General features: G+C 54.0%; 102 protein-coding genes and 1 tRNA gene (2 of these 103 only partly in view). 67 read left to right on the forward strand and 36 right to left on the reverse strand.

All coding sequences use genetic code 11. The annotated features are described in order from the left end of the window. From Q3O59_RS09380 to phoR, 8 genes are all read left to right on the forward strand, one after another. Nucleotides 1-1,017, forward strand: the 3' portion of a protein-coding gene (locus Q3O59_RS09380) for a methyl-accepting chemotaxis protein (RefSeq protein WP_305945335.1). The gene continues 612 nt to the left of window position 1, outside the view; the window shows 1,017 of its 1,629 coding nt (coding positions 613-1,629); the start codon falls outside the window, past its left edge; it ends in the stop codon at nt 1,015-1,017. Nucleotides 1,018-1,102: 85 nt separating this feature from the next. After that, a complete protein-coding gene (locus Q3O59_RS09385) occupies nt 1,103-2,137 on the forward strand; it encodes a substrate-binding domain-containing protein (protein ID WP_305945336.1) in 1,035 nt (344 codons plus the stop codon). Between the two features lie 120 nt (nt 2,138-2,257). Then, nucleotides 2,258-3,652: a phosphate ABC transporter permease subunit PstC gene (pstC, locus tag Q3O59_RS09390; RefSeq protein WP_305945337.1), complete on the forward strand. Its 1,395-nt coding sequence runs from the start codon at nt 2,258-2,260 to the stop codon at nt 3,650-3,652. 3 nt (nt 3,653-3,655) lie between these two features. After that, on the forward strand, nt 3,656-5,023 hold the full coding sequence (gene pstA, locus Q3O59_RS09395; RefSeq protein WP_305945338.1) for a phosphate ABC transporter permease PstA: 1,368 nt from the start codon (nt 3,656-3,658) through the stop codon (nt 5,021-5,023). 77 nt (nt 5,024-5,100) lie between these two features. Then, nucleotides 5,101-5,871: a phosphate ABC transporter ATP-binding protein PstB gene (gene pstB, locus Q3O59_RS09400; protein ID WP_305945339.1), complete on the forward strand. Its 771-nt coding sequence runs from the start codon at nt 5,101-5,103 to the stop codon at nt 5,869-5,871. Nucleotides 5,872-5,894: 23 nt separating this feature from the next. Then, nucleotides 5,895-6,614 (forward strand): phosphate signaling complex protein PhoU, encoded by a 720-nt coding sequence (gene phoU / locus Q3O59_RS09405; protein ID WP_305945340.1) that lies wholly within the window; start codon nt 5,895-5,897, stop codon nt 6,612-6,614. 302 nt (nt 6,615-6,916) lie between these two features. Continuing rightward, complete coding sequence (phoB, locus tag Q3O59_RS09410) at nt 6,917-7,603, forward strand: phosphate regulon transcriptional regulator PhoB (RefSeq protein WP_305945341.1); 687 nt, start codon at nt 6,917-6,919, stop codon at nt 7,601-7,603. Nucleotides 7,604-7,621: 18 nt separating this feature from the next. Further along, entirely contained in the window at nt 7,622-8,911 is a 1,290-nt protein-coding gene (gene phoR, locus Q3O59_RS09415; RefSeq protein WP_305945342.1) for a phosphate regulon sensor histidine kinase PhoR, read from the forward strand. Nucleotides 8,912-8,920: 9 nt separating this feature from the next. Here the strand turns inward: phoR and Q3O59_RS09420 are convergent, their stop codons facing one another. The 4 genes from Q3O59_RS09420 to Q3O59_RS09435 all read right to left on the reverse strand — a co-directional run bounded on the left by Q3O59_RS09420 (nt 8,921) and on the right by Q3O59_RS09435 (nt 13,762). Beyond that, complete coding sequence (locus Q3O59_RS09420; protein WP_305945343.1) at nt 8,921-9,523, reverse strand: DNA-3-methyladenine glycosylase I; 603 nt, start codon at nt 9,521-9,523, stop codon at nt 8,921-8,923. Beyond that, the gene (locus Q3O59_RS09425; protein WP_305945344.1) at nt 9,516-11,048 is read right to left on the reverse strand and encodes a Ppx/GppA phosphatase family protein; all 1,533 of its coding nucleotides are present in this window, start codon (nt 11,046-11,048) and stop codon (nt 9,516-9,518) included. Before Q3O59_RS09425 ends, Q3O59_RS09420 begins: the two co-directional genes overlap by 8 nt. Continuing rightward, entirely contained in the window at nt 11,045-13,171 is a 2,127-nt protein-coding gene (gene ppk1, locus Q3O59_RS09430) for a polyphosphate kinase 1 (RefSeq protein WP_305945345.1), read from the reverse strand. The genes Q3O59_RS09425 and ppk1 overlap by 4 nt, the downstream gene beginning before the upstream one ends. A gap of 84 nt (nt 13,172-13,255) precedes the next feature. Continuing rightward, nucleotides 13,256-13,762: a glycine cleavage system transcriptional repressor gene (locus tag Q3O59_RS09435; protein WP_305945346.1), complete on the reverse strand. Its 507-nt coding sequence runs from the start codon at nt 13,760-13,762 to the stop codon at nt 13,256-13,258. Between the two features lie 298 nt (nt 13,763-14,060). Here Q3O59_RS09435 and Q3O59_RS09440 point away from each other — a divergent pair, with 298 nt between their 5' ends. The 6 genes from Q3O59_RS09440 (at nt 14,061) to Q3O59_RS09465 (ending at nt 21,495) form a co-directional block, all read left to right on the forward strand. Next, a complete protein-coding gene (locus tag Q3O59_RS09440; protein WP_305945347.1) occupies nt 14,061-15,002 on the forward strand; it encodes a substrate-binding domain-containing protein in 942 nt (313 codons plus the stop codon). Next, nucleotides 14,992-16,710 (forward strand): ABC transporter permease subunit, encoded by a 1,719-nt coding sequence (locus Q3O59_RS09445; protein ID WP_305945348.1) that lies wholly within the window; start codon nt 14,992-14,994, stop codon nt 16,708-16,710. The genes Q3O59_RS09440 and Q3O59_RS09445 overlap by 11 nt, the downstream gene beginning before the upstream one ends. A gap of 8 nt (nt 16,711-16,718) precedes the next feature. After that, nucleotides 16,719-18,086, forward strand: coding sequence for a phosphate ABC transporter permease PstA (gene pstA, locus Q3O59_RS09450; protein WP_305945349.1), 1,368 nt, complete (start codon nt 16,719-16,721; stop codon nt 18,084-18,086). A gap of 7 nt (nt 18,087-18,093) precedes the next feature. Beyond that, a complete protein-coding gene (gene pstB / locus Q3O59_RS09455) occupies nt 18,094-18,885 on the forward strand; it encodes a phosphate ABC transporter ATP-binding protein PstB (protein WP_369812376.1) in 792 nt (263 codons plus the stop codon). Between the two features lie 9 nt (nt 18,886-18,894). Then, nucleotides 18,895-19,605 (forward strand): phosphate signaling complex protein PhoU, encoded by a 711-nt coding sequence (gene phoU / locus Q3O59_RS09460; protein ID WP_228589566.1) that lies wholly within the window; start codon nt 18,895-18,897, stop codon nt 19,603-19,605. Nucleotides 19,606-19,743: 138 nt separating this feature from the next. Then, nucleotides 19,744-21,495: a Na/Pi cotransporter family protein gene (locus tag Q3O59_RS09465; RefSeq protein ID WP_305945351.1), complete on the forward strand. Its 1,752-nt coding sequence runs from the start codon at nt 19,744-19,746 to the stop codon at nt 21,493-21,495. A 72-nt stretch (nt 21,496-21,567) separates the two neighbouring features. On the opposite strand, the gene Q3O59_RS09470 is transcribed toward Q3O59_RS09465, so the two are convergent. Further along, on the reverse strand, nt 21,568-23,853 hold the full coding sequence (locus Q3O59_RS09470; protein WP_305945352.1) for a S8 family serine peptidase: 2,286 nt from the start codon (nt 23,851-23,853) through the stop codon (nt 21,568-21,570). Between the two features lie 366 nt (nt 23,854-24,219). Here Q3O59_RS09470 and Q3O59_RS09475 point away from each other — a divergent pair, with 366 nt between their 5' ends. Next, complete coding sequence (locus Q3O59_RS09475) at nt 24,220-25,131, forward strand: hydrogen peroxide-inducible genes activator (RefSeq protein ID WP_305945353.1); 912 nt, start codon at nt 24,220-24,222, stop codon at nt 25,129-25,131. A 22-nt stretch (nt 25,132-25,153) separates the two neighbouring features. Here the strand turns inward: Q3O59_RS09475 and Q3O59_RS09480 are convergent, their stop codons facing one another. Further along, the gene (locus tag Q3O59_RS09480; protein WP_305945354.1) at nt 25,154-25,927 is read right to left on the reverse strand and encodes a substrate-binding periplasmic protein; all 774 of its coding nucleotides are present in this window, start codon (nt 25,925-25,927) and stop codon (nt 25,154-25,156) included. A gap of 131 nt (nt 25,928-26,058) precedes the next feature. Here Q3O59_RS09480 and queA point away from each other — a divergent pair, with 131 nt between their 5' ends. The 6 genes from queA to Q3O59_RS09510 all read left to right on the forward strand — a co-directional run bounded on the left by queA (nt 26,059) and on the right by Q3O59_RS09510 (nt 31,923). Beyond that, a complete protein-coding gene (gene queA, locus Q3O59_RS09485; RefSeq protein WP_305945355.1) occupies nt 26,059-27,114 on the forward strand; it encodes a tRNA preQ1(34) S-adenosylmethionine ribosyltransferase-isomerase QueA in 1,056 nt (351 codons plus the stop codon). Between the two features lie 86 nt (nt 27,115-27,200). Beyond that, nucleotides 27,201-28,316, forward strand: a complete 1,116-nt coding sequence (tgt, locus tag Q3O59_RS09490; protein WP_228589572.1) for a tRNA guanosine(34) transglycosylase Tgt — start codon at nt 27,201-27,203, stop codon at nt 28,314-28,316. Nucleotides 28,317-28,335: 19 nt separating this feature from the next. After that, nucleotides 28,336-28,668 carry a preprotein translocase subunit YajC gene (gene yajC / locus Q3O59_RS09495; protein WP_228589573.1) on the forward strand — a complete coding sequence of 111 codons (333 nt, stop codon included), beginning with the start codon at nt 28,336-28,338 and terminating at the stop codon, nt 28,666-28,668. A 32-nt stretch (nt 28,669-28,700) separates the two neighbouring features. Next, a complete protein-coding gene (secD, locus tag Q3O59_RS09500) occupies nt 28,701-30,548 on the forward strand; it encodes a protein translocase subunit SecD (RefSeq protein ID WP_305945356.1) in 1,848 nt (615 codons plus the stop codon). Between the two features lie 10 nt (nt 30,549-30,558). Continuing rightward, complete coding sequence (secF, locus tag Q3O59_RS09505; RefSeq protein WP_305945357.1) at nt 30,559-31,503, forward strand: protein translocase subunit SecF; 945 nt, start codon at nt 30,559-30,561, stop codon at nt 31,501-31,503. Between the two features lie 57 nt (nt 31,504-31,560). Next, nucleotides 31,561-31,923 (forward strand): rhodanese-like domain-containing protein, encoded by a 363-nt coding sequence (locus tag Q3O59_RS09510; protein ID WP_305945358.1) that lies wholly within the window; start codon nt 31,561-31,563, stop codon nt 31,921-31,923. A gap of 63 nt (nt 31,924-31,986) precedes the next feature. Here Q3O59_RS09510 and suhB read toward each other — a convergent pair whose 3' ends face one another. The 3 genes from suhB to Q3O59_RS09525 form a co-directional block, all read right to left on the reverse strand. Continuing rightward, nucleotides 31,987-32,790 carry an inositol-1-monophosphatase gene (gene suhB / locus Q3O59_RS09515; RefSeq protein WP_305945359.1) on the reverse strand — a complete coding sequence of 268 codons (804 nt, stop codon included), beginning with the start codon at nt 32,788-32,790 and terminating at the stop codon, nt 31,987-31,989. 54 nt (nt 32,791-32,844) lie between these two features. Continuing rightward, a complete protein-coding gene (gene dusC / locus Q3O59_RS09520) occupies nt 32,845-33,810 on the reverse strand; it encodes a tRNA dihydrouridine(16) synthase DusC (protein WP_305945360.1) in 966 nt (321 codons plus the stop codon). Between the two features lie 96 nt (nt 33,811-33,906). Beyond that, complete coding sequence (locus Q3O59_RS09525; RefSeq protein WP_305945361.1) at nt 33,907-36,366, reverse strand: hypothetical protein; 2,460 nt, start codon at nt 36,364-36,366, stop codon at nt 33,907-33,909. Nucleotides 36,367-37,022: 656 nt separating this feature from the next. Between Q3O59_RS09525 and Q3O59_RS09530 the strand changes: the two genes are divergently transcribed. The 9 genes from Q3O59_RS09530 to Q3O59_RS09570 all read left to right on the forward strand — a co-directional run bounded on the left by Q3O59_RS09530 (nt 37,023) and on the right by Q3O59_RS09570 (nt 44,760). Then, the gene (locus Q3O59_RS09530) at nt 37,023-37,814 is read left to right on the forward strand and encodes an ankyrin repeat domain-containing protein (protein ID WP_305945362.1); all 792 of its coding nucleotides are present in this window, start codon (nt 37,023-37,025) and stop codon (nt 37,812-37,814) included. A gap of 167 nt (nt 37,815-37,981) precedes the next feature. Further along, nucleotides 37,982-39,256, forward strand: a complete 1,275-nt coding sequence (locus Q3O59_RS09535) for an RHS repeat domain-containing protein (protein ID WP_501986009.1) — start codon at nt 37,982-37,984, stop codon at nt 39,254-39,256. Next, entirely contained in the window at nt 39,257-39,820 is a 564-nt protein-coding gene (locus tag Q3O59_RS09540; RefSeq protein ID WP_305945364.1) for a hypothetical protein, read from the forward strand. A 257-nt stretch (nt 39,821-40,077) separates the two neighbouring features. Beyond that, nucleotides 40,078-40,770, forward strand: a complete 693-nt coding sequence (locus Q3O59_RS09545) for a transposase (protein WP_305945365.1) — start codon at nt 40,078-40,080, stop codon at nt 40,768-40,770. A gap of 66 nt (nt 40,771-40,836) precedes the next feature. Further along, nucleotides 40,837-41,313, forward strand: coding sequence for a hypothetical protein (locus Q3O59_RS09550; RefSeq protein ID WP_305945366.1), 477 nt, complete (start codon nt 40,837-40,839; stop codon nt 41,311-41,313). Further along, the gene (locus tag Q3O59_RS09555) at nt 41,304-41,729 is read left to right on the forward strand and encodes a hypothetical protein (RefSeq protein WP_305945367.1); all 426 of its coding nucleotides are present in this window, start codon (nt 41,304-41,306) and stop codon (nt 41,727-41,729) included. Before Q3O59_RS09550 ends, Q3O59_RS09555 begins: the two co-directional genes overlap by 10 nt. Before the next feature lie 239 nt (nt 41,730-41,968). Further along, the gene (locus tag Q3O59_RS09560; RefSeq protein ID WP_305945368.1) at nt 41,969-43,873 is read left to right on the forward strand and encodes an RHS repeat domain-containing protein; all 1,905 of its coding nucleotides are present in this window, start codon (nt 41,969-41,971) and stop codon (nt 43,871-43,873) included. Then, nucleotides 43,851-44,297, forward strand: coding sequence for a hypothetical protein (locus Q3O59_RS09565; protein WP_305945369.1), 447 nt, complete (start codon nt 43,851-43,853; stop codon nt 44,295-44,297). Before Q3O59_RS09560 ends, Q3O59_RS09565 begins: the two co-directional genes overlap by 23 nt. A gap of 166 nt (nt 44,298-44,463) precedes the next feature. After that, on the forward strand, nt 44,464-44,760 hold the full coding sequence (locus Q3O59_RS09570; protein ID WP_369812377.1) for a transposase: 297 nt from the start codon (nt 44,464-44,466) through the stop codon (nt 44,758-44,760). 55 nt (nt 44,761-44,815) lie between these two features. Here the strand turns inward: Q3O59_RS09570 and Q3O59_RS09575 are convergent, their stop codons facing one another. Beyond that, nucleotides 44,816-45,622, reverse strand: coding sequence for a hypothetical protein (locus Q3O59_RS09575; protein WP_305945370.1), 807 nt, complete (start codon nt 45,620-45,622; stop codon nt 44,816-44,818). 470 nt (nt 45,623-46,092) lie between these two features. Here Q3O59_RS09575 and Q3O59_RS09580 point away from each other — a divergent pair, with 470 nt between their 5' ends. Together Q3O59_RS09580 and Q3O59_RS09585 are read left to right on the forward strand one after the other, a co-directional pair. After that, nucleotides 46,093-46,815, forward strand: coding sequence for a DUF4386 domain-containing protein (locus Q3O59_RS09580; protein WP_305945371.1), 723 nt, complete (start codon nt 46,093-46,095; stop codon nt 46,813-46,815). 25 nt (nt 46,816-46,840) lie between these two features. Further along, on the forward strand, nt 46,841-47,176 hold the full coding sequence (locus Q3O59_RS09585) for a hypothetical protein (protein WP_305945372.1): 336 nt from the start codon (nt 46,841-46,843) through the stop codon (nt 47,174-47,176). 24 nt (nt 47,177-47,200) lie between these two features. Here the strand turns inward: Q3O59_RS09585 and Q3O59_RS09590 are convergent, their stop codons facing one another. Beyond that, nucleotides 47,201-48,223: a GlxA family transcriptional regulator gene (locus tag Q3O59_RS09590; RefSeq protein WP_305945373.1), complete on the reverse strand. Its 1,023-nt coding sequence runs from the start codon at nt 48,221-48,223 to the stop codon at nt 47,201-47,203. Nucleotides 48,224-48,325: 102 nt separating this feature from the next. Between Q3O59_RS09590 and Q3O59_RS09595 the strand changes: the two genes are divergently transcribed. The 3 genes from Q3O59_RS09595 to Q3O59_RS09605 all read left to right on the forward strand — a co-directional run bounded on the left by Q3O59_RS09595 (nt 48,326) and on the right by Q3O59_RS09605 (nt 49,171). Further along, a complete protein-coding gene (locus tag Q3O59_RS09595; RefSeq protein WP_305945374.1) occupies nt 48,326-48,499 on the forward strand; it encodes a hypothetical protein in 174 nt (57 codons plus the stop codon). Nucleotides 48,500-48,636: 137 nt separating this feature from the next. Next, the gene (locus Q3O59_RS09600) at nt 48,637-48,906 is read left to right on the forward strand and encodes a BrnT family toxin (protein WP_091338357.1); all 270 of its coding nucleotides are present in this window, start codon (nt 48,637-48,639) and stop codon (nt 48,904-48,906) included. Next, complete coding sequence (locus Q3O59_RS09605; RefSeq protein ID WP_305945375.1) at nt 48,890-49,171, forward strand: BrnA antitoxin family protein; 282 nt, start codon at nt 48,890-48,892, stop codon at nt 49,169-49,171. The genes Q3O59_RS09600 and Q3O59_RS09605 overlap by 17 nt, the downstream gene beginning before the upstream one ends. A 93-nt stretch (nt 49,172-49,264) precedes the next feature. Here Q3O59_RS09605 and Q3O59_RS09610 read toward each other — a convergent pair whose 3' ends face one another. The 10 genes from Q3O59_RS09610 to pepA form a co-directional block, all read right to left on the reverse strand. Beyond that, a complete protein-coding gene (locus Q3O59_RS09610) occupies nt 49,265-50,995 on the reverse strand; it encodes a TIGR03545 family protein (RefSeq protein ID WP_305945376.1) in 1,731 nt (576 codons plus the stop codon). A 12-nt stretch (nt 50,996-51,007) separates the two neighbouring features. Further along, the gene (locus tag Q3O59_RS09615) at nt 51,008-51,499 is read right to left on the reverse strand and encodes a TIGR03546 family protein (protein WP_305945377.1); all 492 of its coding nucleotides are present in this window, start codon (nt 51,497-51,499) and stop codon (nt 51,008-51,010) included. 96 nt (nt 51,500-51,595) lie between these two features. Continuing rightward, complete coding sequence (locus Q3O59_RS09620) at nt 51,596-53,887, reverse strand: carbohydrate binding family 9 domain-containing protein (RefSeq protein ID WP_305945378.1); 2,292 nt, start codon at nt 53,885-53,887, stop codon at nt 51,596-51,598. Between the two features lie 176 nt (nt 53,888-54,063). Continuing rightward, nucleotides 54,064-55,530, reverse strand: coding sequence for a Na+/H+ antiporter NhaC family protein (locus Q3O59_RS09625; RefSeq protein ID WP_305945379.1), 1,467 nt, complete (start codon nt 55,528-55,530; stop codon nt 54,064-54,066). A 332-nt stretch (nt 55,531-55,862) separates the two neighbouring features. Next, entirely contained in the window at nt 55,863-57,845 is a 1,983-nt protein-coding gene (locus Q3O59_RS09630; protein WP_305945380.1) for a PhoX family protein, read from the reverse strand. A gap of 141 nt (nt 57,846-57,986) precedes the next feature. Further along, nucleotides 57,987-59,012 (reverse strand): hypothetical protein, encoded by a 1,026-nt coding sequence (locus tag Q3O59_RS09635; RefSeq protein WP_305945381.1) that lies wholly within the window; start codon nt 59,010-59,012, stop codon nt 57,987-57,989. A gap of 14 nt (nt 59,013-59,026) precedes the next feature. Beyond that, a complete protein-coding gene (locus Q3O59_RS09640; RefSeq protein ID WP_305945382.1) occupies nt 59,027-60,082 on the reverse strand; it encodes a hypothetical protein in 1,056 nt (351 codons plus the stop codon). Between the two features lie 307 nt (nt 60,083-60,389). Continuing rightward, on the reverse strand, nt 60,390-63,245 hold the full coding sequence (locus tag Q3O59_RS09645; RefSeq protein ID WP_305945383.1) for a valine--tRNA ligase: 2,856 nt from the start codon (nt 63,243-63,245) through the stop codon (nt 60,390-60,392). Nucleotides 63,246-63,260: 15 nt separating this feature from the next. Further along, nucleotides 63,261-63,701, reverse strand: a complete 441-nt coding sequence (locus tag Q3O59_RS09650; RefSeq protein ID WP_305945384.1) for a DNA polymerase III subunit chi — start codon at nt 63,699-63,701, stop codon at nt 63,261-63,263. Continuing rightward, nucleotides 63,702-65,207: a leucyl aminopeptidase gene (pepA, locus tag Q3O59_RS09655; RefSeq protein WP_305945385.1), complete on the reverse strand. Its 1,506-nt coding sequence runs from the start codon at nt 65,205-65,207 to the stop codon at nt 63,702-63,704. A gap of 180 nt (nt 65,208-65,387) precedes the next feature. Between pepA and lptF the strand changes: the two genes are divergently transcribed. Together lptF and lptG are read left to right on the forward strand one after the other, a co-directional pair. Then, nucleotides 65,388-66,497, forward strand: coding sequence for an LPS export ABC transporter permease LptF (gene lptF / locus Q3O59_RS09660; RefSeq protein ID WP_305945386.1), 1,110 nt, complete (start codon nt 65,388-65,390; stop codon nt 66,495-66,497). Next, nucleotides 66,494-67,561, forward strand: a complete 1,068-nt coding sequence (gene lptG / locus Q3O59_RS09665; protein ID WP_305945387.1) for an LPS export ABC transporter permease LptG — start codon at nt 66,494-66,496, stop codon at nt 67,559-67,561. The genes lptF and lptG overlap by 4 nt, the downstream gene beginning before the upstream one ends. Before the next feature lie 2 nt (nt 67,562-67,563). Here the strand turns inward: lptG and Q3O59_RS09670 are convergent, their stop codons facing one another. The 3 genes from Q3O59_RS09670 to Q3O59_RS09680 form a co-directional block, all read right to left on the reverse strand. Beyond that, nucleotides 67,564-68,067 (reverse strand): RDD family protein, encoded by a 504-nt coding sequence (locus tag Q3O59_RS09670; RefSeq protein ID WP_305945388.1) that lies wholly within the window; start codon nt 68,065-68,067, stop codon nt 67,564-67,566. A 64-nt stretch (nt 68,068-68,131) separates the two neighbouring features. Next, nucleotides 68,132-69,424 (reverse strand): DUF3422 family protein, encoded by a 1,293-nt coding sequence (locus tag Q3O59_RS09675; protein WP_305945389.1) that lies wholly within the window; start codon nt 69,422-69,424, stop codon nt 68,132-68,134. A gap of 219 nt (nt 69,425-69,643) precedes the next feature. Next, nucleotides 69,644-70,315: a response regulator transcription factor gene (locus Q3O59_RS09680; RefSeq protein WP_305945390.1), complete on the reverse strand. Its 672-nt coding sequence runs from the start codon at nt 70,313-70,315 to the stop codon at nt 69,644-69,646. Here Q3O59_RS09680 and Q3O59_RS09685 point away from each other — a divergent pair. The 4 genes from Q3O59_RS09685 to Q3O59_RS09700 all read left to right on the forward strand — a co-directional run bounded on the left by Q3O59_RS09685 (nt 70,299) and on the right by Q3O59_RS09700 (nt 80,869). Beyond that, on the forward strand, nt 70,299-72,200 hold the full coding sequence (locus tag Q3O59_RS09685; protein WP_305945391.1) for a sensor histidine kinase: 1,902 nt from the start codon (nt 70,299-70,301) through the stop codon (nt 72,198-72,200). The genes Q3O59_RS09680 and Q3O59_RS09685 overlap by 17 nt on opposite strands. Nucleotides 72,201-72,305: 105 nt before the next feature. Further along, on the forward strand, nt 72,306-79,583 hold the full coding sequence (locus Q3O59_RS09690; RefSeq protein ID WP_305945392.1) for an InlB B-repeat-containing protein: 7,278 nt from the start codon (nt 72,306-72,308) through the stop codon (nt 79,581-79,583). A gap of 252 nt (nt 79,584-79,835) precedes the next feature. Then, nucleotides 79,836-80,696, forward strand: coding sequence for a transporter substrate-binding domain-containing protein (locus Q3O59_RS09695; RefSeq protein WP_305945393.1), 861 nt, complete (start codon nt 79,836-79,838; stop codon nt 80,694-80,696). An 86-nt stretch (nt 80,697-80,782) separates the two neighbouring features. Then, a tRNA-Leu gene (locus Q3O59_RS09700) sits at nt 80,783-80,869 on the forward strand. Here Q3O59_RS09700 and Q3O59_RS09705 read toward each other — a convergent pair. Beyond that, nucleotides 80,870-81,733 (reverse strand): sugar phosphate isomerase/epimerase family protein, encoded by an 864-nt coding sequence (locus Q3O59_RS09705; protein ID WP_305945394.1) that lies wholly within the window; start codon nt 81,731-81,733, stop codon nt 80,870-80,872. Nucleotides 81,734-81,956: 223 nt separating this feature from the next. Here Q3O59_RS09705 and Q3O59_RS09710 point away from each other — a divergent pair, with 223 nt between their 5' ends. After that, the gene (locus Q3O59_RS09710) at nt 81,957-82,445 is read left to right on the forward strand and encodes a GNAT family N-acetyltransferase (RefSeq protein ID WP_305945395.1); all 489 of its coding nucleotides are present in this window, start codon (nt 81,957-81,959) and stop codon (nt 82,443-82,445) included. On the opposite strand, the gene Q3O59_RS09715 is transcribed toward Q3O59_RS09710, so the two are convergent. The 6 genes from Q3O59_RS09715 to Q3O59_RS09740 form a co-directional block, all read right to left on the reverse strand. Continuing rightward, nucleotides 82,442-83,596: a GGDEF domain-containing protein gene (locus Q3O59_RS09715; protein WP_305945396.1), complete on the reverse strand. Its 1,155-nt coding sequence runs from the start codon at nt 83,594-83,596 to the stop codon at nt 82,442-82,444. The genes Q3O59_RS09710 and Q3O59_RS09715 overlap by 4 nt on opposite strands. 175 nt (nt 83,597-83,771) lie before the next feature. Then, complete coding sequence (locus Q3O59_RS09720) at nt 83,772-85,361, reverse strand: FG-GAP repeat domain-containing protein (RefSeq protein ID WP_305945397.1); 1,590 nt, start codon at nt 85,359-85,361, stop codon at nt 83,772-83,774. 89 nt (nt 85,362-85,450) lie between these two features. Next, nucleotides 85,451-85,771, reverse strand: coding sequence for an Mpo1-like protein (locus Q3O59_RS09725; RefSeq protein ID WP_305945398.1), 321 nt, complete (start codon nt 85,769-85,771; stop codon nt 85,451-85,453). An 11-nt stretch (nt 85,772-85,782) separates the two neighbouring features. Beyond that, nucleotides 85,783-86,037, reverse strand: coding sequence for a hypothetical protein (locus Q3O59_RS09730; protein WP_305945399.1), 255 nt, complete (start codon nt 86,035-86,037; stop codon nt 85,783-85,785). Further along, complete coding sequence (locus Q3O59_RS09735; RefSeq protein ID WP_305945400.1) at nt 86,037-86,336, reverse strand: YciI-like protein; 300 nt, start codon at nt 86,334-86,336, stop codon at nt 86,037-86,039. Before Q3O59_RS09735 ends, Q3O59_RS09730 begins: the two co-directional genes overlap by 1 nt. 63 nt (nt 86,337-86,399) lie before the next feature. Further along, entirely contained in the window at nt 86,400-87,476 is a 1,077-nt protein-coding gene (locus Q3O59_RS09740) for a glycerol-3-phosphate dehydrogenase/oxidase (protein WP_305945401.1), read from the reverse strand. Between the two features lie 185 nt (nt 87,477-87,661). On the opposite strand from Q3O59_RS09740, the gene Q3O59_RS09745 reads away from it, so the two are divergent. From Q3O59_RS09745 to Q3O59_RS09755, 3 genes are read left to right on the forward strand one after another with little or no spacing between them, the layout of a single operon-like run. Continuing rightward, the gene (locus Q3O59_RS09745) at nt 87,662-89,152 is read left to right on the forward strand and encodes a PAS domain S-box protein (protein ID WP_305945402.1); all 1,491 of its coding nucleotides are present in this window, start codon (nt 87,662-87,664) and stop codon (nt 89,150-89,152) included. Then, the gene (locus Q3O59_RS09750; RefSeq protein WP_305945403.1) at nt 89,149-89,559 is read left to right on the forward strand and encodes a response regulator; all 411 of its coding nucleotides are present in this window, start codon (nt 89,149-89,151) and stop codon (nt 89,557-89,559) included. The genes Q3O59_RS09745 and Q3O59_RS09750 overlap by 4 nt, the downstream gene beginning before the upstream one ends. Then, nucleotides 89,534-92,707, forward strand: coding sequence for an EAL domain-containing protein (locus tag Q3O59_RS09755; protein ID WP_305945404.1), 3,174 nt, complete (start codon nt 89,534-89,536; stop codon nt 92,705-92,707). Before Q3O59_RS09750 ends, Q3O59_RS09755 begins: the two co-directional genes overlap by 26 nt. A 20-nt stretch (nt 92,708-92,727) precedes the next feature. On the opposite strand, the gene Q3O59_RS09760 is transcribed toward Q3O59_RS09755, so the two are convergent. The 4 genes from Q3O59_RS09760 to ycaC form a co-directional block, all read right to left on the reverse strand. Beyond that, nucleotides 92,728-93,639 (reverse strand): pirin family protein, encoded by a 912-nt coding sequence (locus Q3O59_RS09760; RefSeq protein ID WP_305945405.1) that lies wholly within the window; start codon nt 93,637-93,639, stop codon nt 92,728-92,730. A 47-nt stretch (nt 93,640-93,686) separates the two neighbouring features. Further along, nucleotides 93,687-94,391, reverse strand: a complete 705-nt coding sequence (locus Q3O59_RS09765; RefSeq protein WP_305945406.1) for a pirin family protein — start codon at nt 94,389-94,391, stop codon at nt 93,687-93,689. A gap of 124 nt (nt 94,392-94,515) precedes the next feature. Then, nucleotides 94,516-95,082: an antibiotic biosynthesis monooxygenase gene (locus Q3O59_RS09770; RefSeq protein WP_305945407.1), complete on the reverse strand. Its 567-nt coding sequence runs from the start codon at nt 95,080-95,082 to the stop codon at nt 94,516-94,518. 52 nt (nt 95,083-95,134) lie between these two features. Beyond that, on the reverse strand, nt 95,135-95,761 hold the full coding sequence (gene ycaC, locus Q3O59_RS09775; protein WP_228589450.1) for an isochorismate family cysteine hydrolase YcaC: 627 nt from the start codon (nt 95,759-95,761) through the stop codon (nt 95,135-95,137). A gap of 141 nt (nt 95,762-95,902) precedes the next feature. Here ycaC and Q3O59_RS09780 point away from each other — a divergent pair, with 141 nt between their 5' ends. The 22 genes from Q3O59_RS09780 (at nt 95,903) to rpoS (ending at nt 113,948) form a co-directional block, all read left to right on the forward strand. Further along, a complete protein-coding gene (locus Q3O59_RS09780) occupies nt 95,903-96,811 on the forward strand; it encodes a LysR family transcriptional regulator (protein WP_305945408.1) in 909 nt (302 codons plus the stop codon). Nucleotides 96,812-96,958: 147 nt separating this feature from the next. Continuing rightward, entirely contained in the window at nt 96,959-97,408 is a 450-nt protein-coding gene (locus tag Q3O59_RS09785; RefSeq protein WP_305945478.1) for a DoxX family protein, read from the forward strand. 84 nt (nt 97,409-97,492) lie between these two features. After that, nucleotides 97,493-98,404, forward strand: a complete 912-nt coding sequence (locus Q3O59_RS09790; protein WP_305945409.1) for a LysR family transcriptional regulator — start codon at nt 97,493-97,495, stop codon at nt 98,402-98,404. A 45-nt stretch (nt 98,405-98,449) separates the two neighbouring features. Continuing rightward, the gene (locus tag Q3O59_RS09795; protein ID WP_305945479.1) at nt 98,450-98,986 is read left to right on the forward strand and encodes a DUF924 family protein; all 537 of its coding nucleotides are present in this window, start codon (nt 98,450-98,452) and stop codon (nt 98,984-98,986) included. 181 nt (nt 98,987-99,167) lie between these two features. Further along, entirely contained in the window at nt 99,168-99,725 is a 558-nt protein-coding gene (locus Q3O59_RS09800; protein ID WP_305945480.1) for an NAD/FAD-utilizing enzyme, read from the forward strand. Nucleotides 99,726-99,972: 247 nt separating this feature from the next. Next, nucleotides 99,973-101,349 (forward strand): cytochrome c oxidase subunit II, encoded by a 1,377-nt coding sequence (gene coxB / locus Q3O59_RS09805; RefSeq protein ID WP_305945410.1) that lies wholly within the window; start codon nt 99,973-99,975, stop codon nt 101,347-101,349. Continuing rightward, entirely contained in the window at nt 101,349-103,112 is a 1,764-nt protein-coding gene (locus Q3O59_RS09810; RefSeq protein ID WP_305945411.1) for a cytochrome c oxidase subunit I, read from the forward strand. Before coxB ends, Q3O59_RS09810 begins: the two co-directional genes overlap by 1 nt. After that, nucleotides 103,109-103,789, forward strand: a complete 681-nt coding sequence (locus tag Q3O59_RS09815) for a cytochrome c oxidase subunit 3 (RefSeq protein ID WP_305945412.1) — start codon at nt 103,109-103,111, stop codon at nt 103,787-103,789. The genes Q3O59_RS09810 and Q3O59_RS09815 overlap by 4 nt, the downstream gene beginning before the upstream one ends. Nucleotides 103,790-103,799: 10 nt before the next feature. Further along, a complete protein-coding gene (locus Q3O59_RS09820) occupies nt 103,800-104,483 on the forward strand; it encodes a heme-copper oxidase subunit III family protein (protein WP_305945413.1) in 684 nt (227 codons plus the stop codon). Nucleotides 104,484-104,491: 8 nt separating this feature from the next. Next, a complete protein-coding gene (locus tag Q3O59_RS09825) occupies nt 104,492-104,815 on the forward strand; it encodes a cytochrome C oxidase subunit IV family protein (protein WP_228589457.1) in 324 nt (107 codons plus the stop codon). 6 nt (nt 104,816-104,821) lie between these two features. Beyond that, nucleotides 104,822-105,490, forward strand: coding sequence for an SCO family protein (locus Q3O59_RS09830; protein WP_305945414.1), 669 nt, complete (start codon nt 104,822-104,824; stop codon nt 105,488-105,490). A gap of 14 nt (nt 105,491-105,504) precedes the next feature. Then, nucleotides 105,505-106,245 carry a substrate-binding periplasmic protein gene (locus Q3O59_RS09835; RefSeq protein ID WP_305945415.1) on the forward strand — a complete coding sequence of 247 codons (741 nt, stop codon included), beginning with the start codon at nt 105,505-105,507 and terminating at the stop codon, nt 106,243-106,245. 32 nt (nt 106,246-106,277) lie between these two features. Then, nucleotides 106,278-106,973 (forward strand): hypothetical protein, encoded by a 696-nt coding sequence (locus tag Q3O59_RS09840; RefSeq protein ID WP_369812378.1) that lies wholly within the window; start codon nt 106,278-106,280, stop codon nt 106,971-106,973. A 61-nt stretch (nt 106,974-107,034) separates the two neighbouring features. After that, the gene (ftsB, locus tag Q3O59_RS09845; protein WP_305945416.1) at nt 107,035-107,367 is read left to right on the forward strand and encodes a cell division protein FtsB; all 333 of its coding nucleotides are present in this window, start codon (nt 107,035-107,037) and stop codon (nt 107,365-107,367) included. Continuing rightward, entirely contained in the window at nt 107,364-108,059 is a 696-nt protein-coding gene (gene ispD / locus Q3O59_RS09850; RefSeq protein ID WP_305945417.1) for a 2-C-methyl-D-erythritol 4-phosphate cytidylyltransferase, read from the forward strand. The genes ftsB and ispD overlap by 4 nt, the downstream gene beginning before the upstream one ends. After that, on the forward strand, nt 108,056-108,538 hold the full coding sequence (gene ispF / locus Q3O59_RS09855) for a 2-C-methyl-D-erythritol 2,4-cyclodiphosphate synthase (RefSeq protein ID WP_305945418.1): 483 nt from the start codon (nt 108,056-108,058) through the stop codon (nt 108,536-108,538). The genes ispD and ispF overlap by 4 nt, the downstream gene beginning before the upstream one ends. Next, nucleotides 108,535-109,599 carry a tRNA pseudouridine(13) synthase TruD gene (truD, locus tag Q3O59_RS09860; RefSeq protein WP_305945419.1) on the forward strand — a complete coding sequence of 355 codons (1,065 nt, stop codon included), beginning with the start codon at nt 108,535-108,537 and terminating at the stop codon, nt 109,597-109,599. The genes ispF and truD overlap by 4 nt, the downstream gene beginning before the upstream one ends. Nucleotides 109,600-109,601: 2 nt before the next feature. Then, nucleotides 109,602-110,354 carry a 5'/3'-nucleotidase SurE gene (gene surE, locus Q3O59_RS09865; RefSeq protein ID WP_305945420.1) on the forward strand — a complete coding sequence of 251 codons (753 nt, stop codon included), beginning with the start codon at nt 109,602-109,604 and terminating at the stop codon, nt 110,352-110,354. Then, on the forward strand, nt 110,355-110,993 hold the full coding sequence (locus Q3O59_RS09870; RefSeq protein ID WP_305945421.1) for a protein-L-isoaspartate(D-aspartate) O-methyltransferase: 639 nt from the start codon (nt 110,355-110,357) through the stop codon (nt 110,991-110,993). Then, nucleotides 110,993-111,907: a DUF368 domain-containing protein gene (locus Q3O59_RS09875; protein ID WP_305945422.1), complete on the forward strand. Its 915-nt coding sequence runs from the start codon at nt 110,993-110,995 to the stop codon at nt 111,905-111,907. Before Q3O59_RS09870 ends, Q3O59_RS09875 begins: the two co-directional genes overlap by 1 nt. A gap of 10 nt (nt 111,908-111,917) precedes the next feature. Continuing rightward, nucleotides 111,918-112,841: a peptidoglycan DD-metalloendopeptidase family protein gene (locus Q3O59_RS09880; protein ID WP_305945423.1), complete on the forward strand. Its 924-nt coding sequence runs from the start codon at nt 111,918-111,920 to the stop codon at nt 112,839-112,841. Between the two features lie 102 nt (nt 112,842-112,943). Further along, on the forward strand, nt 112,944-113,948 hold the full coding sequence (gene rpoS / locus Q3O59_RS09885; protein WP_228589468.1) for an RNA polymerase sigma factor RpoS: 1,005 nt from the start codon (nt 112,944-112,946) through the stop codon (nt 113,946-113,948). 58 nt (nt 113,949-114,006) lie between these two features. On the opposite strand, the gene mutS is transcribed toward rpoS, so the two are convergent. Continuing rightward, on the reverse strand, nt 114,007-115,343 hold the 3' portion of the coding sequence (gene mutS, locus Q3O59_RS09890; protein ID WP_305945424.1) for a DNA mismatch repair protein MutS. Its footprint extends 1,240 nt past the window's final position; 1,337 of the gene's 2,577 nt are visible here — the last part of the coding sequence; the start codon falls outside the window, past its right edge; its stop codon occupies nt 114,007-114,009.

Raw genomic sequence — 115,343 nt, forward strand, 5'->3', positions numbered from 1 at the left:
CTCTTTATCTGGGCCATCCAAAGATCCATCCGCAAGCCGCTGGATGGCTTGAGTCAGTTGCTTAGGCAAATTGCCGCCAGCTCGGATTTACGGCTGCGGGCCCCTGAGCAGGGGCAGGATGAAATCAGTGCGGCGGCCAAAGCGCTCAACACCATGCTCAGTCATATGCAGCAGCTGATCCAGGGGTTATCGCAGGGCTCTGAGCAGCTCAATGCTCAGGCGCTTCAGGTGCAGCGCAGCAGCAGCGATATTCGCAGCGGCACTCAAACCCAGGCCTCTCAGGCCGATTTGCTGGCCACCGCGGTGGAACAAATGAGCATGGCGGTTCGCCAGGTGGCGGAGCTGGCGCGAAGTGGCGCCGATAAAGCCAGTGAAGCAGGCACCCTGAGCGATACCGGCCAGCAGGTGGTGCAGCACAGCATGCAAACCATTCAGCAGCTGGCCAGTCAGGTCACTCAAGGATCGGAGGTGGTGCTGAAACTGCAGCAAGACTCCAACGAAATTTCCAAAGTGCTGGATGTGATCCGCAAGATCTCGGAGCAAACCAACCTGTTGGCACTGAATGCCGCCATCGAGGCGGCCAGAGCCGGTGAAGCCGGTCGGGGCTTCTCGGTGGTCGCCGATGAAGTACGCATGCTTTCCGCCAATACCCATCAGGCCACCGAATCGATTCGCAGCATGATCGAGCAGTTGCAGCAGCAAGCCAGCTCTGCAGCTGAGGCGATGGCGACGGCTCGCCAGCAAACGGAGCAGAGTGTCAGCCTGGCGGAGCGCAGTGAGCAGCATTTTGCCGACATCCGTCAGGCCATCGCTGGCATGGCAGAGGTCACTCAGCAGATTTTTGCCGCCACCGATGAGCAGCAACAAGTGGCTGGCAGTACGGCCGAAAATATTCACCAGCTCAACCATGAAATCACCCAGTTGTCAGCCGCGGCCAGCGATGCTGCATCGGCCAGCACCGAGCTGAACCAGCAGGCGGAGCAGTTGGCATTGGGTTGGCAGCAATTTAAAGCGTAAAAATTTATTTTGTCATATTCCTGACATATAAGCGCTGCAGACTAAGCGCGTTGACAACAACTTAAGCCCGACTAAGGACTCTATTATGAAACTGAACCAACTGACCAAGGTAGCTCTGACTGCTGCTGCTCTGACTTTAGCTTTCAACGTGCAGGCTGCACGTGACACCATTCAGGTGGCAGGCTCATCCACCGTATTGCCATTCTCTTCCATTGCTGCAGAAGAGTTCGGTAACAACTTCGCCCAGTTCCGTACCCCTGTGGTTGGTTCAGGCGGCTCAGGCGGTGGTCTGCGTCAGTTCTGTCAGGGTGTAGGCGCCAACACCATCGACGTGGCAAACTCGTCACGCGCCATTCGTCCAAACGAGCTGGCCAACTGCCATCAGAACGGCGTCAATCAGGTGATTGAAGTGCAAATCGGTTACGACGGCATTGTGTTTGCCTCACGCATTGATGCCGGTGACTTTCACTTGGAGCCTAAACATGTATTTTTAGCCCAAGCGGCGCAAGTGCCACAAAACGGCCGCATGGTTGCCAACCCATACACCCGCTGGAATCAGATTGACAGCTCACTGCCAAACCAGGAAATCATTCTGGCCATCCCTGGCTCCAACCACGGTACCCGTGAAGTGTACGAAGAGAACGTGATTCTGGACGGCTGCAACACCTTCTCTGAAGTGCAAGCGATGGACCGTTCTGAGCGCAACAACTTCTGTCTGGCGATGCGTACCGATGGTCGTATCATCGAAATCGCTGGTGACTACACCGAAACTCTGGCCCGTTTGCAAGCGCAGCGTGATGCCATTGGTGTTTTTGGTCTGAGCTTCTACGAGTCGAACCGTGACCGTATCAAGGTAGCGACCGTATCTGGCGTAGTACCCACCATCGACAACATCATTGCTGGTACTTACCCGGTATCGCGTCCACTGTTCTTCTACGTCAAAGGCGAGCACATCGGCGTGATCCCAGGCCTGCAAGAGTTTGCTGAGTTCTTCGTATCTGAAGGCAACGCCGGTTTTGGCAGCCCGCTGGAAGAAGCTGGCCTGATCCCATTGTCTGACAGCGAGCGCGCTCAGGTACTGCAAACCATCCGCAGCCGTACTGCTGTAAAAGCTCAATAAGAGCATTTACCTTTAGCAAGTCACAAAGCCACCTCTTGCAGGTGGCTTTGTCATATTTCTGTCATCTTCATCTTTTACACTGGCCGCAGCTGAAATTTGTCGCTGTAACATGGAGCTCGCATGAGTAATCTCACCCTGATGATGGCGCTGTTGGCCTTGATGGCCATCGCCTATCAGCTAGGTCTGGTACGAACCCGACAGGTTGCCGGACAACACCCTACCCAGAGAATGCATTCCAGGCCGCACCATTACGGCATGATGGTGGGGCTTTGGGCCGTTTTACCGGCCTTTTTCGTCTTTTTGCTGTGGAGCTGGGGCTCGCCCTGGGCCATTCAGCAATTGCTGACGGCGCAATTACCAGACGCTATCGCGCAGGATCCGCAAGAGCTACGGGTAGCACTGCGCCGTATCGGTAATCTGGCGGCTAACTTTGGCGTGGTCAGTGAAGCGGCCGACTGGGAATTGCAGGCGGCAGCCTTTTTGCGCGATACCCGCCAGCTCAGCAATGGCCTGATGCTGGCGCTGATGGCCGCTGTGGCTGCCGCCGGTATGCTGTACAGCTATCGCAACATTAGCCCTTTGCACAGGGCGCGCAACCAGATTGAGAAAGTGGTGAAAACGGCTTTGGTGCTGTGCTCGACCGTGGCCATTCTAACCACCATCGGCATTGTGTTGTCGATGGTTGGTGAGTCGTTGCGCTTCTTCTCTTTTGTCAGCCCGATGGACTTTTTCTTTGGCACCACCTGGAATCCTCGTTTTTCTACCTCTGGGGTCGGTGAAGGTTCCTTAACCGGCGATCAGGGCAGCTTTGGTATGCTGCCGCTGTTGGCCGGTACCTTTATGATTGCCTGCATCGCCATGCTGGTGGCTATTCCGCTCGGGCTGTTGGCGGCGATTTACCTGGCGGAGTATGCATCACCCAAGCTGCGCGCTACCGCCAAGCCGATTATCGAGGTGCTGGCTGGTATTCCGACCATTGTGTATGGCTTCTTTGCACTGGTCACCGTCGGGCCTTTTTTATCCGACATGGGTGAAGCCATTGGGTTGGATATCCGCGCGACTTCGGCCTTAACGGCCGGAGTGGTGATGGGCATTATGATTATCCCTTTTATCTCGTCGTTGTCGGACGACATCATCACTCAGGTACCAAAGTCCTTGCGCGATGGCTCGCTGGGACTTGGCGCCACCAAATCGGAAACCATTCGCAAAGTGGTACTGCCTGCGGCCTTACCGGGCATCGTCGGTGCGATTTTGTTGGCAGCCAGTCGGGCCATTGGCGAGACCATGATCGTGGTGCTGGCGGCGGGCAACAGTCCCTCATTAACCGCCAACCCATTCGAAGCCGTCTCCACCATGACGGTGACCATCGTCAACCAGTTAACCGGCGACAACGATTTCTCCAGTCCACAATCGTTGGTGGCTTTTGCGCTGGGTTTAACTTTGTTCGTGATCACTTTGCTGCTGAATGTGGTAGCTCTGGTGATTGTCCGTAAATACCGTGAACAGTACGAGTAAGCCATGACGACTTTGACTGAAAAGGCTCCGGCACAGCCAGCGAAAAGTGCTGTGCAGCAAAAAGTAGCGGCTTCGTTGGCGCGCCGGCACCGGCAGGAAACCCTGTTCCGCTTTACCGGTTTAACGGCTGTGATGATCAGCCTGGCATTGGTAGCGCTACTTTTTATCAATATTTTTTCCAAAGGCTTACCGGCATTTTGGCAGGCCAGCATCACACTGGACATTCACTTTGATCCGGCCATTATCCAGATTAGCGAGAAGCCGGTGCAGCAGCGTGGCGAAAGCGACAATGCTTTTCGTGAGCGCGATCTGGCCTGGCGCAGTGAAGTGGGCATGATCAACTTCAACCGCATTATTTCCGATGCCCTGATGCAGGTACTGCCCGATGCCGACCAGCACCGCCGCCAGGTGCTGCGGATGGTGACCTCCGGCGAACGTTTTGCGCTGCGCGATATGGTGATTGACGACCCGTCCATCATTGGCCAGACCAAGCGGCTGAACCTGCTGACCGATGCCAACGTCGATGTCTGGCTGAAAGGCAATATTGATCGTAGCCTGCCGGATCATCAGCAGCAGCTGGCTCCGATAGTGCGGCAATGGGCCGATGAGCTCTATGCTTCCGGCGTGATTCAAAACCGCTTTAGCTTCGCCCTTTTTATGAATCCGGATTCACGCAGTTCACTGGCCTCGGCCGGTTTGGCCGGCGCCTTTATGGGCTCACTCTTTATGATGCTGATTGTCATGCTGTTGGCTGTGCCGATGGGCGTAGCAGCAGCCATCTACCTGGAGGAGTTTGCCCCGCGAAACAAGATCACCGATCTGGTGGAAGTCAACATCAACAATCTGGCAGCGGTGCCTTCCATCGTCTTTGGTTTGTTGGGGGCTGCGGTCTTTATCGGCTGGTTTAATTTGCCGATGTCGGCACCTGTGGTGGGTGGTCTGGTGCTGTCCTTGATGACACTGCCGACGGTGATTATTGCCACCCGCTCAACGCTGAAGGCCATTCCGCCGTCCATTCGTCAAGCAGCGCTGGGTCTCGGCGCCTCCAAGACACAGACCATTTTCCACCATGTGTTGCCGCTGGCGCTGCCGGGTATTTTGACCGCCTCGATTCTTGGGGTTGCCCAGGCGCTTGGCGAGGCGGCACCGCTGCTGCTGATTGGCATGAAATCTTTCGTTGCCAGCGTACCGGCCACCCCTTTTGAGCAATCGACCGCTTTACCAGTGCAGATTTTCCTCTGGCAGGGCAATGAACTGCGTAACTTCTTTGAAGCCAGAACCTCAGCCGCCATTATCGTGCTGCTGACCATGATGATCAGTCTGAATGGCCTGGCCATATGGCTGCGTAAGAAATTTGAACGGCGGTGGTAACCATGACACGCGATATTCAAGATCAACGCAATGCAAGTGTACTTACAGAACAACCGAATTTAACAGCAGGTCCGGCAATGAATGCACAAACCGAATTGAAGATGAAAGCCCGCGATGTCAAAGTCTTTTATGGCGCGAGCGAGGCCATCAAAGGCATCGACATGGATGTGGCGAAAAACGAAGTCCTGGCCTTTATCGGCCCATCCGGCTGCGGCAAGTCGACCTTTTTGCGCTGCCTGAACCGGATGAACGACACCATCGACAGCTGCCGGGTCACCGGCCTGATTGAACTGGATGGTCAGAACATGTATGACCCACGGCTCGATGTGGTGCAGTTGCGTGCTCAGGTTGGCATGGTGTTTCAAAAGCCCAACCCTTTCCCGAAATCCATCTACGACAACATTGCTTATGGCCCGAAATTGCATGGCCTGGCCAGCAAAAAGTCGGACTTGGATGAGATTGTTGAATCCAGCTTGCGTAAAGCCGGCCTGTGGAATGAAGTAAAAGATCGGTTAGCCCAGCCGGGTACCGGTTTGTCCGGTGGTCAGCAACAGCGGCTGTGCATTGCCCGGACCATCGCGGTCAGCCCTGAAGTGATTCTGATGGATGAGCCTTGTTCAGCATTGGACCCCATCGCCACTTCCATTATTGAAGAGCTGATCGATGAGCTGAAAACCAACTTCACCATCGTCATGGTGACGCACAACATGCAGCAGGCGGCCCGGGTGTCGGATCGCACTGCCTTTTTCCACCTGGGAGAGCTGGTGGAAGTGGGGCCGACCAACGAACTCTTTACCAACCCGCAAAACAAGCGGACCGAAGATTACATCACCGGCCGTTACGGCTAAGCAGTCGGGATCAGAGGACATTGATGATGAATAAAATTACCGGACATTACTCTCAGTCGTACGACGATGAATTGAACGAAGCGGTCGACCGCCTGCTGACCATGGGTGCCCTGGTGGAGCAGCAGCTGCGCGACGCGATCAAAGCCTTTATCAAAGGCGATCGTGATTTAGCCTTGGAGGTTATTCAGACCGATCGTACCGTCAACACCCAGGAAATTGGCATTGAAGAGCATTGCCTGGAAATCATAGCCCGCCGTCAGCCGGCGGCCCGCGATCTGCGTTTAATTGTCGGGGTGCTGAAAAGCATCAACGACGTTGAGCGCATTGGGGATCAGGCCGAGCACATTGCTAAACAGCTACTGGATGAAGACTGCCAGCGCCCAACCGAAGCGCAGTTGGAAGACATTGAAATGATGGGCGATAAAGTGCTGCAGATGTTGCAGCAATCGCTATCAGCATTTAAAGAAATGGATGCCGCACTCGCTCTGGCGGTACTGAAACAAGATAAGCTGGTTGATCATGACTACGGTCGTATTTTGCGCCACAATCTCACCTACATGCTGGAAGATACCCGCCAGATCACCCGCGGCTTGCACTTGATTTGGGTTGCCCGGGCGCTGGAGCGGATCGGCGATCACGCGCAGAATATTTGTGAGTTCAGCATCTTTATTGCCAAAGGCCAGAACGTCAGTCACTTGTCGGAAGAAGAAGTGGAAGCGGTGGTCGATAAAGGCCGCAAGTAGGGCTGTACTTTGCTGCATACCACTGGGGCCTCTGGCCCCATTTTTCATAAAAGTGTCGCCAAACTGCCATGAAATGATCATCTGCTATCGGCATACTGTGATTCGATGGTGTTGTTCCTGCACTGTTGCTAACCCTGTTACCCTGGATTCGCCCTCCTGTCTGGAGGGCTTTTTTTTGATTTTAGTGTTAATATGGTGGGTTTTTATTGTCACTTTCTTAACTTGTTCGGGTTTTTTCATAAATCTGTCATAATAGCAGGCGATACTAAGCGCACTTAGAGAGTTAGCAGATAGGAAACGCTATGTCGCGACGTGTACTGGTGGTGGAAGATGAAGCACCAATCCGAGATATGCTGTGTTTTGTACTGGAGCAAAATGGCTATCAGGCAGCTACGGCAGAAGATGTCGATCAGGCGATGGACTCTTTAATTGAGCCCTATCCTGATTTGGTGTTGCTGGACTGGATGTTGCCTGGCGGCAGTGGCATTCAAATTGCCAAAAAAATGAAACAGCACGAACTGACGCGGCAAATTCCTATCATCATGATCACCGCCCGTGGTGAGGAAGAAGACAAGGTCAAAGGGTTGGAAGTCGGCGCCGATGATTACGTCACCAAGCCGTTTTCACCGAAAGAGCTGATGGCACGCATCAAAGCGGTGATCCGTCGTGTTTCACCGACCAGTCTGGATGATGTGATTGAAGTCCAGGGACTGCGGCTGGACCCGGTCGCGCACCGTGTCAGTGCTAATGATGAAGCGCTGGATATGGGGCCCACGGAGTTTCGTCTGCTGCACTTTTTTATGACGCACCCGGAGCGGGTCTACAGTCGTGAGCAGTTGCTGGACCATGTCTGGGGCACCAATGTTTATGTGGAAGACAGAACCGTGGATGTGCATATTCGCCGGCTGCGCAAAGCCATTTCACCGGCCGGTCATGATCGCTTAATTCAGACGGTACGCGGCTCCGGCTATCGGTTTTCTTTAAAATAAGGCAGGTAAGCAACACGCATGCGCCTTCTATTGTCCAAACGAGCGATCCTGTTCCGGGTCGCTTGCTTATTTCTGGTCGCTGCTTTGATTGGCAGCATCTGGAGTCTTGCTACTGAAGCCATGCTGCTGGCGGCCTTTGGGCTCTTGAGTTGGCACTACCTGCACCTGTTTAAAGTGGATCGCTGGCTGTGGCGCGACCGCAAGCTGACCCCGCCAGAAGGGCGCTGGAGCTGGCAGCAGATCTTCGATGGTATTTATTACCAGCAGCGCAAAGCCCGGCAAAAACAAAAGCAAATGCGTGCCGTTGTGCGGCAGTTTCGCGATGGTGCCGAAGCCTTGCCTGAGGCCATCGTATTGCTCTCGGATGAATGGACCATTTTGTGGTGCAACCGGTTGGCCCAGTTGTTGATTGGCCTGCGCTGGCCGCAAGACGAAGGTCAGCGTATCGACAACTTGGTGCGCCACCCAGAGTTTCAAAACTACCTGCATCGCCAGCAGTTTAAAGAAGCGTTAATTTTAACGGCGCACCATGCCCAGGAGCTGGTGCTGGAGTTCCGTTTTGTGCCTTATGGCGACCAGCAGTACTTGCTGATTGTGCGCGACATCACTCAGCTGAAACAGCTGGAGCAAATTCGCAAAGACTTTGTCGCCAACGTGTCGCATGAGTTGCGAACTCCACTCACGGTGGTGCAGGGCTATCTGGAAATGCTGGAGCCCGGCCAATTGCCGGATGAAGCCATGTGGCAGAAAGTGCACCCGGTGATGCTGGACCAAACGCTGCGAATGCAGGCCCTGGTGCAGCAGTTGTTGGCTTTATCGCGGATAGAGGCCTCTGGCCCGGTACAACACGAGCACATTGTGAAGGTACCGGAGCTGCTGCACTACCTGGAGCAAGAAGCCCAGTCGCTCAACCGGGAAAAGCAGCATCAGATAGAATTTCACATTGACGAGCAGTTGGTAGTGAAAGGCAGCGCCGATGAGCTGCGCTCTGCCTTTTCCAATCTTATCACCAATGCCATCAAGTACACCCCGCCCGGTGGAAAGATCAAAGTCAGCTGGCAGCGGCAGCACACCAAGGCGGTGTTCTCGGTCAATGACAACGGCGAAGGCATAGCGCCCAAGCATGTCAAGCGTTTAACCGAGCGCTTTTACCGGGTGGATCAGGCCAGAAGCCGTGCTACCGGCGGCAGTGGCCTGGGGCTGGCCATTGTGAAACACGTGCTATCGCGTCACAACAGCCGTTTGCTGATTTTCAGTGAGCCCGGTGCCGGTAGTAGTTTTTCTTTTAGCCTGGCGGCGGAAGACTAAAGCTCAGTATCAGCCTAGCCCAAGCACCGGATAGCTGTCGATAATCTGCTGGCGGCGAAAGCAGTTCAGGCTATGATCATTCACCATGCCACAGGCCTGCATATGGGCGTAGATGATGGTGGAGCCGACAAATTTAAAACCGCGCTGTTTTAAATCCTTGCTCATCGCATCGGATTCTTTGCTGGTGGCGCGGTAATCTCCCGGGCCACGGATGCAATTGACCAGCGGTCTGCCATCGACGAAGCGCCACTGGTAATCGGCAAAGCTGCCAAAGGCTTCCTGAATGGCCAAAAAGCAGCGGGCATTGTTGACCGCCGCTTCCACTTTTAACCGATTTCGGATAATGCCCGGGTCTTGTAGCAGCTGCTCAATCCGCGCGCTGTCGAAACGGGCCACTTGCCCGGCATCAAAGCCCGCAAAGACCTGGCGGTAATGCGGCCGTTTTTTTAGTACCGTGTACCAGCTCAGACCGGCCTGAGCCGCTTCCAGGGTAATAAATTCAAACAACTTTTGATCATCAAACAGCGGCACGCCCCATTCCTGATCATGATACGCCAGATAGTCCGGTTTGCCGGCATCCAGCCAGGGGCAGCGCTGCTGGCTGTCAGACATCGGTTGTATCCTCCATCAGCTCCGGCAGCTGCAACAGCACGCCAAGTTTACGCAGCCAACTGGCCTCTTGCTGCAAGTCAGCCAACAGCAGTGGCTGCTGCTGCAGCCAATCATGGGGCAGGTTCAAAACGATGCTGTGGCTGTCGGTCATCAGGCTGAATTCTGGCAGCCAGTCATCCCGCCGCTTTTGATTGAGCAACACCGTCAGGCGCAGCAAGACCAGCAAAGGCATTAACTGCTCTGGTGGATACAGGTACAAGGCTGGCAAACTAAAGCCTTTCAGTTTACTGCGATGGTAACGGACCAACCAGGCCAATACCTGCTGCTGCTCCTGGTTGAAGCCCGGCAGGTTGGCGTGCTGCAGGATATAAGCTGAGTGTTTTTGAATACCGGAGGAGTTGATCTGCAAGCCGATTTCCACTACCTGGCAGGCCCAGAGCACCAGCTGCTGTGCTTCGCTTGGTAGGGAAGCACCTGTACTAGCCTGGCGAAGCAACTGTCGTGCCGTGTGTTGCAAACGTTGGCTGTGAGCTTGATCAACCTGATAACGCTGCTGCAGGCTGTCGATGGTGCTTTGGCGGATATCTTGTTGATAGCGACGTTGGCGCATTTCATTCAGCACCCCTTCGCGCAGGGCTGCTTCGCAGTACTGCATGGCGGCAATATCCAGCATCTGAAAGGCGGCAATGGCAATGCACAGAGCGGGTGCCACCAGCGCTTTGCGATCCTCGCTCAGACCCGCCAGTTGCAGTTGTTGGGTATGACCGGCGGCCAGCAACAAGGCTTTTAAAGCCTGTAGGTCGGCCAATCGCAGTACACCATCGGTATGGAGCTGCTGCTGCAGGATATCGCGCAGCACTTTCACCGAACCTGAGGTGCCAAGCGCTTGTTGCCAGCCGGTTTTTTTAAAGCCATCGGCAATGGACTCCAGTTCCTGCTCGGCTTGCAGGATGGCGCGGGCAAAGCGTTTGGCGCTTAGCTTGCCACCGGGAAAAAACGTTTGGCCGTAACTGACGCAGCCCATGTTGCGGCTGCTTAGACGCAGTACTTCAAAGCCCTGACCCAGGGCAAACTCGGTGCTGCCGCCACCGATGTCCATCACCAGCCGGTGCTCGGCGGCATGCTCAAAGTGGGCAACCCCCTGATAGATGTAGCGGGCCTCTTCCTGGCCAGAGATAATTTCTATCGGATAAGGAAAGCAGCTGCGGGCACGGCGTAAAAAAGTCTGGCTGTTGCTGGCCCGGCGCAGCGTATAGGTGGCAATGACCCGCACCGCATCGGCCGGGATGCCGGACAAGGTCTCGGCAAACTGACGCAACACAGCGAGGCCGCGTTCGATGGCGGCTTCGCTTAACACCAGATCTTCGTTCAGGCCTTCGGCCAGCTGCACTTTCTGTTTTTCCCGGTGCAGCAACTGCAAATCGCCCGCCAGATCGCGGGCGATCACCAGGTGAAAGCTGTTGGAGCCTAAATCCACTGCCGCCATCAGGCTGGGTTGGGGCGTGGTTGTCGCAGTTTGATTCAATCGGTTGTCCTTGCTGGCTCGTCCGGCTGCAACGCAGCCAGATAATCGTAGGTGGCCTGTTGCGAGCGGATATTGCGTTTGTTGCCACGCTTCACATAGCTGTTGCTCTGATTGGCATCGAGCAGCCGCCCTTTGACGTTATCTTTCAGCTGGATGTGCAGGATGTCAAGAATTTGCTGCTTCAAACGCAAATCGTAGATAGGAACTCCAACTTCGACCCGGTGATCGATGTTGCGGGTCATCCAGTCGGCGGAGGAAATATACACCTCGGTTTCACCGCCATTGTGAAAGACATAGACCCGGCTGTGTTCAAGGAAACGATCCAGCACACTGACCACTTTGATGTGTTGACTGAGACCAGGTACGCCAGGGATCAGCGAGCACATACCGCGGATGATCATGCGAATTTTCACGCCGGCCTGACTGGCCTGATACAGCAGCGCGATGATTTCTTTATCCACCAGATTGTTCACTTTTAAAATAATTTCGGCTTTGCGCCCGCTGGTGGCAAAGGCGATTTCCCGCTGAATTAGCGCCATTAGCCGGGGTCGGCTCCAGGTGGGGGAGACAATCAGGTGCTGAAACTGATAGGGGCGGTAACTGTATTCAATAAACTCAAACACTTGGTCCACTTCAGCAGTGAGCTCTGGATGGCAGCTAAAGAGACTCATATCGGTGTAAATACGGGCGGTTTTTTCATTGAAATTGCCGGTGCCAATATGGGCATAGCGCATTGCTTTACCACGTTCCAATCGGGTAATTAAACAGAGCTTGGAGTGGATTTTCAGTGTGGTCAGGCCAAAGACCACATGAATGCCCGCCTCGGTCATGCGGCGTGACCAGTTGATGTTGTTTTCTTCATCGAAACGGGCTTTTAGCTCCACCACCACCACCACTTTTTTGCCGTTGCGCACCGCATCGACCAGGGAGCTGATCACCCGGGAGTTTTTGGCTACCCGGTACATGGTCAACTTAATGCTGCTGACTTTGGGATCAAAGGAGGCTTGACGGATCCACTCGGTAAAATAGCCAAAATCCTGATAGGGGTAATGCAGCAGGATATCGCTGGCGCGAATGGCATCGAAGCTGGTGGCATGCTGCTCAAACTCAGGGCTTGGCAGCGGCGGTAAGGGGGCAAACTCCAGGCTGTGGTGGCCCATGTTGGGGAAGCCGATGAAGTCTTTAAAGTTGCGGTAGCGTCCACCAGGGATCAACGAGTCGCCGGAGCTGGTGCCCAGCTGTTTGCGCAACACTTTCAACATGGCCTCTGGCATCTCTTTGTCGTACACCAGCCGTACCGGTTCGGATTTTAACCGTTGGCGGATCCCTTTTGACATTTTATCCAACAGGCTTTGATCCAGGGTGTCGCTGATGTTGTACTCGGCATCCCGGGTCATTTTCAGCGAGTAGCCTTGGATCTGTTCAAACTCAAAAAAGCCACTGAATAAGTCGGCCAGACAGAGTAGCAGGATGTCATCGAGCAGCAGCAATTGACGGCGGTAATGGCCGTTTTTCTTGCGGGTGTTCAATTCCAGTGGCAACTCAACAAAGCGAGACAGCTCCTGAGTGGGTACTTCGACAATGGCGTATTCGGGTTTGCCCTGACCGCTCATTTCGACGAATAAGTAGGTGGTATTGTCTTCCAGCGAGCGAGCCAGCCGCTGCTCTTCGTTGCTAAGAATAATCGGTGAGATGTGCTTTTTGACTTCACTGCGAAAGTAACTTCGGATCCACTCCAGTTGCTGTTCGGTCAGCCGGCTGTTGTCAATCAGCTCAATGCTGTGCTTGCGCAGCTCCAACTGGATATCTTTGTAGATTTGGTTGAACTGCTCGCCCTGTTCAATCACTTTTTGCTGAATGTCCTGCAGCAATTGCTCGGCATCTTCGTCCGGGCTGGCCTGGTACTTTTTCAATAAGATCCGGCGTTTCACATCGGCCACCCGTACTCGAAAGAACTCATCCATGTTGTTGGAGTAAATGCCGAGAAAGCGCAAGCGCTCTATCGCTGGATTGCGGGTATCGGCCGCCTCTTGCAGCACCCGGCCGTTGAAGGACAGCCAGCTTAGTTCGCGGGGGATCATCGGGACATGAGTGTGTTCTGAGTCAAAGGGGTTGGTATCCATAGCACGGCTCCTGATAGCTATGGTTGTACTCTATGGCATTTTTGTGACAGTTGGATGAAGCGGCCGAAGCCGCTGCAGAAAAGTTTAATTGGCGGTCTCAACATCCACCACCACATCGGTGGCAATGGCTTCCAGCGCGGCTATCACCTCATCACGGCTTAAACCGGGGGCCAGTTCAACGGTGGCGATGGCATTGAACAGGGGAGAGCCCCAGTTGGGGGCACTTTGCTTGGAGCTTTCAAAGTGGATGATGTTGGTGCCCTTGTGTTTAATCACCGAGGACAGCTCCCGCACGATGCCGGGGCGATCATTGCCGGTGATGACAAATTTTAGCAATTGCTGATTTTGTCCATCGCTGTCAATGCCATGATGAATGTGGATATCCAGATCGGCAATGGCTTGCAAGGCCTCAGTTAACTCGGCTAAGTCGGTGTCTGCAACTTCGAGTTGGACAATGCCGGCAAAATAACCAGCCAGATGACTCAGGTTACTGGCCATCCAGTTGCCATGGTGTTGATTGACCACAGTAGCCAATTGCTCTACCAGGCCTGATTTATCGCGTCCTATGACGGTCAGGACCAACTGCTTCATAGCGATTCCTTTTAATTCACATCGGTTGTCGTGGTTGTTTTTTAATTTTTTTAGGAACAGGGGGCTCCTTGCCCCTAAGTGTAGACCTGTGACGAAAATATTAAAGGCGCCTCCCAGATTTTTTTGTTCTAGGCTAGATGTTTTGTAAGTAAGCTGGCGTCAGTACAGACAAAAACAGCTCCGTAGAGGTCAACAAGCTCTGGCATCGGTGCTACTATAGCAGCATGTTCCCAACCAAGCCGCAGTGCTCGCGCTTGGATTGCCTCACAACCAGATTCAATCCAGGAGAAAATGGCATTTGAACCAGCGTATTGGCAGCATGCTGCTTGCCTTTTGTTTAGGCATTATGCTTTGCTGTGGCACTTTCCGGGCGCTGAGTGATGACCTGGCCAGGGTGTCACCGGGCCAACTTGCCGGCAATCTGACGTCCACGGGCTCGGATAGTTTGAACAGTCTGATGCAAGCTTGGTCGTTGCACTTTATGCAGCAACATCCTGGGCTCAATGTGCAAATTCAAGCCAGTGGTTCAGCAACGGCGGCGGTAGCCTTAACGGAGTCGACCGCCAACCTTGGGCCAATGAGCCGGCCCATGACGCAGACCGAGCGCCAGCATTTTGAGCGGGTGCATGGGTATCCGCCATTGGAAATACCGGTCGCACTGGAAAGTCTGGCGGTCTATGTCCATCGCAGCAATCCGTTGCAATCGATAGAACTTGCTGAGTTGGAGTCGTTGTTTTCAGTCGAGCCGCAGTGTCAGCCAGGGCGGTCTATCCGCCGTTGGTCTGAACTGGGGATAGCCTCGCCACTGGGACCTCGCAGTATCAGTCTGTTTGGCCGCAACTCGGCATCCGGTACTTATGGCTTTTTAAAGCAGCAACTGCTGTGCCATGGCGATTTTAAGCCAGAAGTGCATGAGTTGCCCGGTGCCGCAGCCGTAATTCAGGCGGTGGCTCTGGCAGAGAATGGCATTGGTATTGCCGGGACCCGGCACCAAAGCGCTGCTGTTAAAACCGTGCCGCTGATGCAGGATAAGCAGCCGATCGCTTTGCAGCGCACCTTGTACATTTATTTGAATGCGCATCCGGTGTTGGGGCCGGGGGCTGCGGAACTGGCTTTTATGCAGCTGGTGCTATCTGAAGCCGGGCAACAGCTGGCGGTGCAGCATGGATTTGAAGCCATGCCTTTGGAGACTCGAGTCGACTTATGGCAGCGATTAACGGAGGCGCTGCATGTGGACTAGACAAAGTCGGGACTGCTTCAGCCGATGGTTGGTGACTCTGGTTGGTTACAGCGTGCTTCTGGCGTTTGCCATCATCTTCGTTTTTTTAGTCTGGCAGGTATGGCCCTTGTTTCAGCCCGCCAGCATCAGTGCGCAGTCTTCAGCAGCAGAGCCATCCTTGCCCGACCGCTATCTGGTCGAAGCAAAAAAACACCCGTCTGACAGCGGCCCGCTTTGGCTGGACAATGGCCTGGATGAGCGGGTGCAGTTGCATGCCGATGGCCGTTTTCGCTGGTACCAGCGACTGAATGAGGATTGGCAACTCAGTTTGCAGGGCCAGCTGGCGCTTAGCAACTGGCAAGCAGCGACTTTACTTCCGGGCAGTAGAACCTTGTTGGTGGCGGATCAGCAGGCTCAGCTGCACTCCTGGTTTCGGCTGCATCAGCAGCTGATCGCGCGGCCGGGCATCGCCTTGCACCAGAGCGAGGTGCTGGCGCTGATCCCGTTGTCGGCCGATACCTTTTTCAGCCTGCACCCAGAGGTGTTGCACTGGTACCATGCAACCACCGGCAAGCGCCTGACTGAGCTGCGACTGCCGGATCAGCCGTTGCAACAGCTTCAGCTCAGTGCCGATCGTCAGCAGTTGCGACTGGACTGGGGTGCTGGACAGAGCAAGGACTACCAACTGCATTGGCAGCATCCTGCGGTGGCCGGCGGCCAGTTGTGGTCGAAGGTGCATTACGAAGGCCGGCGCGAGGCTGCTTATGTCTGGCAAACGGCGGCAGCAGCCGATGATAGCAGCCCACGTTTATCCTTGGTACCTCTGACCTCAGGTACCTTAAAAGCGGCGGCCTATGCCATGCTGTTTGCGACGCCTTTGGCGATTTTGGCTGCGGTCTTTACTGCGTTTTACCTGCCGGAGCGCTGGCGTCACCGGACGCGGGCCACCATGGAAATGCTGGAATCGATGCCAACGGTGATCCTGGGCTTTATTGCCGCCTTTTTACTGGCGCCCTGGTTGGAGAAGCAGTTGATGCTGTTTTTTGTGCTGCTGGTGTTGGTGCCGGCCGTCTTGCTAGTGTGCAGTGGACTCTGGTTTCACTGGCGCCAACGGCAACAAAAGCAAGCCGAGCAGCCGGGCGCTCTGCTGCTGCTGTCGCTGGTCGCAGGCGTTGTGTTGGCGCTGATGCTGGCGCCCGTGCTGGAGCATGCCTGGTTCGATGGCAGCTTGCAGCTCTGGCTGGCCGGGCAGGGTATTGACTATCAGCAGCGCAATGCGTTGATTATTGGCATGGCGATGGGGCTGGCGGTGATCCCCTGCATCTTCAGCCTGACCGAAGAGGTGGTTTCCCAGGTACCAGCCTCGCTCACGCAAGGGGTGCTGGCGCTGGGAGCCAGTCGCTGGCAAACGTTAAGCAGCATGGTGTTGCCAGTGGCCGCACCAGGGATCCTGGCGGCGATACTGCTTGGGCTTGGACGGGCGCTTGGCGAAACCATGATTTTAATCATGGCAACCGGCAATACCCCGCTGCTTGGTTTTGACCCTTTTGAAGGCATGCGTACTCTGACCGCCAGTCTGGCATTGGAAATGCCGGAGGCGGCGGTCGGCTCCAGTCATTTTAAAGTTCTGTTGCTGGCAGCCTTGTTGCTGCTGGTGTTAACCTTCTTGATCAATACGCTGGTGTCCTTGCTCAGACAACGGATCCGTCAGCGCTATCAGCAGCTTTAGGAGCTACAATGCGGCAATGGTGGCAACAAGGCAGTCCCTGGGTATGGCTTAGCGCTTCTGCCTTGCTGTTGTGCCTTGGCCTGTTTATGGCGTTGTTGGGACTGATTGCGGTGAAAGGCATGCAGCACTTTTGGCCTGCGCCCTTGGTGCAATTCCAGCTTAGCGAGCAGGACACACCCCAGCTGGGCCGATTGGTTCGCCAGGTATCGGACCGTTCCGAGGCGGCGACAAACGGGCTCTGGCTGCTGGACCGTGGTGATGGGCTGAGCAAGGAGAATGCGGAGAATACGGCTTCGTCGGGGCGTTATCTGCTGCTCGAAGCGCAGCAGCTTTTGCCTGAGCGACCATCGAATGCAGTGCTGGTGCAGCTGCATGATGGCCGCACCCTTTATGGCACCATGCTTGACGCTGCCGAGGTTTGGCAAAGCCAGGAGCAGGCAGAAACCGGGCTTTGGCTGGAACTGGCTTCACAACGGCCGGTACTGCTTCCGGCAGAGGATATCCGTGCCTACTGGTTGCCCAATCAGTTAAGCTTGTGGCAGCGAGGGGCGGTTTTCTGGCAGGAGTGGCGTCACTTTTTGACAGCAGCACCCAGTCAAAATCAAAGTGCCGGTGGCATTTTCCCGGCCATCTTTGGGACTTTGGTGATGGTGCTGTTGATGGCGGTGCTGGTGACGCCTTTTGGCATTTTGGCGGCGATTTACTTGCACGAGTATGCGCCGAAAAACTGGCTGACTCAGCTAATTCGCACCAGTGTTTACAACCTGGCCGGCATTCCATCGGTGGTCATGGGGGTCTTTGGGCTGGCCTTTTTTGTCTATGTGCTGGGTGGTAGTCTTGATCGTCTGTTCTACGCGGATCAGCTGCCAGCTCCCACTTTTGGCACGCCCGGCCTGTTTTGGGCGGCCTTGACCCTGGCGCTCTTGACGCTACCAGTGGTGATCGTGGCTACCGAAGAAGGACTGAGCCGTTTGCCGCAGGCTCAGCGGCTGGGCAGCTTTGCGCTGGGCGCGACTCAGGCTGAAACCATCTGGAAAGTAGTGGTGCCTCAGGCGGCTCCGGCCATGTTGACCGGTCTTATCCTTGCCATTGCTCGTGCCGCCGGTGAGGTAGCGCCGCTAATGCTGGTGGGGGTGGTGAAGTCTGCACCGCAGTTGCCGGTCGATATGCAGTTTCCGTTTATTCATCTGGAGCGAAAGTTCATGCACCTGGGCTATCATTTGTACGATGTTGGTTTTCAAAGCCCGGATGCCGAGGTCGCCATGTCGCTGGTGTATGCCATCGGCCTGGTGTTGTTGACACTGATTTTGCTGCTGAACCTGAGTGCCTTTTTGTTGCGCCAGCGCTTACGCCGTAAGTACCGGTTAATTGATTAGAGTGACTATGCCAACAGCTATGCAAACCACTATGCCAACTACCATGCAAACCAAAGTAGCCATTCGTGATTTCTCGTTGTGGTTCCAGCATCAGCTGGTGCTGGACTCCATTGAGTTGACCATCCCGCCCAATCAGGTGACTGCCTTGATTGGTCCGTCCGGTTGTGGCAAATCCAGCTTGTTACGGGCGATGAACCGGATGAATGAGCTGATGATTGATTGTCGCAACCAAGGGCAGGTTCTGCTGGATGGTCAGAACATTTACCAGCCAGAGACCGATGTCGCGCGATTGCGCTGCCGGGTTGGCATGGTGTTTCAAAAGCCCAACCCTTTTCCCAAGTCGGTCTACGACAATGTTGCCTTTGGCTTGCGCCTGCAGGGCGAGCGCAGCCGGCGGCATCTGGATGAGCAGGTTGAGTCGGCTTTAAAGCAGGTTGGGCTATGGAGTGAAGTGAAAAGTCGCTTGCATCAAAATGCGTTGACCCTATCGACCGGCCAGCAGCAGCGGCTGGTGATCGCCAGAGCCATTGCACTGCAACCCGAGGTGCTGCTGCTGGATGAGCCGGCTTCGGCACTGGATCCGATTTCTACCCTGAAGGTGGAGGAGCTGATCTACGAGCTAAAAGCCGCCTATACTGTGGTGATTGTGACCCACAATATGCAGCAGGCAGCGCGGGTGTCGGATTACACCGCTTTTTTGAATCAGGGACGGCTGGTGGAGTGGGCCGCCACCCATACCATTTTTACGCAGCCTGCCTCGCAGCAAACCGAAGATTACATTACCGGCCGTTTTGGCTAAGGACACCCGATGGATACTTTGCACTTATCCCGCCATATCTCCAGTCAGTTCAATGAAGAAATTGAGCAAATTCGCAATCATGTGATGGCGATGGGCGGTCTGGTGGAGCAGCAGCTGCACCATGCCTTGCAGGCCATTGCCAATGGCGATACCGACAAAGCACAGCAGGTAATCGACAACGATCGCAAAGTCAACGACTGGGAGCTCACCATCGACAACGAGTGCACCCGTATCATTGCCAGGCGTCAGCCGGCAGCCAGTGATTTGCGGCTGGTGATGACGATTTTAAAAACCATAGCCGATTTGGAACGCATTGGCGATGAAACCCGCCGCATTGCCATGGTGGCGCTTGAGTCCTTCAACAACGAACAGCAAGACTTGCTGGTGAATTTAGACAACCTCGGGCGTCATGTCTGGCAGATGCTGCACGATGTGCTGGATGCTTATGCCCGGATGGATGTCGAAGCGGCCTTGAGTGTCTACAAAGAAGACAAGCGGGTGGACAGGGAGTACGAGGCCATTACCCGCCAGTTGATGACCTACATGATTGAAGATCCACGCTCCATTCCCAAAGTGATGAATGTGCTCTGGTCGGCCCGTTCTTTAGAGCGCATTGGCGATCGCTGCAAAAATCTGTCGGAGTACATTATTTATCTGGTGAAGGGCAAAGTGGTGCGGCACAGCGATGAGTCTGAGCTGGAGCGCAATGCCCGCAGCTGATGGTCATAAAATCGAAATATTTCATTTTTATTGCGTTAGTTCGCAGCTATAATGCCGACTGAATTGCACCAATGCATAAAATATGACCGCTTTTGAAGGCGAAAAGCCTTTAAGACGGCCTATTCAGGGCAAAAACGCATGAGCTATACATTGTTTGATTTTCTCCAGTTGATTGGTTCGCTGGGGATTTTTATTTTTGGTATGAAGATTTTCAGCGAAGGCCTGCAAAAAATAGCTGGCCACCGACTGAAAAGTATCTTGGGCGGCATGACCCGCAATCGCTTGACCGGCGTTTTGACCGGTTTTGGCACCACTGCCATAACTCAATCCTCCACTACCACCACGGTGATGGCTGTCAGCTTTGTCAACGCTGGCCTGCTGACCTTTGTCCAATCGACCGGCGTCATTATGGGGGCCAATATCGGCACCACCATTACCGCCTGGATGGTGGCATTGTTCGGCTTTAAATTTCAGATCACCCCGATCGCGGTTGCCGTCATCGGGGTCTTTTTTGCCTTTTTGTTTTCCAGTAACAGCCGACTGCGCAACATTGCTGAGGCCATGGTGGGCTTTGGTATCCTCTTCATCGGTCTGAACTTTATCAAAGACGCGGTGCCGGATATCAACAACAATCCGGCGATGTTTGCGTTTTTGGATGCTTTTACCGACTACGGCTACTTGTCTTTATTGCTGTTTGTGGTGGTCGGCGCCATCCTGACGCTGCTAACGCAATCTTCCTCGGCGGCAACGGCCATCACCCTGGTGATGCTGTTTGAAGGCTGGATATCCTTCCCGATTGCCGCGGCGATGATTTTGGGTGAGAACATTGGGACCACCGTGACCGCCAATATTGCGGCTTTGGTGGGCAATGTCCATGCCAAGCGGGCGGCGCGTTTCCATTTCTTCTTTAATATCGTCGGTGTGCTTTGGATGATGGCGATCATCTTCCCGATGCTGAGTTTGATGGACACGGCGGTGCAATACTTTACCGGCAACCCGGTATCGGTGATGGACAGCACTCAGGAAGCCCGTGCCAATGCCACGCTGGCACTGTCCTTGTTCCACACCACCTTTAATGTGCTCAATGTAGTGCTACTGTTTGCCTTTGTGCCTTACCTCATCCGCTTCGTTGAGTACATTCAGCCGGATCGTGGCGGTGAAGACGAGGAATTCCATCTGCGTTACATCAGTGCCGGTGTGATGACCTCGCCCGGTTTGTCGGTGGCTCAGGCGCAGAAAGAAATTCAACAATTTGCCGGTGTGATTGAGAAAATGCATGAGTCGGTCAATGAACTGCTGTTTGACCCGGACAGCAACCGCGAAAAGCTGATGGAAAAAATCCAAAAATACGAGGATGCGACCGATCAGCTGGAAGTGGAAATATCCGATTATCTGGTGCGGGTCAGCGAGCACACCAACCTGGAGCACTGGATGACCGAGCGCATTCGCTTTATGCAAACCATGATCAACGACATGGAGCGGATTGCCGACATTTATTACCAGGTCTCCAAGTTGTCGGAGCGGATGGTCGAAACCAAATCCAGCTGGCCAGAAGATGCCAGCAAGGAAATGGCAGTGATGATGACGGCCTTGCAGCATTCGATTGTGGCGATGAAAAACAATGTGGCGAAAGAGCCCTCCGCTGTTAGCCTGAAAGATGCCATTGTGCTGGAAGATAAAATCGACAAGCTGCGTGATGAGTACCGCAACAATCACTACGGCCGGTTGGAAGCCGGTGATTACGCGCCTCGTGCCGGTGTTATTTTCATCGACATGCTGAACCGTCTGGAGCGGATTGGCGATCACGTGCTGAATGTCAATGAGTCGGCATCAGGCCGTCGTTTGAAGGCGATGCGGATTGATGGGTTGGCCCAGGCCAGAAAAAGCTAAACAGCTGATACCGCAATAAAAAAGCGCCGCTCAAAGAGCGGCGCTTTTGTTTGGCAGGGAGAAGTTGCCGTATTACTCGTAACGAACTTCCAGTTTCATACCGCTAACGGCGCGGAATGCATGCAAGCCAATGTGCCAGGTGCCTTCAGCCGGGTTGGTGAAGGTACAGGTCTCATTGTTGCCATTTTGGTTAGGTTTGCAGTCGAACTGAGTGGCTGTAGGTACAGCACCATGACGGACGTGCAAGTCAGCATCGCCACGGCCACCGGAGATTTCAACCACCAGGCTGGTAGCACCGGCTGGTACGTCCACACTGTAGTAATCCCAAGTCCGGCGGGCAATGCTGATGTCGTTCACCACATAGCCACCTGCATCCGGTACATCCGGCTCGTCCGGCTCTTCCGGTGCTGTGAAGCTACCGACCAGGCTGACGCCGCTAAAGGCGGTGTAGCCATTGATCATCACGTGCCAGGTGCCTTCTTGCGGCGTGGCAAAATCGCAACGCTCTTCATTGCCAAAGCGGAACGGACGGCAATCCCAGTCGCCTAAGGTTGGCTCAGAGCCAAACTTGACGTACAAGTCGGCATCACCGGTACCACCTGACATGACAAAGGCTAAATCGCTGGCATCGGCTGGCAGTTCCATGGTGAAGAACAGTTGCTCACCAGTGCCTCCGGCAAGACCGGTTACCGGTACACCATTTTCCAGCTCGTTTCCTGGTTCTGGCTCTGGATCCGGATCCACCGGGTCATCTGGTTCATCGGAACCTTCACAACCATGTACCGCTAAGTAATCCACAGCGTCTTTTGCCTGAACCAGGCCCCAGCCATAAGAGGTGTCACGGCCAGGCGCACCCAGATCTTCAGCCGATGCGGCCAGAGCTGCACGAATTTCTGCATTGCTACACTGCGGGAAGTGACTCCAAACCAGCGCCGCGACGCCAGCAACATGTGGCGAAGCCATGGAGGTGCCGCTCATCAGGCCATAGTTGCTGGCACCTGAGGTAAAGTTGGCGACATCACCCAGTTGGCCCATCAGCACAGTACCTTCCTCTTGCGATAAACTGACCGCTGGAATGGTGGTGGTCGGGTTATCACCGACAGTTCCGCTGAAGTTGCCTGGCTCGTTGTTGTAGATGATGGCTGCAACACCACCGCCATCCTGGCAAGACTCCACTTTCTGAGCGAAAGAGACTTCACCCCGTTGCATCAGACAGATTTTGCCAACCATATCGTCGCAGGTGGTCAGACCCAGGCCACAGCTGGCGATTTCGGCACTCATGCTGCCTGAACCAGCACCTGAAATGGGGTTCGGGCTAAACGCAACGCCATTGACCGACAAAATGGATTCTACACCGGTGCCTTCCGGGTAGGTAGAGCGCACATCAACACCAGGCGCTGCCAGTTCAACCTGAGCGTTACGCTGCGAGAAGCTGGCCAGCGTTTTGGTGTGATCCACCGCGGCGACAGAAATTACCGAGTCGTAGGAGGCAGGGTAAGACAATGAGGTGTTGCCAGCATTACCGGCTGCGGCGACCAACAACACACCTGAGTCGTAAATGCTTTGCAGGGCATTGCGCTCGGCGACACTGGAGCCAGCACCACCCAAGCTCATATTGACAACGGTCGAGCCATTTTGCGCACAGACGTTGATGGCGTTCACCAGCGAGGATGAATAGCCCCAACCGCTGGCATTAAAAACTTTGACAATATGCAGCTTCACTTCGCCATTGGGCAGCACACCCACAATGCCAACATCGTTATTCAGAGCGGCAATGGTACCTGCTACGTGGGTGCCGTGTGGGCCACCGGCTTCAAACCAGTTGCCGGTACCCGGATCATTGGTACCGGTGATGTTGCTGCTTAAGAAATCTTCGTGCGGTAAGTCCAGACCTGAGTCAATGACACAAACCGTTTGGTTGCTGGCAAACTGGTCCGAGACTTGATCGGCCTGAACCATGGTAAAGCCATAAGGGACTTCCTGCGCCATCGGGTAGCGAACTAAATCCGGTTCAATCAGCTCGATGCTTGGATCGGCTTGCAAACGCTTCAGTGCTGCTTCTGGTAATTCAGCCGCAATAGCGCGCTGGGGTCCTAAAATGAGCTTGGTTTTTGCACCCATGCGCTCCAGAGCGCGGGCAGATACCTGCAAAGCAGCTTGCTCGTGGCTTTGGCCAGGGCGCAGCGAGATGCTTTGCTCAGCCAGATGATCCGCCTTGTAGTGAATGATAAAACGATTGGAGCTTGGCTCGGCTTGATCTGCAGCATGAAGCGCCATTGGCGCCGCTAATGCCGCAGAAACTGCCATGGCCAACAAACTACCTCTGGCATTAGCCAGAGTTTTTGAGGACTTCGACATGAGTTCACCCTCCCAAGGTGATTATTATGATTATGGTTGTAGCGCACTTGCTAAAGAAACAGACGACAAAACAGCTCCTGACAAGGTGGCAACCTGAGTCAATGTAGACCTGGCTTTTGCAAATTAACCTGGAACATTGTTGCATGTTTAACCTATAACAATTGAATGATGCATTCAATAAGTAATTCACAGTTTTCGCATCTTTAACGCTAACTTATTGTTGTTTTGATGGATAAAAATTTTTATTCGGTGATTTGGCTTTGATTGATTACCTGAAATAGGTAAAGATGTTAATGTTGGCTGTGAGGGACGTCGTGCAATCGGTGCAGAGCCTGATATAATCAGGCAGAACTCAGAGGGAGCGATATGAAGCGTTTACCCAGCATTAAGCAAATGCAGTACCTGTTAGCCCTGCATGAACATCAGCATTTTGGCCGGGCGGCAGAAGCCTGCTTTATTGGTCAATCGACGTTAAGTGCTGCCATTGCTAACTTAGAAGAAACTCTGGATGCTCAGTTGCTTGAGCGCGACCACAAGACCTTTATTTTCACCTCCCTGGGTGAGGATATTGTGCGCCAGGCGCGTGGTATTATTGAACAGTGTGAAGAGCTCAGTCAGTTTGCCCAATGTCAGGGCAAGCCGATGTCCGGGCCTTTTCGCCTTGGTTGCATTCCCACCATAGCGCCCTTTGTCCTGAGTGACATTATGGCGCAGTGTCGCCAGCAGTTTCCTGAATTGCAGCTGCTGCTGCGGGAAGATACCAGTGATAACTCTTTGCATGCCTTAGCTGAAGGCCGGCTCGATATGGTGTTGTTGGCGCTGCCTTATGAAACCGGTGCTTTTCACACTGAAGTGCTGGCACAAGATCCGTTTCAATTGGTGATGCACCGCGATTGGCAGGGGGCTGGTTTCGAGCAAGATATCAGCCACTGGCCGGATGAAAGTATTTTTTTGCTGGAGCGTGAGCACTGCTTAACAGGGCATGCCGTCAAAGCCTGTGAGCTGGAAGACAACCGCAAGGTTAATCCATTTTTTGCTACCAGCCTGCACACCCTGACGCAGATGGTTAATAATAAGCTGGGAGTGACCTTTATGCCGCAATTGGCCATCAATGCCGGCTTGTTGCAGGGCACGGATTTGATTTGTCAGGCACCGGCAACCGGGCCGGCCAGCCGGGATATTGGTGTGGCCTGGCGGCCAACCTCCAGCAAATTGCACAGCTATCGGGTGTTGGCGGAGTTGATTCGGCTGGTACTGCAGGTAAAGTGTCAGCTTTAAGCTATCTCGACTTTTTCCAGCATTACTCTGGGTAGGGTTCGATTGGCTCGGGTAAGTGAAAGTTGGGGTATTGCTGGTACAAGGGAAGCAATAGTCCCTCACGGTAAAAGTATTGGTAGTGTTGATCCCACCAGGCCTTTAGTTGCCGGCCTGCTTCATTGTCGGCAAACCCCATGTAAATAGGCTCTCCCTTTAAAAATACCAGTTGCAACCCGGATAGCTCCTGCTCCTGCAGTTGATGGCGCAGCTCGGCTTTCTCGACCAAAAAAGCATCGACCCGATTGTTTTTCACCAGACTGACTCCGGTTTGGATGCTGTCCACCTCGTAGCTCTCAGTGGTGATATTCAGCAGCTGATCGTAGTTGTAGCCACGCTGGGTGGCCAGTCGGAGCTTTGCCAGATCGGCTTTGTCGCTGAGATGAAGTTGGCCTGCGAGATGCAAGAGAGCAATTTTATCGATGTCAAAAGGCCATTCCGATAGCAGCAAGCTGTTGCTGTCTTTTGCGCCTATGCCGATAACCATATGCACCTGTTGTTGCTCGGTCATTAAAATGGAACGAATAAAGCTGGTGAAATAGACTTGAACCTCCGTCTCAGCCGGAAAAATAAGCTGCATCAAATGCAGGTAAGCGCCTTGCTGACTGGGCTCGGTAAAACCCGGCCAGAGATCGGTGGCCACCCAAATCGGATTGATGCTCAGCTCGGTGGAGACGGGCTTGGCAGCAGGCATCGCCAAACTCCAGCTGCTTAGCAGCCAGGTTAAGGCAATGCACGGGATTAAACAGGGAAATCGCATCGGACCCTCCTGTTTAAAGTGTAGTCGTTTTTCAGCGGTTGCGAGGCAGATTTTTCTTGTTCTGATGGCGGGCACTCTTTAGACTAGCGGCCCGTTAACCTGCCGATAGGTTTGTACCGGAGTGGTGTTGTATGCAGCTTTCAGACTTTCACTTTGAACTCCCCGAGGAGCTCATTGCCCGTTATCCACAGCCAGAGCGTTCGGCCAGCCGCTTGCTTTGCATGGACCGGCAGACTGGTGCTTTGCAGCATCAGGTGTTTCGCGATCTGTTGGTGGAGCTGAACCCTGGTGATCTGCTGGTGTTTAACAACACCAAGGTGATTCCGGCCCGTTTGTTTGGTCAGAAAGAGTCGGGTGGCAAAGTGGAAGTCCTGGTTGAGCGTATCCTGGATGAGCGGCGCTTTTTGGCGCATGTACGGGCCAGTAAATCACCCAAAGCCGGCACTGAGCTGCTGCTGGAGCAAGAAGCCAGAGTTCAGATGCTGGGACGTCAGGGCGAGTTGTTTGAACTGGCTCTGCTAAGCGATGAAGCGGCAGCGGGCACCGAAACGGTGCTCAGCATGTTGGAGCGGCTGGGTCATATGCCATTGCCGCCTTACATTGACCGGCCGGACAACGATGAAGACAAGGCGCGCTACCAGACGGTCTATCACCAAAAGCCGGGTGCCGTAGCAGCGCCGACGGCCGGGCTGCATTTTGACCAGCCGCTGTTGGATGCCTTAGCGGCCAAAGGGGTCGAGTTCGCCTTTATCACCCTGCATGTCGGGGCCGGAACCTTTCAGCCGGTGCGGGTGCAGGATGTGAAGACACACCAAATGCATGCCGAATACATCGAGGTGGAACAAGGGGTGGTGGATGCGGTAAACGCATGCAAAGCCCGGGGCAATCGGGTGGTGGCGGTGGGCACTACTTCGGTACGAGCGCTGGAAAGTGCAGCGCAACAAGAAGATGGACTGCAGCCCTTTCAGGGCGATACCCAGATTTTCATCTACCCGGGCTATCAGTTCCGGGTGGTGGATGCATTGATTACCAACTTCCACTTGCCAGAATCAACGCTGATTATGCTGGTATCGGCCTTCAGCTCACGTGATCATGTGCTGCAGGCGTATCAGACCGCAGTGGCACAGCGCTACCGGTTTTATTCCTATGGCGATGCCATGTTTATCCGGTCGCTGCCTGCTGGATAGATGTGGCCAACGTCGCAATTTTCCACCAGACAGGGTAAGATAGCGGCCGTTAAGCCGGACTGTTTCTCCGGCGTATGAGGTTCGATGTGAAATTTGAAGTAGTTGCGACCGATGGCAAAGCACGCCGTGGTCAAATGGTTTTCGAGCGCGGCGTGGTCGATACACCTGCTTTTATGCCGGTGGGTACTTACGGCACCGTTAAAGGCATGACGCCAGAAGAGCTGGAAGCCACCGGAGCTCAGATCTGTCTGGGCAATACCTTCCATTTAATGCTGCGTCCTGGCACCGATATTATCAAGCTGCATGGCGACTTGCATGATTTTATGCATTGGCACAAGCCTATCCTGACCGACTCTGGTGGCTTTCAGGTGTTTAGCCTTGGCGAGCTGCGTAAAATCACCGAAGAAGGCGTGCTGTTTCGCTCGCCGCTCAATGGTGAAAAAATCATGCTGACCCCGGAGCGCTCGATGGAAGTGCAACAAGCGCTGGGCTCCGATATCGTGATGATCTTTGACGAGTGCACGCCTTATCCGGCCACCGAACAGCAAGCGAAAAAGTCGATGGAGCTGTCACTACGCTGGGCGGCCCGCAGCAAAGCGGCCCATGGCGACAACCCATCTGCTTTATTCGGCATTATTCAAGGCGGCATGTACCCTGGGCTGCGCGATGTCTCCTTGCAAGGGCTGGAAGACATTGGCTTCGATGGCTATGCCATCGGCGGTTTGTCGGTAGGCGAGCCAAAAGAAGACATGATCAACATTTTAAACCACACCACCGACAAGATGCCGGCCGGAAAACCCCGCTACCTGATGGGCGTGGGCAAGCCGGAGGACATTGTCGAGGCGGTGCGCCGGGGCATCGACATGTTCGATTGCGTGATGCCGACCCGCAATGCCCGCAATGGTCACTTGTTTGTCAGTGATGGGGTGGTCAAAATTCGCAATGCCAAACACAAGGCGGATCCATCGCCGTTGGATAAAAATTGCGATTGCTACACTTGTAAAAATTATTCCAGAGCCTATCTACATCATCTGGACCGCTGCAATGAAATCCAGGGTGCACGCCTGAACACCATCCATAATCTGCATTTTTATCAGAAACTGATGCAGGGATTGCGTGAAGCCATCGCCGCTGGTAATTTGGACCAATTTGTTGCCGACTTCTATGCCGCTCGTGGTATGGATGTGCCAGCACTTAATTAATGATTATAAGGGGAATACGATGAGTCTGTTTATTGCAAATGCGCACGCGACAACCGGTGGCCAGTCTGGCGGTGGTTGGGATCTGATGATCATGCTGCTGGCCTTTGGTTTGATTTTTTACTTTTTGATCTACCGGCCACAAGCCAAGCGGGTCAAAGAGCATAAAAACCTGATGGGCGCGCTGGGCAAAGGCGATGAAGTTCTCACTCAGGGTGGTTTGGTTGGCCGCATCAGCAAGATTTCTGATGAAAAAGACTTTATCGTGCTGGCGCTGAACGACAGCACCGAAGTGACTGTGCAAAAGGCGTCTGTGTCTGCGGTCTTGCCAAAGGGCACCCTGAAGTCGCTGTAATTCAACAGCTTTTGATGCAAAAGGATCCTTGAGTGTTAAATCATAACCCCGCATGGCGGTACTTCCTGGTTATCCTGGTGTTGCTGGTCGGCACCTTGTATGCCTTGCCCAACCTGTATCCGGAAGATCCCGCCATTCAAGTCAGTGCCACCCGAGGTGGCGAAGTTGGTCAGGACAGCCTGGCGTTGCTTGAGCGGCGTTTTAGCGAGGAAAACATTTCGCTAAAAGGCATCGAGCTGCAGGATGGTCAGTTGCTGGCTCGTTTCTTTAATACCGAAGACCAGCTCCGGGCCCGGAGTGTGGTCGATCAGGCCCTGGGCAATACCTACGTTTCCGCCTTGAATATGGCTCCAACCACACCCGGCTGGCTTTCTGCCATCGGTGCCAGCCCGATGAATCTCGGTTTGGACTTGCGTGGTGGCGTGCACTTCCTGATGGCCATCGATATGCAGGCCGCTATCGATAAGCAAGTCGAGGACATGGCGCAAATTTTTCGCACCGACTTGCGTGAAGCCCGTATCCGCTTTAGCAACATTCAACCGGATGTTGGTAATGGTAACGTGCTGGTGCAGCTGCGCAATGCCGAGGATTTGACGGCGGCTCGCCGATTGATCAGTCAGGACCGCGATCTGGATGTCAGCAGTGGTCCGGTGGAGTTCAGCCTGGAAGTTCGGATGTCGGATGCCAAAATTGCTGAAATCCGTGACTATGCATTGCAGCAAAACATCACCATTATCCGCAACCGGGTCAATGAAATTGGCGTGGCAGAGCCTGTGGTGCAGCGCCAGGGGGAGCGCATCATTGTCCAGTTGCCAGGGGTGCAAGACACTGCCCGGGCAAAAGAGATTCTGGGGGCGACCGCTACGCTGGAGTTTCGTTTGGTCGATGACAGTGTTGACTTGAACGATGCACTGGCGGGGCGGGTGCCACCCAATGCGCAGCTGTACTACGATCGCGACGGGCGCCCGGTGGTGTTGCAGCGTCGTATTATGCTCACCGGTGATCGCATTACCGGTGCCAGCTCCAGCTTTGATGAGTATGGCCGGCCACAGGTGAATATCTCGCTGGACGCGCAGGGGGGCAATATGTTCTCCCAGGCCACCCGTGATGCCATTGGCCGTGGAATGGCGACTGTCTTTATCGAATACAAACCAACCGATGTGATTGGCCCGGATGGCGATCCGGTGTTGGAAAAAATCGAGGAAGTCATTAACGTAGCCACCATTCAGGCCCGGCTTGGTCGCAGTTTCCGGATTACCGGCATTAATAATCCTGGTGAAGCGCATAATTTGGCACTGCAATTGCGGGCGGGTGCTTTGTTGGCGCCTATTCAAATCATTGAAGAGCGGACCATAGGCCCAAGCCTGGGTCAGGAAAACATCGAGTTGGGTCAAACCGCCATTATGCTCGGTCTGGCTACTGTACTGGTGTTTATGGTGCTTTACTACAAGGCCTTTGGTCTGGTCGCCAATGCCGCTTTGGTTGCCAACCTGGTCTTAATTGTTGGCATCATGTCGATGATCCCGGGCGCGACCCTGACGCTGCCGGGCATGGCGGGTATTGTGCTGACGGTTGGTATGGCGGTGGATGCCAATGTACTTATTTTTGAGCGTATTCGTGAGGAGCTTCGCGATGGGCGCAGTGTGCAGCAAGCCATTCATCATGGTTACGACCGAGCGTTGTCGACCATTGCCGATGCCAATGTGACCACCTTAATCGCAGCGCTGATCCTGTTTGGCGTTGGGACCGGGCCGATTAAAGGCTTTGCGGTCACCTTAATGATCGGCATCATCACCTCGATGTTTACCGCCATTGTGGGTACCCGTGTGCTGGTCAACATGATCTGGGGCGGTCGCCGCCTGCAGAAACTGCCAATTTAAGGAGGCCGGCATGATTGCGATTACTTTTACCAAAACCATCCAATTTATGCGCTTTAAAATACCGGCGCTGGTGTTGTCCGGTATTTTGATTGCCGCCTCAATCGGTTTGATGGCCACCAAAGGCCTGAACTGGGGCCTGGATTTTACCGGCGGCACCGTGATTGAAGTGGGTTACGAGCGCGATGCCGATTTGACAGCGGTGCGTGCTGTGCTGGCAGAAGCAGGCTTTCCGGATGCGGTGGTGCAGTACTTCGGTACCAGCCGCGAGGTGCTGATCCGCATTGGCCCCAGGGACGACATCGAGCAGGTGACCCTGGGTGAGCAGATCCTGCGGCTGCTGGACCAGGCCGATGCCGACAGGGTCGATATGCGCCGGATTGAGTACGTTGGGCCCAGCGTTGGCGCGGAATTAAAAGAGCAGGGCGGTTTGGCCACCCTGGCTGCGCTGATCTGCATTTTGATCTACGTTGCCTTTCGCTTTGAATGGCGTTTTGCACTGGGGGCGGTCACGGCTTTGGCGCACGATGTGATCCTGACCTTAGGGCTCTTCTCCTTGCTGCAACTGGAGTTTGACCTGACGGTGCTGGCCGCAGTGCTGGCGGTGATCGGTTACTCACTGAACGACACCATCGTGGTGTGCGACAGGATCCGTGAAGGCTTCCGCCGTATCCGCGAAAGTGAGCCGATTGAGGTGGTGAACGAGTCCCTGACCGGCACCATGAGCCGGACCATCATTACCTCGGTGACCACCATTTTGGTGCTCTTGGTGCTGTTTTTCAAAGGCGGTGAGTTGATCCATGGTTTTGCCACTGCGCTGTTGTTTGGTGTGGTGATTGGGACCTACTCCTCGGTCTACATTGCCAGCTCGATGTCCTTGTTGCTGGGCATCAGCCGCGAAGATCTGATGCCACCGCCGGTGGAAAAAGAAGGCGAGAATACCGAACCCTTGCTATAAGTTGGTATAACCGACAAAATGCCAGTCCATCGACTGGCATTTTTTATGGAGCTTAGCATGCAGCACTCGCCGGCTTTTTTGGCTTTGGTGAACGCCGCCAAAGCCGTCATCCATGAGATGACGATTTCCGATCTGCAGCAGCAAGGGACGCCCTATGTGTTGCTTGACACCCGCGAAGATCACGAATGGCAACAGGGCCATCTGCCTGGCGCCATGCATCTGGGCAAAGGCATTATCGAGCGGGACATCGAACAGACGGTGCAGGATAAACAGCAGCGGATTATTTTGTACTGCGGCGGTGGCTATCGCTCGGCTTTGGCCGCGCAGACCTTGCAGCAGATGGGGTACCAACAGGTGTTCAGTCTGGCTGGCGGCTACCGCGCCTGGCAGGAGCAGGGGTTGCCGATTGAGCTTCCATAGTACCACATGCCCTTGACCCAATAAAAAACCCGGCTCAGGCCGGGTTTAATAACGGCGCCATCTTTAGCGCATCAGTTCTTCGGTCAGGTGCGGCCGCATGGTTTTGAGCATGGCCTGCAACACTTTCGGGCTGGCCGCGACCACATTGCCACTTTTCAGCTGGTTGTTGCCCCCGGCAAAGTCGGTCACCAAACCACCTGCTTCCCGCACAATCAGTTCACCGGCTGCGATGTCCCATGGCTTTAAGCCGATTTCCCAAAAGCCATCCAAACGCCCGGCAGCGACATAGGCCAAATCCAGTGCAGCAGAGCCGGCACGACGCATATCCGCCACCAATGGGAACAGGCTATTGAACAGACTGCTGTACACCGGCAGCAATTGCTTTTGTTTGAACGGGAAACCGGTCGCCAGCAAGGCACCGGTCAATTCCGGCCGGTTGCCCACCCGAATACGACGGCCATTGAGCTGAGCGCCGCGGCCACGAGAAGCTGTAAAGAGTTCATCGCGCAGTGGGTCGTAAATCACGGCTTGTTCCAGCTTGCCCTGAACTTTCAGCGCAATGGAAATCGACACATGAGGAATGCCACGGATAAAATTGGAGGTGCCATCGAGCGGGTCGATGATCCATTGGTGATCGCTGTCTGCTGGTCCTTGCTGGCCAAGTTCTTCACCCACCACAGCATGACCAGGGAAGGATTTACGCAATGTTTGCGCTATCAGCTGCTCGGCTTCACGGTCGATGTTGGTGACAAAGTCGTTGCTGGATTTTTCAGTGGATTTGACAATATCCAGCTGCTCGCAAGAGCGGGCAATAAGTGTTCCTGCGCTGCGGGCAGCACGGATGGCGATGTTCAACATCGGATGCATAGCGATTACCTTATTGGAAAAAGAGCGGTTAAAACTTACACAAAAGTGCGGCGGCTATTGTAGCGACTTAGCCGATAAAGTAAAGGTCTTTTCCGCATGTTGCAGCAACGCCAGGATCTCGTCGTTGCGTTTTAGCACCCGCAATTGACGAAACAAAGCCTCTGCCTCAGGGTATTGCAGCTTCAGGTAGCTGAACCACTGTTTAATGCGGTTGCTGTAGTACTTGCCTTTGTCACCCGCCACTTCGTACTGGGAATACCGCATCAGTAACTGCAATACCTCGGGCCACGACATGGCCTGCTGGCCGCTGCGAATGCATTTTGCCAGATTGGGCAGCGCCAAAGCGCCTCGTCCCAGCATAATGTCCTGGGTGTTGGCTTCGTGCTGGCATTGCGCGGCCTGAGCCGGTGTCCAGATTTCACCATTGGCAATCACCGGTATGGCGATCCGTTGGCGAATACGGCCGATCCAGGGCCAATAGGCCGGAGGCTTGTAACCATCGGTTTTGGTGCGGGCATGCACCGTCAGTACAGTGGCACCGGCGGCTTCAATGGCGCTGGCATTGTCCAGTGTCAGAGCCGTATCGTCGTAACCCAGCCGGATTTTGGCGCTGACAGGGTGCTCCGAGGGAACAGCTTGGCGAACGGCTTTGACGATCTGATACAGCTGCTCGGTTTCTTTTAGCAGCACCGCGCCACCACGGCTTTTATTGACTGTTTTTGCCGGACAGCCAAAGTTGAGATCAATACCGGGTGAACCCAACTGCACCGCCTTGGCGGCATTTTCCGCCAGCCAATGCGGCTCTTGCCCAAGCAATTGCACCCGTACCGGTACCCCGGCAGGTGTTTTACCGCCGTGCTCCAGCTCCGGGCACAGTCGCCGAAATACCCGGGCCGGCAACCGCTGATCCACCACCCGGACAAATTCAGTGATGCACAGATCAAAGCCGCCAATGCGGGTCAGCATATCGCGCATTAAGTGATCAACCACGCCTTCCATCGGCGCGAGAACAATTTGCATGGCAAACTCAGCTGCAATAAAGGGGCGGGAATTATAGAGAAAGGACGATGAAGAAACCAGCAAAAAGGCTGGCTAAAAGCCAGCCTTCTGGTACCGTTACTTCGACAGGATGACCTGCTTTTGGCTGACAGGATCCAGTTGTTTCAGGGCAGCCTGGCCCGTGGTGAGCATGGTGCCATTGTCCAACGGTAGTACGTTGTAATACCCGTGGCTTTCGCCAACAATCTGGCATTGGCTTGTGGCCAGATCGTAACTGGCGATTTGGCTTGTCACAATCAACAGGCGATTGTCCGCAGCATCGAAATTGAGCTTTTGAATACCGGACACATCGATATCCAATACATTCTGTCCGATGTTATTGGTGCAGCTATCCAGCAGCAACTCTGTTTCCAGCGTCTCCAAATCCAGCCGGTAGATGCTGCTTTGGCTTTGACTGGCAAGGAATAACTGGTTGCCAGTAGCATCCAGGGCAGCAGCATTCAGGCCGGTAATGACCCCAGCCGGCCCCGCGCTGCCATCGAACTCCAGCAAAGTACGAGCACCATTGGTTGCATTAATTTGCAGGATGGCATTTTCCAGTTGAAATTGTGTCATGTACAGTCTTTGCGTTTCTGTATCAAAGTCCCCGCCACTGAGCGTATCGATTTCGATACCGCTTTCGGTTTCAGCATCGCTAACCACAGTTTTGCTGTTATCCGTCAGTGAAACAGACCATATGGCATCACTTAAGCCAACCAGCAGTGCATCGGTGGCAGCGTTATAGAAGAGCCCGCTGGGGTAGGTATTAAACTCGCGAACAATTTCAATAAGCTGGGTTCTGTTGCCAGTCTGCAGATCAATGGCAAACAAGGACTCTGCCGCATTTTGACCGTCATCCAGCACGTAGAGAATATCGGCGCTGCTGCCAAAGGTCAGGTACTGTGGTGACAACAAACCACGGCCAGAGCCAATGCCAGAGCTTAGCAGAGCCGAGCGCTCGCCACTGGTGGTATCTATCTGCAGAACCACTTCAAAGCTGGAATCTGTAATTAGCAAGGTTTCGTTATTTAACAGCATCGCGTCTTGAATTTGTGCGGTCGGGAACTCAAGCACAGCTGTCTCTGCTGACAGCATCTGTGCTTCGAGTAGGGTTAAATCAACAGATACGATACCGGAAAAGCCGGCGATAAAAAGCTGTTCAGGCGTTGTTCCTACGCTTAACACCCTGGGGCTGTTATCCAGGTACATCAGCTGAGTGCGCTCACCTGTGATGGTGTCAACTTCGATCAGTTGACCATTTTGTGACAGTGCAAACAGACGGTTATCATGCAGTACCATATCGAAAATGGGTAAAAAGGGAGTGTCGTCTTCTGTGCTTGCTGATAGCAGGGTCATGCTCTCCTCAAGCAAATCCACCAGATACAATTGGTCTATAGCATAAGTTGCATCTTGCTCTACCAGGCCCAGTACAACGAATAGCTGTTGGTTGACTGCATCAAAACGGGTGCGCGCCTGACGAACATGTGTCTCTTCTGCTAGCTCTGGCTGAACACTGGCAACGGTGCTGATTTCTCCTGAAGTTAAATCCAGTACAAAGGAATACAAGGTCGTATTGACATAACGACTGTAGAACAAGCGGTTTCCCTCAGCATCCAAACTGAACTGAGAGGCTTCACCGACAGCCGCTATCACATCAACACTGAGGTCGGTTAGATCCATTGAAACCACATCGCGGTTGTCCATCATACCAATTAAGCGCTCATTGACGGCATCGTATGCAATAAAAAGGGGCGCTTGTTGGGTATTGGTGCGGACTTTGGCTGCTTCATCGTCCTGATTGCCATCGGCATCGCTGACAGTGACTACCAGCTCGATATCGCTGTAGGCATCCAACTCAACATCAGCCGTCCATTCGTACTCATCTGCATCGCTCTCTTCGTCACTTTGTGCACTGACACTTTGTGCACTGACACGATCCGCAGACGCAGAGCTACTCTGAATTGTGGCGGCAACACCATTTACCGACAAAGCACTGATACCATTTCGGCTGCTGGCTGTTCCCCGGATCCGCAGTGTGCCGGTACTCGCTTTGGATTGACTCCAGGGAAAAATCACTGAGGCTTGTGGTGGTGTGCCATCGCCTACTGGTGGTGTGCCATCGCCTACTGGTGGTGGTTCATCGCGTGTGGTGCTAACGAAGTCAGCGCTAACACCACCAATGGTTAGGGTGCTGGTTATGCTGGTCGAATACTGCGCAGCCGTTTGATGACGAACACGGATTTGTGCACCGTTGTTGACTGTGGCAGTCCCGCTGGTGAAATCACCATTGTTGACGGAGTACTCACCGTTTTGAATGGCGATGCTGGCAGCTGCATTGATGCCTGTTACGCTGATGCTTTCCGAGGTCACGGTGGTGGATGGTTCTGCATCACTGACACTGGCAAAGCTAAAAGGGTTGGGTTGAGTATTCACCACCGGAGGAGGAGTTGTGTCAGAGTCTGAGCTACCGCCACAAGCGGTTAGCCACAATGACAGCAGCAACAAGCAAAGTCTGCTGGCCAATACGGATGCATTCATACAATTCCCTGTTCATTATTAGGATATAAAAACAGCTGCTAATCTATGCGATTTATGCACAGAAAATCAACGCATTTTTACTATTGGTAGCTAAATATTTGCCATCGTAAGTGTTAATGTTTAACTTAAGTTTCTTTTAGCATGCGGCAGGTTCAGTAGTGACCATGCTTCTGGTGCTCAAATAGGTCTGAAAAAAAAGAATTAACAATGGTTCGAGCGCAGAAGCAACAAGTACTTCGGTATGTTCAGTGAGGAATGGCTGTGGCTGATACAAATAAGTCTTTTATGAGTGCTTTTATCCAATGGGAAATTGCTGTAGCAAAATTTTCGGTTGTAATCGGTAGGATTTTGGAGATTCGGGAGTAGGCGAGGGTTTTGACTTGAAAACTTTTGATTTTTACCTGTTATTTAAACATCTCGTTGTAGCATGCTGTAACGCCAACTACAACCCCGGGTCAAAAAGTCTCATTAGGCCCTGCTGGTCGGCACACCATGCGGCATGCCTGTCGACGCGCAACCAATGCCTGTTAATGGAGAGTACTAAGCAGCGTAGAATGATGCTATGTGTTTATATAAGTGTTGCGTTTCTGCTTAGCTGCGCGAATACCATACCTTCGCAACCTGCACCACCTGAATTGAGTGAGGCGATAAAACGAATGGATTCTAAGCAAAGAGCGATGCATGCTAGTTCGCGCTATGAGTTTGTTAGTCGGATCCCATTAAGGCATATGTTTCCAGATGAGCTAAGCCGTGCATTGGCTGATGCTGCTGGGCGTGGTCGAATCGCGCAAATAGATCAGAAAGTGGCGCAAGGGGCGGATGTGAATGCTCGGGGGGAGCTTGGTGTAACGCCTTTATATTGGCCCATCAAGCAAAATAACATTCATGGATTTAGGCGTTTATTAGAGCTGGGGGCAGATCCAAACGCTATTTTTTATGATGGTATGTCAGTGATGTTTTTTGCTGCGCAAAATGAAAATCTCGAGTTTTTGAGGCTTGCTTTAGAGCATGGTGCTGATCCAAACCTAGTGTCGGGTGCGCGAAGCACAGCTCTGGAAAGTCAGGGGAATGAGCATGGTTTTAAAGGGGAAACGCCACTGGCGCATGTAATAATTTACAATCCGAATGCCATAGCTGGTATAGATATGTTATTGGCGCATGGTGCTGATATTAGTGCTCGTACAATTCCGACACCTTTAGGTAATTCATTATGCCTACTAATGTCTGCGACCGTAGGGCCTAAATATGATGTTGCTCTGCATTTGTTAGAGCGTGGCGCTGATTATAATTTCGCGAATGAAAATGGTTACGGATTTTTAGCGATACTTACCAGGCACTGGACCGGCTATCCAGCAGATACACCAGAGCGTAGAAAGGTCATCGCGGACATGCAAAAAGTGGTGGATTGGCTCACTGAGCGGGGTGTTGAAATTCCCGAACGCAACTAAGCTTTGTTCACCACGGCAGTCGCAACCAGGTACGGCGTCACAGCACCGAGCAGGGCAAAACCAGTACCATTATTCAGCAAGGTGGTACCGAGCTGATAATTGAAGGCAGTGAACGGCGCTTCCGCAGAAACTTAGGCAATGCCATTGTTGAGCGCAGTGGTGACAGCATCACCACCCGCTACGTCTACACCGACCATTTGGGCAGTGTCGATGTCATCACCAATGCCGCTGGTGTGCTTTTGGAAAAGCTGAGCTTTGATGCATTCGGGAAACGCAGGGCGGTGTTTAACCAAAGCGGCCAAAGCATCGCGCTAAACCTGACCACGCTACTGGCAATAACCCATCAGGGCTTTACCGGCCACCAGCAAGTCGACCATGCCGGTATAGTGCAGATGGGCGGGCGGATATACGATGCGCATATAGGCCGCTTCCTGCAAACCGACCCGTTCGTGCAAAGCCCGTCCAACAGCCAGAACTTTAACCGCTACAGTTATGTGCTGAATAATCCGCTGAGTTATACCGATCCTAGTGGGTATTTGTTTAAGTCGATTAAGAAGCATTGGCGGACGATAGCGGCTATCGCCATAGCGGTTTATATGCCCCACTTGGCGATAATGGAGGGATTAAAAGCTGCGACAGTCGGCGCTATTACAGGCTTTGTAGCCGGAGCTGTATCCACCGGAACATTAAAAGGTGCTTTGGTAGGCGCTTTTACCGGAGGGATGTTTGGTCATTTACACAGTATGAATGCTGACTTCGGTAAAGTGATGGCTCATGGTGCTGTTGGTGGTATGGGCAGCGTGCTGCAAGGTGGCAAATTTGGCCATGGCTTTGCAGCCGCAGGCTTTACCCAGGCTGCCAGTTGGGCCGGTGGTGATAACTTGTTTGTTGAGGGCGCCTCTACAATTGGCGACCGAACGCACAATGCAGTTGTAGCAGCGATGATAGGTGGCACTGCATCCAGCATGGCCGGTGGTAAGTTTGCTAATGGTGCTGTGACAGGAGCATTTTCTAGGTTGTTGAATGATGATGCCACAACCAGGCGTTTGGATCGTGCAGCTAAGCAGATTGCTGAAGATGCAAATTCAAGGAGGGCTGAGCTTAACAAGTGGAGGAGAGATCAGAATTGGGATGCAATCCGGGAGAGGTATCCAGAGTTGGCTGGCATTCAAAATGCGGATATGACAACAATCACACATCAGATGGCAGATGATTTAAGAAGCATCCATGTACGTTATATGAATGGTCAAATAAGTGGGGTATTTGTTGAGGCAGCTGAGAACGGTTGGGAGCTAGGTTCCAGTGCTGTCACTGGCCCGAGAGGTTGGCGTAGGATTTCTGCTCGGTTGGTTAGCCCTCCTCCTATACCAAAACCAAATTATGAATTTGTGGTAAATCCAAGAAATGGTTATACCAATGTTGTTCCATTGATGGGGGATTAAATGCGTCATTCAATGCTGATTATACTCATCGCTCTTCAGGGATGCAGTCAAAAGTACTGTGAGCAGCTAGATTTATCAAAGTTTGCAGCGCAAGACACAGCTCTTTACTGTGATCAAAGATTGCTTTCTGATAATGAAATGAAAGAGTGTGTTGAACGAAGGGATGAGTACCCGAGGAGCTTCCATCAATACTATGGGCTTGATGGTCCGTTGTTTATCTACGAGTACCCATCAAATAAACATTTAATTGATGAGCAGCTATTGACTGAGTTTGGGACCTATTTACTTGCTGTTGCATTTGATGTGTCAGCTGTTGAAGATGCTACGTTATTAGCGAAATCTGAAGCTATTGCAAACTATTTATTGGCAAGCGGCGTTGATCCATTTAGCCCTTATAAAACGGAAATGGCACCAGTCGCTTGGTTAATCCCTAATGCATTGATATTAAGAAGTGTTCCCGCAACTGAGAAGATGTGGACAATTGTCAAAAGATACTATCCACCCGCAGAGCATGAGCTTTCACAGCAGGTGGATTTGTATCTTCGGTACTGCAAACAAAAGTAGCGGGAGTATGCACAGTACTTGCTTATGGGCTGATGGGTAAAAAACACCCTGCTGTCATGTTCATACCGTTCGCATACGGATGACCGGTTTAGGCAGCCAGAAAATTCGGGGTCAGATCAGAAAATTCGGGGTGAAAATTCGGGGTCAGATCAAAATAAAATAGACTAAGCTTAAATCTGTTTAAAATTCGGGGTCAGATCAAAATAAAATAGACTAAGCTTAAATCTGTTTAATCCACAGAGCCCAGAGGTTTAGTGATGGCACGACTTCCCCGAGTGCATCTGGCCGGTTGCCCCGAGCATATTATCCAGCGCGGTAACAACCGGCAGGTGTGTTTTGCCAGCGAAGAAGACTTTGCTGCTTATGCTCACTGGTTAAAAGAGTATTCAGACGCCTTTGGTGTGCACGTGCATGCCTGGGTGTTTATGACCAACCATGTGCATTTGCTGTGCACTGCCAGTGATGCGCGAGGCATTAGCCTGATGATGCAAAGTTTGGGGCGGCAATACGTGCGGTATTTTAACCGGCAATACCGCCGTAGCGGCACGCTCTGGGAAGGACGCTTTAAGTCGTGCCTGGTGCAGGAAGAGCATTACATACTGGCGGTATACCGTTACATCGAGATGAACCCGGTACGTGCAGGGATGGTTGCAAGCCCGGCAGATTATCACTGGTCGAGTTATGCCAGCAATGCGCTGGGCAAGGCCACCGCCCTGTGCCAGCCCCACCCGAGTTATCTGGCCTTAGCAGCGAGTGATACAGAGCGGCAACAAGCGTACCGCGACTTGTTTCGAAGCGAGCTGAGCGAAGCAATGCTGGCGGATATTCGCAGCACTATCAAGAGTGGGATGGCACTTGGAAATGAGCGCTTTAAACAAGAAGTGGAAGCATTAACCGGGCGGCGGCAGCACAAAGGCAAAGCAGGGCGACCGAGGAAAGATAGAATTTAATTTTTATCTGACCCCGATTTTAATAAGTTCGCCAATGGCGCTTTTACTGCTGCGTTGCAGTATATTGTGAATGAGGCGACTTCACATCAATCACAGAAAGCTCAATTTAATAAAATTCAGTCAGCAATTGATAGCAGTGACTACGAAAAAGCCATTCAGCTCACTATTGAGTACTACGGTATTGATATGACTGATAAAGGTGAAACATTTAAGGTTTCCTTTGATGGTTCATACGAAGGTGGTGGCTATATAGGTGGTGGGCAGATTTTTCTAGGAAGAGAGGCTTTTAGCCGTGGTGTAGGTTTTCTGGGATCAACAATTGATCATGAAATGGTGCATATACGTCAAGGTTGGCGAAATAAAGGAGATTTTGGACCTTTGCAGACAAGGATTTTTGAAGTTCGTGCATACAGGCATCAAATAGAAAATTCAGCTCGCTTTGGTCTAAGTGGTTCAGATGTTGGGATGTTTAGAAGTAGAAAACTAGGTTATTGCAATCGGATATCATCTGCAGTGAAGCAGGAGATGGGGTTATGTCAATGAAAAGTATATTACTGATGCTGGCGTATTTATCGTTTTCAGCTGTAGCTATCGAGTTTAAGGTTTTTCATGAGGGTGATCGTTTTTATGTTCAGCTTATCAACATGACGAATGAGCCTATTGATATTGCGCGGGATTTTATTTTTGATGATTGTGCAAACAGAGCCAATATTTGCGTGGAAGTGTATGAAGTGGATGGGCTCGGCTTGCATATTCTTTCGATGCCGATGTCCTATGATCATGAATTTTCCCAGCGTTATGAGTTATGGCCAAGAAGGTCTTATGGCCGTGTTTTTCTCTATAACGATATTAAGAAACGGTTTGCTATTGAGCCAGGAGATTACATCGTCATTTTTAAATATAGAGATTGGAAACGAGAAAAGTTTTATCAATCTGATCCGATCCATGTGGCCTTTTAAGGTGTTGTCCCGTTCGCAGTGTTCACACACCGAGGGAAGGTAAAAACAACCAGGTTTTGCTTGATATTTAACCAACCTCTGGTTGTTAGCGGTAACTAATTTGGAAGTTTAGCCAGATTGGTTACTGCTTTTGCTCTTTTAAAAATCTCATTTTCTGTTGTTCAGGCAATGGCCGCACCCACTGGCGCAGCCACGATGCCAAGACCGGCTTAATTCAAACCATTACCACCCAGGGTCAGTTGCAGCAATGGAGTTACACCTTCGATGGGCTGGGCAACTTGCGCAATCGCAAAGACGAGCTGCACCGGCTGCGGGCCATCAGCGGCAGTGGCAGCCAGGCCTTTGACGAGCATTTTGACTACGATGCACTGAACCGGTTAAAAGAAGTCCGTCAGGGCGGCAGTGTCAGCATGGCGCTGACCTACGCCAACAACGGCAATATTCTGACCAAATCGGACGTGCAGGGCGGTGCCACTTACACCTACGGAAGCCGTCCCAGCCAGTGCAACCGCACCCCGGGGCCACGGGCAGTTAGCCAGATAGGCACACAAAGCTATTGTTACGATGCGATGGGCAACCAGACCCATCAGTACAACAACGGCAGCCTGGTGCGGCAGATTGACTACAACGCCATTGGCAAAGCCAGTCGTATTCGAAGCCACAGCATCGATACCGGCAGCGGCCGCAGTGTCGGCGAAACCCGCTTTACTTTTGACGGCAGTCGCAATCAGGTACGGCGTCACAGCACCGAGCAGGGCAAAACCAGCACCATCATTCAGCAAGGTGGTACCGAGCTGATTATTGAAGGCAGTGAGCGGCGCTTTAGACGAAACCTGGGCAACGCCATTGTTGAGCGCAGCGGTGACAGCATCACCACCCGGTACGTCTACACCGACCATTTGGGCAGTGTCGATGTGATTACCAATGCCATAGGGCAGCTGATTGAAAAGCTGAGTTTTGATGCATTCGGGAAGCGCAGGGCTGTGTTTAACCAAAGCGGCCAAAGCATTGCGCTAAACCTGACCACGCTACTCGCCATCACGCACCAGGGCTTTACCGGCCATCAGCAAGTGGACCATGCCGGCATTGTGCAGATGGGCGGGCGGATATACGATGCGCACATAGGGCGCTTCTTGCAAGCCGACCCCTTTGTGCAAAGCCCTAGCAACAGCCAGAACTTTAACCGCTACAGCTATGTGCTGAATAATCCGCTGAGTTATACCGATCCTAGTGGGTATTTGTTTAAGTCGATTAAGAAGCATTGGCGAACGATAGCGGCTATCGCCATAGCGGTTTATATGCCCCACTTGGCGATAATGCAGGGATTAAATGCTGCGACAGTCGGCGCTATTACAGGCTTTGTAGCCGGAGCTGTATCCACCGGAACATTAAAAGGTGCTTTGGTAGGCGCTTTTACCGGAGGGATGTTTGGTCATTTGCACAGTATGAATGCTGGCTTTGGTAAAGTGATGGCTCATGGTGCTGTAGGGGGAATGGGCAGCGTGCTGCAAGGTGGCAAATTCGGCCATGGCTTTGCAGCCGCAGGCTTCACGCAGGCTGCCAGTTGGGCAGGTGGTGATAACTTGTTTGTTGAGGGTGCCACAGAGATAGGTGACCGGACACACAATGCGGTTGTAGCAGCGATGATAGGTGGCACTGCATCCAGCATGGCCGGTGGTAAGTTTAGCAATGGCGCTGTGACGGGAGCTTTTTCTAGGTTATTGAATGATGATTATAGTGTTCGGCAGTTAACGAAAGCACAGCAAGAGATACAAAAAATGCGTATTGAAGGTGCTACTGAGAATGACTTCATGCAGGCAGGCATAACACTTGGTCATCTGAGTCATGATGAGTTTATTGACATATTTCCTGAATTTTCTGGCAATGATGAAATGCAATCGACAGTAAGGCGTTATGGTTTATATGCGGCTTTCAGAAATGACATGGGGATAGATAGTAGTGTTAATTCTGGCGTTGGTTATGTGAAAGATGGCGCGTCAATGATGCAACCTGTTAGAGGTGTATTGAAGTGGTTGCATCGTGGGTTGAATTTTGCTATTGGGATCAACAATATGAATCATATCCCTCAATTCAGACCAGAAGTTATTATAAGGAGGTATGGTGAAAAGCATTTTGGTTTTTAGTATGGCTGTATTACTGAGTTTCGCACAGCCTGAAGAGCGAATTTTTGAGATGTTTTCTCAAAGCTTTGATGTTCCTGATGGGTATTGCCTGCATTCCCCTGGGAAAGGTGATACGTTCAGATTAAGGATGATTGGGTGCGATTTTAATAATCGGTCTGGGTGGGTAATGCTTGGTGACATTAACTATTGTGGCTTTCTTTGTGACATCAAACAGCATAAGGTCGCATATAGATTAATATCGACATGTAGCGCTGGTGACTTCGATTTACTTATTTGGAATGTTGATGAAGGTTATAAATTCAAATCTTTCGTTATTAAGCATGGTAGTGAAGTTGCGATAGTTTTTGATGATGAGGCTTTATTTTACCTGTGGCTTGAAAAACTTGGAATACCATTATCTTGTTTAAAATCAGAGGATAGTTAACGGTGTCCCGTTCACGTCGTTCGCATATGGAGGGTGGGTAAAAACAACCGAATTTTGTTGGACAAAATTCGGGGTCAGATCAAAATAAAAAAAAATTCGGGGTCAGATCAAAATAAAATAGACTAAGCTTAGCTCTGTTTAATCCACAGAACCCTGAGGTTTAGTGATGGCACGACTTCCCCGAGTGCATCTGGCCGGTTGCCCCGAGCATATTATTCAGCGGGGTAACAACCGGCAGGTGTGTTTTGCCAGCGAAGAAGACTTTGCTGCTTATGCTCACTGGTTAAAAGAGTATTCAGACGCCTTTGGTGTGCACGTGCATGCCTGGGTGTTTATGACCAACCATGTGCATTTGCTGTGCACTGCCACTGATGCGCGTGGTATCAGCCTGATGATGCAAAGTTTGGGGCGGCAATACGTGCGGTATTTTAACCGGCAATACCGCCGTAGCGGCACGCTTTGAGAAAGACGCTTTAAGTGGTGCCGGGTATAGGGGGGCAGTTAAGGCTTATAAATAGTCATGGATGATCTTCGGTGGTATGCCAGACCCGCTGCTGCAGTAGCTGGCGATACTCTTGGTTACCAACCTTATCGGTAAACCATAGATCCAGCACATCCAGAAAGTCAGGATGCTGCTGCACCTGAGGCAACACCCGATTGATGTGTTTAATGGCCGCTTCACCCCAAGCATTGTTGGTGCAGCCAATAGCGCCCAGCACATATTGGTCTTGTGTTTCTGCAATTTCTAGAAAGACCAGCGGACTGTCGTCCGTTGTTTTATGATCAAATTGCTGCAGGATTTGGTATTCAATGGTGTAGTCGATGCGGTTTTTCTTGATCATGGACAAGATGGCAACCGTCGCATTCTCACCAGAATGTGCAACCGGGTTGAGATGACTTTGCCTGGCTTGCTCAAGGATGTCGTGCAGGGCTGGATAATGCCTGCCTGCAGGATAGCCAAAGCGGAAATTACGGTCATGCACTAAGGATCCCAGCCGCACCGGGTTGCCATGCTGTTGTGTGATTTGCTCTGCTTTTTCCTGGGTGGTGATAATGCCATGCGGAGCGTAAAAATGGGTTGGCTCACTTTGAATGGTTTCACCCGGAGTAGGCCGATAAATCATGCAAGGAAAACATTGGTTTTCATTGCGTTGGAATTGCTGCCGGATTCGCGTTTGTGGCAACACAGTCCGCTTCGTTGCCAATTCGGGCAAGGCATCATCCAACACGTCTATCAGCACATCGCAAATTCCCTGCCCGGCGTATTGGCCTTCCAGGATATGAAAGGGAGGGGCTGTATTGATCACCCAATGCAACGATTGCATCTCGTTCGCTTCTTGTGCCTGAGCGTTGATCTGATTGCAAGCCATTGTGAGCAGGCAGGTTGTCACGAAGATTCGCATGAGCGGGGTCATAGCAGTGCAGTTGTACCGATTTTGATTGCATTGAATTCCCGGCCATTATAGTTTTTTTTGCATAGCACGGCCAGCCATCCTGGCAGCACCTATGTTGTTGGCTACTGTGGTTTTGGGACGAATTCATTACTGCATCGCCGCTGTGGCCTATTGCTTGCCCGCGGAGTTTTGGTGTCAGTTTGCAAAACCAAGCCTTGCCTGGGGATGAAAAGTCCTTTAGGTTGAGGGCTTATGGTAGATCTCTGTAACACTATGCTCCATCAATCAAGTACCGTATTTCGGCGTCGGCTAGTCTGATGTTGCGCAGGATCTGTTATCCTGCCCTGCCGCTCTACCCATCAGTGGTGAGCGCCACGAATGCGCAAATAAGGAAGTTATCCATGCACTCGGTTAAAGACGCACCAAATTTGTACGCCAGAATTGTCGGTTTTTCCTATCTTTTGATCATCGGCCTTGGCCTGACTGGGCAGTTATTTATCCGGGATGCCTTGATCGTCGCTGGCGATGGCGCTGCAACGGCCAGCAATATTCTGCAAGCGGAAACCATCTGGCGCTTGGCCATTACCGGTGATGTGCTGATGCATGCGCTCGACATCCCGGTGATGATTTGCTTGTATCTGTTGCTGAAGCAGGTGCACAAGCCGCTGGCTTTGGTCAGCGTCGCTTTCAACATGGCGCAAACGGCCGTGCTGGTTGCCAATAAACTGCTGTTGTTGGTGCCACTGTTGCTGCTGCAAAGTGCCGACTATGTCGCAGCCTTTGACAGTGAACACATTCACGCCCAGGTCATGCTGCTGGCGCGGTTGCATAACTACGGTTTTGGGCTGGGTTTGATTTTCTTTGGCTTTGCCTGCATTGGCTATGGCTTGCTGGTGTTCAATTCGCGTTTCTTACCAAAGTTTTTGGGTGTACTGATGATGATGGCTGGGGCCAGTTATTTGATCAACAGTCTGACCCTGTTGCTGGCACCATCGCTGTCCGACGTGGTATTTCCCATTTTAGTGCTGTCCTTTCTTGGCGAGCTGACTTTTGCGCTTTGGCTGATTATTAAGGGGGTTGACGCTGACCAATGGCGTCAAGCTGATGAGGGGAGACCTACTTGATAGTGCGGATTCAAGGCCCCATTCATTGCAGATGATCAATGGACGGGTAAAGAAGATGGGCTTCGCCAAGCAGTCTAACACAGCGAGCATCGCGATTATCTCGGGGGCGATGTCTGTCGTGATTGGCTTCGTTGCTTTTGCGTTAAGTTGGAACTTTTGGCAGCTGTGGGGTGGGCCATTGCCTGGATTGCAGCTGGTGTTATTCCCAGGGAATTTGACCCTTGTGTATCTGTGGCATCCACTTTTTACTGAGGAAATAAACTTTTGGCCTAAACTCGCGCTGTTGATGGCAGGGCAGTTTGCCGTTGTTGCATCTGTAGTTGCTGTGATCTGCCATGTGGTAAGGATGGTGCGGCAGTAACGCTTTCACTGATGACCACATGGGCTAGCTGGTGCTTTGTGGACAACAGCTCCAGTTCGGCTCAAGCAGAAACTTCTGTCGGTACTGGCTTGGTGTTAGCTCCGTGTACTGCAGAAATAACTTTCGGAACGAGCTCACATCTTCGTAGCCAACTTGCAGTACCACCTGTTCAATCGGCATCCGGCTGGTTTCCAGCAGGCGCTTCGCCTGCTCTATGCGCAAACGTTGCAAGTAATTCAAGGGGGTGTCCTTAAGCTCCGCTTTAAAGCGGCGCAGCAAGGTACGTTTGGTCAGATGCAGCTGATCGGCCAGTTGCTGCAACGAGAATGGCTCGGCCAAATTGGCCAGCAAATAGCGCCGGGCTTGTTTCATCAGCGGATCCAAGGCTGGATTGGCGGGTAGCAGATCGGCATCCATGTAAGGCAGTTGCGAGCTGCGGTTGGGATCGGTCAGCATCAGTTTCGCCATCTGGCGGGCAAATTGCTCCCCGGCCAGTTTTTCGGTCAGGGCCAGGCATAAATTGTGGTGCGAGGTGGTGGCACCTGCCGTTAGCAGTTGCTGATCCATCACCAGCACTTTATTCAGTTGCAGATGCACCTGTGGGAACATGTTTTGAAACACATCCTTAAAAAACCAGCTGCTGGTGGCCTGTCGATGATTGAGTAAACCACTGCCAGCCAGTGCATAAGTGCCGGTGCAACTGGCCGCAAGGATAGCGCCCTGTTCCAACAAGGCCGGCAGCTTCGGATAGTAACAGCTGGATTGTTCGACCAGTTGCTGCAGGCCTTTGGCATCGTATGCATAACCCGGTGTAAAAACAGCGGCATCGGCCTGGCTCCAGTCATGGGGCTGCACGGCTAGTTGCAGGCCATGGCGCAGTTGCAGTGGCTTCGCGTCGGGACTGACCACATAGGCATGAAACAGTTGTTGTTGGCTTTCTGGCTGCAAAAAGCGCCAGAGTGCATTACTAAACTCAAAATAATCCAGCAAGGTCAGCACATCGCTGGCGATGCTGTTGGGATGAGCGAGAATGGCGATGGTTTTCATGTTTTGTCACTATCGACCTTATTTTTATCAATAGTGACACTGCTGTTTCATTTGTGCAAGTTTTACACTGAGCTCCGTATTCATTGTGACTGTGGAGCAACCATGAACAACCAACATCGTCCCCTGATAAGTTTGCTGTTACTTGCTGTCAGCTGGTCGGCCATTTTCTGGATCAACTTTACCGCCAGCTTGCCCATCGCAACCCAGCTGGTCGCCTTGCCGGTGCTGTTATTAACCACCGCCTTGCCGGCTGCCCGTGCATTTTCCTATGACTAGCTTGTCCTCGTTCTGAAAGGTTGATATTTCGCTTACTTGCGAAGACTGAGCTGAATGAATCAGGCACATGGAGTGGCTTGCAGAGAGGTGTTTTTGTTACTACAATAACTGTATGAAAGATCGGCAGGATGCGACGATTGCGTATTAGTTACGACCCGGCTAAAAACCAGCGCAACATCCAAGAGCGCGATTTGTCCTTTGATGACGTGGCATACTTTGATTTCGAGACAGCCTTAATTGCCAAGGATGACCGTAAAGAGTACGGCGAAGTACGTTACTCCGCTTTAGGGTTGCTGGACGGGCGTGTACATGCGCTGGTGTTTACCATAACAACGGACGGCATTCGTGTGATCAGCTTTCGCAAGGCGAATAAACGAGAGGTACAAGCCTATGGCAACCGCAAATAAACCATTAACCACGCCAGACGGCGAGTTGCGGGAAGATTTATCCGATGAAGAGCTGGCCAGATTCCGGCCTGCTGAAGAAGTGTTGCCAGCCAGTTTCATGGACAAGCTGAAGCGGGGAGGGCGGCCAGTATCCGACAACCCCAAGATATCGACCACAGTACGGTTCGATGCTGAAGTCATCAATGCTTTTAAAGCCACCGGCAAAGGTTGGCAAACCCGGATGAATAACGCACTTAAAGAGTGGCTGGCTACTCATCCGCAGTAATGGTTGGTTGCAGAACTGGATGTATAAACTGAGCTTTATCGGAAGCAAAACCCCAATGACTGCACTATCTCAGCCATCGGGGCCTGTCGTTGATTAACCGCCAATCCGGCCGCGGATGCGGTCCAGGGCCCGGTCACGTAAGTCGCCGAGCTGGGCTTGCAGCAAGGTTTCAATCTGCTGGCTCATTTGCTCGGTGCTGTCTTGTTCGCGGTCTAAAAGGCTGAGCAGGGCTTGCTGGTCGCCGGCGGTATCCGGCAGTTTGGCATTGAATTTACTACGTAAATCCTGCTCGAAACCGGCAAAGCGGGCCTGGGCTTCGCCCATTACCGCATCGGCCACAATGCGATCCAGCGGTGAGCTGACCCGGACATTGGGCCTAGTCACGGTACCATCAGCGCGTAATTGAAATGGGATTTCTGCTTGCTGGTTCATCAGCTGGGTCAGCTGCTGCACATAGCGGTTGTCGCCACTGCTAAAGCGTGGGTTTTGCAGCGCCACACTGGCTTGCTGGTCGAGCGCTGTGCCGCTTAGGCTTAATCCACCACGCGAATTCAGCAAGGCTTGTTCTAAGCCAAAGCGGGTGCTGCCTTCACCAAACACCTGCTCAGCCAGTTGCAGGCCCTGCAGCTGCCAGTTTACTTCCGACTGCAGCTGGTCGAAGATGGCAAAATTGCCATCCAGCCGGAACTGCTGCAGCATTGGCAGTTGCTGCACATCCAGCACAAAGCGGGTGGCGGCATCAATGATATGATGCTGCGCGGTAATGTCTTCGATACGCAGCTCGGCATTGCCACCACCAATCAGCATGCTGATGCTGGCATTTTTAATCCAGAAGTTTGGATAAGGCTGCTGCTTTAGCGGCAGTATCCGGCCTGGTAGCTCGCGCGGCTCGGGCTGCTCTTCCAATCGAGACCCTTCCGGCAGGTAGGGCGCGACCAACTGATAGACGGTATACAGCTGCTGCAAGCGCTCGGCCCACAAATCGCCTAATAACAACTGACTGATGCCGGCCAGGCCACCATCGGCCAGATTGGCGTAGGACTGCACTTGCTGCCAGTCGGCCTGAGTGGTTTGCTGAAAATCGCGCACCGCGCTTTGCAATTGCTCGCGGCTTTGCAGCAGGGCGGTTTTCACCTGCTCGACTTTGGCTTTGTCTTGCTCGAGCTCCGCTTTTAAGCGCCGCAGCTGCTCGGTTTTGGCAGCTAGGTCGGCGGCATCGCGGATATCGCCATCGGTCAGGGCTTTAATTTGCTGCTCCAGCTCGCGCAGCCGATCGCTATCAGGCAGTTGCTGGCGCAATTGCCGCACTTGCTGCTGTTCACTTTGTACCAATTGTTGCAGGGCTTCACCTTTGGCAACAGAGGTCAGGTTGGCCCGGGCCAGCAGTTCATCGGCATCCGGTAGTTCAATGGCAAACAGGCTGGCAAAATCGAAGCCGGAGTCTTCGGTTTCGGCCAGCTCACCACGAAACACCTTGCCAGGGCGGCGGCGCTCGCTGCCATAGGCCAGTTGTTCGACCGACAAATCGCTAATCACGTAATAGCCAAGCAGGGCCGGCCATAGCTCCAACTCGGCATTGGCGCGGGCAAAGCTCACCAGGTTTTGTTCGGGGGCTTTGGCATCGGTGATTTGCAGGTCGGAAATGGTCAGCGATAGCGGAAACAACCCCAGCGAGACCCGCTGAATATTGACTTCGGCCCCGGCTGCTTTTTCCAGACTGTAGACCATGCCAATGCGAATGGCGCTGCCAGCAAATACATACACCAATAAAAATACCGCACCAAGAATGCTTAAAAAAATCAACCAACCGGATTTACGGATCATCGCAGCGCTCCTTTAATTCATTTTCTGATACAGCTGTGCCAGCTTACTGGCTTTGAGCAGTTGCACCACTTTCCATTGATTGAGATGAGGCATCAGTACATGGCGGTATTTCAGCACCAGTCGGGTGGTGAGCCAGGCGACCGGGAACAGGATCAGCAAGCTGAGCAAAAAGGCCGCCAACACCAGGCTGTGATGCAAGTGCAGCAGTTGCAGGGTTTCACTATGGCTCAGTAAACTCAGCAACCAGTCTTGCTGGCCGATGTTCCAGCCGAGCTGCTCCAAAGGCGCTGCCAGTAGCCAGAGCAAGGCTTTGCTAAAGCCCCACACCAGCAAGAACGTCGACAGATTGACGGTAAACAAACAGGCGATCAGCAGGATCAGCACCGTCAGCAAGCCAAACGGCAACAGGCCGGCACAGAGGCCAAGCGCCACCGCCCAGCCAATTTGCCAGGGCGAGGCTTCTGAGTTCAGAACTTTGAGGATGCGCGCTAGCATGGTTAGCATGGTTCACTCCTTAAACAACCAACAGCATGAATGTTTGTAAGCTTACCATAAAACCAAAAAAACGCGTTTTAATACAGTGACAAAATTATGAAACTGCTAGAGTACCCAAGCATAACTAAACTTCATAAAGGCACTGCGTTGATTGCGCTTGAGTGTTGTTTGCTGATCATTTTCCAGCGCATGGTCGCCATAACCGACAAAAAACACGGTTTGTGGATTCAATTGGTACGAATACAGCAGCTGGCTGGTCAGAGCGCGCTCCTTGCTGTTCAGCACCGTTTGCCAGCCCGCCTCGTAGTTGGCCAGGTTGCGCTCGATCTGGGTGTAGATTAGCGCCAGACGCAGGAAACTTTGGTTATTAAACTGCCAGGTCAGCCTCACATCGCTGAGATCGGCGGTAAAGACCTGGTCCGCAGCATAGCGCATAGCGGTATGGGTATGGCGTAAGCGCAACTGCAAATGTTGATTGGCGCTGTATTGAACATTGGCAATCAACCGTTGTTGATCGGACAGGCGTTGATTGGTCAAGTCCAGTACCTTGGCTTCTTGCCAGTACAGGTAGGTGGATAAATCGCGCTGCGGCCGGATTTCACCAAAAAAGTGCAGACCGTGCTCGCGAAAACGCTCGGTATTGCCAGCGATGTTAAGGCTGTTGGTATCGAGCCGGTTCCCCACCCGATCCCGCACAAAGGAGCCTAGCTCCAGCGTGCTGTTCATCTGGCCGGACAGGATGGTATAACTTTCTATCTCTTTGGCCAGCAAGTCGCCGGCTGCATTGGCGGTGTAGAATGCATGATTGAGAATGCGAAAGCGATGGAAGCGCTGCGGGTTGTCGAAGAACCAGGTGTAATCGCCGCCGATGGCCAGTTGCTGCCAGTCGGTTTCCGGCAAAAAGCCCAAATCTGCACGAAAATCCTCATCCCGATGCTGATAGCGCACAAAAGCATGCCAGTTGCGCTGCTGGTGCAGGTAGTTCAGTCGATAGCCCTGGCCTTGCAGGCTGCTGTCCGCTGCGGTGCGCAGTGCAGCTTCGCCCGTCAACTGGCTGGCAAGTACCTCGGGATAACGGGTCTCGCTGCCGACCCATTGGGCACTTAAGGTATCGTGCGCGCTGATGCGCCAGTTGCTGTCGGCCGACAGCACGGTGTTGCGGTAATCGCTGGCACTGCGCTGGGTGATTAAGGAGCCAAAGGTCAGATCGGCGTTGGGCGCATAGCTGTAACTCAGGGCATGGTTCTGACTGCTGCCCTCAAGCTGCGCAATGCGCGAGCCCAGGTTGCCCGGGATCAGCAGGGTGCTTTGCTGATCGTCGGTACTGAACAGGCCGAAGGTATGCTGCTCGATGCGGCCGGTGAGTTTTGCTCCGGCATTGGGCTCGGCAATGTTGCGGGTATGCACCAGATTCAGCGGGGTGGCAAAGTAGTCGGCATTTTCGGTGAAAAATGGTCTTTTTTCGGCAAAAAATAGCGTGAAAGGGTTGTTGATGGTGAGCTCTGCCGCGTCGGCTTCGACCTGGGAAAAGTCTGGGTTCAAAGTGGCATTGAAGGTCATGTCCTGAGTGATGCCCCATTTCACATCCAGACTGACATCGGTGTTGCTACTGCTTTGCCAGCTCTGGTCGCTGGCAAGGGGACGCTGCTGCTCAATGCCGGTGACCAGCGCCGGCGCAATGATTAAGGAGCGGCTTTGCTCGGCGCTGGCAAAACCGGTAATGGGCGTCATCTGACACACCATGCAGCGATTGCTGCGTTTAATTGGCGCGCTGGAGATGCGCAGCTGCTGATCGCGCGGTAAAAAGCGCACCAATTCAAATGCCATCTGCTTGACACCTTCGGTGGTGGGCATATTCAGAATGTGTAAAGGGATGGCCATTTCCACCCGGAAGCCTTGCTCGGTAATACGGCCTACCGCTTGCCAATGGCCGTCCCAGGCCGAGGATTCGGTGCCGGTGACGGCGTTTTCAATCGAATCGGCCTGACTGCCGAGCGGATTAACAAAAAACTGATAGGCGCGCTGTTGATTGCCGTAGGTATCAAGTTTTAAACCAACGACATCATCGCCCCAAATCTGGTTACGATTGCGATAGGCGGCGCGGATTTGCTGTGGATTGGGGTCATGGGCATCGATGGCAACGTAAAGTGTGTGGCCATCTTCAAACAGGTAGCCCATGGTGTACACCTCGGCTTTGCCTTCATCCAGTGGCGCTGTCAGGTAATGGATCGGCACCTGCAAGGCCTGTTGCCACTGGGGTTCATCCAGGCTGCCATCCAGCACCATGGCAGGTCCATCGGTTAGCACCGGGATATGCAGGAGATTCGTTTGCGCAAAAGCCGGCGTCAGCAGCAGACTGAGTGGGAGAAGGGCGCTTAAAAAGCGAAGAGATTTCAAGGCTCTGCCTTTTAGGAGTGCGAAAAATGGCGCTACTTTACCTGAGGCTGGCACGGATGCCAATGGTCACAACTGCTGGGTCGGACCAAGGCCCTGCTATGTGCGTTAAAGCTACGTTGTGGTTTTGAAGAGTGTCTGACAGGCAACCGGCAAGGGTTGCCTGTCAAAGTGCGGGGTTACATCATGCCCAGAGCAATAAAGCCAAAGAAGGCCAGTATTGCTGCGATAAGCGCGTAAGGGAATTGTGTTAAAGCGTGGCCCATTAAGTCACAGCCAGAGCCCTGCGCTGCCAGTACGGTCGAGTCGCTGTAGAAACAGGCCTGACTGCCGAACGAACTGGCAGAGAGCAGCGCACCAATCACCAATGGAATATTGGCATCCACCGCCAGCGCGATTGGCATGACGATCGGGATGGAAACGGCGAAAATACCCCAGGACGAGCCGGTTGCAAAAGCCAACAGTGCCATGGCGACAAACACCACTGCCGGCAGCATCTCGGCCGACATGTAAGGTGCCAGATTGTCAATCACGTAAAGCGGCAAGCCCAGTTGATCGCAGACATCTTTAAAGGTAAAGGCGGCTATGACGGTGCAAATGGCCGGCAGCATGGTTTTAAAGCCATGAATCATCTGGTCCATCATTTCGTTAAACGGCATCAGGCGCTGCGCCATATAAAGCGGCAAGGTCAGCACAAAAGTCAGGATTAAAGCCGGCCAAATTTCGGCTTCAAACCAGATGCTAAAGCCCACCAGCATTGCCATCGGCAGCACAAAGTTGATCAGCTTGCCGTGCTTGCGATCGGCATGCTCGAACTCTTCTTCCATCGCCTGCATGGCAAAATCATCGGCGGTGTGGGTTTCCTGCTGCGGTGCATCCTGCTGAATGGCACCACCACGAGCGGCCAGCTCGGCTTTTTTCATCGGGCCGATCAGTGGCACCACGCCTAAGATCACCAATGGGACCATAATCATTGCCAGCCAAGCATACAGCATGTACGGAATGGCGGAAATGTAGGTCATAATGCCGTTTGGATCGCTGTCCGGCGCTACGCCATTGGCGACCAGCAAGCCACCAAAGAACACCGCCCAGGTCGAAATCGGCACGATGACGCACATCGGCGCAGCGGTGGAGTCCACCACATAGGCCAGCATCTCGCGCGACACTTTGAATTTATCGGTGATGCGCTTCATGGTTTCACCAACGGTCAACGCATTGAGGTAATCGTCGATAAAGATCAGCATGCCAAGGAAGTAGGTCATCAGCAGCGAGGGCTTGCGGCCCTGAGCGTATTGCTGGGCAACCCGGCCAAAGGCAAAGGCGCCACCGGTATGCACCAACAGGGCAATTAAGGCACCAAAGCCACCGACCACCAGGATCAGCCAGCCAATGGTTTCATCCTGCATCACCCGCTCGGTGGTTTCGGCAAAGTTAAACAGGCTTTCACTGGGGGAAATTAACAGCAAGCCGGCTACGGCCCCCATGATCAGCGCGAAAATCGGTCGTTTTAACCAGATGGCGACAATAAGCACCACCAGAGGTGGGATTAAACTGATGGCACTGGGTTCAACAACGGCGGCTTCAATGGCCGCGGCAAGGGAGTCTGCTCCCTCTTCAATGGCCTCTGCGATGGTTTCTGTCGACATAGAACGTCTCTCAATTTGATTCCGGCTGGCGGAAAAAGATCGAAAAAAACCGTGAACTGGGGATGCAGGATCCAGAGCACGGAGCGAAACCTTGCTCTTTCCAGTCACGGGCTTTGAGAAACTGCAAAATCCTCATTAAGTTACCGGACTATCCTGCCAAGATCCGACCTGAACTGCAACGCATGGTCGGAAAAAGAAGCAGCGCAAGTACAAGCTGGCACAGGCCAATTTTTGCGCGGCAATCATAGCAAAAAAAAGCCGGCTGACAAGTGAAAATTTCTTGCCAGATCCGGCCGGGTGGAAGGGCGTTAAGCGGCTGTTCTGGCAGCGCTTTAACTGCCGATAATGCCGCCATCCTCTTTGGTGATGATCACCGTGGCAGAGCGGGGGCGGTTGGTGCGCCGATCCGGCCAGGTGCTGCTAAAGCTGTAAGGGCCGGAGCCTTCGCCTGGGTGCTGAATATTGACGAACATGGTTTTGCAATCCGGTGTCATCACCACCCCGGTGACTTCGCAATCGACTGGGCCGACCAAAAAGCGTTTGATGGTGTGCGTCTTTACATCGGCCGCCAGCATGGCGTTGTTGCCAAAAGGTCCGCTACGCATTTGCGCGCCGGACATATCGGTTTGGATCCACAGCAAGCGGTTGGGATCGAACCAAAGGCCATCGGGTGAGGCGTGATGGTTTTGCTCGGTTAGCATGAATTGATGCTCTGGGGTGTAGGTAAAGACATCGCCCGAGAGCAGGAAAATATCCCAGTCAAAGCGCTGACCGGTGCCTTCACGCCAGCGGATGATATGACCGCTGTGGTTGTTGGCGCGCGGGTTGGCGGCATCCGTGCTATGACGGCGGCTGTTGTTGGTCAGGGTAAAATACACTTCGTTGCTGACCGGGTGCACCGCGCCCCATTCCGGCCGGTCCATCTTGGTGGCGCCCATAATATCGGCCGCCAGCCGGGTGTTTAGCAGCACATCGGCCTGACTGTCAAAGGCATGGCCGGCGGCCTTGGCTTTGGCTTGAAAATCCGTGTTCTCAATATCAAGCGGCAACCAGTCGCCACTGCCGTCTTCGTTGTAGCGGGCAACATAAAGGGTGCCTTCATCCAGCAAGTGCGGCCCTGCAGTGGCAGGATGGTACGGCTTGGCCGAAACAAACTTGTAAATGTACTCAAAGCGGGCATCATCGCCCGAATAGGCCACCAGCGGCTTGCCGGCTTCTGGCTTGGCGAAAATAAGTCCTTCGTGGGCAAAGCGGCCCATGGCGGTGTGTTTCACCGGGGTACTGTCTGGATTGAACGGGTCGATTTCGACAATCCAGCCAAAGTTGTTCGGCTCGTTGCGGTAATCCTCGCTGGCGTTATCGGCAAAAGGGGTAGCGTTGAAACGGCTGATGGCATCGTCGCTGCGCCCGGCGGTTTCCCAGTGCAAAATGCTGTGTTCATCGGCAATGCTGTAGCGGCGATGCTCACGCGGCATGGCTTGCTGATGATTGACAAACAACAGCGCCCAGTTTTCTTCGCAGGTCAGGTAGGTACCCCAGGGCGTGACGCCATGCGCGCAGTTATTCAGGGTGCCGCGGGTGCGTGTGCCATCCGGGCTGTACTTGGTGACCACCTTGGCATGGCCGCGCACCGGGCCGGTCAACTCCATCGGCGTCTGGCCGGTAATGCGCCGGTTCAGCGGGCTTTGTTGCAGCAACTGCCAGTTGCCATCGTCTTGCTTTTTGATATGGGCCACGGAGACACCGTGCGCAGCCAGCTCTTTGTGCACTTCTTCTTTATCGCGCGGGATCCCTTTGCCGCCAAAGGCATGCAAAATGTTGGGGTCGACGTACTCGTGGTTCATCACCAACAAGCCTTCGTCCGAGCTTTGGCCGCCTTGTTTTAAATCAATGGGGAAAAAGTGCATGCCATCGTGGTGCATGCCGACTTGTTTGGCTTGTTCGGCTGCGCTGTGGCTTGCATCGGCCCGGTAGGCCGGCGCATCGGCGGTGAGTGGTGTGCCCCAGGGCAAAAACACCTGGGTGCGGTAGCCGGCAGGCACGGTGACGGTATCAAAACGATTGATGGGGATGGCATCAAAACCCAACAAGCCCGCCGGTTGCTGCAACAAGGCAGCCGTTGAGCTTTGGCTGCTGCAGCCGAGCAAGCCTTGGCCCAAAAAGCCGGACACAGCCAGCGCCACACTGCCTTGCAAGAAGCGGCGGCGATTCAGGCGTCTCTCCAGCACCTCGGAAAACTCCGGGTTGGCAGAAAAGTTGGCTTGCGGCTCTGCGCCTGATAAATCAAATACGTGTTGTTTCGATGCCTTGGTCATAAAAACTACCTGTTTTTTTAAACTGCAAAGGGCGCAGTCTGAAGCTGCGCTGAAAAACCTGGATGCTAGCTGCAGTCTATGACATTGCGATGACAATTGCAGTGAAAACATAAACGGCCATAAAGCCGTTGCTGCAAGGCCTTATTGCGCCAGTTGTTGCAGCAGCCGCAATCGTTGTTGCTCCTGCTCGTCTGCCTGGTAGGGTTCTTTGGTTAGCTGATGCAGCGAGAAGGGCTCTAAGCGGAACTCCGGCTCGGCTGAGTCGCCGTAGCGGGTCGGTTGCCCCGGGGCAGGTGATAGCCGTTCCAGTTGAAAGCTGGTAAGCCAGAAAGGTTCGTCCGTGTCGGGCAGTACCGAGCGGTGTGCTCGTAGCTTCAGGGTATTGCTGCCAGATTGCAGTGCTGCTCTGGCCGTCAGCACCGCGATTGGCTGGCGCCCGGCAGTCAACAAGTTGGCTCTTAACCGGTAATGGCCAGCCAGCTCTGCCTGCAATTGCACCGGGATCACCATATCGGGCCCTTCACCATAGCTGCTGTCGATACCGGTGATCTGCGCGACCGGCGCGCTGATCTCAAAGCCGGTACGAAGCAGCAGCGGCTCAGTAGTGCCATGCAATCGCACTTCGGCGGTGACATTGCCATCCCAGCTTTCCCTGCTGGGCAGTTGCAGCTCAAAGCCGCCCTGAGCTGGCTGCATCGCCTGTTCGGCCAGCTGCTCCCCGCTCCACTCATGCAGCAAACGTAAGGTGGCACCTTGCACCGAAATTCCCTGCAGTTGCAGCTGGATGTGAATGGGCTCTGGGTAGATAAAACGGTACTGGCTGGGAAACAGGCTGGCACTGGCACCATCTCTCAGCGGAACCGGCTGGGCAATAAAGCGGTTGGGCTGCAGCAATTGGCTATCCGCTGTGGTTAGCGGTCGGGAATACGACGGAATGGTGATCTCCTCGGCGTAAGCACTGGCCAGCCACTGCAGCTGCTGCTGCATCGGTGCTTGCTCTGGCTCCAACTGGATGAGCTCGGGTTGCTGCACCGATGCCTGGCTTGCCGTGGCTTGCCTGTCCTGAGAGGCAGTAGCTGGGGTTTTCCCGGCAACCTTAGCCGTGTCGGTTGTTGTGGGCCACAGCCACCAGGCTAGCAGCAGGCAGCTGAGGACAGCAGCTGCCACCAATAACGCCTTATTCAATCCAGCAACTCCTGATACACCAGCTCGGATAAACTGAACTGATCCGAGCCGCGCACCACCCGATAGGTGGAGCGGAATATCCACCAGCCCGAGCTGATATCGTCGCTGTCAAAGCCATAGCCGGTTTGATCGGTAAAATTGACCGACGCATTGGCCAAGGTCACCTGGCCGCGCTGACGGTCGGTCAGGATGCCATTGTGGCTGTAGTTATCGCTCATTAGCATCGGGTAGTGGTACGGCATAAAGCTGGTCACTGCCTGGCTTTGGGCTGCCACTTTGCCATTAAAGCCGACCTGGTTGGAGCAACTGTGAAAGGCTGCCACGCTGGCAGCGCCGCAGCTGGAGTGACTGGCAACCACACCATCATCGGTACCTGGCAGGAACAATCCCGTGGTGCCAAAGTAATCGTTGCTGGCTGCGACCATGCGAATGCGCGGGATGCGCTCATCCGGAAAAGCGGCCAGTTGTCGGGCACTGTTGACACGCAAATCATTCAACACCCCCAGGTTAGCCGGCGAAGGCGTTTCACCCAGCCACAGCGAGATGGCAAAACGCAGGGTGGCATCAATCCAGCTGCCGCTGTTAGCGACATTGATGGCCAAATCGGCCAGCTCAGAGCCGCCACCCGCCCCGGCAAAATCCAGGGTGGCAACAATGTTCAGCGGCTGCAGGCCGGCATTTTGCAGCCATAAAGCCTGATTATCCAGAATGTAACGGGTCACCAGGTCGCCGGTGGAATGGGTCACAAAGATGCAGCCACTTTGGCAGGTGCCTTGTTGCGACAGTTGCTGCAACACCGGCCAGGCATAGTCGCTGATGATCCGGCCAGTAATACGTTCATGCGATGGCCAGTCAATACGGGCACTGGCTTTAGGCAACCAGAAATCTTGCCAGTAATTGGCGCCATCCTGTGCTACTTCCGTTTGGTTGGGTCTGCTGGCGAGCTGAGCAGGTTGGAAACCATGCACCAACACTATGGGGTAGTCGCTGGCTTCGGCTGAGCTGGACCAAAGCGTGGCCGCTAAAACAGCGGTGGAGAGTATGTATTTCATGCAAGCCTCTATCGTTTGTTGTTGTTGTTCGATACTGCTTCCCTGAACCGATGGTTTGATGTCCGACCTGTCCTAATCTAGAGCAGACAGCTCAGATTGCAAGGGCACAAAACCGGAGTCAAAGCCGGTAACAGAAGGTTTTTAGTCTTGGAGCGTTTCAACAAAAACGGAACAGCAAAGTGATCTCAATGGCTGTGGTAGGCTGGATGGTCAGGGCAGTGTTTAAAGTGATTGCTCGAAGTTTTTTTGTTTTTATGCGCTAAAAACGGCAGCCGAAGCTGCCGTATCAGTGAAGGGTAGCCTGCAGTTAGAGCGCAGCGATTTCCTCGATTTGCGCTTCCAACTTGCCAAGACTGAGCTTCAGCTCGGCCTGTTTGGCTTTCTCCTTTTCCAGTACCGCCTCGGGTGCATTGTTGACAAACTTCTCGTTGCTCAGTTTGCCATCCACCCGGGCCAGTTCCTGCTTGGCTTTTTCCTGCAGCTTGCCAAGACGCGCCAGTTCGGCGTCTTTGTCGATCAGGCCAGCCATCGGGATCAGCACATCCATGGCGCCGACTTGCTGCACGGCACAGGCCGGCGCTTTGTCCTGACTGCTGAGCACTGTGATCTGTTCCAGCTTGGCCATCACTTGCAGGAAGTTGCGGTTTTGCTCCAGCCGGCGTAGCTCGTCGCTGCTAAGCTGACGCAGCAAAATCGACAGCGGCTTGCCCGGAGAGATGTTCATCTCACCACGAATGGTACGTACTGCCAGGATCACCTGTTTGAGCCACTCCAAATCCTGCAGCGCCGTCTCGTTGACTTCCTCGGCCTGATACTCAGGATAGGGCTGCAGCATAATGCTGTCGCCCTGCACGCCTGCCAGTGGTGCGACTTGCTGCCAGATGGTTTCGGTCATAAAAGGCATAATGGGGTGCATTAAGCGCAGCAGGCTTTCCAGCACGGTGACCAGGGTGCGGCGGGTGCCGCGCTGGGCAGCTTCGTCGCCTTGTTGCAGTACCGGCTTGGTCAGCTCCAGGTACCAGTCGCAGAACTGGTTCCAGGTAAACTCGTACAAAGTGTGGGCGGCCATATCAAAGCGGTAGTTGTCCATCGCCTGGCGCACTGCTTTCACTGTGTGCTGGTATTGGGTCAGGATCCATTCATCGGCCAGCGACAAGGTGCAGTCACCGCCGTTTTGGCCGCAATCCTGGCCTTCGGTGTTCATCAGCACATAACGGCTGGCGTTCCACAGTTTGTTGCAGAAATTGCGGTAGCCTTCCAGTCGCTTCATATCCCAGTTGATGTCGCGGCCGGTCGAAGCCAGTGCTGCCAGGGTAAAGCGCAGCGCATCGGTGCCACTGGCCTGGATCCCTTCCGGAAACTGGGTTTTGGTTTGCTTGGCGATTTTTTCGGCCAGCTTGGGCTGCATCATGTTGCTGGTGCGCTTGGCCAGCAGCGCATCAAGTTCAATGCCGTCGATTAAGTCCAGCGGATCGATGACGTTGCCCTTGGACTTGGACATCTTATCGCCGTTTTCATCGCGGATCAGGCCAGTGACGTACACGGTTTTAAAAGGCACCTGCGGCTTGCCGTCGGCATCTTTAATCAAATGCATGGTCATCATGATCATCCGGGCGACCCAGAAGAAAATGATGTCAAAGCCGGTTACCAGCACATCGGTCGGGTGAAAGCGTGCCAGCTCTGGCGTTTGCTCCGGCCAGCCCAGGGTAGAGAAAGTCCAGAGGCCGGAACTGAACCAGGTGTCCAGCACGTCTTCGTCCTGGCGCAGTGTCACACTGTCGTCCAGACCATGCTGGCTGCGGACTTCCTGCTCGTTGCGGCCGACATAGACCTTGCCGTTGTCGTCGTACCAGGCCGGAATGCGATGGCCCCACCACAGCTGGCGGGAAATGCACCAGTCCTGAATATCGCGCATCCAGCTGTAGTACATGTTTTCGTACTGCTTGGGCACAAACTGGATGTCGCCGTTTTCCACCGCTTCGATGGCGGTTTTGGCCAAAGGCGCGGTGCGCACGTACCACTGATCCGTCAGCAGTGGCTCAATCACCACGCCACTGCGATCGCCATAGGGCAGGGTATTGGTGATGGCTTCGATTTTTTCCAGCAAGCCGGCGGCGTCAAAGGCGGCGACAATGGCTTTGCGGGCGGCAAAGCGATCCAGCCCCTGAAACTCTGCCGGGATCACTGCGCTTTGTTCCGGCCTGGCTTCGCCATTGCTGGAGAAGCACTCGCCTTCGCTGCGAATGGCGGCATCCGGCGTCAGCACATTGATCATGGGCAGCTGATGGCGCTTGCCGACTTCGTAATCGTTAAAGTCGTGCGCCGGGGTGATTTTGACGCAGCCACTGCCTTTTTCCATATCGGCGTGGTCATCGGCAATGATCGGAATGCGGCGATTAACCAGCGGCAGTTGCACTTCTTTGCCAATCAGTGCCTGATAACGTGGATCGTCTGGATTCACCGCTACGGCGGTATCGCCCAGCATGGTTTCTGGCCGGGTGGTGGCGACCACCAGATAATCTTTGCCATCGGCCGTGACAGCGCCATCGGCCAGCGGGTAGCGCAGATGCCAGAACTGGCCTTGCTGATCCTTGTTTTCCACTTCCAGATCGGAAATGGCGGTGTGCAGCTTCGGATCCCAGTTCACCAAACGTTTGCCGCGGTAGATCAGATCGTCCTGATACAGCCGGACAAAGACTTCCTGCACCGCATTGGACAGACCTTCGTCCATGGTAAAACGCTCGCGCTCCCAGTCAACGGAGTTGCCAAGCCGGCGCATCTGATCGCTGATGGTGCCACCGGATTCGGCTTTCCACTGCCAGATTTTGTCGATAAAGGCATCACGGCCCAGCGCATGACGATCGGGTTGGCCTTCGGCGGCCAGTTTGCGCTCCACCACCATCTGGGTGGCGATACCGGCATGGTCACTGCCCACCTGCCACAAGGTATTTTTGCCTTGCATCCGCTGGTAGCGGATCAGGGCATCCATAATGGTGTGCTGGAACGCATGCCCCATGTGCAGACTGCCGGTGACATTCGGCGGCGGGATCATGATGCAGTAGTTGTCCTGGCTGTCGTCACTGCCAGCTTTAAAGTAGCCTTTGCTTTCCCAGGCCTGGTACATGGCCTGCTCAATCTGACTTGGGTTAAAGGTTTTTTCCATCGGGTTACCTGCAAATCAGCGGGTGGGCATCATCTCGGGAGTAATGCCAAGCTGACGATAGTGTTTATAGCGGGTTCTGGCGTCGGCTTTTAACTGCTCATCGGCCGGAACAAATTCAATTACTTGCGCAAAACGCCGGGCAAAGTCCGGCACATTGCGGCTTAAATTAATCAGCAACTGCCGTTGCTGGCGCGGTGCCTGCCAGCTGATCTCAACCGGTGCACCCCGTGCCGGGCCTTCGCCCGGCAGGTTGTGTGGAATAAAGCGCTCTGGCTCAAATTGCCACAGCCACTCGTCCAGTGCATGCGCATCCTGCTCGTTGTCGGTTAGGATAAAAATACGCTGCTGCTGACGATACGCCTCAGCGCACAGCTGGCAAGCCAAATGCCAGTGCGCCGGAATATCCGGCTGTGGCGCTTGGCTATCCTCTGCCAGCTGGTAAAAGCGGACCTGCATTTAGTCCTGATCCTGACCACAGCGGTGCAGCAGGTACTGAGTCAGCATCGGCACTGGCCGGCCAGTAGAGCCTTTGTCTTTGCCACCACTGCGCCAGGCGGTACCGGCAATATCCAGATGCGCCCAGTGGAACTTGCGGGTAAAGCGCGACAGGAAACAGGCTGCGGTAATGGTACCGGCAGCACGACCGCCCAGGTTGCTGAAATCGGCAAAAGGACTTTCCAGTTGCTCCTGATAATCGTCCCACAACGGCAAGCGCCAAGCGCGGTCGCCACTGCTGTCGGAGGCATTCAGTAAGTCGTGTGCCAGCGGGTTGTGGTTGCTGAGCAGGCCAGTGGCGTGCTTGCCAAGCGCAATGATGCAAGCGCCGGTTAAGGTTGCGACGTCAATCACCACATCCGGGTCAAAGCGCTCAACATAGGTCAGTGCATCGCACAGCACCAGCCGGCCTTCGGCATCGGTGTTCAGCACTTCCACGGTTTGGCCCGACATGGTGGTCAGAATATCGCCCGGACGGTAGGCATTGGCATCCGGCATGTTTTCTGCGGCAGCCAACACGCCAATCACATTCAGTGGCAGCTCCAGTTCGCACAGCGATTTCATCGCGCCCAGCACCGCTGCAGCGCCGCCCATGTCGTATTTCATTTCGTCCATGCCATCGCCTGGCTTGATGCTGATGCCACCGGAGTCGAAGGTCAGGCCTTTGCCCACCAGCACAATGGGGGCGGCGTCGGTATCGGCACCGCGGTAGTTCATCACCGTCATGCGCGGTTCATTGACCGAGCCTTTGCCGACCGCCAGATAGGCATTCATGCCAAGTTCGGCCAGTTGGGCCGGGCCCAGCACTTCAACCTGCAATTTGCTGTGCTGGTTGGCAAGCTGCTCGCTTTGCTCGGCCAGATAGCTGGGGGTGCAGATGTTTGGCGGCATGTTGCCGACGTCTTTGCACAATTTCGCGCCGGCAGCCACGGCCAGACCATGGTCGACCGCTTTTTCACCCAGCGCCAGATCGCGGCGGGTTGGCACATTAAAGACAATTTTGCGCAAGGGGCGACGGGTTTCGTCTTTTTTGCTTTTCAGCTGATCGAACACATAGAGCGAGTCCTGAGCGCTTTCCACCGCATGCCGTACTTTCCAGTAAATATCGCGGCCTTTGACATGCAGCTCGGACAAGAAACAGACGGCTTCCATTGAGCCGGTTTCATTCAGGGTGCTGATGGTTTTGGCAATGATCTGCTTGTACTGGCGCTCGTCCAGCTCCCGCTCTTTGCCACAACCGACCAGCAACACCCGCTCACTCAGAACATTGGGCACATGGTGCAGCAACAGCATCTGGCCAGGCTTGCCTTCCAGATCGCCCCGACGCAGCAGGTTGCTGATGTAGCCTTCGCTGATTTTATCCAGCTGCTCGGCAACGGCCGACAAACGGCGTGGTTCATAGACACCGACCACAATGCAGGCACTGCGTTGTTTTTCCGGGCTGCCACTTTTTACACTGAACTCCATCTTGACTCCTGGTTCTAACGGAACCGACGTGAAGCACCCAACCGCGGGAAAATCTGTGGACCGGGTAAGAAAATGCTCGGATTTTACGGCGCTTTCGTCGATAATAATTATGATAAACACCAAGTTTACTCAAAAACGGCCGAGGTTTCAGCAAAAAGACCGGTTTTCAGGGGGCATTTTTTGATTATTTTCCGTTATCTGATTGGAGAGGTAGCCAAGTCACAGCTGGCGGTTTTTCTGATCCTGATGACCATCATTATGAGTCAGCGTTTTGTGCGTATTCTGGCCGATGCCTCGGAAGGGGATTTGCCGGCTCAGTTGATCCTGACCATGGTGGGCCTGAAGTTGCCGCAACTGGCGCTGATTATCCTGCCGCTTAGTGCTTTTCTGGGCATTTTCATTGCGCTGGGCCGTATTTACGCCGACAGTGAAATGACGGTGTTGCATGCCACGGGTTTCAGTGAGCGCCGCGTTGCTACTTTTGTACTGAGCTGGTCCTTGTTGCTGGCGGTGGCTGCAGCCTGGGTCAGCATGGTGTTTAGCCCCTGGTCGATGGAGCGTGAGTACGAGGTGTTGGAGCGGGTGGACAGCGATGTGGGTCTCTATTCCTTGGTACCGGGTCGCTTTCAGCAAAGCTCCAATGAACGGGCAGTGCTCTTTGTGCACGATATCGCCCGTGGCAGTGGCGAGTTGTCGCGGGTGTTTGTGGCCCAAAGCGAAATCCGTGATGGCAAGCCGTTTCACTCCATTGTTTATGCCCAAAGTGGCGCCGTGCAGGAAGACCCCAGCGGTGCTCAGATGCTGGTACTGGAGCAGGGACGGCGTTATGCCGGCCAGTTGCAATCCCCCCCCTTTGAAGTGCTTGAGTTTGGCCGTTACCAGCTGCAAATTCGTGAGCAGGAAGTTGAGCATCGCCGGCGAAAGTTAAGCAGCCTGCCCACCCCTGAGCTGCTGCAACAACTGGATGACCCGGAAGCCGTGGCCGAGTGGCACTGGCGTATTGCCATTCCGTTGTCCATTGTGTTGCTGGCACTGATTGCGGTGCCACTGAGCCGGGTGAATCCCCGTCAGGGTAAGTTTGGCAAGCTGTTGCCGGCGCTGGGGCTGTACCTGGGCTATTACATGCTGCTGATCGTGACCCGCTCTGCACTGGAAAATGATCAGGTTCCCGGCTGGCTGGGGATGTGGTGGATCCATGCCAGTGCTCTGGCACTTGGGCTCTTGCTGTTGGCGCAACAACTGCCGTCCGTCCGGCGATTGCAGCGCCGCTTGCGGGAGGCCGGCGTATGATCCGTATTCTGGATATCTATCTTGGGAAAACCATTCTGGCCACCACCAGTTTAACCCTGGTGGTGTTGATGATCCTGTCTGGCCTGTTCCGTTTTTTGGATCAATTGCGGGCCATTGGGCGCGGCAACTACGATACCTTGCATGCGGTGCTGTTTAGTCTCTACAGCATGCCGGGCGATCTGGTGATGTTCTTCCCGATGGCGGCCCTGATTGGGGGCTTGGTCGGTTTGGGGTTATTGGCCAGCAACAGCGAGCTGGTGGTGATGCAGGCTGCAGGCTTGTCGCGACTGAATATCATCAACTCGGTGATGAAAACCGCAGTGCTGATGATGCTGGTGGTAATGGCCGTGGCCGAGTGGGGCGCACCTGCGACCGACAGGGCGGCTCGGGAGCTTCGCATTAAAGCCATTTCCGGTGGCAATCTGTTTGCGGTGCAGCAAGGGATCTGGGCCAAAGATGGCGATGATTTTGTCAACATCAAAGAGGTGAAAGAAAGCGGTGCGCTGGCCGGGGTAGCGATTTATGAGTTTAGCGATGACCTGAAACTGGAAGCCATTATCTACGCGGAGTCGGCACGTTTCAATCAGGATCACTGGGTCCTGGGCCAGGTCAGCCGACTGCACTTTCACCCTGAGCGGATAGAACGTCACCAATGGCAGGAGCAGCGCTGGCGATCTACCCTCACGCCAGATAAGCTGGGGGTGGTCACCATCAAACCTGAGATGCTGTCGTTGCGGGGGTTAAGCGACTACCTGGACTACTTGCGCGCCAACCAGCAGGACACCAGCCGCTACGAGCTGGCCTATTGGCGCAAACTGACTCAGCCATTAACCGTGGTGGCCATGCTGCTGATGGCACTGTCTTTTATTTTTGGGCCCCTGCGCAGTGTCACCATGGCGGCCCGCGGCATTATGGGGGTTTTGACCGGTTTTGCCTTTTACATGAGCAACGAGGTCTTTGGTCCGGTGGCCCTGGTGTATCAGATGCCGCCTTTGCTGGGTGCTGTCTTGCCCAGCATGCTGTTTATTGTGCTGGCGGCCTATCTGATGCAGAAAAAAGTCTGAGCCTAGCGCGCCGTTTTGTAGAGGTTCAGGGCTTTGCTTTGCTCTTTGCTGATCACCACCATCTGGGTCTGGGTCAGCTGATCCTGCAAGGCCAGACCTTTGCCCCAACGAACAAATAGCCAAAAATTGCCAAGGCCTCCCAAAGCGAAAATGGCCCGTAAAATGGCCTGACGCAAGGCCAGCTGTTGGCCATTTTGTTGCAACAACAACAGGCGCCAGGCTTTCATGCCCAGGGTCTGACCGGCACGCAGCCAAAAGTAGACGTAAAAGCCAATGGCAGCCGATAGCAGGTACAGCAAATACAGCCAGCGCTGCAATCCCTGGCCTAAAAAGGCGGCGGTATCCTCATAGCCGGATAAGTCCAGCAGCCCCACTTTGTTCATGGCAAACACCAACCCCACGGCCAGACCAGCGGCGGCCATGATGACGGCAAACAGCACCAGAGCATCGTAAATAATGGCGGCTAAACGACGGGCAAAACCAGCCCTTGGCGCATTTTCAAACATGCAGTATCTCACCTTGGTTGAATGCGCCCGAGTGTAGCATAGCCGCCTTGGCAGCGAAATCCGTTCAAGGCCGTGCTGCTTTTTCTGCGCGCTTTAAACGGCGGCGAAAGGCATAGAGCAGCAAGGCGACGCTGCTGATCACCAACGGCAGGCTCAGGCTGTGCCACAGCTCGCTATTCAGCTCAGGCCACCAATACTGCAAGGCACGGATGCCATGCTGGCACAGCTGCATGGCGTAATAACTAATGGCCACCACCGACAAGCCTTCCACCATGTGTTGCAACTTGAGTTGCAGCCGGGCGCGCTGGTCCATCGATGCCAGTAAGCGCTGGTTTTGCTGTTCGAGCTTCAAACTGATACGGGTGCGCAGCAGCTCGGTACAGCGACCCAACCGGTTGGAGAGTCCTTGCTGGCGAAACAGCACCGATTCACTGGTACGATAGGCCGGTGTCAGCCGGCGCTCGGTAAAATCCTGCAACGACATCAGGCCATCAATCGGGGTTTCATTCAGGCTTTTAATCCTGTCCAGTGCCAGTTGGTAGTAAGCGGCACTGGCTTGCAGCCGTGAGCTGTTCTCCGCGATTAGATGCTCGGTTTGTGCTGCCATTCGGGTCAGTTCAGCCAGCAAGGATTCGTCATGCTGCTCGGCCTCCTCAATGCGCTGGGTAATGTAGGACAGTTGTTGTTCCAGAGCATTCAACTGGCTAATGGCTTTGCGGGCCAGTGGCCAGCCCAGCAGGGAGAGCTTGCGATAATTGCCCAGGTCAAAGAGTTGCTGCACCAGACGACCCAGCTGCGCCGGGCTAAGGCCGCGGTCTTGCATCAGCATCCGGCCCGCACCTTCGGCATGCTTTTGAAAGTCGGTCCAGATGCGGGCTTTTTGCTCGGCCAGATAGCTGCTGATGCAATGATCCGGATTAAACATGGCGGCAATGCTCTGCTCTTGGGTGCTGCTGTTGCTGTCCAGCACACTCAGCTGGATGACCCGAAATACCTGCCCTGGGAAAGGCTCCAGCCAGTCTTTGGCGGGCAGGAAATCCAGTGGATCATCAAAGAAATCAGAGCCACTGCCAGGCAGGATAAAGGTGTAACTGGAGAACTCGCCATGCTTTTCCCAGCGTAAGGTGGCGCCAAATAAGGACAGATTCAGATCGTTGTCGCTTTCTTTTAGTTGCGCCCCTTGTTGTGCCGCCAATTGCTGCATCTGAGCAAACTCGGTACTGCGGCTGCTCGGGCTGACCGTCAACACAAACTGACACAGCCGGCAGGGTGCCTGTAGGGCAGGGAAGGTCCGTTGGCGTAACTCCTGATCCAGCAGATCGCGCAGCGGGTGGTTGCGTTGTTGGAATCGGCTCATTCAGGGTCTCCTTAGCTGTCAACACGCCTCTGAAAGCTGCAGCTTGTGTGCCAGTGGCAAACTCAAGGTTAGGGAGAGCAGTCTAAGGTGTTGAGCATGTTAGTTTTATGAATCAGCTATGGCATCTTTTATGTCTTGGAAGATGAATCGCTTTGTGTGGAGATGGTGCAGCAAGTCGCATTTTGGGCCGCTTTAGTGCAAGTGCTGTGGTGCAACCGGTTATTTGAGCTCGGTATCGAGCAACTGATAGCCCAGATTTCGAATGGTTTTCAGCGGCAGCGCTTCGCCACTGCTTTGCTGGACTTTTTGCCGCAGTCGGCAAATCAGCGTATCCAGCCTGCGGTAATCCGGTGTTTGTTGCAGATAGGGGGCCAATTCCTGCAGCAGCGTGGCTTTGCTTTGTTGGCCCTGCTGCAAGGCCAGCAGTACTTTTGCTTCACTGGGGCTTAAGGCGATGGTACAACCCTGCGGGCTTCGCAGGCAGCCACGGTTGGGGTCCAGTTGCCATGCTAGCGGTTCAACATCAGGGGTTAGTCGTTGTTGCAGCTGACGCAGCAAGGCCACCAGCTCCGGTAAAAACACCGGTTTAACCAGGTAGGCATCGGCTCCGTTTTGAATGGCCTGAGCGCGTTGTTGCGGCTGGCCTCTGGCGCTAACCACCAGGATCCCCATGGCCAGTCCATGCTGCTGCCGTAGCATCGGCAGCGCCAGCATACCATCGCCATCGGGCAAACTCAGATCAAGCAACAGGGCCTGATACTGGCATTGTTGCAACTTTTGGTTCATGCTGGCTAGGGAATCGGCCGCATCGGTGGCAAAACCCTGCGCTTGCAGGTAGTCAAGCAACTCCAGTTGTAAATCCGGATGATCTTCAGTGACCAGTATTCGCATTCTTCTTTGTCTGATGATGGTGGTAAGCGGTGCAACTGCTGCGATGGACTCTATCCAGCGCTACACGGCAGTCTCTTCCAATTATTCTGGCACATCCATCACGGCCTTGCCAGCCGGGCGCTGGGCGCTTGGTCCAGCAGCGCAATGGACACCACAGCAATTGCTGACCAATCCCAGCTTGTTGCCAGGTGAGCTGCAGGGCCAGCGCCTGTCTTTTGGCTACAGCAGTGACGTGCTCTGGATTTGGTTTGCACTGGAACAGCAGCCCGAGGAGCTGTTGTTTCTGCAGCTTGGCAGCAGCTTTTTAGACCGGGTCGATTTGTTCTTTTTGGATGACAAGGGGCAGTTGAATCAGCAGCAAAGCGGCGATCACATACCGTTTTTTGACCGGCCGGTGCTCAGCCGTGGTTTGGTGCTGCGGCTGCACGAGGTGGAAACGCCACAGCGCGTGGCCTATTTGCTCAGGGTTGAAACCGGCAGTGCCATGACACTACGGCCTGTGCTGCAATCTCCCGGCGATTTGCTGCTGCACGAAAAAAACAGCACTTTGCTTTATGGTGTTTTATTCGGCTTTAGTGTGCTGGCGGCATTGCTGGCACTGATCAGCTGGGGCTGGACACGGCAGGGTGCCTTTTTAACGGCGGCGCTCTACAGTCTGGTGTTTGCCTGGCTGCATTTCACCATCAATGGCTTTGATCAGCAGTACCTTTATCCCAGCATGCCAATTTGGACCGATCGTCTGATTGGGGTAAGCGGCTTTTTATCTGCGGCTCTGTTGCAGTTTTTGGTGCTGCAATTTGCCAAGGTACGGCAGTGGTTGCCTCGGGCAAACCAGTTGCTGGTTGGTTGGGCTGTGCTTTACCTGGCAGGAGCGCTGGCTTCTTTGGCCGGTGCCTACCCGCTGCTGGCACCGGTACTGATGCTGAGCGGTTTGTTGCAAATTCTGGTACTGCTGGGGTTGATGCTGTATGGCTTGAAGCGGCAGTGGCCGGTAAATCTGCTGTTGTTTCTGATGCTGGCACCAGGCTGCCTGGCCATTTTATTGCAGGTACTGCGAAATCTGGGGCTCTTGCCCTTTACCTTCTGGACTTCGCACCTGTGGGCCTTGTCAGCCATGGTGCAGTTGGCGTTGTTGCTGGTGATCCTGTTACTTACTTTAAGCAAAGCGCAGCAACGCCTGCAGCAACAGCTGGATGAAAACACTGCCGTGCAGCGCTTGTACCAACTGATGGCGCATGAGCTGCGCACCCCCCTGGCGGTCGTCAGCTCAGCGCTGAGCAATCTGCAATGGCAAACCCATCAACTGCCGGAAGCACAGCCCCGCATTGACCGGGCCAGGATGGCCGTCGCCCGACTGAACAACCTGGTTGACAACGCTCTGGCGGAAGACCGGCTGCATCTGTTGCAGCAAGGCATTCAGCCCGAAGCCGTCGAACCGGCTGAGTGGCTGGAGGAGCTGAGCAACCTCTGTTTGTTGACCGACAAGCACCAACTCGATATTCAGCAACCGGACCAGCTGGACAGCCTGATCTTTGATCGCCAATGGCTGACACTGGCGGTACTGAATCTGCTGGACAATGCCGTCAAGTACTCGCCAACCGGGGGCCGAATCGTGCTCAGTCTGAGTCTGGCTGACCAGTACTGGCAACTGGCAGTGTCGGATCAGGGCAGTGGCGTGCCTGAAGCCGACCGCCCCCACTTATTCGAACGCGGTTTTCGCGCCAAACAGCACCGTGGCTACAGCGGCCTGGGGCTGGGCTTGCACCTGGTGGACGAAGTAGTGCGCGCCCATGGTGGCCGCATTGGGTACCAACCCCAGGCCGTTGGCAGTTGTTTTGTGCTGGAGCTGCCATTGCAGCCACTAACCGCAAGCAGTACATCCTGAGTTTCTTTATTGGGGAAAATGTAAGAAATGGTAAGGTTTCTTTCCTTGGTGTTTTAAGGGGTTAGCTTCCATACTTGAAATTATTTGTCTGTTGGAGCACGACCTATGCAGCCCCTACACGTTACCCTTCGTATCCTGTTGTTTGCTTTATTGACCCTCTGGGGCTGGCAGGCGCAGGCCGATTATATCGTCAGTGGTGCCGGTGATGCGGATGCTAATGGCACCTATGTTGAGCATGGCGAGAGTGATGGGGTGCCAGCTTTTCGGAAAGAGGGCGGGGCGCAGACCTGGTATTTAAAGCGTTGTTGGGGAAATTACTGGACAATTGAGCCATACGAGTTCTGCGATGGGATGAACTATGAGGTGAATTCTTCTTCCGATACTCCGCCAGAAACTGGTTGGGGCGGTTGGCCAGCTCCAGCACCTACAGTATTTCCTGCAGGTCCTTTGGTGAGCTTTAGCAGCAAAACTCTGTTTGAAAGCCTGCGCAATGATGGCCGTTTTGATGAAAGTTTCTTGATAAGCCACAACCTGTTGGATGACGATGGCTTTAGCGGCACAGTTGGCGACGACTTGCTGCAACAAGGTCACGCCATCCTGACGAATCTGCCCGCAGGTTTAAGCGCCAGCTTGGTCGTCAACAACAGCAGCGAGCTGGAGCTGCGCATTGCGGGTACTGCCTTAAGCAGCAGCCAGGCCGATACGGTCACCGATTTAACCTTGCAACTGTTAGATGCCGCCTTTATCAGCGGAGATGCCAGCGCCAATATCAATGCCGAGGTTGCTGATTTAACCCTGCAATTTCGGGACTTGCACACCGTAGGCAGTAGTGGTGACTTTGCCACCATAGCCGCTGCCGTCGCCGCTGCTGCGCCTTACGATATCCTGCAACTGGCCGCTGAAACCTTTACCGAAAAAAATATCTCAATTAATAAAAATCTGGCCATTGTAGGCGCAGGACCAGCGCATACAGTCGTGCAAGCAATGACGGTGCCACAAGCAGAGATAGCGCGCATTTTCCGTGTAGAGTTTGGTCTACAAGAAGTGATAATCAGTGACATGACCCTGCGCTACGGAAATATGGACACTGATGGCGGCGCTATTTTGGCAAGCTCCCCTTTGACGTTAATAAATTGCCGTTTGACTGAAAACAGGGTAACCAGATCAAACTCTCAGCTTGGGGCTGCACTCAGAGCTAACTCTACCCTGCTGATGGACAGTTGCCTGGTCGATCACAATATCGGCACCAATCTAACGGGTTTTCAGGTAGCTGGCGGGGCCATCGCATTAAATGGCAAGTCAACAATCGTCAACAGCACTCTGACAGGCAATCAGCTGATAGTGCCGAACGCTAGTTTTCAAACAAGGGGAGGTGCGATAGGCTTAACGGATTTTGCTGAGTTAACCCTTATTAACTCAACCATTACAGAAAATTTTTCTTCCGGGCATGCCGGTGGTTTAGGCTTGATGTTTGTTTCAGCCAGCACCAAAGTGCAGATTTACAACAGTATCATCTTTGGCAATACAGCGGGCTTAGCCCCTGATTTTGCCGATGTTAGGCTGGAGCTTGGCGTGCCAGCCGTTTACAGTCACTCCATTATTGGTGCCCGCTGGAGTGATAACGTCGATGATGTTATCATCAACTTGATCAGCGAAGACCCTTTGTTACTGCCACTCGCTGATAATGGTGGTCCGACTCTTACCATGGCCTTTCAGGCCGGCAGCCCTGCTTTGGGTGCGGGAGTATTGAATAGTGATACCCCCAGTGTTGATCAGCGTGGCTTGCCTCGTGGAGCCGCCATTGATATTGGTGCTTTTCAGGCCCAACAGTTCACTTTGACCTATGATGGCAATGGTTCTGACAGTGGAGCTGTTGCTGCGACTAGCTGTTATGCATTTGGCTTGAGTTGTCCATTAGCTGTCGCTTCAGCTACAGAACTTGAGCGAGCTGGTTTTACTTTTGGCGGCTGGAATACGACTGCCGATGGTACAGGCACGCTATACAACCCTTCGGATAGTATCACATTAAGCACGGACACAACGCTTTTCGCACAGTGGCAAACTCCGAACTACACCATTAGTACTTCTGCTGACAATGGCAGCTTAATCTGTACGCCCAACCCGGCGACGGCAGGCAGCTCAGTCAGCTGCAATGCCAGTGCTGACGAAGGGTATACCTTTATTGGCTTTGGTGGTGATTGCAGCGGTTATCAGTGCCAATTTGCAGCCATTGATGGCGATAAAACAGTAACCGCCAACTTCCGTTTGCAAGAATCGGGTGATGGAGTGAGCAATCCCGATGGTCTTGGCGAAGGGGATGGCAACGGTGATGGCACCCCGGATTGGGAACAGCCACAGGTTGTATCCATAGACTCGCAAGTCATCGGCCAGGAAGGCACTTTTGAAGCGGAGCCTGGCGCTGTATTTACGAACACAGACAACCTTGCCGCACCGACGAACTTACCACGTGGGGTTCGGATGCCGCTGGGGCGTTTTAGCTTCGATCTGGCGGTTCCGGGAGTGGGGGATACTGCCAACCTGACTTTTTATGTTGATCGCAGTGCACGCATTGGCGGCTACCATAAATGGAATCACCTGACAGAGCAATGGGACAATATTGCCACCAGCGTGGCGCTAGAGGGTGACAAAACCAAAATTACCTTTCAGTTAACGGATGGCGATGCCTACGATGTAGATAGGATTGCCAATGCGATTATTCAGGATCCTGGTGGTCCAACAGAAGATATTACCAGGCCAGTTGTGCCTGAAAATCAGCGGTTTGTGGTTCAGGTTGAGCCACTGGATCCCGAACTTTTGCAAGGTACCTTAAGCTATCGTTTGGCTAGCGAGGTTGCCGGTGCGAATGCCGATGCAGCTATGTTTGAAATCGATGCTATCACCGGTGCGTTGCGGTTCAAAGAGGCACCAGACTTTGAAGTTCCGGCCAGTGCAGCGGCAAGCAATTTCTATCGGGTTCAGGTTGTGGTGGAAGGGGCTGTCAGTGGTTCTGAAACCATTGAGCTGGAAGTGACAGTGATCGATGACCCTGGTGTTGATGGTGTTATTATGAACCTGGCGGGGTATCAGGCTGAGTTTACTCCGGGTGGTGCCCCTGATTTTGCTACGCCAGAGTCTCCGGCTGTGCAGGTTGGCGTTTTTGATACCCTGGACGGTGGCTATTTGCGACTGGCGCAAGTCGCCGGCACCCAAGACGGCAGCTTCGCGTTGGATGACTTCCTGGATGCTGGTGCCGGCCCGGATGAGCACCAGGTAGGGAGCACCATTGAGGCCGGTGATACCATTTTCACCTTTGATGGATTTGGCTGGTTGGCAGTTGGCACTGTGGATATGCAGCGAGATGGCCAGCAAGGGCGTGATTTGCTGATCCACTTTAATCAGGATGCGTTAGCGCTGGATGCCGAAATCATTTTGCAGGCGTTGTTGTACAGTGCACCAACCGATGGTAGTCGTGAGTACCGGGTGGTGCTCTCGGATGGTGTTGACGTATCTGAGCAAGTTACTTTTACCCTCAGTGGGATGGATACTACGGCACCCGCCTTGGTCGAGACGATGCCGGCAGATGACGCAACCGATGTTGCTGTTAGTGCGCCCTTGGTATTGACCTTTAATGAAGCTGTTAAAGTGGGTAGCGGTATTTTAACCCTTACAGAGCAAGGCCACAGTGTCTTTGAGATCGATGCTTCCGATACGGCAGCCGTGGTTTTTCAAGGCAAAGAGGTCCGTATTGCATGGCCGGAAGAGCTATCTTTTGATCAGACTTACCAGGTAAGTTGGCCTGCAGGCTGGGTGCAAGATTTAGCCGGTAATGATGGCGTTGCAGAAACACTCAGTTTTACCACAGCAGAGCCTGCTAGTTTTACCATCACCTTCGACAGCGCCGGCGGCAGCCCGGTACCGGCAATTACGCAAAATTTTGGCAGCCAGGTTGATGCGCCACCAGTGCCGGTAAGAGAAGGGCATAGCTTCCAGGGCTGGACCCCCGCTCTGCCAGAGACGATGCCAGCAGAAAACCTAACCTTAACCGCGCAGTGGAGTCTCAACAGCTACACCGTGAGTTTTGTCGATTGGAATGGCGACGTGCTGAAGACCGAAAGCGTCAACCATGGCGCTGGCGCCACAGCGCCGGCTGCGCCCACACGGGTTGGGTACAGCTTTACCGGCTGGAGCCCGGCTGATTTCAGCAACATCAAAGCCGATAGCATGGTGACGGCGCATTACAATGTCAATAGTTACACCCTAAGCTTCGACAGTGCCGGTGGTTCAGCTGTGGCAGGTGCCAGTTACGACTTTGGTGCTCCAGTCACTGCGCCCACTGCTCCGATGCGTGAAGGTTACACCTTCTCGGGTTGGAACCCAGCTTTGCCGGATACCATGCTGGCTAATAACCTAGTGGTGATCGCCCAATGGACAGTCAATCAGTACACCCTGAGCTTTGACAGTGCCGGTGGCTCTGAAGTTGCGGCCATCACGGCCGACTTTGGCAGTGCGATTGAAGATCCGGCCGTGCCAACGCGTGAGGGCTTCACCTTTGTCGGTTGGAGCCCTGAGCTACCGGCGACCATGCCAGCTGAGGATGTGGTTGCAACGGCGCAGTGGACCCAAGATAGCTTCACCGTCAGTGTCAGTCTCATTGGCGAGGGCAGTGTGACACCGGCGAGTCAGCAGGTTAATTTCGGACAGAGCGCCAGTTTTGCGCTGAGCGTGACGGACAATACTTTTGTGCAGATTGACAGTAGCTGTGCGGCCAGCCGCTCAGGCAATGACATTGTGACGGCGGCCATTAAAGAGGATTGCAGCATTACGCTGGTGGTGCACCCGGCGGTGCAAAGCAAGGTGGATGATAGCAGCCCAGCCGGTTCACTTGAAACACGCAGGTTCCGCATCATGGGTGGTGCTGGTGAGCAGGTACTGAGCGCCATTCAACAAACCCGCAGTGGTAGCACTACCTGGCTGGATCTGGCCGAGTCGGCGACCTTGCTGAGGCAAGCCGAGGATGGCAGCTACTTGTTCAGTGCCGAGCGTACCGGTCGTTACAGCTTTGAGTTTACCGACTCGGTGTCCGGCGAACAGGTGAGTGTAAGCTTCGATGTGCTGCCATACCTTGCCTTTACGGCCAGCAGTCAGCCGGTGCAGCAAGATGTGACGGCGCAGGTTCGGCTGTGGCTGAGTGACGAGCCGATTGACTACCCGGTACGGGCTGAGCTGGAAGGCACCCTAGCCAGTGTAGTCAGCAGCATTGAGCTGCGCGCCGAGGACAAACTGCGCAAGCCGCTGCTGGCGACGGCCACGGCTGTCAGTGATGGCACAGTGCGCTTGCGCAGCACCGGTCTGGAGCAAGCTTTGCTGGGAACCCCTGTCGAACATCGGCTGGCGGTGCAAACTGCCTTGCCGCCATTGGCATTAAAAGCCAGTGCGGAGCAAGATGGCCAGCAGACATTGGTGGTCAATCGCCATGGCGGTGTGGTGCATCTGAGCGCTGAAGAGCTGAGCGGTGCTGCGGCAACCTTCAGCTGGCAGGCGCTGGGTTTATCGCTGCAAGGTGAAGGGGCCAATGTCAGCTTCGATCCGGCAGGCCTAGCCACCGGCCGTTACTTTGTGCAGCTGACGGCCGAAGCTGGTGAGCGTAGCGGCGAGCTGGAGCTGGCACTGAACGTGATAGCCGAGTGCCCGGTAGCCGATTGCAGCAACACCGGCAGCAGCGGTATCCCGGCCAGCCAGAACTCGCAGGCCGGTCAATCGAACCGCTTGCCGATTTGCCCACAAGCCGAAGGCAACAACCGCGTCAGTCGGTGTGAAGGGCAGGGGACTATCTTTGCTGAAGTGCCAAGCCAGTACCAGCTAACGCTGGGGCTCTTTAGCGAGCAGCAATCCTGGCAGAGCGGTCAGTTTGGCATGGCTCTGACTGAAGGCAGTCTCAGCGATACCGGTTATCAGCAACTGGGCTTTGTGGTGAATATGGATGTGATGGGTCTGGAAAGCCCGGGCGAGTCGGTGCCGATAGCCATTCCGATGCCGGCAGGTCAGAGCATTCCAGCCAATGCCGTGTGGCGTAAGCTGGTCAATGGTCTGTGGCAGGACTTTGTCGAAGACGCCAACAACCGGATTGACAGTGCCCCGCGCAACGCGCTTGGCAACTGCCCAGGAGTGTCGTCCGATGCCTGGCGCCCTAGTTTGAACGAAGGCGATGCCTGCATTCGGTTGACCATTGAAGACGGTGGCCCGAACGACGACGATGGCCGTGCCAATGGGGTGATCCGCGACCCTGGCGTGTTGGCTGTGCAGCAAACAGCCAGCATCAGCTTTGACAGTGCTGGCGGCAGTGGCCTTGCTGACATCACCGCTTTGGTGGGCAGCGCCCTGACAGAGCCAGCTGCACCGGAGCGCGAAGGCTACAGCTTTATGGGGTGGTCACCGGCCTTCCCTGAGACGATGCCAGCAGAGGATGTGACTCTAACGGCTCAATGGCAAATCAATCAGTATCTGATTCAGTTCGATGTCGCTGGTGGACAAGCGATGGCGGATTTGGTGCTGGACTTTGGCGCTGAGATAAGCGCACCGACACCGGTGCGGGCAGGCTATACCTTTATGGGCTGGAGTCCGGCGTTGCCAGCGACCATGCCGGCCAATGATGTGCAGGTCACCGCTTTGTGGCAACCGAGCAGCGTGAGCGTCACCTCCAAAGGTGGCAGTCTGGGTGTGCTGAGTGCGTTGCTGCTGGCTGGGCTTCTGCTGGTACGGCGCAGTAAAGCCTGGTTCAAAGCCGGCTGTGCCGCCCTGTGCTTGCTACCGCTACTGGCTTTTAGCCAGGACTTTTACGCCGGCGCACAAGGCGGCATTACTCACAGTCACAGCTCTGGGTCCTTGGCCAGCGCAGTGGAGCGCAAATTAAACGCCGAAGGGATTTCGGGCACGGTAACGCTGAACTCCAACTCGGACCAAGCCTACCGGATTTTTGCTGGCTATCGTTTCAATGAATGGCTGGCAGCGGAGTTGGGCTGGCTGGATTTGGGCGAAGCCCAGTTGCATTACGATGGCTTGCCGGTTAATCAGGCGCGTGTGACGCTGCTGGCCCAGCCGCAACGCGGCCGTGGGGCAGAGCTGAGCCTGGTGGGCCAACTGGCCCAGCATGAGGTCTGGCAGCCATATCTGCGGCTGGCACTGTTTGACAACCGCAGCCGTTACGCCTTTACCGGCCCGGCTGCTGAGCCGGTAGAGCGCCGTGCAGGCATGCGGTTGGGGCTGGAGTTTGGGCTGGGCTATCAACTGAGTTCGGAGTGGCAGTTGATGGCCGCTGCAGCTCAATACGACACCAAGCACTTCAACACCCGCCTGTTCAGTGTGGGGGTACGTTACTCGTTTTGAGGGCAGGCCATGGCGTCGATGCCAAGAGCGCTTAAGCGGTGCTGCAGCCTGGGCAGTACCGCGGGGGTCTGGCAACTGATTTGATGGACTAGCAGGAGAAGCTTGTCTCTGAGTGAAGTCTTTTCTGAGGTAACTCGTCAGCTGGCTTGCCGTTATGTTTGCCAAAAAGACATGGAGTTTCATATTGCTGGCGGCATAGACTGCGACTAAGCTTGAAAAAGCAAGGTTTTATTGGCATGGGTTAGGTGATGCATGCGGGGATGGATAGCAGTGCTGGTGTTGTGTTGTTGTTCTGCGCTGGCGCAAAACACCCTGGTGTATCCGGCACCGGAAAGCGAACTGGATAAGCGTTTTGACGATATCATCGAAATATTGCAGTTGGCGCTGGAAATCACCGAACCGGAGTTTGGCGCTGTCACCTTAACGCCTTTTCCGGTCAGTTTAACCGAAGGGCGAGGACGCTTGCTGCTGAAGCAGACCCAGCAGCTGGATGTGATATGGAGCGCTACTTCCATCCAGTTGGAAGAAGAGTTACTACCGATTCGTATTCCGCTGCGTAAAGGCCTGCTCAGTTACCGCATCAGCCTGATCGATCAGGCGCAGCAGCCGCGAATGCAGCAGATCAACAAATTGGCAGATTTACAAAGCTTGCTGGTGGGGCAAGGTGCAGGTCGGCTCGATAGCGATGTTTACCAGTACAACGGCGTTCGGGTAGTCACCGGCTTGTACGACGATTTATTTGCCATGTTGATGCGCGGTCGCTTCGATTTATTTCCGCGCGGCATAGGTGAGGTATTTCAGGAGTATGAGCTGCGCAAGGGCGACTATCCGGAGCTGCAGATAGAAGAAGCCTTGCTGCTGCACTACCCCTGGCCATTCTACTTTTTTGTGCACCCATCCAATCAGGAGCTGGCAACACGGATAGAGCAGGGGTTGCGCATGATGATCCACGATGGCAGTTTTGATGCGATTTTTTACCGCTACAACCAGCAAGCGATAGAGCGTGCCCAGCTGTCGGAGCGTCGGTTGATCCAGCTGGAAAACCCCTTTTTACCCGCTGCTACCCCCATTGATGATCCGACGCTTTGGTTCACCCCAGAGCCAATACGATGATTTTCTGCGCAAGCGAGCCAAATGCTGCATAAATTTGCTTGCGTGAATCATCAGCCTACGTATAATGACAGGCGTTTTCCCCCAGTGCCTGGGTGGCGAAATTGGTAGACGCAGCGGATTCAAAATCCGCCGTTGGAAACAACGTGTCGGTTCGAGTCCGACCCTAGGCACCATTATCCAAACCTCATCTTTGTAAAGCCTTTCATGCCCTGTATTAGGGTGCGCTCCAATTCGTCTGTGTAATCTTTTTCTACAAAAGCATACTGCAAGCCAGCCAAAGCTGCTTTTTCAGCAATGGGTGCAAAATCAATGATGCCTTGCCCCAGATCCGCAAAACCACCATCTGCTGCCATGTCTTTCAAATGCCATAGCGGGAAACGTCCGGGATCTTGCTGGAAGAGTTGAGGAATGTCGACCTGCATTTTTGCGGCCCAGTAAATGTCCAGCTCCATTTTTAGCGTGTTTGCATTGGTATGTCGCAACAAGACTTCATAGGGTGTGGTGCCATCAGTAGGGACAAATTCAAAGTCGTGATTGTGGTAAGCCAGTTGTACTCCGGCGGCTTGAAACTGCTCACCAATGTGGTTTAATTGCTCTGCCAGATGCAGGTAGCTGGCAATCCCATTGGCACGCTCAGGTTCGTGCAAATAAGCAAGCACCACGTATCGATGCCCCAGAGTCAGTGCCTCTTCCAACACTTTGGTGGGTGCATCCAATAAAGGTTGCAACAGGGTATGCCCGGCTGGGGCATTGAGCCCTAAATCAGCCAGCCAGTTGGCGACTATGCTGGCCGGATGGCCAAATAAACCTGCAAACTCCAACTCCTTGTAGCCCAAGTTTGCTACCAGCTGCAAGGTGCTGCGGGCATCTTGCTGCATCAGTTCTCGAACGGTAAATAACTGCAAGCCGGGCCGGAAGCGCTGTCCAGCAAGTGCTAGGCCTGGCAGCATGGTTGTGCTGACGATTAAACCTGAGCCAGCCAATACCTTTAAAAAATGACGGCGTGTTGTACTTTTAGGCGCTGTTTCCTGAGTCATGTGATGCTCCTCTGATGCTCTTTAACAGGTTAGCACGGCTGTGTGCAAGCAAGATCCTCAAAACAGCTCTCGTCGGATCTCTGCTATCCAGAATGAGACTTGCAACCATGGTTAGGTCATTATATTTTGCTGAATAGGTTTACAGAGGGTGCGGCTGTAGATCGCGGCTTAGCTTCGACCGAAGGTTGTCATCCACATTAAAATTTGATTGGAATTACAAAGCATGGATATCCGCCTGGCTACTGAACAAGATTTCGACCAAATATGGCCTATTTTTCAGGCCATAGCCCAAGCCGGAGAAACTTATGCTTTTGCCAGGGACATTAGCAAAGAGGAAGCCAGGCAGATATGGCTACTGGCGCCAAGGCAAACTTTTGTGGTGGAAGAAGGCGACCAAATTCTTGGCACTTACTATTTGAAGACCAACCAGGCAGGTCCAGGCAGCCATGTCTGCAACTGCGGCTATATGGTGGCTGACACTGCCAGAGGGCGAGGGCTTGCGACTGCCATGTGTGAACACTCACAACTACAAGCTAAGGCGCTGGGGTATCTGGCAATGCAGTTTAACTTTGTCGCATCCAGTAATGAAGGTGCCGTCCGATTGTGGCAAAAGCTTGGGTTTGCCATTGTAGGCCGATTGCCCAGGGCGTTTAACCATCCATCTTTAGGGTTGGTAGATGCTTTGGTGCTGTACAAGTGGCTGGTTGATTAAGCCTGTGGTTGATACAGACAATACCCACCTCGGCCATGGTGTTTCATTTCATACATGGCATGGTCGGCTTTTTCCAACAAATCACTGAAGTCCTGCCCATGCTCCGGGTAAAGGCTAATGCCAATACTGGCGCCCAATCGATAGGTTTTACCATTAACAGCAAAAGGTTGCTGCAGCAGCTGCAGGATTTTTTGCGCCACGCCTGTGGCATGGTCGCTGTGTTCTAGCTGGGTTGCGATCACCACAAACTCATCCCCTCCGATGCGAGCACAGATGTCGGTACTGCGAATGCTGTTTTGCAGCCGCCTGGCAACCTCTTGCAACACCAAATCGCCGGCTTTGTGGCCATCGCCATCGTTGATGGGTTTGAAGTGATCAAGGTCAATGTAGTACAGCGCAAGCAACTGATGCGGCCGGGTTGCCAGTTGCAGGGCTTGACCAAAGAGGCTGTCCACATAGCGCTTATTGCGCAAGCCGGTCAGTGGATCCTTGTAAGCCAAATCCAGAGCTTTACTCTCGGAGTCCAGTAAGCGTTTTTGGAACAACGACAGCACAGCGCCGAGAAGGGCGGTATAGAGCAGCACTACCAGCACCGTGCCTATCAGAAAAGCCAGCAGACGCCACTCGACAAACAGCAGTCTGGATATGGGGATGTACAGCAGCCAGTGCAGAATTAACAGCGCGCCAAACAGCACTATACTGCGTTTAATCCAGAGATGGACGGGAGCGGTCCCCCGTTGCACGTTTATGCAAACGATGGCCAGGCAGATCACATTAAAAAGAACCAGGCTGGCAGTGTACAGCAGGGGTGGCCATGTCAAAGCATGGGCCAACAGTAGCCAGCTTTGCATCACTAGCACCAGCGCAATAAGGGTGCGTGCCGATAGCCAGGGGCCAAAAAATCGCGCCGTGCCCAGCATCAGCATCAGCTTTTCGAACAACACCAGAACAGAGTAAGCCAGGCGCGAGCTGGCTATTTCTTCAGACTCGATGCCCAGCACGGCAATGCGGGCAAGAAAAGCAAACAGAATCGCCAAAGCCCACCAACCACAGCCTGGGTTGGTGCGCGGCACTCGGCTGGCCAGCAGCAGCAGGAAAAAGTAAACCAGATAAATGGCGGAGCCGGCAGTATGAACACTCTGGAACAGCATGCGTTTTCCCTACACAACAACGAACAGAAGTCCTTTTCCACCCCAAGCCCAATCAAAGCCTGATTGCGGTGGCTGGCGCTTTATGCATTGAGCAATAATTAACCATAGTCAAGATCGGGAAAATTGTAAATGTTTGCTGATAGTCCCTTGGTTGCAAGGGACTCATCAAGATGCCCTAGTCTTCCGCTGTCATCGGAGGTAAGCCTGTGTTGAGGTTGAGTTTCGGATGATTGTCGTACTGTGTGAACTGGCCTGTCATGTCCCCATTGACATAATTATTTTTGACGATATCGGGCCAGCCGTTCTGAGTTAGATCCCCAACAGCGCCGCCATGAGTGAAGGTGCTGTTGCCAGAAAGCCACTCTGCGGTACCGTCTTGCATCCCCCCATTGGTTTGTCCAAGTAGCAGCAGATTTTGTCGACCGGGAAAAGGGGAAGCGTCAAAGCCATGATCAAGGATCAGGACATCTTCGAAGCCATCCTTGTTGAAGTCGGCTACCAACCATTGTCGGGCATGCTGGACACCAACTCGATCCGGATAATCCGCCGACGTAAAAGTGTTGTTACAACGACCTGATTCTGCTGGATCATTCAGGCAGTTGTCGGAACCAGCACCGCCGTATAGCTCGAACTTCCCATCATTCTGGCCATACCAGATAACAACTGGCCAAAGCCTATCCGGAAAACCAGAAATCGGGTTAGCAGCCACCAAATCCATCCTGCCATTACCGTTGATATCGGCCAGGGCGCCATTTTTCCAAATTCCGGCTCCGGCATTGCTGAAAGGATCCAACGATGCGCATTGTTGTTCTGGATCATCCGGGCAAGGGGAGAGGCGCAGTTCGCCGCCATTAAAAACCACATCAAACACCAGTTGACCGGGGGAGGAACGATTCAAAAAAACTGGCCAGGTGGCTTCCAGGCTACTAGCTACCAAATCTGGCAATCCGGAATTGTTCAAGTCTGCCGGGAGTGCATCGAGCGTATACCCGACAAAGCGCTCATTTTGAGTGTTCATTCCACGATCAAACCAGAGACAGTCATCCTGATAGCTCCCCATGCTGTCTTGAAGAGTGACGCTGGCTCTTACAAAGCTTGCGGTACTGTCATTGAGAAATATCTGGGCTGAGCCAGAGCAGTTTTGCTCTGGATTTCCGGGCGATGTGATGAGAAAATCCAGGTGGCCATCACCATCAAAGTCTGCAACGCGGATCCACTCTGGCCAACCGGTTAGTTGACGATTAGCAATTTGAGCGGATGCATCGGTGAAACTTCCATCGCCCTGATTTAACCATAAATGCAGCTCTGAGGTTTGGTAATAACTTCCCTCACGAGCATCCACGGTGACGGCCAAAATATCGGTGAAGCCGTTGCGATTAAAGTCTCCCTGAGCGAAAGCGACCGTGGCCCCGTCGGCACCAAGATATCGGGGAGGTAATTGCGTACCGTGCAATTCAAAGTTACCTGTACCGTCATTGATCAGTAACCAATCCCTGCCAGTGGCTCCTGACCCGGTTGGTCCAGAGAGAATCAGGTCTAAGATGCCATTGCCAGCTACGTCAATCAACATGGCTGCGTCGATATTGGCTGCGTTGACGGCTGCTGGTAATCGACCATCTTGAGTCGGTGGTGGGGATGATGTTGGTGGTGGGGATGATGGCGGTGGAGCCGCTGTTGGTGGGCTGCTTTCGCTTCCACCACCGCAGGCTATCATGATCAAGCTTGCGCTGACTAAAGAGCAAAAATGTAGCTTCTTCAAGGCCATGCTGATTGTCTCTGATGAACTTAGTGCTATCGGCTGTTTTGACTATAGCCGGCATTGAGCGCAATACCAAATCGAGCGCTCAAATGAACTCACCAGCGGATCTTGCCGGTGAGAACATCTTTGAACATCACCCAATCCCCCATCAGGCTGTAAAATGGGTGTTTAAAGGTAGCTGGCTTGTTGTGCTCAAAAAAGAAGTGACCCACCCAGGCAAAACCATAACCAATGACAGGCAGCAGCCAAAGTAGGCTCCAGTTGCGGCCTAGTATGGCAATCAGCAGAACCAACAGCACCAGCGTGCTGCCTATCACATGCAGACGGCGGCAGGTGCGGTTTTGATGCTCTGCCAGGTAGTAAGGATAAAAGTCGGCAAAGCGGTGAAATTTTTGCGGGCTTTCGGGACTGGTCATTGGCAGATCCTTTAAATAGCAAACAGCCAAAACAACAGCATAGCAGCCAGGGCCAAGGCAGCAAAGATAAAGCCCATGCGCCGGAGATCGGCCACGATCACCTCTTTTTGTGCCAATAGCTCGCGCAGCTCATGACTGTCCAGAGTACCGCAATCCGGGCATTTGGCTTTGACATGATGATTGTAGAGTAAGCCACAGCGTTTGCAGGGGCTCTTTTGGCGCATTTCGCGTATCCAGCGCAGTCGGTCTTCGATGTACAATGGCATCAGTTGGGCCTTACGATGGCCATGTCGCCCACCACAGTGTTCCAGGCACGCACTTCCCAGCGGCCCACCAAAGCGTTTACAACATAAGGATCCTGCTGGGCAAATTGCTCTGCTACGGCCGGGCTGTCGCCCTGAAACAGCAACACAGCTCCATCGACTGGCTCGGCCAGGGCTCCGGCTAAAATCAAGTCGCCACGGCTATGGGCGGCTTTCGCATGTGCCAGATGCTGACCGCGGAAGGCTTCCCGGCGTTGGACGTAATTCTCTACCAGGTCATGATAAAACAGCAAATAGTGCATTGGGTTCTCCCTTTGGCATTCTGATTATCATACCGTGCAGCTATCGGACTGCAAGCGACTTTGTCAGGGTACCGATTGTTTCACCTGCGCCACCACCTGCCTGGCCAGTGCCCGCGCCGTGGTCCATTTGCCACCACTGACGGTGAGCAACTGTTGCTGCCAGTGCAGACGGTATTCCCGACTGGCCCGGCTGCTGTCATGGCTGCTTTTTAACAGCGGTCGCACTCCGGCAAAGCTTTCCAGCACGTCGGCTGCAGTCACCTTTGGGGTAAAATACTGATTGTACACGGCCAGCAGTTCATCGCGTTCGGCTTCGGAGCAGGCAATGGGCTCATGCAGTTGTTGTCGTACTTCGGTGGTGCCCAGTAAGCAATGGGACTGGTAGGGCAGGGCAAAGGCAATACGAGAACTGTTTGGCACCTCCAGCATGTGGCCATAGCGCCCTATACCGGGCAGCAGCAAATGGCTGCCACGCACCAGATCCAGCGATTGAGCCGGGGTTAGCTGTGAACGCTGCAACAAATCCTCGCTCCAGGGGCCGGCCACATTGATAATACGATCAAAGGTCTGCCAGCCTGCTTGCAGTTGCAAACGCGCATCGGGCGTCACCCGGATGACGGGCTGATGCTCCAGCAGCACAACGCCGCGTCTACGGCATTGCTCGGCCACCCAAAGTCCCAGCCGATAATCGTCCATCTGACCATCGAAAAAAAGGTAAGCCCCTGTTAAACCATCGGTGTTTAAATAGGGGGAGCAGCGCTGTATTTGCGTTGGGGTTAGCCAGCGGTGGCGGCCAATGCCGGTTCGGCCAGCAAAAAAGTCGTACAATGCCAGGCCAATTTTCAGCTGCCAACGCGACCGGCGGCTGCCGTGGTAGAGTGGGTAAAGTAAGGGCAAGCGCCGGGTTAACTGTGGGCTGTGATCCAGCCACCAGCGTCGCTCCTTTAGGGCCTCATGCACCAGCCGGAATTCGCCTTGTTCCAGATAGCGCAGACCACCATGCAACAATTTGGATGAGGCCCGGCTTGTTGCCTGCATTAAGCCGTCACGTTCAAACAAAGTGACCTGGTAGCCGGCTTCAGCCAGCTGCCAGGCGCTGCAGAGCCCGTTGATGCCTCCTCCGATCACGGCGATACGCATGCTTCCTCCTGCCTTGTTGTTTTGACTGTAGCAGAAACAAAGTCCTTTGCGACAAGCTGACTTCATTTAGAAATTGTAAGAAGTTTATCAGCTTTTGGTCGGGTGAAATCAGCCGGCCTGCTTATACTTTAACCACAGTAAGCGGCTGTCAGCACTCTGCTGATACACAAAGGATGGTCCTGCTTATGTCCGATGACTATTTTCGCCTGATTGCCGAGGCGACTCCCGATGCGCTTATCGCGTTATCTCCAGATGGCATTATCAGACAGTGGAACCCTGGGGCTGAGCATACCTTTGGTTACAGCACTTCAGAAGCTCTGGGCAGCTCCTTGTTCGATCTGGTGGTGCCGGCTGACCTGATCGAGTCCGAGCGCAACATCCTGCAACAGGCTTGTCATGCGATTGTGCCGGCTTACGAAGCTTATCGTCTGAAAAAAGACGGCTCGCTTATCTATCTGAATATCTCTTTGCAAGGTGTCTACGATGGCAAGGGGCAGCTGGACTTTATTCTAACCAACAACAAAGATGTCACCCACCTGAAAACCCGCCGTGATGCCCGCTTTCTGGAAGCCCGCTACCGCGATTTACTGGACTCGACCCCCGATGCCATTGTGATGGTGAATGTCTTCGGACGCATTGTGCTGGCCAACGGCCAGGCTGAAAAAGCCTTTGGCTGGCAACGGGATGAACTCTTGGGCAAGCCGGTAGAAAGCCTGCTGCCAGAGCGCTACCGTGCGTTTCATGTCGGGCACCGGGCCGATTTCTTTACCAACCCCAGAACCCGCTCAATGGGGGCTGGCCTTGAGCTCTATGGCGTCCGGAAAAATGGCGATGAGTTTCCGGTGGAAATCAGCTTAAGCCCACTGCAGACCGAAGAAGGCACTTTGGTGATGAGTGCAATCCGCGATATCAGTGATCGCAAGCGGGTGGAGCTGGAGCTGCAGACAAAAAACAAAGAGCTGGAACAGGCCAATAATGCCAAAGACAACTTTTTGGCGGTGATGAGTCATGAACTGCGCACGCCGCTCAATGCCATCATCGGTTTTACCGGCACCTTGCTGATGAAGTTGCCAGGGCCTTTGAACTCTGAGCAGGAAAAGCAGCTGACCACGGTGCAGCGCAGTGCGCGCCACTTACTATCGCTGATCAATGATCTGCTGGATCTGGCCAAAATCAGCGCTGGGAAAATCAACGTCGAATTGGAAAGCCTGGACTGCCGTGGCACCGTGTTTGAAGTCATCAGTACTTTGCAGCCGGCAGCCGAGCGCAAAGGCTTGCAGTTGAACCACGCATTGCCAGAGCAAGCTCTGCTGGTGCTGGCTGATCGCCGTTCATTGCATCAAATTATTTTAAACCTGATCAACAATGCGGTGAAGTTTACCGAGCAAGGCGAGGTCAAGGTGTATGCCGAGCCGCAGCAGGATGCAGACGGCTCTCAATGGGTCGCGCTGCACGTGCAAGATACTGGCATCGGCATCTCGGCTGAAGATTGCGCCAATTTGTTTTCTGCTTTTACCCGCCTGAATCTGAGTAACAACTCCGAAAAAGAAGGCACTGGTCTTGGCCTGCACCTGAGTCAGCAACTGGCCGAGTTGCAAGGGGGAAGCATTTACTGCAGCAGTGAACCCGGCAAGGGCAGTACCTTCACCTTACGATTACCGGGAGTACCGTTATGAGTGCTCAGATACTGGTGATTGAAGACAATGCCGCCAATCTGGAGTTGATGGTGTACTTGTTGCGGCAACAGGGGGGGCATCGGATCACCACCGCCACCGATGGGGTTGTTGGACTGGCCGCGGCGAAAACCAGTCCGCCGGACCTGATCGTTTGTGATGTTCGCATGCCCAACATGGATGGTTACGGCCTGGTGCATGCAGTGAAAAACGATCCTGCGCTCAAGCACATTCCGGTGCTGGCAGTGACGGCGTCAGTGATGGCAGATGAGCAACAAAAAATTCTGCAAGCTGGTTTTGATGGCTACTTTACCAAGCCGATAGAGCCAGCAACTTTTGTTCGGCAAACCGAGCAGTTTTTGACGCGGCAACTGGAGGCGCCAAGTGGCCACCATTCTGATTGTCGATGATCACCCGGATGGGCGGGAACTGCTGGTTACCTTGCTGGGGTATCAGGGGTACCGCATGCTGGCCGCTTCGGATGGGCGGGAAGCACTGCAGCTGGTGTGTCAGGAGCAGCCTGATTTGGTGATAGCCGATGTGTTGATGCCGGTGATGGATGGCTATGAGTTTGTCAAAGAGTTACGCAGCCGGCCTGAGGTGGCAGAAACCCGGGTGATTTTCTACACCGCCAATTACCATGAGCAAGCGGCGCTGGAGCTGGCAAAAAAATGTGGGGTACTGGCCGTTCTGACCAAGCCGGCTGAACCGGATCAGGTGATGGCTTTGGTCGAGCAGGTGTTGCAGGACAAGGCCAAGCCATCACCGGCGATAGATAGCTCTGCGTGGGATCAGCAGCACCTTCGGTTGATGACCGATAAATTAAAAACCATGTCGGATACACTGGGACTGGCGAATCGTCGATTTGCTGCTCTGATCGAGTTGAATTTGCAGCTGGCATCGGAGCGGGAGCCGTTGCAGCTGTTGGAAAGTTTGTGCCAGCATGGCCGTCAACTGATTGGAGCCAGCCTGGCTTTTTTGTGTCTGCCTGCCTGTTCGACAGAGCAAAAAAACATCGTGCTGGTCAGCGGTATGGCTTCTGAGCATGCTGAAGCCGACTTATCCACTTTGCAATCGCAGCAGGTATTTCAGCAAGTACTGCAGCAGGGGATCACGTTACGACTAAGCAACCCCGGCGGTCAACCACAACAGCTTGGTTTGCCAGCAAGCTTCCCGGCAATGCACTCGTTATTGTTGGCACCTATTGCATCTCCAGGTCAGGTCTTTGGCTGGGTTTGTCTTGCCAACCGGCTGGGTATGCAGGCATTTAACGATGAAGATGTGCAACTGTTAAGCATTCTGGCCGCACAGGCAGGGCGGATTTTTGAGCACAGCCGCTTGTTGGTTGCTGTGCAGGAGCAGGAAGAGCGCTTTCGTCAATTGGCAGAAAACATTAACGATGTGTTTTGGTTGGCCTCTGCCAAAACCGGCCAGAGTTTGTATTTAAGCCCGGCCTATCAAACCATCTGGCAGCAACCCATTACGCTGGAACAAAGCAACAAGCGTGAAGTCATGCTGCGGGTGCACCCCGATGACCAGGCAGATCTGCCCGATCTCACCAAAGTGCAACAGCCGTTTGAAACCAGTTACCGCATCATCCGGCCGGATGGCAGCATTCGCTGGATCCATGACCGCGGCTTTCCGGTTTTTAGCCCTGATGGGGAGTTGTACCGCTTTGCTGGCATAGCCAAAGACATTACCCGCCGTAAAGAAAGCGACGCGAAAATTGCGCGGCTGACCCGCTTGTATGCGGTGCTTAGTCAAATCAATGCCACCATAGTTCGGCAACACGATCGCCAGGCTTTGTTTCAGGAGGTCTGTCAGATTGTGGTGAAGCACGGCGGTTTTGCGCTGGCCTGGGTCGGGGAATGGCACGCCAGGCAAAAATCACTGCAGCTGCATGCCATTCGAGGCCACTTTAACCATGCTAAGCGCCAGCGCGAAGTGATGGCATTGCAAGGGCAAGATTGCCTGCTACCTGAAGGCATTATGCTGCAAGCGCTGCGCAGCCAGCAGCCGGTTTTTTGCAACGATGTCAGTTTGCTGCCACGACTTGGCACATCTCCCTTGCAACGCCTGCGAGCCGACTATGGCTCTGAAATTGCGCTGCCACTGCTGACGGACGGGCAGGTGGTGGGATTGTTTGTGTTGTACGCCGCTGAAACCGATTTTTTTGATAAAACCGAACTGGCGCTGTTAAAAGAGCTGGCCCATGATATTTCCTTTGCACTGGAGTTTATTGCCAAAGAGGAGCAAGCCAACTATCTGGTGCATTACGATGTTTTGACTGGCTTGCCAAACCGCTTTTTATTTCATGACCGCCTTGGTCAGTGGTTGCAGTCTGCCGAGCGGGAAGCGGAGCAATTGGCGGTATTGGTTCTGGATGTGGTGCGCTTTAAACAGGTCAATGACACCTTAGGACGGCAGGCCGGTGATGGCTTGATTGTGGCGTTAAAAAACCGCTTGCAGCAGTGCTTCCCACAGGCGGTCGATCTGGCCCGTGTTGGGCCAGATCAGTTTGCACTGGCATTGCCCGATGTGCAAAGTGCAGGCGATATTGCCCGCTTGATTGAAACGGCTGTCAAACCTGCGCTGGAGCAGCCTCTTCAACTGGCGGATAAGGAGCTGGTGGTATCTGCCCGGATTGGCATTGCACTCTTTCCGGGAGATGCCACTGAGGCCGAAGCCTTATTTTTGCACGCAGAGCTGGCTTTAAAGCAAGCCAAGCAGCAGGGGCTTGGCTATTTATTTTTTGACGCCCGAATGTCCCGGCTGGTGGCTGAAAAACTGGAACTGGAAAGCAAACTGCGTCGGGCGCTGGAGCATCAGGAGTTCCGCCTGCACTACCAGCCGAAGGTCTGCCTGAAAAGCGGGGCCATTGTCGGCATGGAAGCATTGATTCGCTGGCAAAGCCCTGAGCTTGGTTTGGTTGCCCCGGTGCATTTTATTCCATTGCTGGAAGAGACCGGTTTAATCCTGACGGTGGGTGATTGGGTGTTGCAGCAGGCATTAAGCGATCTAAAAGGTTGGCAGTGCTATGGTCAGGGACTACGCATCGCCATTAATGTGTCCGCTTTGCAACTGCGGCAGCAGGACTTTGTGGAACGGGTGGAGCTGTTGTCACAGCAAGATTCGGATGTCCTGATGCTGGATCTGGAGTTGACGGAAAGTGTGGTGATTGCTGATGTTGAAGACAGTCAGCGCAAGCTGAGCGCCCTCCGCATGCTAGGCCTGCCCATCGCCATCGATGACTTTGGCACTGGTTATTCATCGCTCAGCTACATTGCGCGCCTGCCGCTGGATACGCTGAAAATTGATCGCTCTTTCGTGGTCAAAATGACCGAAAGCCAGGTCGACAAAATGGTGGTCTCAACCATCATTACACTGGCACATAACATGAGGTTGAAGGTTGTCGCCGAAGGAGTCGACAACGAACAACAACTGGCGCTGCTGCGGGAACTCGGCTGCGACCAAATGCAGGGCTACCTCTTTAGCAAACCGCTGCCTGCCTCAGAGATGACCCAACTGCTCAAGCAAAAAGCCCGGCTTAACCACTAAAGCTGGGCTGCTCGAAGGGCTTAAGGGTATGGAATAAACTCCTCATCGTCACCCGGCACTGGTGGGAAGCGGCCCTCGCGCCAATCTTGCTTGGCTTGCTCGATGCGCTCTTTACGGCTGGAGACAAAATTCCATTCCATAAAGCGCGAACCAATGGCTTCGCCGCCAATCAGTGCTAGTCTGCAGGGCTCGGTGGCGGTGAGCCGTACTCCTTTGGCTGCACCCAATACCAGCAGTTGATGAGCTTCCAGTTTGGTATCTTGCAATTGCACCGCACCAGACACCAGATAAAGGCCGCGCTCCGGACTGTCTGGCAGCACCAGGCTCTGACCGGCTTGCAGCTCGGCTTCCAGGTACAGGGTTTGGTAAAAGGTTTTCACCGGCGACGTCAGGCCATAGGCCGAACCAATCAGCACCCGCACCGGAACGCCATCGACTACGGTGGCAGGAATGCTGCTGGCCGGGTAGTGGTAAAAGGCTGGATCAGTTTCTTCATCGGCTTCCGGCAGCGCCATCCACAATTGCAGGCCGTGCAGCCGGTGCGGCTGAGCCCTGACCTCCGGTCGTTCCCGCTCGGAGTGTACGATGCCTTTGCCTGCCACCATCAGGTTAATGGCACCCGGGGTAATGGCCTGATAGCTGCCCAATGAGTCGCGGTGCAGGATCTCGCCTTCAAACAAGTAGGTGACGGTGGCCAGATTGACGTGCGGATGCGGTCGCACATTGATGCCGCTGCCGGCGGCAAATTCTGCTGCGCCCATTTCATCAAAAAATAACCAAGGGCCGACACTGCGCCGTTGACGCACCGGCAGGCTGCGCCGAACGGTAAAGCCGCCTAAATCCTTGGCTTTGGGCTCGATCACCAACTCGATGGCATCGCAGCCCTGCTGTACGGTGCATTCTGTTTCCAACTGGGTGTCTGTGGTACTCATAGCATCCTCTTTGGACATAGTTAGGTAGCTGCTGCCACCGATTTAATCTAGGAGTTAAGGGCCGGTAAATCAAACCAAAGTGCCCGTACCGGCTGTTCGCCTGCCTGAACCTCCAACTTGCTAAGGTCTGTCAGCTTAATGCCATCGCCGGCGTTTAAAGTGTCACCGGCGATGGCTAGTTCTCCGTCAATCAAGTGCAGGTAGTAACTGCGGCTGGTGGTCACTGGCATGGCCAATGAACCCTGTGCCGGCAACAGCAGCTGTGCCAGGCTGGCATCTTGCTTGATGCGCAAGGTACCATCACGGCCATCTGGTGTGATCACCGGCGTTAATCCTGGCTCTGCAGCAAACTGCTTTTGCTGGTAACTGGGTTCGCCATCGAAGGCATTGGGCTCAATCCAAATCTGCAAAAACGCCAACTCATCGCTGGGGCTGGCATTGTATTCACTGTGGTAAATCCCCCGGCCAGCGCTCATCAATTGGAACTCTCCGGCTGGCAGCACTTCTTCATTGCCGGCGGAGTCTCTGTGTGCCATAGCGCCTTGCAACACGTAACTGATGATCTCCATATTGCGGTGGCCATGAGTATCAAAGCCAGCGCCAGCTGCGACTCTGTCGTCATTGATCACCCGCAACTTGGAAAACCCCATTTGCTGTGGGTTGTAGTAGTGGCCAAAGGAAAAGGTATGGCGGCTTTTCAGCCAGCCAAAACTGGCCCGGCCCCGCTGATGGCTTCGGATGATTTCAAACATAGCGCTCTCCAGTAGCATTGAACACCTTATTACTTTAACTGGCTTACCCGACTGAATAAATCGGATAAAAATGAATCAACCGTTCGTTAATGTCGAATATAAGCCAATCAGCCGCGCCTTGGATTTAGGGTTTAAACAGCCAGCCAGCCAATAATGGCACCAATCGTGGCATCACCAGATAAACCACCAGCCCAACAATAATGCCAGCAGTCAGCAAGTGACGGATGCCCCAGAGCCCCAGTAGCGGCAATGCATCAAACAGCACCTGCAGCAATGGTGGGATCAGCATGGTCAGCAGGCATATCACCAGTGTGGTGATCAGCCACTGTTTCCAGCGGACCGGGTGCGGAGCCGGGCTATGGACTGGCTGAAACCAGTGATCGATGCCACTGGATATCTGCACGTTCTCCGGCAGCTGCAACAAAGGGGCAACTTTGCCAATCAACTGCTGACGTTCGTCGGAGTCTAGCCAGCGCTTGGCATCGGCCTCGCTGGCAAAACGAACGGCAATCTCATAGTGCTGTTGCCCCGGGGTTGGCTTTAAGATGGTCACGCCCTGATGGCCAGCAAAGCCAGCGGCAACTTCAATAATGGTGGCCAGCCAGGATTCATAGCTGGTGTGCTGACTGGGATCGACCTGATGATGGATCAGGATGGAAGCACCAGCCTGAGGTTGCTGGGATGACGACATGCTTGGCTCCTGCAACAAGCCCTGCACAGCATGCTGCGCAGGGCGTGTCAGATTACTTACCAGAGGTTAAAGTGGTGTAGCTGTTGATCAGGTTGCGGTAATCCGGAATATGGTTGGAGAACAGCTGGCCCAGACCTTCCACATCGTTTCGCCAGTCGCGGTGCAGCTCACAAGCTACGCCAAACCAAGTCATCAACTGGGCACCGGCATCGGACATCCGCTGCCAGGCGGAGTCGCGTGTCAGCTCATTAAAGGTACCTGAGGCGTCGGTGACCACGAAGACATCAAAGTCTTCCGCCAGCGCAGACAAGGTTGGAAAGGCAACACAGACCTCGGTAACCACGCCGGCGATGATCAGTTGCTTTTTGCCGGTTGCTTTGATGGCAGCGACGAACTCCTCGTTGTCCCAGGCGTTGATTTGGCCAGGGCGGGCGATGAAAGGTGCCTCTGGAAAGATCTCTTTCAGTTCCGGCACCAGTGGACCATTCGGACCCTCTTCAAAGCTGGTGGTTAAAATGGTCGGCAACTTGAAGTAAGCGGCCAGATCGGCCAGTGCCAATACATTGTTTTTGAATTTGTCCGGGTCGATATCCCGCACCAGCGACAGCAAGCCGGTTTGATGATCGACCAAAAGAACAGCGGCGTTGTTTTTGTCCAGACGTACATAGGGTTTGCTCATGATTCGCTCCTTGGCTAGACACCGGCGGCGGAAGTGCGACCGGCAAGTTCGGCTTTAAAGTCTAGATGGGATACTACGGAGTCGGTAGACTGCTAAACTGTGATGCAGCGTTCCATTTTAAGAACGATAGCAAGGAACCCTATGCAAGACTTAAATGATCTCTATTACTTTGTGCAGGTGGTCGACTATGGTGGCTTTGCCCCGGCCAGCCGTGCGCTGGGCATTGCCAAATCAAAGCTAAGTCGACGTGTTGCTCTGTTGGAAGAGCGACTGCAAGTACGGTTGATTCAGCGCTCCAGCCGCCACTTTCAGGTAACCGATGTTGGCCAGCATTACCTGGAGCATTGTCGCGCCATGTTGGTTGAGGCCGATGCGGCCCAGCAAGCGATTGAGCAGGTCCGGGCTGAGCCTTGCGGCAGCATTCGGCTGACCTGCCCGGTCGGGTTACTGCACTTTCATGTGGCGGATATGCTGGCGGATTTTATGCGTTTGTACCCAAAAATCACCGTGCATCTGGAAGCCACCAACCGTCGGGTCGATGTGTTGGCAGAAGGGGTGGATTTGGCACTACGGGCCCGGCCGTTACCGCTGGAAAGCAGCGATTTGGTGCTTCGGATCCTCTCTGATCGCGGCCAGTGTCTGGTGGCCAGCCCACAGCTGGTCGCGCAGCAAGGAGGCTTGCCAGCGCAGCCAGAAGAGCTGCTGCACTGGCCCAGCTTAAGTCGGGCCGGTGCGCATGAGCTGCATCAATGGCAGTTGCTGCATCAGGATGGCCGCCAGTTAAAACTGCCTTTTCAACCGCGCTACACCACCACCGATATGCTGGCTTTAAAAACTGCAGCGCTGTCAGGGGTTGGCGTAGTGCAGTTGCCTTTGTTGATGCTGCAGCAAGAGTTGGCAGAGAAACGTTTGTTGCAACTGCTACCTGAGTGGGAACCAAGGCGTGAGGTGATCCATCTGGTGTTTCCATCCAGGCGTGGCCTGCTGCCGGCCATTCGGGCACTGATTGATTTTTTGGTTGAGCGTTATGCCCGGATTATGGAAGATTGATCCGGTCTCATTGTTCTATTAAGTAGAATATGATGATTCTAATTATCCAATTTTATAATTCATTAGGCCTTTCTATACTGTGCTCATCGACAACGGGGATCTTTGCCTGATCAGGCAAACATCCACAAATAAACCGAGGAAAAGATGATGAACAAAGCAATGGCATTACTGAAAAAATTGGCGGCAACCGAAGCGGGTTGGGGCGCTTTGGCGCTTAGAGTACCGGTGGGGATTATTTTTGCGGCTCATGGCGCCCAGAAGTTATTCGGCTGGTTTGGTGGTCATGGCCTGGCAGGGACAGGTGGCTGGATGGAAAGCATTGGCCTGGTGCCGGGGGTGCTGATGGCACTTTTAGCCGGCTCTGCCGAGTTCTTTGGTGGCATCGCGCTGGTGATTGGCTTGCTAACCCGGCCGGCGGCCGCCGTGCTTGCCGTTACCATGCTGGTCGCGATATTCGCGGTCCACTTTGAAAACGGCCTTTTTATGAGCAACAATGGTTACGAGTTTGGCTTGGCCTTGCTGGCAGCCAGTGTATCCTTGCTATTCAGTGGTGCCGGCAAAGCCTCGGTGGATGCCGCGCTAAGCCGCAGCCACTAAGTGCTATGCCGCAACCACTAAAGTTGCCGCTGAATCAACCCGGCCCAGGCCGGGTTGTTCGTTTTAACCAACAAGGAGTCTGCAATGGCCCGTTCAACCTTAGAGCAATGGCGGATGTTTAAAGCCGTGGCCGAGCATGGTGGTTTTCATCAGGCTGCTGAAGCGGTGTTTAAAAGCCAGTCCAGCATTCACCATGCGGTCCATAAGTTGGAAGATGTACTTGGGGTCACGCTGTTTCAGGTGGAGGGGCGTAAAACTCAGTTGACCGCCGCCGGTGAGCAGTTGCTGCGGCGCATCAACTTTTTGCTGACCGAAGCCGAGCGGATGGAGCAGGTGGCTTTGAACCTGCAAGCCGGGGTGGAATCGACGCTTTGCATTGCAGTGGATGAAGCCTTCCCGCGTGCGGTGTTGTTTCAGACGTTAAGCGCGGTATCGAACGAGTACCCGCTGATCCGCATTGAGCTGATGGAAACGGTGTTAGCCGGTGCCAATGAATTGCTGGCGCAGGGCAAAGCCGAAATTGCCGTCTCGCCCTTTACGCTGGCTGATAATTTAAGTGAAGACATTTGTCAGGTCGAGTTTGTCGCAGTGGCAGGCAGTCAGCACTCGCTGCATCAGCTGGAGCGTGAGCTGACGCTGGAGGATTTAAAGGACTGCCGCCAAATCGTGCTGCGTGATTCAGGCAAAGATCGCAACAAAGAGCACGGCTGGCTTGGCTCGGAGCAGCGCTGGACTGTCAGTCATGTCGGTACGTCCATCGAGCTGCTGCTGCAACAACTTGGCTTTGCCTGGCTGCCGCGTCATGCGGTGGCGCCTTATCTGGCAACGGGGCAACTGAAGTTATTGCCGCTTCCTCGAGGCAAGGGCCGTAGCATGACATTTTACCTGAATTTTAACGATGCCGAATCCTTAGGACCGGTCGCCAGAACCTTCCTAGGGCATCTAAGGTATCTGACGCAAAACCCCGGGCTTGCAGCGGATGACACAAGCTCCTAGTATGAAAGCATCCACCCAACAGAGGAAGGTCGACGGATGAAAACCATGCTCAATACGGTACTCACGTTCTGGTTTGAAGAGCTGAACAAAGAACAGTGGTTTGTCAAAGATCCGGAATTGGATCAGCAAATTCGCGATGTATTTGGCAGCCTGCACCAAATGGCCGCCCGTTGTGAGCTTTATCCCTGGCGACAAGAGCCTCGGGGGCGATTGGCCGAAATTATTGTACTCGATCAGTTTTCCCGCAATATCTACCGCGACAGTGCACAGGCTTTTGCCTGCGATCCCCTAGCCCTTGGGCTGGCGCAGGAAGCCATCAACCTAGGGCTGGATCAAGAGCTAACGCCCACCGAGCAAAGCTTTCTGTACCTGCCTTTTATGCACAGCGAGTCGTTGGCTATTCATGATGTGGCGATGCGTCTGTACGATCAAGAGGGGTTGGAAGACAACCTACAGTTTGAAATCAAGCACCGCGACATCATCGAGCGCTTTGGCCGCTACCCGCATCGCAATGCCCTGTTGGGGCGCACCTCCACCGCAGAAGAGCTGGCATTTTTACAACAGCCTGGCTCTGGATTTTAAACCCTGGCTGGGTTGCTCTCATTGTGTGAGCGGTTACTAAAAGAATCGGATTGGTTATTTTTTCGCCAGATTTAACATTCCGCACTATACTTGACAAACGGACGTGGTTTTTCCGATACCGCGATCGGCAGCCACTGTCGATCGTATTCGACACTTGTCTGACCAAGCTGAGGGCTGGATGATGATAAGACGTTATTTTATAAGTGATGATTTAGATGATTTGGAAGCCATAGAACACGAACTAGAAGCCAAAGGCATCGATACACCACAAATTCACGTGCTGAGCGAGCAAGATGCGGAAGTGGAGCTGCATCACTTGCATGAGGTATCGCCTGTACTGAAAAGCGATGTGGTGCACAGCACCGAAGTTGGTGCTGTGGTCGGGGTGATTCTTGCCGCTGTGGTTTTGCTGGTTGCTTACTTTAGCGGTTGGACCGACACTGCGGCAGGCTGGGTGCCATTTATTTTCCTGGCCATTGTGGTGCTGGGGTTTTGCACCTGGGAGGGTGGCTTCATAGGCATTCAGGAGCCCAATATTCACTTTAAACGTTTCCAGCAAGTGCTGAGCGAAGGCAAGCATGTGCTTTTTATTGATATCGAGCCTGCGCAGGAAGCGGTGGTTAAGAAAGTGGTTCGCCGACATCCGAAGTTGCAAAATGCCGGCACCGGAGAAGCAGCACCTGGCTGGGTGGTGCGAGCTCAAATTTATTTCAAGCGCTTTGTCAAAGCCATGCCCTGATAGCCCCATAGCCAGTGCAGCCGCCATCCGTTGCTGCATTGGCTGTAACTCCCACATTTTCTACAAACTTTCTTCGCACAACTTGTGCAGCCTCCGCGTTTATGACCTATAGTGACAGAACAGGCGAAAAAGTGTTCGATGGACTGACAGCCAAACAATAGCGGCGGTCCTCGAGTAGTCTGAAGTCCGATTCCTCTGTTTGCAGTAGTGCCCTGTTACTTTTGCTGATTAAAGGATGAGCCGGATTATGGCGATTGCACTTATTATTCTGCTGTTGATCATCGGTACCGTCATTTTTCACGTCGTCAGTCCCTGGTATTTCACTCCGCTTGCTTCCAATTGGTCGACCATCGACAGTACTGTTTCTTTGACCTTCTGGATTACCGGCTTCGTCTTTGTGGCTGTGAACTTGTTCCTGGTCTATGTGCTGGTGCGCTACCGCAGCCGGCCGGGATTAAAAGCCGATTACGAGCCAGAAAACAAAAAGCTGGAAGGCTGGTTAACCCTGGTCACGACCATAGGGATTGCCGCTATGTTGGCGCCAGGCTTGTATGTTTGGGGCCAGTTTGTCAAACCACCGGATGACTCCATGGTGGTGGAAGCCGTTGGTCAGCAATGGCACTGGAGTTATCGTTTTCCCGGCGAAGATGGTGTGCTCGGCAAGGTCGATACCCGTGCCATCAGCGAAACCAACCCCTTTGGCCTGGACCCAACGGACCCGGCCAGTCGCGATGATGTGCTGATTTTCAGCAACGAGCTGGTGCTGCCGGTGGACCGGCCGGTCAAATTGCTGCTGCGTTCCAAGGATGTGTTGCACAACTTCACGGTGCCTCAGTTCCGCGTCAAGATGGATATGGTACCGGGCATTTCCAGTTATCTCTGGTTTACCCCAACCCGTACCGGCGAGTTCGATGTGATGTGCCAGGAGCTGTGTGGCATTGGTCATTATGCGATGCGTGGTCGGGTGGTGGTAAAAGAGCAATCCGACTTCGATGCCTGGCTGGCGCGTCAAGTCACTTTTGCCCAGACTCAGCACCACACCGAAGGCAATGTGGCCTTGGGGCAGGCACAGTACATGGTTTGTGCCGCCTGCCATGGCATCCAGGGTGAAGGCAATGAAGGACTGCATGCCCCCAGGTTGGCGGGGCAGGATTTGTGGTATCTGCAACGTCAGCTGAAAAATTACCAGCAAGGGATCCGCGGCACAGCCGAAGGCGATGTCTTTGGTGGTCAGATGATTGCGATGGCCAATCTGGTTAGCGACGAGCAAAACATGCAGCACCTGCTGGCTTACATTGGCTCTTTGCCGGAGCCTGCGAGAGTGGCTGCCGAAGGGGATCTGAGACGCGGGCAACAGCTGTACCGCAATTGTGTGCATTGCCACGGCGAGCAGGCCGAAGGCAGCTTCCATATGAATGCGCCCCGACTGGCGGGTTTGGAGCCCTGGTACCTGAGCCGGCAGATCGAGTATTTCCGTGACCGGGTTCGCGGTGGCCACCGGGATGATTTTTATGGCGCCCAAATGAGCCTGTTGGTGCAGTCGCTGCGTTCAGAAGAAGACATCGCTGATCTGGTGGCTTACATCAATTCATTGCAACCTGAGCAGCTGGCAAGGAGAGACTGATGACAGAAACAGCAATTGCCGATCATGCCGATGAGCATCACCCAAGCAGTTTTGCCAGTAAATACATCTGGAGCCAGGATCATAAAGTTATCGCCATTCAATACAGCCTTACCGCCATCTTTGTTGGCTTGGTTGCTCTGGTGTTGTCTGCCCTGATGCGGTTGCAGCTGGGGTTTCCGGATCACTTTTCGTTTATTAGCCCTGAGTCCTACCTGCAGTTTGTGACTATGCATGGCATGATCATGGTGGTTTACCTGCTGACCGCCTTACTGCTTGGTGGCTTTGGGAACTACCTGATCCCCTTGATGATTGGGGCCAGGGATATGGTGTTCCCGCTGCTGAATATGCTGAGCTTCTGGACCTACCTGTTGTCGGTGCTGGTGTTGCTGGCCAGCTTCTTCGTGCCAGGTGGCCCTACGGGCGCTGGCTGGACGCTGTACCCACCGCAAGCGATTTTACCCGGCACACCGGGCCATGACTGGGGCATCTTACTGATGCTGATCTCATTGGGCATTTTCATTGTTGCTTTCACCATGGGGGGCCTGAATTACGTCTGCACCATTTTGCAAGCCCGCACCAAAGGCATGACCCTGATGCGGATGCCACTGACCATCTGGGGCATTTTTGTCGCCACCATTATGGGCTTGCTGGCTTTCCCGGCCTTACTGGTCAGCGCCATTATGATGTTTATGGACAAAGTCGTGGGCACCAGTTTCTTTATGCCGGCTATTTTGTCGATGGGCGAGGTGCTGGATCACACCGGTGGTAGCCCGATTTTGTTTCAGCACTTGTTCTGGTTTTTCGGCCACCCCGAAGTTTATATTGTTGCTCTGCCTGCGTTTGGCATCGTATCCGATATCCTGGCCACCCATGCCCGTAAAAATATTTTTGGCTACCGGATGATGGTCTGGGCCATTGTGGTGATTGGTTTGCTGAGCTTTGTGGTTTGGGCGCACCATATGTACGTCAGCGGCATGAACCCCTATTTTGGTTTCTTCTTTGCGACCACCACCCTCATTATCGCCGTGCCGACAGCGCTAAAGGTGTACAACTGGATCCTGACGCTGTGGAAAGGCAATATCCAGCTGACCTTGCCGATGCTCTTTGCCATTGGTTTTATCTTTACCTTTATCCATGGTGGCTTAAGCGGTTTATTTTTGGGCAATGTGGTGATCGACCTGCCCTTGTCCGACACCTACTTTGTGGTGGGGCACTTCCACATGGTGATGGGGTTGTCGCCAATCCTGGTGCTGTATGCCGCCATTTACCACTGGTTCCCGAAAGTAACGGGCCGTATGCTGCATACGGGCCTGGGTAAGGTGCATTTCTGGGCAACCTTAATCGGTGCTTATTCGGTGTTCTTGCCGATGCATTACCTTGGCATGCTGGGTTTGCCACGGCGTTATTTTGGCATGGCGGGCACCGAGTACATCCCGGAGTCGGCTCACCTTCTGAACGCCAATATTACGGTGGCAGCCATTCTGGTGGCTGTGGTGCAGCTGGTGTTTATTGCCAATGTCATTATCAGCCTGCGCCGTGGCGAAAAAGCCCCGGCCAACCCCTGGGGTGCAACCACGCTGGAGTGGCAAACGCCCGACAATCCTCCAACGCATGGCAACTGGGGGGCGGCATTGCCGGTGGTGCATCGCTGGGCTTATGACTTCAGCGTGCCTGGCGCAAAAGACGACTTTATCCCGCAAAATGTTCCGAACAGTGCGGTGGAGGTCACGGATGCGAAGGCCTTTGCGGAGGCAGGACAATGAGCTTGATTGGCAAATTGATGGAAAAACCCTGGTTGGCGCAACCAGAAGGGATGGACCCGGCGCTGCTGGTGACCACCAATAACGGCTGGCCTGCCCGCACGGCGCTGCGCTTTTTCCTGGGGACCGTCACTGTTATTTTCTTTTTGTTTATCATGACGCTGCTTGGGCGCTCGCAAATGGGAGACTTTCATGCGCTGGCGGGCGAGCCCTGGCTGCCCTTTGACCGGCCGGTGCAGTTGTGGTGGAACAGTGCCATTTTGCTGCTAAGCAGCATCGCCATGCATGCAGGCCTGTGGCTGGCTCGTCAAAACCGGCTGCAAGCCTCCTTGCTGGCGGTAATGCTGGCCGTGGTACTGGTACTGGGCTTTATGCTGGCGCAGGGCTATGTCTGGCAGCAACTGGCTGTGGCAGGCTTTGGCCTGACGACCAACCCGGCCAGCAGTTACTTTTACCTGCTGACAGCCGTGCACCTGGTGCACTTGCTGGGTGGGGTGGTGGCGCTGAGCGGCTTGTTGCGACGCTATTGGCAGCAGCACACCCAGGCCCGCATTGTGGCTGGATTAACGCTTTGCACCACCTATTGGCACTATTTGTTTGGTATCTGGCTGGTGCTCTTTGCGCTGTTAACCAGCTCGGCCGGAACCATCGATTCACTGGCTGCCTTGTGCGGCTTCTAAGGAGAATGCAATGAGCCCTGATGAAGCCAAGAGCAACTTTGCCAATCGTCCCGATGGCTGGTCCGGGGTAGTGGCGGATTGGTCCGATGATCAGCGCACCTTTCGGATGTCCTGGGGCAAGCTGATGATGTGGGTCTTCCTGCTGGGGGATACCTTTATCTTCAGTATTTTCCTGATTGCCTACATGAATGTTCGCTGGTCGGCAGCCGAAGCCTGGCCCAATGTTAGTGAGGTCTTTGCCCTGACGGTGGCCGGTCAAACGATTCCACTGCTGCTGATTGCCATTATGACCTTCATTCTGATCACCAGCAGCGGCACCATGGCGATGGCAGTGAGTTGCGCCTACCGCGGTTTGCGGCGGCAAGCGGCTTGGTTGATGTTGGCTACCGCTGTGCTGGGCATCTGTTTTGTCGGCATGCAGGTGTTTGAATGGAGTAAATTGATTGAAGATGGGGTTCGCCCCTGGGGCAACCCGATGGGGGCGGAACAGTTTGGTGCTGCCTTTTTTATGATCACCGGCTTTCATGGGCTGCATGTAACCGGTGGCGTCATTTACCTGCTGGTGGTGGCCTGGCGCTTACACCGGGGCCATTACGAGAAAAAGGGCTATGAAATCGTCGAGATTACCGGCTTGTACTGGCACTTCGTCGATTTGGTCTGGGTGTTTATTTTTGCATTTTTCTATCTCTGGTGAGGTGTGCTATGTCGCAGGATGTCAATCAACAGCACCCGGTGAGTATGTATTTAAAGGTCTGGGGCTGGCTCTTTGTTCTGAGCTTTTTTTCTTACATGGTCGATTACATGGAGTTGCAGGGGCTGCTTCGCTGGAGTCTGATTTTATTTTTTATGGTGATTAAGGCAGGGGTGATTTTAAGTGTCTTTATGCATGTGCAGTGGGAAAGTCTGAACCTGAAGCTGCTGTTGATTATCCCGACCTTTGCCATTCTGGTGTTTTTGGTGCTGATGGCCATTGAAGGGGATTACACCCTGATGAACCGCTTGTTGTATTACCGAACGGAAGGTTAGCAACAGATGTCGGGTTGGACCATTCGTCATACCCTGATTGCTGCCAGTGTGCTGACACTCTTGCTGGTGGCTAGCTTGCTCTGGTTGCTGCAGTCGCAGCAGCGTGATTTAACTTTGCAGCAGGCTGTCTTTTTGACCCGCCCGATGCCACTGCCTGAGTTTCAGCTGTGGGATCAGTACCGTCAGCCCGTGAGTCGGGATGATTTAAAAGGACAGTGGCACTTGCTCAGCTATGGCTTTACCTATTGCCCGGATATTTGCCCGATGACCCTGGCCAAACTCAGTCGCTTTCAACAGCAATTGGTCGAGGAGCAGCGCTTTGATGATGTGCAGTTGTTGTTTTATACCGTCGATCCTGCCCGGGATACACCGGAAGTTATGCAACAGTATCTGGGTTTTTTTGCTGCCGATATTCGAGGTCTGACACCGCTGCAAGACGTGACTGCCGGGCGGGATTTTGAGCAGTCGCTTGCTATACTCTACCAAATGGGAGCCATTGATGCCGACAACCCGGCCAACTACCAGGTGGATCACGGTGTTTTGCTGTATTTACTGAACCCGGCCGCACAGTTGCAGGCGGTTTTTACGCCGGTGAATCGGCTGGGGGACATCCCCGACTTTGATCCTGAACTCTTGTATCAGGATTATCTGGCCATACGCCATTTTTTGCAGTAACTCAGGAGTGTTATTTGAACGCTGTACGCGCCATTTGTTGGTTATTCTTTGGTTGGAACTTTGGGCTGGTCAGTCAGGAGTTAATGCTCTATACCGAGCATTTTCCGCCGTTTAGCTACGAAGAAAGTGGCCAGATTACCGGCAGTAACACCGAAATTTTACGCCAGCTATGCCAGCGGGCTGAAGTGGATTGCCAGTTTGAACTCTATCCATGGCGGCGCGCTTTTGACAGTGCCCTGAGCAATCACAATGGTGGTTTGTTTTCGACGTCCCGTAGCCGCGATCGTGAGGCGCTGTTTCAGTGGGTCGGCCCATTGGCGTACAACAGACCTTACCTGTACCGACTGAAAAGTCGCCCTGAGATCCAAGTCAAGCAGCTGAACGATGCTAAAAAATACATGATCGCCGTGGCTCGGGGGGATGTATTTGAGGAATACTTTTTAACATTGGGGTTTGAGCATGGCCAACACTTGCTGGATTTTGAGTCGAAATCGGCTGCCACTCCACTGTTTTTGCAGGGACGGGTAGACTTGATGGTCTCCTCTGAGCTGGTGATGCCGGTCTGGCTGGCGCAGTATCAGCAAAGCATGGAGGTGGTGGAGGCCGTGATAGCACTGGATGATATTGCCGGCAATTATCTGGCGTTGCATCCGAAGGTGCCGGTTGAGCTGGTTCAACGGCTGCAAAATGAGCTGGATAAGATGCGTCTATCCGGGGAGTTTGATGCCATCGTGCAGCGCTTTCAGGTAGAGTAAAGGTAAATATCAGGCCGTGACAGGGGTTTTAGTTGTGCAAGTTGGTGCTGCTCCGTTACCATGCAACCATGAAAGACGCTGCTGATCAACCGCATTTCTGGCAGGTTTCCGGCCAGAACCAGACCTACACTGAGCTCTGCAATGCTTTGTACGAGCGAGAGTTGCTGCGTCTGTCTAAAATGACCGAAGCCGAACTGCCACAGCTGCCGCGCCAGCTGGCCAGCTTGCCGTTTTACATTCGCAAAGCTGCTCAGCGTATCCTTAAAGTACAGTCACCCCTGTTGCTGGACAGCCAGAATGCCTCCTGGTTTGCACCTCAGGCCGCCAGCTGTCCGCTGAATCGTCAGCGCCCGGACCAAATCGCCCGTTTTTTTGAAAAAGCCGCCAAGCCGGGGATCCTGGTTCCGGTCTATCAGGAGCAACTCGGGGTGGAGCGTATTGTGTTGGACTCGGTGGATGAGGTTGACCACCAGGGACAGCGGCTGCACTGCAATCAGCACGGTTGGTTTGCTTTCGCTGGCACACCGCTCAGCCCGGAGAATGCCGATAAGTTTTTATTGCAGCCGGTGAAAGTTGTGATGACGGCGTGCTGTTGTGGTCATCAGTGGAGCAATCAAAAGCGCACTTCGCCGCGGGTACTTAGCCTGCGCGAGCTGTTACTGACCACCGGACTGAATTGGAAAAACTTCGCCAAACCGCTTCGTCAGCAGCCGTTGGCGATGAGTTAACCCTTCCCTCTGCGCGCTGAAAGCTTCATAATAGCGGCATGATCAATCCAGAGCCGATGGCATGCGATTCGTCACAATCGCCTTACTGATCCTGTTGTTGTTGCTGCAGTTCCGTTTATGGTTCGGTCAGCACAGCATCAGCGACTACCTGCAGCGTAAGCAGCAGCTCGAGCAGCAAACGCTGGCCAACGAGGAGTTGGCCAAACGCAACCGGCTGCTGCTGGCCGATGTGCAAGATTTGCGTCTGGGCCTCGAAGCCATTGAAGAACGTGCCCGAAACGAGTTGGGCATGATTCGTGACGATGAAACTTTCTTCCGGATTGTGAGCGAAAGCCCTGGCTTGCAGCAACAGCGTCAGGGCATCAGCTCGTTACCTCAGCCGGAGCAGCAATGAACCAGTTTTGCACCAAGCGACTTGCTGCGGTGATCCCTGCTGCTGGCATTGGCAGCCGGATGCAGGCTGAGCGACCCAAGCAATACCTGCAATTGCATGGCCGCAGTATTCTGGAGCACAGTGCGGCAGCCGTCCGGCAGTTGCAACCTGATCTCCCTCTCGTAATAGCATTGGCCGCCGATGATCCCTATTTTGCTGCCACAGCTTTGGCCGCTGATCCCAACGTACAACCGGTTCTTGGTGGGCGTGAGCGTGCCGACTCGGTGCTGGCCGCGCTTCAGGCACTGGATGCAAGCCAGGTGGACTGGGTGCTGGTGCACGATGCGGCCAGGCCTTTGCTGCAAGGCACTGATTTGCAGCGTCTGTTGACCCAATGCCAGCAAGCCGGCTGCGGTGGCATTCTAGCCAGCCCGGTACGGGATACCATGAAACGTGGTGGGCCACGCATTGAGCACACGGTGGAGCGCAGCCGACTGTGGCATGCGCTGACACCCCAGCTGTTTCCATTGTTGCCGCTGCGTCAGGCATTGCAAGATGCGCTGAGCCAGGGGGCAACCATTACCGACGAAGCTTCGGCGATGGAGTGGGCGGGTCAGCCGGTGTTGCTGGTGGAAGGGCGCAGTGACAATATCAAAATAACGCAGCCAGAGGATCTTGCTTTGGCCGCTTTTTATTTGGAGAAACAAGGATGAGTGCAATCCGTATTGGCCATGGTTTTGATGTCCATGCCTTTGGTGGGGAAGGGCCGGTGACGCTGGCTGGGGTCCAGGTGGAGTACCCGCAAGGGTTGCTGGCACACTCCGATGGCGATGTGGTGCTGCATGCGCTCACCGACGCCATTCTGGGTGCTTTGGCGCTCGGGGATATCGGGCACCACTTCCCGGATACCGATGCCACCTATGCCAACATCGACAGTCGTATTTTACTGCGTCAGGTGGTAGCAACCATGCACGAGCAGGGTTGGAAACTGGGGAATCTGGACATCACCATTATGGCGCAGGCCCCCAAAATTGCGCCGCATATTGCTGCTATGCGCGCCGTTATTGCGGTGGACTTGCAGGCAGAGCTTGCTCAGATCAATGTCAAAGCCACCACCACAGAGCGGCTAGGCTTTGTCGGACGTAAAGAGGGCATTGCAGCTGAGGCTGTGGTGTTGTTGGTCGCCGCGTGAGTCTGCCGCTGTCAGCACAGCCACCTCTGGCCTGGTTGCATGGTCAACCTGGCGCCCATGGCCTGTTACGTACCGAGGCCAGCGACTTTCAGGTGGATGAAGAGCTCAACTTTGCCCCCAGTGGCGCTGGCGAGCATTTGCTGCTGCAGATTGAAAAGATTGGCCAAAATACCCAGTACGTCGCCCGGCAGCTGGCTGAACGTACTGGTTTGAAAAATCGGGATATCAGCTTTGCCGGCCGCAAAGACCGCCATGCCCTGACCCGGCAGTGGTTTTGTCTGCCCTGGCCGATCAAAGCCGAGGTACCTTGGCAAGACTGGCAGGGGGAAGGCTACCGGATTTTGCAGGTACAGCGACATCATCGTAAGTTGCGGTTGGGCGCTTTAAAACGCAATCGCTTTCGGATCCAGTTGCGGGAGCTTAGTGATCCCGCTGCCGTGCTGGCCCGATTGCCTTTGGTGCAGCAAGGGGTGCCGAATTATTTTGGTGAGCAGCGTTTTGGCATTGACGGTGGCAATCTGAGCAAAGCCTATGCGCTCTTTCAAGGGCAAAGCATTGCTGACCGGCAATTGCGCGGGCTGGTGTTGTCCGCTGCGCGCTCTTATTTATTTAATCAGCAGGTATCCGCTCGGGTGAAGGCTGGCTTTTTTCAGCAGGTTTTGGCTGGCGATGTGTTGCAGCTGGATGGTTCCGGCTCGGTTTTTCGGGCCCTTGACGACCTGAGTCTCTTGCAGCAACGTTTGCAACAGGGCGATCTGCACCCGACGGCGGCGCTGTGCGGCCTGGTGAGCTCCGATAAAGCGCAGCCTGCCGCTGAGGCCGCACAGGCCGAAGCCGACTGGTTGGCCCCACATGCGGCTCTGGTACAAGGGCTGATGGACTTTCGTTTAAAAGCCGAACGGCGAGCTATTCGGCTGGTACCTCAGCAACTGCAAGCCAGGCCCAATGGTCAGCATTTATTGCTTGAATTTGCCTTGCCAACGGGTTGTTTTGCCACCAGTGTACTGCGAGAATTGGTGCAGTACACCGATGTTGCCGCCAACCGGCAGTATGGAGATTAAGAATGCGGATTTTATTGAGCAACGATGATGGGGTTTATGCCAAAGGGATCCAGGTATTGCAGCAGGCCCTGTCGCAAATGGCTGAGGTAACCACGGTAGGGCCGGATCGCAACTGCAGCGGTGCCAGCAACTCCCTGACTTTATTGAACCCTCTGCGAACCCAGCAACTGGACAATGGTTTTATTGCGGTCAGCGGTACGCCCACCGATTGCGTCCATCTGGCCATCAGTCAGCTGTTGGACTTTACCCCGGATCTGGTGGTGGCGGGCATCAATCATGGCGCCAACATGGGCGATGATGTGATTTACTCCGGCACCGTCGCCGCAGCGACCGAGGGGCGTCATCTGGGCTTGCCAGCCATTGCTGTCTCACTGGCCAGTCACGACAGCGACTATTTTGAAACTGCGGCCTATGTCACGGTGCAGGTGATCAAAAAGCTAAAGTCGCACCCGCTGCCGGCCGATCAAATTCTCAATATCAATGTGCCCGCGATCCCGATTGCGGAATTGAAGGGGTTGCAGGTGACCCGTTTGGGGCGTCGGCATAAAGCCGAAACCATGACATCGGCTGTTGATCCTTGGGGACGACCTATTTATTGGTATGGCTCCTTAGGGCCAGAACTGGATGCCGGTCCAGGCACGGATTTTCATGCCATTGCTCATGGCTACGCATCCATTACGCCCATCCATGTTGACATGTCTGCTTACAAGAGCATGGATCAACTCAGTCAGTGGTTAGAAGGAATTCAGTTGTAAATGGCTGTCGCAACGCAACGCAGTGCCACTTTGCTGGCGCAAAAGCTACACCAAGAAGGCATCACCCATCCAGAGGTGATTGCGGCTATCGCGAATACGCCGCGCCATCTTTTTGTCGAAACGGTGCTGGCGCACAAAGCGTATGAAAATACCGCCTTGCCGATAGGCCATGGCCAGACCATATCCCAACCTTACATTGTGGCTCGGATGACTGAGCTTTTGTTGGCCGGGGGCAAGTCGCAACAGGTGCTGGAAATAGGCACCGGCTCCGGGTATCAAACCGCTGTTTTGGCCCGGTTGTTTGAGCGGGTGTACAGCGTCGAGCGGATTAAAAGTCTGCAATTTCAGGCCAAGCGACGTCTGCAACAGCTGGACTTGCACAATGTGTCGATGAAGCATGGCGATGGTTGGCAAGGCTGGACCAGCAAAGCTCCTTTTGATTGCATTTTGGTGACGGCCGCACCCAGCGCGGTGCCGCAAGCGCTGTTGCAGCAATTGAGCGATGGCGGGCGTTTGGTGATCCCGGTTGGTACCGATGACCAGGTACTGCGGGTGATTCAGCGTCAGGGCGATACTTTTATGGAAGACAATGTGGAAGCGGTCCGTTTTGTGCCCTTAGTTCCGGGGGAGCTGGCCTGATGGACGCCAGGGCAGCGTCTCTTTGGCGGTCTTATTTGCTGGTATGGTGCAAAGGCTTGATGATGGGGGCTGCGGATATTGTACCTGGCGTCTCAGGCGGGACTTTGGCACTGCTGTTGGGGATTTATGAGCGGTTGATTCGGGCCATTCGCTCGGTCGATCATCATGCATTGGGTATGGTGCTCAGGGGACGGCTGCTAGCTGCCTGGCGGCATATCGATGGCACCTTTTTACTCTGTTTGTTCAGCGGGATTTTACTCAGTGTCTTTCTGTTGGCAAAAGGTGTCAGCTGGATGCTGTTGCACCAGCCGGTGCTGCTCTGGTCGTTGTTTTTTGGCTTGATTCTGGCTGCTTTGCCACAGCTGTGCAGCAAGCTGCGCTGGGATCGCTGGCGTTTGTTGTTGCTGTTGCTGGGAGTGCTGCTGGCACTGGGTATCGGGCAGTTGCAGCCGGTCGAATTGCAACCGGAGCGCTGGATGTTTTTTGTTGCGGGTGCCGTGGCGATTTGCGCCATGATCCTGCCCGGTATCTCCGGCAGCTTTATTTTGTTGCTGCTGGGCATGTACGCACCGGTATTGCTGGCCGTCACTGAATTGCAGGTGTTGCCATTGATGTTGTTTGCCAGCGGCTGTGCGGTTGGTTTATTAAGTTTTTCCCGTTTGCTGGCTTGTTTGTTGGCTCGGTATCATGATGCAACCCTGGCATTGTTAATTGGCATTGTGATGGGGGCTATGTACCGGGTTTGGCCCTGGCAGCTGGATGGCTCGCCGGTTGGCTTTAGCACCTATCTGCAGTGGCACGACTCGCTGCAGTTTGGTTGGGCGCTGGCGATGGCGCTGCTCGGTGTTTTGGGCATGCTGGCTGTGTTGCAACTGGAGCGCCTGCAACAGCCGGGTGAGCGGATCAGCAATTGATGAGGGCCTGATGAGTACAGCCAGGATGGTCAGCCATGTTCCTAAGCGGCAGTGCAAACTGCCTTGCTGGCCTATCCTACTGCTTGGTTTGATGCTGATTGCGGGCTGCGCCAAACGCTCTGAACCGGCCCCGGTTGCCGCTTTGGCAGTCAGCCCGGCCCAGTCTTCACGGGGGCCTCTTTCTGGTGACAGCTATCAGGTTCAGCGCGGGGATACGCTGTACTCCATTGCTTTTCGAGCCGGCCAGGACTTTCGGGAGCTGGCCCGACGCAATCAGATTGAAGCACCTTACATCATTCACCCTGGCCAGCAGCTGCAGCTTCGGGGTCCGGCGCCAGCCAGCCGCACGGCAGCCAGAACCGAGGTGGTCACTCAGCCGGCCCCGGTACAGACCCAGCCCGCGCGCTCTTCGGCAAGCACCCGTCAAGTGGCGCCAGCAACCACAGCTCAGACCAATCCGGTTGCACCGGCAAAATCGGTTGCACCACGCCCACAAACCGGTTATGTTCATAATACTACAGCACAAAACCAGAAAAAAACGGCAAACAATACCCCAGCAGGCGGGCGATTGCAATGGCAGTGGCCGACCCGAGGTACCATTCTGGCGCGTTTTTCGCATCAGGAGCATGGCAGCAAAGGGATAAAAATTGCTGGCAGTGAAGGGCAGCGCATCAATGCAGCCGCCGCCGGGCAGGTGGTATACGCCGGCAATGCACTGCGAGGTTACGGTAATTTAATCATCATCAAGCACAACGATGATTACCTGAGTGCTTATGCGCACAACAGCCGTTTGCGAGTCCGTGAGCAGCAGCAGGTGGAGGCTGGACAACACATTGCCGACATGGGAAGTACTGAGGCGAGCCGAACACAATTGCACTTTGAAATTCGTTTTCGGGGGCAATCGGTCGACCCGCTGCAGTTTCTACCCAGATAACGATGAGAAACACCATAACAACAGACGTCCCGAAGGACGCAGCGACGGACAGCCTCAGGCAGAGCTGGACCGAATGTACCCTTGTAGATGTGGGAGAAGGATATGGGCTCCAAGGCAAGACATGAGCAAAATGAACGCAGCAATGATGATTTGAACGAAGACTTGTCTCTGATCGACGAGGCGGAAGACGCGGATGAGCCGGATGCCGCTGCCTTAGCTGATGACAATGATACCGAAAGTGATGATGTCTTTGCCCGGGATGACAGCTACCGTGCATTGGATGCGACTCAAATGTATTTGGGCGAAATCGGTTTTTCGCCTTTGCTGACGGCAGAAGAGGAAGTTTACTTTTCCCGTCTCGCCCTCAAAGGCGATGAAGCTGCCCGCAAACGCATGATTGAAAGCAACTTACGTTTGGTGGTTAAAATTGCCCGTCGTTACATCAATCGGGGTCTGGCCTTGCTGGATTTGATTGAGGAAGGCAATCTGGGCTTGATTCGCGCGGTAGAGAAGTTTGATCCAGAGCGTGGCTTTCGCTTTTCGACCTATGCCACCTGGTGGATCCGTCAAACCATTGAGCGGGCCATCATGAATCAGACCCGTACCATCCGTCTGCCCATTCATGTGGTGAAAGAACTCAACATTTACCTGCGTGCTGCCCGCGAGTTGTCGCAAAAACTGGATCATGAACCCACCGCTGAAGAAATCGCCACAGCACTGGATAAGCCGGTGGAAGAAGTGAGCAAGATGCTTAAACTGAATGAGCGCATTACCTCTGTCGATGGTTTGGCTGCGGGCTCCTCCGACAAGCAACTGTTGGATGTGATTGCCGATGACAAAGAGCTGGGCCCGGAAATGGAGCTGCAGGACCAGGACATCAAGCAACATCTGGTGCAGTGGTTGGATGAACTAAATCCCAAACAACGCGAAGTGCTGGCCCGACGTTTTGGCTTGCTCGGTTACGAGCCCTCGACCCTGGAAGATGTTGGTCATGAAATCGGTTTAACCCGGGAGCGGGTGCGGCAAATTCAGGTGGAGGCGTTGCGCCGGTTAAAAGAAATCGTCACCCATCAGGGGCTCAATATCGAAACTTTGTTTCAGGATTGATGGCCCGGTAGTGATGCCCTTCTGCCACAAACAAAAAGCGCCGTCTGGCGCTTTTTGTTTAGTCTGTTAGCTGACCTTTCAGCTGGTACAGCAAGTCAAGCGCCTGGCGTGCACTGAGTTCATCCGGATTGATGCCACGCAACTGTTGCACGATTGGGTGCTCCGGGGCTAACAGCTCAAGTTGGGATGCGCTGGCTGGGCCAGTGTCCAGAGGGCGGGCCGGTTCGGCTTGCTCCAGTTGCTGCAATTTGCGTCTGGCTTGCTGGATCACCATCTTGGGGACGCCTGCCAATTGCGCGACCTGCAAACCAAAGCTTTTGCTGGCGGCGCCTGGGTGCACATGGTGCATAAAGGCGATGCTGTCGCCGTGCTCAACTGCATCAAAATGCACATTGGCCAAGCCGTCCAGCTCATCGGCCAGTTGGGTCAGCTCAAAGTAATGGGTAGCGAATAAGGTCATGGCCTTTAGCTGCCGGGCCAGATAGTCGGCACAGGCCCAGGCCAGAGAGAGGCCATCGTAGGTGCTGGTGCCGCGACCAATTTCATCCATCAGCACCAGGCTGTTGGGGGTGGCATGGTGCAAGATGGTGGCTGTTTCGGTCATTTCCACCATAAAGGTTGAACGACCAGAGGCCAGATCGTCCGAGGCACCGACCCGGGTAAAGATCCGATCAATCGGGCCGATGATGGCTCGCTCTGCCGGCACATAGCAGCCGATGGCGGCCATCAGCACAATCAGTGCGGTCTGGCGCATATAGGTCGATTTACCGCCCATATTGGGGCCGGTCACCAGCAGCATGCGCTGCGCCGGCGAGAGCTCGAGCGGGTTGGCAATAAAAGGTTCACTCAGCACCTGCTCCACCACCGGGTGCCGTCCCTGTTCAATTTGAATACCGATGGCATTCTGCAGCTCGGGCCTCTGGTAATTCAGCGCATCGGCCCGTTCGGCGAAGTTGCTTAACACATCCAGTTGCGACAAGGCGGCTGCCAGTTGCTGCAGAGCTTCGAGTTGTGGCAGAATTTGATCGAACAGGGCGTCGTACAGCTGCTTTTCCAGTGCCAGCGCCTTGCTTTGACTGCCGAGTACCTTGTCTTCGTACTCTTTTAACTCTGGAATAATAAAACGCTCGTTGTTCTTCAGTGTTTGGCGACGAATGTAGTCGGCCGGAACCTTGTGATCCGAGCCGCGGCCAATCTCAATGTAGTAGCCATGCACCTTGTTAAAACCAACTTTGAGCGAGCTGATGCCGGTGCGCTCTTTTTCCCGGGTCTCCAGTTGCTGCAAATAGTCGGTGGCGCCGGTAGCCAGCGCTCGCCAGTGGTCTAGCTCGTCGTGGTAACCTGATGCTATCACGCCGCCGTCGCGGATCAGCACCGGCGGTTGTTCGACAATGG

The sequence above is a fragment of the Alkalimonas delamerensis genome, from assembly GCF_030717955.1.
GTDB classification, from domain to species: domain Bacteria; phylum Pseudomonadota; class Gammaproteobacteria; order Enterobacterales; family Alteromonadaceae; genus Alkalimonas; species Alkalimonas delamerensis.

Bases quoted from the DNA above. Each gene is read 5' to 3' on its own strand.
- pstC (WP_305945337.1), top strand. From the start codon at position 2,258: ATGAGTAATCTCACCCTGATGATGGCGCTGTTGGCCTTGATGGCCATC.
- pepA (WP_305945385.1), bottom strand. From the start codon at position 65,207: ATGGAGTTCAGTGTAAAAAGTGGCAGCCCGGAAAAACAACGCAGTGCC.
- Q3O59_RS09530 (WP_305945362.1), top strand. From the start codon at position 37,023: ATGGATTCTAAGCAAAGAGCGATGCATGCTAGTTCGCGCTATGAGTTT.
- ycaC (WP_228589450.1), bottom strand. From the start codon at position 95,761: ATGAGCAAACCCTATGTACGTCTGGACAAAAACAACGCCGCTGTTCTT.
- Q3O59_RS09810 (WP_305945411.1), top strand. From the start codon at position 101,349: ATGACAGAAACAGCAATTGCCGATCATGCCGATGAGCATCACCCAAGC.
- Q3O59_RS09510 (WP_305945358.1), top strand. From the start codon at position 31,561: ATGCAGCACTCGCCGGCTTTTTTGGCTTTGGTGAACGCCGCCAAAGCC.
- Q3O59_RS09465 (WP_305945351.1), top strand. From the start codon at position 19,744: ATGAGCTATACATTGTTTGATTTTCTCCAGTTGATTGGTTCGCTGGGG.
- Q3O59_RS09605 (WP_305945375.1), top strand. From the start codon at position 48,890: ATGGCAACCGCAAATAAACCATTAACCACGCCAGACGGCGAGTTGCGG.
- Q3O59_RS09740 (WP_305945401.1), bottom strand. From the start codon at position 87,476: ATGCGTATCGCCGTGATCGGAGGAGGCATCAACGGGCTCTGCAGCGCC.
- ispF (WP_305945418.1), top strand. From the start codon at position 108,056: ATGAGTGCAATCCGTATTGGCCATGGTTTTGATGTCCATGCCTTTGGT.
- Q3O59_RS09715 (WP_305945396.1), bottom strand. From the start codon at position 83,596: ATGCTGTTCCAGAGTGTTCATACTGCCGGCTCCGCCATTTATCTGGTT.
- Q3O59_RS09525 (WP_305945361.1), bottom strand. From the start codon at position 36,366: ATGAATGCATCCGTATTGGCCAGCAGACTTTGCTTGTTGCTGCTGTCA.
- phoR (WP_305945342.1), top strand. From the start codon at position 7,622: ATGCGCCTTCTATTGTCCAAACGAGCGATCCTGTTCCGGGTCGCTTGC.
- yajC (WP_228589573.1), top strand. From the start codon at position 28,336: ATGAGTCTGTTTATTGCAAATGCGCACGCGACAACCGGTGGCCAGTCT.
- Q3O59_RS09690 (WP_305945392.1), top strand. From the start codon at position 72,306: ATGCAGCCCCTACACGTTACCCTTCGTATCCTGTTGTTTGCTTTATTG.
- Q3O59_RS09610 (WP_305945376.1), bottom strand. From the start codon at position 50,995: ATGATCCGTAAATCCGGTTGGTTGATTTTTTTAAGCATTCTTGGTGCG.
- Q3O59_RS09770 (WP_305945407.1), bottom strand. From the start codon at position 95,082: ATGTCGTCATCCCAGCAACCTCAGGCTGGTGCTTCCATCCTGATCCAT.
- Q3O59_RS09745 (WP_305945402.1), top strand. From the start codon at position 87,662: ATGTCCGATGACTATTTTCGCCTGATTGCCGAGGCGACTCCCGATGCG.
- pstA (WP_305945338.1), top strand. From the start codon at position 3,656: ATGACGACTTTGACTGAAAAGGCTCCGGCACAGCCAGCGAAAAGTGCT.
- Q3O59_RS09475 (WP_305945353.1), top strand. From the start codon at position 24,220: ATGAAGCGTTTACCCAGCATTAAGCAAATGCAGTACCTGTTAGCCCTG.
- Q3O59_RS09480 (WP_305945354.1), bottom strand. From the start codon at position 25,927: ATGCGATTTCCCTGTTTAATCCCGTGCATTGCCTTAACCTGGCTGCTA.
- Q3O59_RS09760 (WP_305945405.1), bottom strand. From the start codon at position 93,639: ATGAGTACCACAGACACCCAGTTGGAAACAGAATGCACCGTACAGCAG.
- Q3O59_RS09735 (WP_305945400.1), bottom strand. From the start codon at position 86,336: ATGCACTATTTGCTGTTTTATCATGACCTGGTAGAGAATTACGTCCAA.
- Q3O59_RS09695 (WP_305945393.1), top strand. From the start codon at position 79,836: ATGCGGGGATGGATAGCAGTGCTGGTGTTGTGTTGTTGTTCTGCGCTG.
- ispD (WP_305945417.1), top strand. From the start codon at position 107,364: ATGAACCAGTTTTGCACCAAGCGACTTGCTGCGGTGATCCCTGCTGCT.
- Q3O59_RS09730 (WP_305945399.1), bottom strand. From the start codon at position 86,037: ATGCCATTGTACATCGAAGACCGACTGCGCTGGATACGCGAAATGCGC.
- ppk1 (WP_305945345.1), bottom strand. From the start codon at position 13,171: ATGGATACCAACCCCTTTGACTCAGAACACACTCATGTCCCGATGATC.
- Q3O59_RS09785 (WP_305945478.1), top strand. From the start codon at position 96,959: ATGAACAAAGCAATGGCATTACTGAAAAAATTGGCGGCAACCGAAGCG.
- Q3O59_RS09640 (WP_305945382.1), bottom strand. From the start codon at position 60,082: ATGAAATACATACTCTCCACCGCTGTTTTAGCGGCCACGCTTTGGTCC.
- rpoS (WP_228589468.1), top strand. From the start codon at position 112,944: ATGGGCTCCAAGGCAAGACATGAGCAAAATGAACGCAGCAATGATGAT.
- Q3O59_RS09825 (WP_228589457.1), top strand. From the start codon at position 104,492: ATGTCGCAGGATGTCAATCAACAGCACCCGGTGAGTATGTATTTAAAG.
- Q3O59_RS09445 (WP_305945348.1), top strand. From the start codon at position 14,992: ATGTGGACTAGACAAAGTCGGGACTGCTTCAGCCGATGGTTGGTGACT.
- Q3O59_RS09595 (WP_305945374.1), top strand. From the start codon at position 48,326: ATGAACAACCAACATCGTCCCCTGATAAGTTTGCTGTTACTTGCTGTC.
- Q3O59_RS09675 (WP_305945389.1), bottom strand. From the start codon at position 69,424: ATGAGCCGATTCCAACAACGCAACCACCCGCTGCGCGATCTGCTGGAT.
- Q3O59_RS09385 (WP_305945336.1), top strand. From the start codon at position 1,103: ATGAAACTGAACCAACTGACCAAGGTAGCTCTGACTGCTGCTGCTCTG.
- Q3O59_RS09875 (WP_305945422.1), top strand. From the start codon at position 110,993: ATGGACGCCAGGGCAGCGTCTCTTTGGCGGTCTTATTTGCTGGTATGG.
- Q3O59_RS09555 (WP_305945367.1), top strand. From the start codon at position 41,304: ATGTCAATGAAAAGTATATTACTGATGCTGGCGTATTTATCGTTTTCA.
- lptG (WP_305945387.1), top strand. From the start codon at position 66,494: ATGATCCGTATTCTGGATATCTATCTTGGGAAAACCATTCTGGCCACC.
- Q3O59_RS09790 (WP_305945409.1), top strand. From the start codon at position 97,493: ATGGCCCGTTCAACCTTAGAGCAATGGCGGATGTTTAAAGCCGTGGCC.
- Q3O59_RS09765 (WP_305945406.1), bottom strand. From the start codon at position 94,391: ATGTTTGAAATCATCCGAAGCCATCAGCGGGGCCGGGCCAGTTTTGGC.
- Q3O59_RS09590 (WP_305945373.1), bottom strand. From the start codon at position 48,223: ATGAAAACCATCGCCATTCTCGCTCATCCCAACAGCATCGCCAGCGAT.
- phoU (WP_228589566.1), top strand. From the start codon at position 18,895: ATGGATACTTTGCACTTATCCCGCCATATCTCCAGTCAGTTCAATGAA.
- Q3O59_RS09615 (WP_305945377.1), bottom strand. From the start codon at position 51,499: ATGCTAACCATGCTAGCGCGCATCCTCAAAGTTCTGAACTCAGAAGCC.
- Q3O59_RS09725 (WP_305945398.1), bottom strand. From the start codon at position 85,771: ATGACCAGTCCCGAAAGCCCGCAAAAATTTCACCGCTTTGCCGACTTT.
- ftsB (WP_305945416.1), top strand. From the start codon at position 107,035: ATGCGATTCGTCACAATCGCCTTACTGATCCTGTTGTTGTTGCTGCAG.
- Q3O59_RS09780 (WP_305945408.1), top strand. From the start codon at position 95,903: ATGCAAGACTTAAATGATCTCTATTACTTTGTGCAGGTGGTCGACTAT.
- Q3O59_RS09680 (WP_305945390.1), bottom strand. From the start codon at position 70,315: ATGCGAATACTGGTCACTGAAGATCATCCGGATTTACAACTGGAGTTG.
- dusC (WP_305945360.1), bottom strand. From the start codon at position 33,810: ATGCAAATTGTTCTCGCGCCGATGGAAGGCGTGGTTGATCACTTAATG.
- pstA (WP_305945349.1), top strand. From the start codon at position 16,719: ATGCGGCAATGGTGGCAACAAGGCAGTCCCTGGGTATGGCTTAGCGCT.
- Q3O59_RS09820 (WP_305945413.1), top strand. From the start codon at position 103,800: ATGAGCCCTGATGAAGCCAAGAGCAACTTTGCCAATCGTCCCGATGGC.
- phoB (WP_305945341.1), top strand. From the start codon at position 6,917: ATGTCGCGACGTGTACTGGTGGTGGAAGATGAAGCACCAATCCGAGAT.
- Q3O59_RS09630 (WP_305945380.1), bottom strand. From the start codon at position 57,845: ATGACCAAGGCATCGAAACAACACGTATTTGATTTATCAGGCGCAGAG.
- Q3O59_RS09800 (WP_305945480.1), top strand. From the start codon at position 99,168: ATGATAAGACGTTATTTTATAAGTGATGATTTAGATGATTTGGAAGCC.
- Q3O59_RS09815 (WP_305945412.1), top strand. From the start codon at position 103,109: ATGAGCTTGATTGGCAAATTGATGGAAAAACCCTGGTTGGCGCAACCA.
- Q3O59_RS09705 (WP_305945394.1), bottom strand. From the start codon at position 81,733: ATGACTCAGGAAACAGCGCCTAAAAGTACAACACGCCGTCATTTTTTA.
- queA (WP_305945355.1), top strand. From the start codon at position 26,059: ATGCAGCTTTCAGACTTTCACTTTGAACTCCCCGAGGAGCTCATTGCC.
- Q3O59_RS09830 (WP_305945414.1), top strand. From the start codon at position 104,822: ATGTCGGGTTGGACCATTCGTCATACCCTGATTGCTGCCAGTGTGCTG.
- coxB (WP_305945410.1), top strand. From the start codon at position 99,973: ATGGCGATTGCACTTATTATTCTGCTGTTGATCATCGGTACCGTCATT.
- surE (WP_305945420.1), top strand. From the start codon at position 109,602: ATGCGGATTTTATTGAGCAACGATGATGGGGTTTATGCCAAAGGGATC.
- pstB (WP_305945339.1), top strand. From the start codon at position 5,101: ATGAATGCACAAACCGAATTGAAGATGAAAGCCCGCGATGTCAAAGTC.
- Q3O59_RS09795 (WP_305945479.1), top strand. From the start codon at position 98,450: ATGCTCAATACGGTACTCACGTTCTGGTTTGAAGAGCTGAACAAAGAA.
- Q3O59_RS09575 (WP_305945370.1), bottom strand. From the start codon at position 45,622: ATGCAATCGTTGCATTGGGTGATCAATACAGCCCCTCCCTTTCATATC.
- Q3O59_RS09645 (WP_305945383.1), bottom strand. From the start codon at position 63,245: ATGGAAAAAACCTTTAACCCAAGTCAGATTGAGCAGGCCATGTACCAG.
- Q3O59_RS09420 (WP_305945343.1), bottom strand. From the start codon at position 9,523: ATGTCTGACAGCCAGCAGCGCTGCCCCTGGCTGGATGCCGGCAAACCG.
- Q3O59_RS09720 (WP_305945397.1), bottom strand. From the start codon at position 85,361: ATGGCCTTGAAGAAGCTACATTTTTGCTCTTTAGTCAGCGCAAGCTTG.
- Q3O59_RS09880 (WP_305945423.1), top strand. From the start codon at position 111,918: ATGAGTACAGCCAGGATGGTCAGCCATGTTCCTAAGCGGCAGTGCAAA.
- Q3O59_RS09650 (WP_305945384.1), bottom strand. From the start codon at position 63,701: ATGCAGGTCCGCTTTTACCAGCTGGCAGAGGATAGCCAAGCGCCACAG.
- Q3O59_RS09570 (WP_369812377.1), top strand. From the start codon at position 44,464: ATGGCACGACTTCCCCGAGTGCATCTGGCCGGTTGCCCCGAGCATATT.
- Q3O59_RS09545 (WP_305945365.1), top strand. From the start codon at position 40,078: ATGGCACGACTTCCCCGAGTGCATCTGGCCGGTTGCCCCGAGCATATT.
- Q3O59_RS09540 (WP_305945364.1), top strand. From the start codon at position 39,257: ATGCGTCATTCAATGCTGATTATACTCATCGCTCTTCAGGGATGCAGT.
- Q3O59_RS09670 (WP_305945388.1), bottom strand. From the start codon at position 68,067: ATGTTTGAAAATGCGCCAAGGGCTGGTTTTGCCCGTCGTTTAGCCGCC.
- Q3O59_RS09435 (WP_305945346.1), bottom strand. From the start codon at position 13,762: ATGAAGCAGTTGGTCCTGACCGTCATAGGACGCGATAAATCAGGCCTG.
- Q3O59_RS09870 (WP_305945421.1), top strand. From the start codon at position 110,355: ATGGCTGTCGCAACGCAACGCAGTGCCACTTTGCTGGCGCAAAAGCTA.
- Q3O59_RS09470 (WP_305945352.1), bottom strand. From the start codon at position 23,853: ATGTCGAAGTCCTCAAAAACTCTGGCTAATGCCAGAGGTAGTTTGTTG.
- Q3O59_RS09580 (WP_305945371.1), top strand. From the start codon at position 46,093: ATGCACTCGGTTAAAGACGCACCAAATTTGTACGCCAGAATTGTCGGT.
- secF (WP_305945357.1), top strand. From the start codon at position 30,559: ATGATTGCGATTACTTTTACCAAAACCATCCAATTTATGCGCTTTAAA.
- Q3O59_RS09710 (WP_305945395.1), top strand. From the start codon at position 81,957: ATGGATATCCGCCTGGCTACTGAACAAGATTTCGACCAAATATGGCCT.
- pstB (WP_369812376.1), top strand. From the start codon at position 18,094: ATGCCAACAGCTATGCAAACCACTATGCCAACTACCATGCAAACCAAA.
- Q3O59_RS09625 (WP_305945379.1), bottom strand. From the start codon at position 55,530: ATGTCGACAGAAACCATCGCAGAGGCCATTGAAGAGGGAGCAGACTCC.
- suhB (WP_305945359.1), bottom strand. From the start codon at position 32,790: ATGCATCCGATGTTGAACATCGCCATCCGTGCTGCCCGCAGCGCAGGA.
- Q3O59_RS09750 (WP_305945403.1), top strand. From the start codon at position 89,149: ATGAGTGCTCAGATACTGGTGATTGAAGACAATGCCGCCAATCTGGAG.
- phoU (WP_305945340.1), top strand. From the start codon at position 5,895: ATGATGAATAAAATTACCGGACATTACTCTCAGTCGTACGACGATGAA.